Annotated in this window: 100 protein-coding genes, 2 tRNA genes and 1 other RNA gene (1 of these 103 running past the window's edge); 40 read left to right on the forward strand and 63 right to left on the reverse strand. The window is 72.8% G+C overall.

Translation table 11 applies throughout. The annotated features are described in order from the left end of the window. Positions 1-155: 155 nt before the first annotated feature. From ABD709_RS11310 to ffs, 8 genes are all read right to left on the reverse strand, one after another. On the reverse strand, positions 156-1,193 hold the full coding sequence (locus ABD709_RS11310; protein WP_344775391.1) for an aspartate-semialdehyde dehydrogenase: 1,038 nt from the start codon (positions 1,191-1,193) through the stop codon (positions 156-158). A 72-nt stretch (positions 1,194-1,265) separates the two neighbouring features. Beyond that, a complete protein-coding gene (locus ABD709_RS11315; protein ID WP_344775393.1) occupies positions 1,266-2,549 on the reverse strand; it encodes an aspartate kinase in 1,284 nt (427 codons plus the stop codon). Between the two features lie 100 nt (positions 2,550-2,649). Then, entirely contained in the window at positions 2,650-3,270 is a 621-nt protein-coding gene (locus ABD709_RS11320; RefSeq protein ID WP_344775395.1) for a DUF5063 domain-containing protein, read from the reverse strand. Beyond that, the gene (recR, locus tag ABD709_RS11325; RefSeq protein ID WP_344775396.1) at positions 3,267-3,872 is read right to left on the reverse strand and encodes a recombination mediator RecR; all 606 of its coding nucleotides are present in this window, start codon (positions 3,870-3,872) and stop codon (positions 3,267-3,269) included. The genes ABD709_RS11320 and recR overlap by 4 nt, the downstream gene beginning before the upstream one ends. Before the next feature lie 15 nt (positions 3,873-3,887). Beyond that, entirely contained in the window at positions 3,888-4,298 is a 411-nt protein-coding gene (locus ABD709_RS11330) for a YbaB/EbfC family nucleoid-associated protein (RefSeq protein WP_344775398.1), read from the reverse strand. 31 nt (positions 4,299-4,329) lie between these two features. Beyond that, positions 4,330-6,297 carry a DNA polymerase III subunit gamma and tau gene (locus tag ABD709_RS11335; protein ID WP_344775400.1) on the reverse strand — a complete coding sequence of 656 codons (1,968 nt, stop codon included), beginning with the start codon at positions 6,295-6,297 and terminating at the stop codon, positions 4,330-4,332. Positions 6,298-6,340: 43 nt separating this feature from the next. Beyond that, positions 6,341-7,498 (reverse strand): cation:proton antiporter, encoded by a 1,158-nt coding sequence (locus ABD709_RS11340; protein ID WP_344775402.1) that lies wholly within the window; start codon positions 7,496-7,498, stop codon positions 6,341-6,343. A 47-nt stretch (positions 7,499-7,545) separates the two neighbouring features. Next, an RNA gene (gene ffs / locus ABD709_RS11345) (signal recognition particle sRNA small type) lies at positions 7,546-7,636 on the reverse strand. A gap of 71 nt (positions 7,637-7,707) precedes the next feature. Here ffs and ABD709_RS11350 point away from each other — a divergent pair. Continuing rightward, positions 7,708-7,795: transfer RNA gene (locus tag ABD709_RS11350), tRNA-Ser, on the forward strand. Positions 7,796-8,122: 327 nt separating this feature from the next. Here the strand turns inward: ABD709_RS11350 and ABD709_RS11355 are convergent. The 7 genes from ABD709_RS11355 to ABD709_RS11385 all read right to left on the reverse strand — a co-directional run bounded on the left by ABD709_RS11355 (position 8,123) and on the right by ABD709_RS11385 (position 15,170). Continuing rightward, the gene (locus ABD709_RS11355; protein WP_344775404.1) at positions 8,123-8,551 is read right to left on the reverse strand and encodes a hypothetical protein; all 429 of its coding nucleotides are present in this window, start codon (positions 8,549-8,551) and stop codon (positions 8,123-8,125) included. A gap of 237 nt (positions 8,552-8,788) precedes the next feature. Further along, positions 8,789-10,054 (reverse strand): S8 family serine peptidase, encoded by a 1,266-nt coding sequence (locus tag ABD709_RS11360; protein ID WP_344775406.1) that lies wholly within the window; start codon positions 10,052-10,054, stop codon positions 8,789-8,791. Further along, positions 10,045-11,484 carry a type VII secretion protein EccB gene (locus ABD709_RS11365; RefSeq protein ID WP_344775408.1) on the reverse strand — a complete coding sequence of 480 codons (1,440 nt, stop codon included), beginning with the start codon at positions 11,482-11,484 and terminating at the stop codon, positions 10,045-10,047. Before ABD709_RS11365 ends, ABD709_RS11360 begins: the two co-directional genes overlap by 10 nt. 12 nt (positions 11,485-11,496) lie before the next feature. After that, on the reverse strand, positions 11,497-12,867 hold the full coding sequence (eccD, locus tag ABD709_RS11370; RefSeq protein WP_344775410.1) for a type VII secretion integral membrane protein EccD: 1,371 nt from the start codon (positions 12,865-12,867) through the stop codon (positions 11,497-11,499). A 172-nt stretch (positions 12,868-13,039) separates the two neighbouring features. After that, positions 13,040-13,336, reverse strand: a complete 297-nt coding sequence (locus tag ABD709_RS11375; RefSeq protein ID WP_344775412.1) for a WXG100 family type VII secretion target — start codon at positions 13,334-13,336, stop codon at positions 13,040-13,042. 26 nt (positions 13,337-13,362) lie between these two features. Continuing rightward, positions 13,363-13,680: a WXG100 family type VII secretion target gene (locus tag ABD709_RS11380; protein ID WP_344775414.1), complete on the reverse strand. Its 318-nt coding sequence runs from the start codon at positions 13,678-13,680 to the stop codon at positions 13,363-13,365. A gap of 131 nt (positions 13,681-13,811) precedes the next feature. Beyond that, positions 13,812-15,170, reverse strand: a complete 1,359-nt coding sequence (locus ABD709_RS11385; RefSeq protein ID WP_344775416.1) for a hypothetical protein — start codon at positions 15,168-15,170, stop codon at positions 13,812-13,814. A gap of 139 nt (positions 15,171-15,309) precedes the next feature. Between ABD709_RS11385 and eccCa the strand changes: the two genes are divergently transcribed. The 6 genes from eccCa to ABD709_RS11415 all read left to right on the forward strand — a co-directional run bounded on the left by eccCa (position 15,310) and on the right by ABD709_RS11415 (position 24,625). Then, positions 15,310-19,398, forward strand: coding sequence for a type VII secretion protein EccCa (gene eccCa / locus ABD709_RS11390; RefSeq protein WP_344775418.1), 4,089 nt, complete (start codon positions 15,310-15,312; stop codon positions 19,396-19,398). A 63-nt stretch (positions 19,399-19,461) separates the two neighbouring features. Beyond that, positions 19,462-20,121 carry a hypothetical protein gene (locus ABD709_RS11395; protein WP_344775420.1) on the forward strand — a complete coding sequence of 220 codons (660 nt, stop codon included), beginning with the start codon at positions 19,462-19,464 and terminating at the stop codon, positions 20,119-20,121. A gap of 118 nt (positions 20,122-20,239) precedes the next feature. Then, entirely contained in the window at positions 20,240-21,688 is a 1,449-nt protein-coding gene (locus tag ABD709_RS11400; RefSeq protein WP_344775422.1) for an MFS transporter, read from the forward strand. Positions 21,689-21,727: 39 nt separating this feature from the next. Next, positions 21,728-23,242 carry an FAD-dependent oxidoreductase gene (locus ABD709_RS11405; protein WP_344775424.1) on the forward strand — a complete coding sequence of 505 codons (1,515 nt, stop codon included), beginning with the start codon at positions 21,728-21,730 and terminating at the stop codon, positions 23,240-23,242. A gap of 48 nt (positions 23,243-23,290) precedes the next feature. Beyond that, on the forward strand, positions 23,291-23,896 hold the full coding sequence (locus ABD709_RS11410; RefSeq protein WP_344775426.1) for a sulfite oxidase-like oxidoreductase: 606 nt from the start codon (positions 23,291-23,293) through the stop codon (positions 23,894-23,896). 15 nt (positions 23,897-23,911) lie between these two features. After that, positions 23,912-24,625, forward strand: coding sequence for an FAD-binding oxidoreductase (locus ABD709_RS11415; RefSeq protein WP_344775428.1), 714 nt, complete (start codon positions 23,912-23,914; stop codon positions 24,623-24,625). On the opposite strand, the gene ABD709_RS11420 is transcribed toward ABD709_RS11415, so the two are convergent. From ABD709_RS11420 to ABD709_RS11475, 12 genes are all read right to left on the reverse strand, one after another. Beyond that, positions 24,622-24,840, reverse strand: a complete 219-nt coding sequence (locus tag ABD709_RS11420) for a hypothetical protein (RefSeq protein ID WP_344775430.1) — start codon at positions 24,838-24,840, stop codon at positions 24,622-24,624. The two genes, ABD709_RS11415 and ABD709_RS11420, sit on opposite strands and share 4 nt — an antisense overlap. A gap of 63 nt (positions 24,841-24,903) precedes the next feature. Beyond that, positions 24,904-24,979 (reverse strand) — tRNA-Thr (locus ABD709_RS11425). Positions 24,980-25,037: 58 nt separating this feature from the next. Further along, on the reverse strand, positions 25,038-26,606 hold the full coding sequence (locus ABD709_RS11430) for an alpha/beta hydrolase (RefSeq protein ID WP_344775432.1): 1,569 nt from the start codon (positions 26,604-26,606) through the stop codon (positions 25,038-25,040). Positions 26,607-26,619: 13 nt separating this feature from the next. Then, positions 26,620-27,768 carry a DNA polymerase III subunit delta' gene (locus tag ABD709_RS11435; RefSeq protein WP_344775434.1) on the reverse strand — a complete coding sequence of 383 codons (1,149 nt, stop codon included), beginning with the start codon at positions 27,766-27,768 and terminating at the stop codon, positions 26,620-26,622. Next, positions 27,765-28,409 (reverse strand): dTMP kinase, encoded by a 645-nt coding sequence (gene tmk / locus ABD709_RS11440; RefSeq protein WP_425575108.1) that lies wholly within the window; start codon positions 28,407-28,409, stop codon positions 27,765-27,767. Before tmk ends, ABD709_RS11435 begins: the two co-directional genes overlap by 4 nt. A gap of 243 nt (positions 28,410-28,652) precedes the next feature. Then, positions 28,653-31,343, reverse strand: coding sequence for a type I DNA topoisomerase (topA, locus tag ABD709_RS11445; RefSeq protein ID WP_344775436.1), 2,691 nt, complete (start codon positions 31,341-31,343; stop codon positions 28,653-28,655). 156 nt (positions 31,344-31,499) lie between these two features. Next, entirely contained in the window at positions 31,500-32,585 is a 1,086-nt protein-coding gene (locus tag ABD709_RS11450; RefSeq protein ID WP_344775438.1) for a DUF2510 domain-containing protein, read from the reverse strand. Further along, positions 32,582-34,072 carry a DUF7059 domain-containing protein gene (locus tag ABD709_RS11455; RefSeq protein ID WP_344775440.1) on the reverse strand — a complete coding sequence of 497 codons (1,491 nt, stop codon included), beginning with the start codon at positions 34,070-34,072 and terminating at the stop codon, positions 32,582-32,584. Before ABD709_RS11455 ends, ABD709_RS11450 begins: the two co-directional genes overlap by 4 nt. Beyond that, the gene (locus ABD709_RS11460; protein ID WP_344775442.1) at positions 34,069-34,887 is read right to left on the reverse strand and encodes a 2-oxo acid dehydrogenase subunit E2; all 819 of its coding nucleotides are present in this window, start codon (positions 34,885-34,887) and stop codon (positions 34,069-34,071) included. Before ABD709_RS11460 ends, ABD709_RS11455 begins: the two co-directional genes overlap by 4 nt. Positions 34,888-34,962: 75 nt before the next feature. Next, entirely contained in the window at positions 34,963-35,769 is an 807-nt protein-coding gene (locus ABD709_RS11465; RefSeq protein WP_344775444.1) for a M14 family zinc carboxypeptidase, read from the reverse strand. Between the two features lie 10 nt (positions 35,770-35,779). Then, complete coding sequence (locus ABD709_RS11470; protein ID WP_344775446.1) at positions 35,780-38,062, reverse strand: sodium-translocating pyrophosphatase; 2,283 nt, start codon at positions 38,060-38,062, stop codon at positions 35,780-35,782. Positions 38,063-38,283: 221 nt separating this feature from the next. Continuing rightward, the gene (locus tag ABD709_RS11475; RefSeq protein WP_344775448.1) at positions 38,284-38,613 is read right to left on the reverse strand and encodes an STAS domain-containing protein; all 330 of its coding nucleotides are present in this window, start codon (positions 38,611-38,613) and stop codon (positions 38,284-38,286) included. 117 nt (positions 38,614-38,730) lie between these two features. Here ABD709_RS11475 and ABD709_RS11480 point away from each other — a divergent pair, with 117 nt between their 5' ends. Together ABD709_RS11480 and ABD709_RS11485 are read left to right on the forward strand one after the other, a co-directional pair. Next, positions 38,731-41,079 carry a DEAD/DEAH box helicase gene (locus ABD709_RS11480; protein WP_344775450.1) on the forward strand — a complete coding sequence of 783 codons (2,349 nt, stop codon included), beginning with the start codon at positions 38,731-38,733 and terminating at the stop codon, positions 41,077-41,079. Between the two features lie 20 nt (positions 41,080-41,099). Further along, positions 41,100-41,432 (forward strand): hypothetical protein, encoded by a 333-nt coding sequence (locus ABD709_RS11485; protein WP_344775452.1) that lies wholly within the window; start codon positions 41,100-41,102, stop codon positions 41,430-41,432. 6 nt (positions 41,433-41,438) lie between these two features. Here ABD709_RS11485 and ABD709_RS11490 read toward each other — a convergent pair whose 3' ends face one another. The 7 genes from ABD709_RS11490 to ssd form a co-directional block, all read right to left on the reverse strand. Then, positions 41,439-41,786 carry an Rv3654c family TadE-like protein gene (locus ABD709_RS11490; RefSeq protein WP_344775716.1) on the reverse strand — a complete coding sequence of 116 codons (348 nt, stop codon included), beginning with the start codon at positions 41,784-41,786 and terminating at the stop codon, positions 41,439-41,441. Then, the gene (locus ABD709_RS11495; RefSeq protein ID WP_344775454.1) at positions 41,786-42,154 is read right to left on the reverse strand and encodes a TadE family type IV pilus minor pilin; all 369 of its coding nucleotides are present in this window, start codon (positions 42,152-42,154) and stop codon (positions 41,786-41,788) included. Before ABD709_RS11495 ends, ABD709_RS11490 begins: the two co-directional genes overlap by 1 nt. Then, positions 42,151-42,333, reverse strand: a complete 183-nt coding sequence (locus ABD709_RS11500; RefSeq protein ID WP_344775456.1) for a DUF4244 domain-containing protein — start codon at positions 42,331-42,333, stop codon at positions 42,151-42,153. Before ABD709_RS11500 ends, ABD709_RS11495 begins: the two co-directional genes overlap by 4 nt. Positions 42,334-42,505: 172 nt before the next feature. After that, positions 42,506-43,234, reverse strand: a complete 729-nt coding sequence (locus ABD709_RS11505) for a type II secretion system F family protein (protein WP_344775458.1) — start codon at positions 43,232-43,234, stop codon at positions 42,506-42,508. Beyond that, positions 43,231-44,019 carry a type II secretion system F family protein gene (locus ABD709_RS11510; RefSeq protein WP_344775460.1) on the reverse strand — a complete coding sequence of 263 codons (789 nt, stop codon included), beginning with the start codon at positions 44,017-44,019 and terminating at the stop codon, positions 43,231-43,233. Before ABD709_RS11510 ends, ABD709_RS11505 begins: the two co-directional genes overlap by 4 nt. Continuing rightward, positions 44,016-45,191: a TadA family conjugal transfer-associated ATPase gene (locus ABD709_RS11515; protein WP_344775462.1), complete on the reverse strand. Its 1,176-nt coding sequence runs from the start codon at positions 45,189-45,191 to the stop codon at positions 44,016-44,018. Before ABD709_RS11515 ends, ABD709_RS11510 begins: the two co-directional genes overlap by 4 nt. Continuing rightward, positions 45,188-46,243 carry a septum site-determining protein Ssd gene (gene ssd / locus ABD709_RS11520; protein ID WP_344775464.1) on the reverse strand — a complete coding sequence of 352 codons (1,056 nt, stop codon included), beginning with the start codon at positions 46,241-46,243 and terminating at the stop codon, positions 45,188-45,190. The genes ABD709_RS11515 and ssd overlap by 4 nt, the downstream gene beginning before the upstream one ends. Positions 46,244-46,373: 130 nt before the next feature. On the opposite strand from ssd, the gene ABD709_RS11525 reads away from it, so the two are divergent. After that, on the forward strand, positions 46,374-47,171 hold the full coding sequence (locus ABD709_RS11525) for an HAD family hydrolase (protein ID WP_344775466.1): 798 nt from the start codon (positions 46,374-46,376) through the stop codon (positions 47,169-47,171). A gap of 1 nt (position 47,172) precedes the next feature. Here the strand turns inward: ABD709_RS11525 and ABD709_RS11530 are convergent, their stop codons facing one another. Together ABD709_RS11530 and ABD709_RS11535 are read right to left on the reverse strand one after the other, a co-directional pair. After that, complete coding sequence (locus ABD709_RS11530) at positions 47,173-48,417, reverse strand: MFS transporter (RefSeq protein WP_344775468.1); 1,245 nt, start codon at positions 48,415-48,417, stop codon at positions 47,173-47,175. 421 nt (positions 48,418-48,838) lie between these two features. Beyond that, a complete protein-coding gene (locus ABD709_RS11535; protein WP_344775470.1) occupies positions 48,839-49,561 on the reverse strand; it encodes a Fic family protein in 723 nt (240 codons plus the stop codon). A 102-nt stretch (positions 49,562-49,663) separates the two neighbouring features. Here ABD709_RS11535 and ABD709_RS11540 point away from each other — a divergent pair, with 102 nt between their 5' ends. From ABD709_RS11540 to ABD709_RS11560, 5 genes are read left to right on the forward strand one after another with little or no spacing between them, the layout of a single operon-like run. Continuing rightward, the gene (locus ABD709_RS11540; RefSeq protein ID WP_344775472.1) at positions 49,664-50,575 is read left to right on the forward strand and encodes a class I SAM-dependent methyltransferase; all 912 of its coding nucleotides are present in this window, start codon (positions 49,664-49,666) and stop codon (positions 50,573-50,575) included. Positions 50,576-50,587: 12 nt separating this feature from the next. Next, on the forward strand, positions 50,588-51,721 hold the full coding sequence (locus ABD709_RS11545) for a sensor histidine kinase (RefSeq protein WP_344775474.1): 1,134 nt from the start codon (positions 50,588-50,590) through the stop codon (positions 51,719-51,721). Next, entirely contained in the window at positions 51,718-52,440 is a 723-nt protein-coding gene (locus tag ABD709_RS11550; protein WP_344775476.1) for a LytR/AlgR family response regulator transcription factor, read from the forward strand. The genes ABD709_RS11545 and ABD709_RS11550 overlap by 4 nt, the downstream gene beginning before the upstream one ends. Before the next feature lie 10 nt (positions 52,441-52,450). Further along, positions 52,451-52,858, forward strand: coding sequence for a hypothetical protein (locus ABD709_RS11555; protein WP_344775478.1), 408 nt, complete (start codon positions 52,451-52,453; stop codon positions 52,856-52,858). Then, on the forward strand, positions 52,855-54,381 hold the full coding sequence (locus tag ABD709_RS11560; protein WP_344775479.1) for a sodium/solute symporter: 1,527 nt from the start codon (positions 52,855-52,857) through the stop codon (positions 54,379-54,381). The genes ABD709_RS11555 and ABD709_RS11560 overlap by 4 nt, the downstream gene beginning before the upstream one ends. A 141-nt stretch (positions 54,382-54,522) precedes the next feature. Here the strand turns inward: ABD709_RS11560 and ABD709_RS11565 are convergent, their stop codons facing one another. From ABD709_RS11565 to ABD709_RS11590, 6 genes are all read right to left on the reverse strand, one after another. Continuing rightward, positions 54,523-55,641: a uroporphyrinogen-III synthase gene (locus tag ABD709_RS11565; protein WP_344775481.1), complete on the reverse strand. Its 1,119-nt coding sequence runs from the start codon at positions 55,639-55,641 to the stop codon at positions 54,523-54,525. A 5-nt stretch (positions 55,642-55,646) separates the two neighbouring features. After that, the gene (gene nirD / locus ABD709_RS11570) at positions 55,647-56,000 is read right to left on the reverse strand and encodes a nitrite reductase small subunit NirD (RefSeq protein ID WP_344775483.1); all 354 of its coding nucleotides are present in this window, start codon (positions 55,998-56,000) and stop codon (positions 55,647-55,649) included. After that, positions 55,997-58,537 carry a nitrite reductase large subunit NirB gene (nirB, locus tag ABD709_RS11575; RefSeq protein ID WP_344775484.1) on the reverse strand — a complete coding sequence of 847 codons (2,541 nt, stop codon included), beginning with the start codon at positions 58,535-58,537 and terminating at the stop codon, positions 55,997-55,999. Before nirB ends, nirD begins: the two co-directional genes overlap by 4 nt. Beyond that, on the reverse strand, positions 58,534-59,979 hold the full coding sequence (locus ABD709_RS11580) for an FAD-dependent oxidoreductase (RefSeq protein ID WP_344775486.1): 1,446 nt from the start codon (positions 59,977-59,979) through the stop codon (positions 58,534-58,536). Before ABD709_RS11580 ends, nirB begins: the two co-directional genes overlap by 4 nt. A 77-nt stretch (positions 59,980-60,056) precedes the next feature. Next, the gene (locus tag ABD709_RS11585; protein WP_344775488.1) at positions 60,057-62,123 is read right to left on the reverse strand and encodes a molybdopterin oxidoreductase family protein; all 2,067 of its coding nucleotides are present in this window, start codon (positions 62,121-62,123) and stop codon (positions 60,057-60,059) included. Beyond that, positions 62,123-63,676, reverse strand: a complete 1,554-nt coding sequence (locus ABD709_RS11590; protein ID WP_344775490.1) for an MFS transporter — start codon at positions 63,674-63,676, stop codon at positions 62,123-62,125. Before ABD709_RS11590 ends, ABD709_RS11585 begins: the two co-directional genes overlap by 1 nt. A gap of 217 nt (positions 63,677-63,893) precedes the next feature. Here ABD709_RS11590 and ABD709_RS11595 point away from each other — a divergent pair, with 217 nt between their 5' ends. The 9 genes from ABD709_RS11595 (at position 63,894) to ABD709_RS11635 (ending at position 73,530) form a co-directional block, all read left to right on the forward strand. Next, a complete protein-coding gene (locus ABD709_RS11595) occupies positions 63,894-64,514 on the forward strand; it encodes an acetate uptake transporter (RefSeq protein ID WP_344775492.1) in 621 nt (206 codons plus the stop codon). 95 nt (positions 64,515-64,609) lie between these two features. Continuing rightward, positions 64,610-66,583 carry an acetate--CoA ligase gene (gene acs / locus ABD709_RS11600; protein WP_344775494.1) on the forward strand — a complete coding sequence of 658 codons (1,974 nt, stop codon included), beginning with the start codon at positions 64,610-64,612 and terminating at the stop codon, positions 66,581-66,583. A gap of 179 nt (positions 66,584-66,762) precedes the next feature. After that, a complete protein-coding gene (locus ABD709_RS11605) occupies positions 66,763-68,235 on the forward strand; it encodes a cation:proton antiporter domain-containing protein (RefSeq protein WP_344775496.1) in 1,473 nt (490 codons plus the stop codon). Positions 68,236-68,288: 53 nt separating this feature from the next. Next, on the forward strand, positions 68,289-68,690 hold the full coding sequence (locus tag ABD709_RS11610) for a phage holin family protein (RefSeq protein ID WP_344775498.1): 402 nt from the start codon (positions 68,289-68,291) through the stop codon (positions 68,688-68,690). Positions 68,691-68,724: 34 nt separating this feature from the next. Further along, entirely contained in the window at positions 68,725-69,585 is an 861-nt protein-coding gene (locus ABD709_RS11615; protein ID WP_344775499.1) for a fructosamine kinase family protein, read from the forward strand. Between the two features lie 44 nt (positions 69,586-69,629). Continuing rightward, positions 69,630-70,334: a response regulator transcription factor gene (locus tag ABD709_RS11620; RefSeq protein WP_344775501.1), complete on the forward strand. Its 705-nt coding sequence runs from the start codon at positions 69,630-69,632 to the stop codon at positions 70,332-70,334. Then, positions 70,331-71,734 carry a sensor histidine kinase gene (locus ABD709_RS11625; RefSeq protein WP_344775503.1) on the forward strand — a complete coding sequence of 468 codons (1,404 nt, stop codon included), beginning with the start codon at positions 70,331-70,333 and terminating at the stop codon, positions 71,732-71,734. The genes ABD709_RS11620 and ABD709_RS11625 overlap by 4 nt, the downstream gene beginning before the upstream one ends. Continuing rightward, positions 71,727-72,290: a hypothetical protein gene (locus ABD709_RS11630; RefSeq protein ID WP_344775504.1), complete on the forward strand. Its 564-nt coding sequence runs from the start codon at positions 71,727-71,729 to the stop codon at positions 72,288-72,290. Before ABD709_RS11625 ends, ABD709_RS11630 begins: the two co-directional genes overlap by 8 nt. 40 nt (positions 72,291-72,330) lie before the next feature. After that, positions 72,331-73,530, forward strand: a complete 1,200-nt coding sequence (locus ABD709_RS11635; protein WP_344775506.1) for an NAD(P)/FAD-dependent oxidoreductase — start codon at positions 72,331-72,333, stop codon at positions 73,528-73,530. Here ABD709_RS11635 and ABD709_RS11640 read toward each other — a convergent pair. From ABD709_RS11640 to ABD709_RS11650, 3 genes are read right to left on the reverse strand one after another with little or no spacing between them, the layout of a single operon-like run. Next, entirely contained in the window at positions 73,514-74,821 is a 1,308-nt protein-coding gene (locus tag ABD709_RS11640; protein WP_344775508.1) for an anthranilate synthase component I family protein, read from the reverse strand. The two genes, ABD709_RS11635 and ABD709_RS11640, sit on opposite strands and share 17 nt — an antisense overlap. After that, a complete protein-coding gene (locus ABD709_RS11645; protein ID WP_344775510.1) occupies positions 74,815-75,369 on the reverse strand; it encodes an anthranilate synthase component II in 555 nt (184 codons plus the stop codon). The genes ABD709_RS11640 and ABD709_RS11645 overlap by 7 nt, the downstream gene beginning before the upstream one ends. Next, a complete protein-coding gene (locus ABD709_RS11650) occupies positions 75,353-77,287 on the reverse strand; it encodes an anthranilate synthase family protein (protein ID WP_344775512.1) in 1,935 nt (644 codons plus the stop codon). Before ABD709_RS11650 ends, ABD709_RS11645 begins: the two co-directional genes overlap by 17 nt. A 114-nt stretch (positions 77,288-77,401) precedes the next feature. On the opposite strand from ABD709_RS11650, the gene ABD709_RS11655 reads away from it, so the two are divergent. Next, on the forward strand, positions 77,402-78,505 hold the full coding sequence (locus ABD709_RS11655; protein ID WP_344775514.1) for a carboxylate-amine ligase: 1,104 nt from the start codon (positions 77,402-77,404) through the stop codon (positions 78,503-78,505). Between the two features lie 6 nt (positions 78,506-78,511). Here the strand turns inward: ABD709_RS11655 and ABD709_RS11660 are convergent, their stop codons facing one another. Next, positions 78,512-81,046 carry a CHAT domain-containing protein gene (locus tag ABD709_RS11660; RefSeq protein ID WP_344775516.1) on the reverse strand — a complete coding sequence of 845 codons (2,535 nt, stop codon included), beginning with the start codon at positions 81,044-81,046 and terminating at the stop codon, positions 78,512-78,514. 122 nt (positions 81,047-81,168) lie between these two features. Between ABD709_RS11660 and ABD709_RS11665 the strand changes: the two genes are divergently transcribed. Beyond that, positions 81,169-82,605 carry a S8 family peptidase gene (locus tag ABD709_RS11665; RefSeq protein WP_344775518.1) on the forward strand — a complete coding sequence of 479 codons (1,437 nt, stop codon included), beginning with the start codon at positions 81,169-81,171 and terminating at the stop codon, positions 82,603-82,605. A gap of 106 nt (positions 82,606-82,711) precedes the next feature. On the opposite strand, the gene ABD709_RS11670 is transcribed toward ABD709_RS11665, so the two are convergent. Further along, positions 82,712-83,185, reverse strand: coding sequence for a hypothetical protein (locus ABD709_RS11670; protein WP_344775520.1), 474 nt, complete (start codon positions 83,183-83,185; stop codon positions 82,712-82,714). Beyond that, positions 83,182-83,775, reverse strand: a complete 594-nt coding sequence (locus tag ABD709_RS11675) for an RNA polymerase sigma factor (RefSeq protein WP_344775522.1) — start codon at positions 83,773-83,775, stop codon at positions 83,182-83,184. Before ABD709_RS11675 ends, ABD709_RS11670 begins: the two co-directional genes overlap by 4 nt. A 187-nt stretch (positions 83,776-83,962) precedes the next feature. On the opposite strand from ABD709_RS11675, the gene ABD709_RS11680 reads away from it, so the two are divergent. Both ABD709_RS11680 and ABD709_RS11685 read left to right on the forward strand, forming a co-directional pair. Further along, a complete protein-coding gene (locus ABD709_RS11680) occupies positions 83,963-84,340 on the forward strand; it encodes a hypothetical protein (protein ID WP_344775523.1) in 378 nt (125 codons plus the stop codon). Next, positions 84,337-84,606: a response regulator transcription factor gene (locus ABD709_RS11685; RefSeq protein ID WP_344775525.1), complete on the forward strand. Its 270-nt coding sequence runs from the start codon at positions 84,337-84,339 to the stop codon at positions 84,604-84,606. Before ABD709_RS11680 ends, ABD709_RS11685 begins: the two co-directional genes overlap by 4 nt. A 176-nt stretch (positions 84,607-84,782) precedes the next feature. Here the strand turns inward: ABD709_RS11685 and ABD709_RS11690 are convergent, their stop codons facing one another. Both ABD709_RS11690 and ABD709_RS11695 read right to left on the reverse strand, forming a co-directional pair. Next, on the reverse strand, positions 84,783-86,981 hold the full coding sequence (locus ABD709_RS11690; protein WP_344775527.1) for a HelD family protein: 2,199 nt from the start codon (positions 86,979-86,981) through the stop codon (positions 84,783-84,785). 68 nt (positions 86,982-87,049) lie between these two features. Next, a complete protein-coding gene (locus tag ABD709_RS11695) occupies positions 87,050-87,637 on the reverse strand; it encodes a TetR/AcrR family transcriptional regulator (RefSeq protein WP_344775529.1) in 588 nt (195 codons plus the stop codon). A gap of 90 nt (positions 87,638-87,727) precedes the next feature. On the opposite strand from ABD709_RS11695, the gene ABD709_RS11700 reads away from it, so the two are divergent. Continuing rightward, entirely contained in the window at positions 87,728-89,260 is a 1,533-nt protein-coding gene (locus ABD709_RS11700; protein WP_344775531.1) for an MFS transporter, read from the forward strand. 6 nt (positions 89,261-89,266) lie between these two features. Here ABD709_RS11700 and ABD709_RS11705 read toward each other — a convergent pair whose 3' ends face one another. Continuing rightward, complete coding sequence (locus tag ABD709_RS11705) at positions 89,267-89,851, reverse strand: winged helix-turn-helix domain-containing protein (RefSeq protein ID WP_344775533.1); 585 nt, start codon at positions 89,849-89,851, stop codon at positions 89,267-89,269. Positions 89,852-89,919: 68 nt separating this feature from the next. Here ABD709_RS11705 and ABD709_RS11710 point away from each other — a divergent pair, with 68 nt between their 5' ends. After that, positions 89,920-91,173 (forward strand): MFS transporter, encoded by a 1,254-nt coding sequence (locus ABD709_RS11710; RefSeq protein WP_344775535.1) that lies wholly within the window; start codon positions 89,920-89,922, stop codon positions 91,171-91,173. 5 nt (positions 91,174-91,178) lie between these two features. Here ABD709_RS11710 and ABD709_RS11715 read toward each other — a convergent pair whose 3' ends face one another. Continuing rightward, positions 91,179-91,946, reverse strand: coding sequence for an enoyl-CoA hydratase-related protein (locus ABD709_RS11715; protein WP_344775537.1), 768 nt, complete (start codon positions 91,944-91,946; stop codon positions 91,179-91,181). Positions 91,947-92,045: 99 nt separating this feature from the next. On the opposite strand from ABD709_RS11715, the gene ABD709_RS11720 reads away from it, so the two are divergent. The 9 genes from ABD709_RS11720 (at position 92,046) to ABD709_RS11760 (ending at position 101,959) form a co-directional block, all read left to right on the forward strand. Next, the gene (locus tag ABD709_RS11720; protein ID WP_344775539.1) at positions 92,046-93,542 is read left to right on the forward strand and encodes a molybdopterin-dependent oxidoreductase; all 1,497 of its coding nucleotides are present in this window, start codon (positions 92,046-92,048) and stop codon (positions 93,540-93,542) included. A gap of 128 nt (positions 93,543-93,670) precedes the next feature. Further along, positions 93,671-94,339 carry a fasciclin domain-containing protein gene (locus ABD709_RS11725; protein WP_344775541.1) on the forward strand — a complete coding sequence of 223 codons (669 nt, stop codon included), beginning with the start codon at positions 93,671-93,673 and terminating at the stop codon, positions 94,337-94,339. A gap of 39 nt (positions 94,340-94,378) precedes the next feature. After that, complete coding sequence (sigK, locus tag ABD709_RS11730; protein WP_344775543.1) at positions 94,379-94,993, forward strand: ECF RNA polymerase sigma factor SigK; 615 nt, start codon at positions 94,379-94,381, stop codon at positions 94,991-94,993. Beyond that, the gene (locus tag ABD709_RS11735) at positions 94,990-95,727 is read left to right on the forward strand and encodes an anti-sigma factor (RefSeq protein WP_344775545.1); all 738 of its coding nucleotides are present in this window, start codon (positions 94,990-94,992) and stop codon (positions 95,725-95,727) included. Before sigK ends, ABD709_RS11735 begins: the two co-directional genes overlap by 4 nt. A 4-nt stretch (positions 95,728-95,731) precedes the next feature. Next, positions 95,732-97,771 carry an FAD-dependent oxidoreductase gene (locus ABD709_RS11740; protein ID WP_344775547.1) on the forward strand — a complete coding sequence of 680 codons (2,040 nt, stop codon included), beginning with the start codon at positions 95,732-95,734 and terminating at the stop codon, positions 97,769-97,771. Beyond that, positions 97,768-99,051, forward strand: a complete 1,284-nt coding sequence (locus tag ABD709_RS11745) for a class I SAM-dependent methyltransferase (RefSeq protein ID WP_344775549.1) — start codon at positions 97,768-97,770, stop codon at positions 99,049-99,051. Before ABD709_RS11740 ends, ABD709_RS11745 begins: the two co-directional genes overlap by 4 nt. After that, on the forward strand, positions 99,048-100,346 hold the full coding sequence (locus tag ABD709_RS11750) for a class I SAM-dependent methyltransferase (protein WP_344775551.1): 1,299 nt from the start codon (positions 99,048-99,050) through the stop codon (positions 100,344-100,346). The genes ABD709_RS11745 and ABD709_RS11750 overlap by 4 nt, the downstream gene beginning before the upstream one ends. Next, complete coding sequence (locus tag ABD709_RS11755; protein WP_344775553.1) at positions 100,340-101,158, forward strand: DUF1295 domain-containing protein; 819 nt, start codon at positions 100,340-100,342, stop codon at positions 101,156-101,158. The genes ABD709_RS11750 and ABD709_RS11755 overlap by 7 nt, the downstream gene beginning before the upstream one ends. A gap of 9 nt (positions 101,159-101,167) precedes the next feature. Next, on the forward strand, positions 101,168-101,959 hold the full coding sequence (locus ABD709_RS11760; RefSeq protein ID WP_344775555.1) for a tyrosine-protein phosphatase: 792 nt from the start codon (positions 101,168-101,170) through the stop codon (positions 101,957-101,959). Here the strand turns inward: ABD709_RS11760 and ABD709_RS11765 are convergent. The 9 genes from ABD709_RS11765 to ABD709_RS11805 all read right to left on the reverse strand — a co-directional run bounded on the left by ABD709_RS11765 (position 101,925) and on the right by ABD709_RS11805 (position 113,670). Beyond that, positions 101,925-103,088, reverse strand: a complete 1,164-nt coding sequence (locus ABD709_RS11765) for a YihY/virulence factor BrkB family protein (protein WP_344775557.1) — start codon at positions 103,086-103,088, stop codon at positions 101,925-101,927. The genes ABD709_RS11760 and ABD709_RS11765 overlap by 35 nt on opposite strands. An 81-nt stretch (positions 103,089-103,169) precedes the next feature. Beyond that, a complete protein-coding gene (locus ABD709_RS11770) occupies positions 103,170-104,327 on the reverse strand; it encodes an acyl-CoA dehydrogenase family protein (protein WP_344775559.1) in 1,158 nt (385 codons plus the stop codon). A 110-nt stretch (positions 104,328-104,437) separates the two neighbouring features. Then, positions 104,438-105,601: an acyl-CoA dehydrogenase family protein gene (locus tag ABD709_RS11775; RefSeq protein ID WP_344775561.1), complete on the reverse strand. Its 1,164-nt coding sequence runs from the start codon at positions 105,599-105,601 to the stop codon at positions 104,438-104,440. Next, a complete protein-coding gene (locus tag ABD709_RS11780; RefSeq protein WP_344775563.1) occupies positions 105,598-107,625 on the reverse strand; it encodes an ATP-binding protein in 2,028 nt (675 codons plus the stop codon). Before ABD709_RS11780 ends, ABD709_RS11775 begins: the two co-directional genes overlap by 4 nt. Positions 107,626-107,639: 14 nt before the next feature. Further along, positions 107,640-109,217 (reverse strand): acyl-CoA carboxylase subunit beta, encoded by a 1,578-nt coding sequence (locus ABD709_RS11785; RefSeq protein ID WP_425575119.1) that lies wholly within the window; start codon positions 109,215-109,217, stop codon positions 107,640-107,642. Between the two features lie 5 nt (positions 109,218-109,222). Continuing rightward, entirely contained in the window at positions 109,223-110,377 is a 1,155-nt protein-coding gene (locus tag ABD709_RS11790; protein WP_344775565.1) for an acyl-CoA dehydrogenase family protein, read from the reverse strand. A gap of 91 nt (positions 110,378-110,468) precedes the next feature. Then, the gene (locus ABD709_RS11795; protein ID WP_344775567.1) at positions 110,469-112,241 is read right to left on the reverse strand and encodes an acyclic terpene utilization AtuA family protein; all 1,773 of its coding nucleotides are present in this window, start codon (positions 112,239-112,241) and stop codon (positions 110,469-110,471) included. After that, complete coding sequence (locus ABD709_RS11800; RefSeq protein WP_344775569.1) at positions 112,238-113,044, reverse strand: TIGR03084 family metal-binding protein; 807 nt, start codon at positions 113,042-113,044, stop codon at positions 112,238-112,240. The genes ABD709_RS11795 and ABD709_RS11800 overlap by 4 nt, the downstream gene beginning before the upstream one ends. After that, a complete protein-coding gene (locus tag ABD709_RS11805; protein WP_344775570.1) occupies positions 113,041-113,670 on the reverse strand; it encodes a TetR/AcrR family transcriptional regulator in 630 nt (209 codons plus the stop codon). The genes ABD709_RS11800 and ABD709_RS11805 overlap by 4 nt, the downstream gene beginning before the upstream one ends. Positions 113,671-113,744: 74 nt before the next feature. Between ABD709_RS11805 and ABD709_RS11810 the strand changes: the two genes are divergently transcribed. Continuing rightward, positions 113,745-114,506 carry an SDR family oxidoreductase gene (locus ABD709_RS11810; RefSeq protein WP_344775572.1) on the forward strand — a complete coding sequence of 254 codons (762 nt, stop codon included), beginning with the start codon at positions 113,745-113,747 and terminating at the stop codon, positions 114,504-114,506. On the opposite strand, the gene ABD709_RS11815 is transcribed toward ABD709_RS11810, so the two are convergent. After that, positions 114,503-114,850 carry a GntR family transcriptional regulator gene (locus ABD709_RS11815; protein ID WP_344775574.1) on the reverse strand — a complete coding sequence of 116 codons (348 nt, stop codon included), beginning with the start codon at positions 114,848-114,850 and terminating at the stop codon, positions 114,503-114,505. The genes ABD709_RS11810 and ABD709_RS11815 overlap by 4 nt on opposite strands. Then, positions 114,850-115,343, reverse strand: the 3' end of a protein-coding gene (locus ABD709_RS11820) for a VanZ family protein (RefSeq protein WP_344775576.1). Its footprint extends 562 nt past the window's final position; only the last 494 of its 1,056 coding nucleotides appear in the window; the start codon falls outside the window, past its right edge — the gene reads right to left on this strand; it ends in the stop codon at positions 114,850-114,852. The genes ABD709_RS11815 and ABD709_RS11820 overlap by 1 nt, the downstream gene beginning before the upstream one ends.

The following is a 115,343-nucleotide window of genomic DNA, read 5'->3' on the forward strand; positions in this document are numbered from 1 at the left end:
GTCAGTGGAGCGTTAGCGTGAGTCATTGAGGACCTTCGGTGAAGAGGTTGGTGTGGTAACCCCTCCGTACCGGAGGTCCTCGCTATTCGTCTACGCCTCGCCGTTCACAACCTGCCGGGGAACTACAGCTAGCCGGCTGCGGGCGGGCGGCGCGGCTACCGCGAGGCGACGACCAGCTCGGCGATCTGGACGGTGTTGAGCGCCGCGCCCTTGCGCAGGTTGTCGTTGGACACGAACAGGGCCAGGCCGCGCTCGTCGTCGACACCCGGGTCCTGGCGGATCCGGCCGACGTACGACGGGTCCTTGCCCGCCGCGTGCAGCGGGTTCGGGATGTCGGCCAGCTCGACGCCTGGGGCAGAGCTCAGCAGCTCCTTCGCGCGAGCCACGGGCAGGGGCTCGGCGAACTCGGCGTTGATCGCCAGCGAGTGGCCGGTGAAGACCGGCACCCGGACGCAGATGCCGGACACCCTCAGGTCGGGGATCCCGAGGATCTTGCGCGACTCGTTGCGCAGCTTCTGCTCCTCGTCGGTCTCCTCCAGCCCGTCGTCGACCAGGTTGCCGGCGAACGGCAGCACGTTGTAGGCGATCGTGCGCTGGTAGACGCCCGGCTCCGGGAACGCGACGGCCTCGCCGTCGTAGGCGAGCTCACGGGCCTTGTCGCCGGCCGCGGCGATCCCGTCGGCGAGCTCCTCGACGCCGGCGACGCCCGAGCCGGAGACGGCCTGGTAGGTCGACGCGATCAGCCGCACCAGGCCGGCCTCGTCGTGCAGCGGCTTGAGGACCGGCATCGCGGCCATCGTCGTGCAGTTGGGGTTGGCGATGATGCCGTGGCCGGCCTGGATCACCGCCCGAGCGGCGTCGGGGTTGACCTCCGAGACCACGAGCGGGATCGCGGGGTCCTTGCGGAACGCGCTGGAGTTGTCGACCACGATCACGCCGGCGTCGGCGAACTTCGGGGCGAGTGCCCGCGACGTGGTCGCCCCGGCGGAGAACAGCGCGATGTCCAGACCCGTGGGATCGGCGGTGGCGGCGTCCTCGACGACGACCTCACGGTCGCCGAAAGCGAGCGTGCGGCCCGCCGACCGTGCGGAGGCGAAGAAGCGAACCTCGTCGGCGGGGAACGCCCGCTCGAGGAGGATCTGGCGCATGGCGACGCCGACCTGGCCGGTCGCGCCGACGATCCCGATCTTCATGACTTGATCCTTCCGAACGCCCGCGGGTCGCGCGAGCGAGTTTTCAAGGCCGTGGCGCGGGCGGGTCGTGCCTCAACGCCCGGTGCCGCCGTAGACGACCGCCTCGACCTCGTCGGCGTCGAGCGCGAACGCGGTGTGCGCGGCGGCGACGCCCGCGTCCACGTCGGTCTCGGCGACGACGACCGAGATGCGGATCTCGGACGTCGAGATCATCCCGATGTTGACGCCCGCGCCCGCGAGCGCGCTGAAGAACTTCGCAGAGACGCCCGGGTGCGAGCGCATGCCGGCGCCGATCAGCGAGATCTTGCCGATCTTGTCGTCGAACAGCAGCGAGTCGAAGCCGATCTCCCCCCGCAGGTCCTCCAGGGCCTTCATGGCGGTGGTGGCGTCGGTCCGCGGGAGGGTGAAGGAGATGTCGGTGAGGTTGGTGGCGGCGGCGGAGACGTTCTGGACGATCATGTCCAGGTTGATCTGCGCCTCGGCGAGCGCCTCGAAGATCCGGGCGGCCTCGCCGACCTTGTCGGGAACGCCGACCACGGTGATCTTGGCCTCGCTGCGGTCGTGGGCGACGCCGGCGATGATGGGCTCTTCCACGGTGCTGTCCTCGCTCCTGGGATCGTTGATGCTGCCGGACACGATCGTCCCCATGAGCTGGGAGAACGACGACCGGACGTGGATCGGGATGTCGTAGCGGCGGGCGTACTCGACCGAGCGCAGGTGCAGGACCTTCGCACCGCAGGCGGCGAGCTCGAGCATCTCCTCGAAGGTCACCGTGTCCAGCTTGCGGGCGGTCGGCACGATCCGCGGGTCGGCGGTGAAGACGCCGTCGACGTCGGTGTAGATCTCGCAGACGTCGGCGTGCAGCGCGGCCGCGAGCGCGACCGCCGTGGTGTCGGTGCCGCCGCGGCCGAGGGTGGTGATCTCCTTGGTGTCCTGGCTGACTCCCTGGAACCCGGCCACGATCACGATGTGGCCCTCGGCGATCGCGTCCCGGATCCGGCCGGGGGTGACGTCGATGATCTTGGCCTTGCCGTGCACCGAGTCGGTGATCACGCCGGCCTGGGAACCGGTGAACGAGCGCGCCGTGTAGCCGAGGTCGGAGATCGCCATCGCGACCAGGGCCATCGAGATCCGCTCGCCGGCGGTCAGCAGCATGTCCAGCTCGCGGGCCGGCGGCAGCGGGCTCACCTCGGCGGCGAGGTCCAGCAGGTTGTCGGTGCTGTCACCCATCGCGGACACGGCGACGACGACGTCGTTGCCGTCCTTCTTGGCCTCAGCGATGCGCCGGGCCACCCTCTTGATGGCGTCGGCGTCGGCGAGGGACGAGCCGCCGTACTTCTGAACGACGATGCCCACGGCGGACCACTCCTGGGTAGGGGGGAAGACGACCCGCCGATTCTACCGAGCGGCGCCCGCCACCCCGGACGCGTTCTGCCGACCGGACGCAGGCCGGCCGCTAGGACACGTCGGCGCCGTTGAGCGCAGCCTCCGCGGCCTCGATCTGCTCGACCTCCGAGGGCAGCTCGACGTCGAGCCGGTCGTGGGCGATCACCGAGATCATCGCCTTCTGCGCCGCACCCGCCAGCGTCCCCCACGAGGAGACGTAGGAGAACTGCCACCACCACAGCGCCTCCTCCACGTCGCCGGCGCGGTAGTGCCGCATGCCGATCTCGAGGTCGGAGGCGATGCCGGTGAGGTCGTCGGAGAGCTGGCTCTCCACGATGTCCGGGTCGTAGGGGTCGAACACGTAGCAGTAGGTGTCGAGGTCGCCGAGCAGCTCGGCGAGGCGCATCCGGAGGTCGTCGAGGTCGGCGTCCGGACCGACGTCGGGCTGGTACTCGTCGCGCGGCGCGAAGTCGCGCTGGGCGCCGAGCCGGGCGCCGGCGAGCGAGACGTGGCTGAGCTGCAGCAGCAGCAACGAGACGGCCTGGCCCCCGGTGGCCTCGCGCGCGATGACCGGCAGCGCATCGAGGAAGCCGCCGAACGACGCGGCGATCTCGTCGGCGAACCGCACGGTCTCCGACTCCACGGCGAGCAGGGCCTCCAGCGCCGCCTGCCCGGGAAGCTGATCGGTCATGTCGCTGCCTGCCTTCCGACGAAAGCGCGTCCGAGGGTGACCTCGTCGGCGTACTCCAGGTCCCCGCCTACGGGAAGTCCACTAGCCAGCCGCGTGATCCGCAACCCCAGCGGCGAGAGCATCCGGGTGAGGTAGGTCGCCGTCGCCTCGCCCTCGAGGTTCGGATCGGTCGCGAGGATCACCTCGGAGACCTCCGCGCCGTCGCCCTGGCCCAGCCGGGCGAGCAGCTCGCGGATGTGCAGCTGCTCGGGGCCGATCCCGTCGATCGGCGAGATCGCACCGCCGAGCACGTGGTAGCGGCCGCGGAACTCACGGGTGCGCTCGATCGCGACGACGTCCTTGTACTCCTCCACGACGCACAGCACGGTGGCGTCGCGGCGGGGGTCGCGGCAGATCCGGCACTGGTCGTCCTCGGCGACGTTGAAGCAGGTCGAGCAGAACTTCACCTTCGCCTTGACCTCGAGAAGCACGTCGGCGAGGCGGCGTACGTCGACGGGGTCGGCCTGCAGCAGGTGGAAGGCGATCCGCTGCGCACCCTTGGGACCGACGCCCGGCAGCCGGCCGAGCTCGTCGATCAGGTCCTGGACGACCCCTTCGTACATGTCCTGGGTCCGGGCCTACACGAACCCGAGCGGGCCCGAGGGCCCGCCGGGAGCATCGGGGAAACCGGGCATCCCGCCGGCGAGGGGGCCGATCTTCTCCTGGGCGAGGGCGTCGGCCCTGGCGCGCGCGTCGCGGTAGGCGGCGACGACCAGGTCGCCGAGCTCGGCGAGCGACTCCTCGTCGGCGCCGTCCACGGTGCCCGGCGTGATCGTGACGCCGGTGAGCTCGCCGACCCCGGTGAGGCTCACGGACACCGCCCCGCCGGCGACCGACCCGCTGACGATCGTGTCCGCGAGCTCCTGCTGCGCGGCCTGCAGCTGGTCCTGCATCTGCTGGGCCTGCTGCAGCAGGCCGCCGAGGTCGAGGCCACCGAGACCCCCGCCGAGGGCCTCGAGCGGGTTCTGTCCGGACGGGTCTTCAGTCATGGGTCCATCCTCCTCTGCCGGCACGCGTCGATCACGACCGGGGGATCTCGTCGATGACCTGCGCGCCGAGCTCGCGGGCGAGCAGCTCGGCGCCGGACTCGTGGTCGGCCTCGGCGTCGTCGAGGTCGACCGCGGCGTCGGGGTCGTGGGCAGGCTCCGGCGACGCGGTCGCCTGCTCGGGTGCGAACGCCTCGGGCGGTGGTCGACGGGAGACAGGAGGCTCCGGCTGCGCGGCCGCCTCGGGCGGGGGCTCGGGTCCGGACGCCCACGACGGCGGCCCGTCCGGTTCGGCGGCCCGCGCCGGAGCCGGCGTGGACGTGCCGGCCGCGCCGTGGTCGACGATGGCCTCGATCTTGGGCTCGATGCCGAACCCGTCGACGAGGGCCTGCAGGAGCACGGGCTCGTGGCCGCCGTTGACGAACTGGTCGCGGAGCCCCGCGGAGGCGAACCCGAGGGTGAGCAGACCCTCGGCGTAGTCGAGCACCTGCGCGTTGTGCCTGACCAGCGACCAGGTCGCCTTGCGCAGCGACATCGTCGCGGCCACGACGTCGGGCCACACCCGCCGGACGTCGGCCGCGGACATGCCCGCGGAGGACTTGGTCGTCGGCGCCGCGGCCGGCGGCGGCTCGGGATCGGCCGTCGGTGCCGGCGTGGGCGTGGGGGTGGGCGGGACGGGGGCCTCCGGCCCCTCGGCGACCGGCACCTCGGCGACCGGCGCCTCGGGGACCTCCTCGACCCGCTCGGGAGCGGCGCGCTCGGCCCGGGACGGCTCGGGGCGGTCCTGGACGGGGGCGGGCTCCGGGACCGCCGGCGCGGCGGTCGGCGTACCGGTGATCGACATCCTGCGCTCGAGCCGGTCCAGCCGGGCGCCGAGGCCCTCGGTGCTGTGGTCGGCCGCGGGCAGCAGGATCCGGGCGCAGATCAGCTCGAGCAGCAGCCGCGGCGCCGTCGCGCCGCGCATGTCGGTGAGACCGGTGGCGACCAGGTCGGCCGCGCGGGTGAGCTCGGACCGGCCGAACCGGCCGGCCTGGGCGACCAGCCGCTCTCCCTGGTCCTCGGCCACGTCGAGCAGGCCGGACGCCGGCGCGTCGGGGACCGCGGACACGATGACCAGGTCACGCAGCCGCCGCAGCAGGTCCTCGGTGAACCGGCGCGGGTCCTGGCCCGTCTCGATCACCCGGTCGACCACCCCGAACACCGACGCCCCGTCCCCGGCGGCGAACGCGTCGACGACGTCGTCGAGCAGGGTGTCGGGCGTGTAGCCGAGCAGGCCGCTCGCCAGCTGGTAGGTCACGCCGTCCGGGCCGGCGCCCCCGAGGAGCTGGTCGAGGACCGAGAGCGTGTCGCGCGCGGACCCGGCACCGGCCCGCACCACCAGGGGCAGCGCGGTCGGCTCGATGGTGACGCCCTCGCGCTCGCACAGCTCGGAGAGGTAGGACGACAGGAGCCGCGGCGGGATCAGCCGGAACGGGTAGTGGTGGGTCCGCGACCGGATGGTGGGGATCACCTTGTCCGGCTCGGTCGTGGCGAAGATGAAGCGCAGGTGCGGCGGGGGCTCCTCGACCAGCTTGAGCAGGGCGTTGAAGCCCTGCGTCGTGACCATGTGGGCCTCGTCGATGATGTAGACCTTGTAGCGGCTCTTGACCGGCGCGAAGAACGCCTTCTCGCGCAGCTCGCGAGCGTCGTCCACCCCGCCGTGGGAGGCGGCGTCGATCTCGATCACGTCGATCGAGCCGGGCCCACCCCGGGCGAGGTCGCGGCAGCTGTCGCACTCCCCGCAGGGGTCGGCGACCGGCGCCTGCTCGCAGTTGAGCGACCTGGCGAGGATCCGGGCGCTGGTCGTCTTGCCGCAGCCGCGCGGGCCGGAGAACAGGTAGGCGTGGTTGACCCGGTTGCCCGCCAGGGCGGCGCGCAGCGGCTCGGTGACGTGCTCCTGCCCGATGACCTCGGCGAAGGTCTCTGGGCGGTAGCGGCGGTAGAGCGCGAGCGGGGATTCCATCGACGCTCACCCTAGTCGGAGGTGGCGACAACCGACGGGGCGCTCAGGCCGCGAGGCGCCGCTCGGGAAGGGCCACCAGCCCGGCGCGGGCCGCGAGCCCCCCGCCGAGCACGGCGAGCCCGATCGTCACGATCGCCCCGAGCATCAGCGCCGAGGCCTCCCCCGCCCGCAGCACGCCGGTCTGGGAGCCGATCGTCGCGGCCGCGACCGGCACGCCGAGCTGGGCGGCGGAGAGCAGGTCGAGCGAGACCGGCTGGCCCAGCGCGAGCGGGACCAGGTGCGTTGCCGCGGCACCGAGACCGAGGGCGACGCCCAGCAGGATCATCTGCGGGTGCTGGCCGAGCTCGCGGAGGTCGAGCTCGGCGCCGAGCCACACGAAGAACACCGGCGCCAGGAAGCCCTCGGTCAGGGCGAACAGCTGCTTGGCCAGCCGCCGCGGCTCCCCGACCGCCTCGACGGCCAGCCCGAACGCGAAGCCCGCCAGCATGATCGAGACGTGCGTCGTGGTCGCGAGCGCGACCAGCGCGAAGAGCACGGCCAGCTGGATCCGCAGCTCGACGGCGAACAGCCGGTCCTCCGACACGTCGTGCACCCGCTGCCGCCAGCCCCGCACGTCGCCCCACCGGAACACCACGAAGATCACCGCCGCAGCCGTGATGACGAGCACGGTGCCGCCGGCCGCGCGCACCGCGTGGCTCGGGTCGATCGCGAGCGGCAGCGCGACGATGCAGGCGGTGTCGGCGATCGCCACCTGCGGCAGCAGGCCGATCACCCGCTCGCCGCCGAGCCCGAGCGAATCGACGACCGGCAAGACCAGGGCCGCGCTCGACGACGTCAGGAGCACCGCGTAGAGCGGGCCGTGGCCGGTCCCGGCGACGTACCCGATGCCCGTGCCGAGCGCGACGGCCACCACCGCGACCACGACCGCACGCACCAGACCGGACCTCAGTGCCGGCCGGATCGCCGGATCGCGGACCGGGACGTGGGTGCCGACCACGAACATCACGAGCGCGAATCCGATCTCCGCGAGGAACGCGAAGGTCGGGTCCGAGGAGTCGAGGTAGCCGACCCCGGTCCGGCCGAGCAGCACGCCGGCGACGAGCTCGCCGAGCACGACCGGGAGGTGCCAGCTCCGCGGGAACGCGAGCAGCGGGCCCAGCAGGGCGACCGCGCCCACCACCGCCAGCTGGGTGAACGTCACGCGAGCATTGTGGCGGACCGGCGCCCCCGGGAGACCTCAGAAGACGCAAAGGCCCCCCGCACACCCGACAGAGCTCACTTACCCTTGCTGCCTTCCGGCCCTGGGGGAGTTGGGCGAGATGCCGCCGCACGGGGGGTTGGCCCAACTCTAGACGACGGTGGTCGACTCGATTTCATCGGCAGGTGGCCGCACCGGTAACCTCCTCCGCTGGAGGTATCGCCTAGTGGCCTATGGCGCTCGCTTGGAAAGCGGGTTGGGTTAACGCCCTCGGGGGTTCGAATCCCCCTACCTCCGCCATTGACCTCGGCCCGGCCGGGCGCGCCGGGTCCGGGCGAGCGGTGCGCCGCCGATGTAACTCGGTGTTACGTACGCTCCCTCGGCGTACGGACCCCTACCTCGGTGCTGTGACCGGTTCACAGCATCGAGGTAGTGGTCGTAACCCTGAGTTACCGCTGCACCCCGGCCGACCGACAGATCGCCTCAGGAGCTGCGGCGCCGGGTGAGCACGCGCCGCACGCTCGTCTGCGGCACCAGAGGCAAGGCTTGCTTCTTTGTCGGGCCTTCCAAGACCTGCTGCCGGTCAAGGGCTCGGCATTCGGAAGCTGCAGGTTCCGAACGGTCAGGCTAGACCGCGTTCTTGATCTCGTAGTCGGTGTAGGGAGCGACCTTGTCCATGCTGGAGCACTGCAGCGTGGTCGTCTGACCCGGGTTCACGGTGTTCCCCACGCAGTCAAAGGTGGCCACGAGGTCGTTCTTCTTGTTCGTCAGCCGGATCTCCAACCACGGCTCGTCATCCTCCTTCGAGACGTTCTTGACCTTGAGGTCCACGATCTTCCAAGTTCCGTACTCGGTTCCGAACGTGGGCTTGTTCAAGATGTCCCAGTTCCCCACATCGCCCGGAGCGCTCTTGGAGGAGTCCTTCTGTTTGCCCGTCGACTCTTCATCGCTGCCCCCGCTCCCCGAGGAGCACGCCAGCACGACGATTAGAGGCAACCCGAACAGGACAGCCTTCGCAGCTTTCCCGTTCTTGAGCGAATTGCGTACAGATTCCACGAGATCAACCCTTCTGTGTTCCCCATGTCCGGCGCGAGCCGCGCCTCACTACCTGCACGCGTACCCGGACGGCGAGTTCCCAGACGGTGAGCCCTGCTCGGCCTCTAGCGTCGAGGCCATAGGCGGCGGACTTCGCAGGAGCCCTCTTCCCAGTAGGCGCCTTCTACTCGTCGGTGAGCAGGACGGCACCCCGGGTGGTACCGGGTCCGGTACCCGGCGCAGGGGCCGTTCAAGAGGTCAGGAGCCACGTCGGCGGTTGAGCACCGGCCGGAGCAGCACGGCGACGACGAGCGCGCCGCCGGCGACGAGTCCCCACCAGAGCGCGTCCCGCCGGGTGCCGGCGAGGTCGTCGGTGCGGGGCTCGGGCGCCGGCGCGGGCGTCGCCCGCTCGACGACGTCGCCGGGCTCGGCCCTGCCGACGTCGATGCGCTGCACGGCGTCGAGCGGTTGCACGATCCCCGCTCCGCTCACCGGGCTCAGCGCGCCCGGTGCGTCGCTGCCGGCCGCGGTGCGCACCAGCCGATCCCGCAGCTCCCTGGCGGTGTCCTGTTCGTGACCGGGCGCCGACCAGACGAGCGCCGCGACCGCGGCGACCTCGGCGGCGGCCACCTGGGACGACGCGACGTCGATCCGGCAGGAGATCCCGTTGCCGCCCCACGAGACGCCGCCGACGGTCGGCGCGGAGACGTCGACGTCGGAGTTCGGCACGACGTAGTCGGAGACGTCGGTGTCCCCCGGCAGCGGAGGTACGCCGACCGCGAGCACCGAGCCGTAGCCGGCCGGCCAGGTCGCGCCCCGCGCGTCCTCGCCCGGCGGCAGGTCGGTCCCCTCGGCCCCGGCGAAGGCGCTCAGCGGGGAGGAGGTGTCGCTCGTCTCCGGCCGGTCCCCGATCCCGGCGACGACGAGCACGCCGTCCGAGGCGAGCCGCTTGACCGCAGCCGTCAGCCGGTCGTCCTTCCCGACGGCCTGAGGCACCAGCGCGACGACCCGGTCGCCCAGCTGGCCGCGCTGGGCGTGGACCCACTCGAGCCCGGCGGCCACCCGGTCGGCGTCCGGCTCGGCAGCACCCTCGATCCCCAAGCCGTAGTCGGTGTCGTAGACCTCGGCCGCGACCACCCGGGCGCCCGGCGCGAAGCCGATCGGCACGCCTCCCTCGTCGGGACCGCGGACCACACCGGCCGCGATCGCGCCGTAGGGGCTGCTGCCGTCGGCGGAGCGGAGGCCCAGGTCGACCGCCTCGACACCGGGCGCGGCGACCCGCGGGCCGACCACCACGACCGTCACGCCCTGGCCGGGCGCCCGGGCGGTGCCCTCGAACAGGTCGGCCGTCGCGCCGATCCGCAGCGCGTCGTAGACGGAGTTGGAGCCGGTCACCGGCGCGGTCCGCGGGCTGGTCGGGCCGGTCTCGGTGCACTGCGCGGGGGTGGCGTCCGCGTGCGCGGCGCCCGGCGCCGTGACGCACGCCGCGAGCAGGGCGGCCGCAGGCAGCACGCTCAGCCGCATGCCGGGTCCGGGTCGTTCGTGGGCGGGCAGAGGGCCGCGTCGCGGGACAGCTCGGGGCCGGGCTGGAACAGCTCCATCCACCCGTCCGGCACGACCACCCGGTCGACGCCGTCGTAACCCAGGTTGTGCACGGCCTCGTCGCCGCGCAGGGCGTACTTCATCCCGCGGTCGTCGACCAGCGTCGGCAGCCCGGCCTCGTCGGACCAGTCGCCGTCCTCGACGACCGCGCCGTGCCCGGACATCACGTCGACGTCGACCTTGGCGGGGCCGGTGCCCTCCGCGGACGCCGCCGGCCCGGGATCCACGGCAAGCGCCACCGTGGGCGGGGCGCCCGGTGCCGTGTGCAGGACGGTGCAGATCTGGTCGCCGTCCGAGACCGGGTTCTCGAGACCGGCCACCGGCCAGTGCGACCGCGCCCACGGCGGGGTCGGGGCGTAGGGGATGCTCTCGGTGTCGACGTCCCCGCGCACCTGGTGCGGCCGGTAGCCGCCCAGCCGCGAGCTGGTCAGCACGTCGAACGCGAAGTCGTCGAGCTCGGCGGCACCGTCGGCGGTGACGACGAACCTGCGGTCGTCGTCGGTCTGGTACCAGTCGCCGATCCGCGTCCCCTTCGGCAGGGCGGCTGCGAGCGCGCCGGACACCTGCGACCCTGCGCCGGTCACGCCCAGACCATCGGCGTCGAGCGAGCCGCCGGTGTCGAAGAGCGCGACCCAGGCGGACGGGACGCGGACCACGGTGCCGTGCACGCCGATGGCTGTGGTCAGCGCGTCGGCGTCGTCGGGCAGCGGGTAGGCCCGGGCCGTCGCCGGGACGTCGGGGCCCGAGTCGGGCGCGGGGGCGACGAGGTACTGCCGGCCCTTGCTCTGGACGACGAACGCCGCGTGCTCGTCCTCGCTGGCGTCGGCCGCGCCGCTGACCTCGAGCTGGACACCGTCGCCGGCGGCGGTGCACGCCGTCCACCCGTCGTTGATGAGGTCGCCGGCGGGCGGAACGGTCGCCGGCGCCTCGAGGATCCCGATCGGCGGCCCCTTCCGGGTGGTGGCGATGTCGGAGCCCGGCACCGACTGCGCGGCGGCGTTCTCGATGCCGAGGATCAGCTGCGCGGAGGTCACGTTGACGACCGACCGGAGGGTCGGCTCGTCGGACCCGGGGATCGCGTCGTCCTCCAGCACGACGTAGAGCGCGCCGGAGTCCTTGTCGACCACCAGCCCGGCCTGGTCCTGCCAGCCCTCGTCGGCGCGGTCGGAGAACACCCCGGCGATCGCGGCGCCGGCCAGCAGCAGCACGGCGAGCGCGACACCGGCCACGACGGTCCGGCCGGGCCGCGCCGGCTCGACCTCCCGGCCGCCCGGAGCGCCGGAGACGAAGGCGGTGACCAGTCGCCGGCGGCTGAAGCCGTAGGCCTCGACGAGGTCCTTCTTGGTGGCCATCCCGGACCAGCCCTAGAGACCGGCGGTCACGTCGGTGACGGTGCCGAAGAGCCCGGTCGCGAGCACCAGCAGCGGCACCAGCGCGATCAGTGCGATCGTCTCGAGCACGTCGCCGGACCTGCCGCGCCGGATCGAGGGTGCCGACGGCGTGAGGGTCGCGGCCATCAGGCCGGCGCCACCGACGGCCAGCACGACGGCGAGCGTCGGCCGCCAGTCGGGGTGCAGCACGAGCACGGCGGCGGCGGTCGCCACGAGCCCGGCGACGCCCGAGCCCAGCCCCACCAGGACCTCGGAGCCGGTGCGGTACTGCCGGGTCCGCAGCATCACGACCAGGCAGCAGTCGGCGGCGAGCAGGGTGCCGAGCACGCCCAGGCCCACGGCCACCGGGGCGATCAGGACGATCAGCAGCCCGACGGTCCCGCTGATCGCGAGCAGGATCTCGTGGGCCAGCCGGGCGTCCGCCCCCACCCGCGCGGGGTCGATGTCGTCGGGGTCGGCGGTGATGTCGGCCGTGCTGTAGAGCTGGTCCACGTTGGTGCCGGTCGCGCCGAGCGCGAGCCACGGGAACACGCTCCCCACCAGCACGACGACGGCGAGCACGGAGGCGAGCACGATGCCGGGGTCGAGGTCGTCGGCCGCGCGCATCAGCATGCCGGCGGCGAAGCCGATCGCCCCGACGGCGACCGGCGGGAACACCAGGATCCGGCCCTCCCCGAGCCCGGTCACGCACACCAGGCCGGCGAGCAGCGCCCCGGCACCGGCCGCCGCGAGCGGGTCGGCGTACGGCGACCCGTCGCTCGGCGCGAGCATGATGCCGGCGACGACGGCGTAGAGCGCCCCGAGCCACGCGACGCCGACCGCGGCCTCCGGCTCGTCCTGGGCGCGGGACAGCACGATCGCCCCGGCACAGAGCGCCACGGCGATCACCACGGCCGCCGTGACGGCGAGGTCGGAGCCGCGCTGCACGAGGAGCGCGGCGGCACCGAGCACCAGCAGCAGGGCGGCGGCGACGAGGGCCGTGCGTCGCCCCGCGGCCGGCTGCCACGGCCGGAGGTCGTGCTCGACGACGTCGGTCATCGCCTCGACCACGTCGTCGTAGACCCGCGCGGGCGGGTCGTCCACGCCGGCCGAGAGGGTGAGCAGGCCGCCGTCCTCGACACCCTGGAGGGTGAGGCCGGTGTCCGTGCCGAGCCGCCGGCCGTCCGCGGTGACGACGCGGTAGCCGCCGTGCACGGTCGCGGGGTCGAGCAGCCCCACGCTGCGCGCGAGCTCGGGCAGCAGCTCGGCGACCGGCACCGCCCCCGGGAGGACGAGGTCGACCCGGCGCGTGCCCGAGGTGACGGTGACCCGCACCAGGCCCGAGGTGATGGCGCCCTGGCTCATCGGCAGCTCAACCCTTCCGCGAGCGACGGCCCCGAGGACCGACGCGACGCCCGATCGTCACGGACCCTCCGAGAGCCCGTCCGGTGGTGGCATCGTGGCACGACTCCGTCACGACATGACAGGAGGGACCGACCCGCTGGGGATCGGTCCCTCCGACGAACAACGACGCGGCTCAGATCTGGAACCGGGCCGCGCCGCGCTGGTCGGCGGAGCGGTACTCGTCGTTGGACTGGTAGACCGTGCGGTGGCTGTCGTCGAGCAGGTCGCGCATCTCCTGGATCGCCCAGTCCCACTTGGCCTTGGCCACGGTGTAGGCCTGCTGCTGGCTACCGGCCCAGCTGCTCTGCAGCGGCTTCAGCTCGGACTCGAGCCGGTTCATGCGGTTGTCGATGTCCTGGACCGTCTTGTACATGTCCTGCGCCGCCTGGTCGAGCGCGGCGTGCTGGACGCGGATTCCGTCGAGGCTCATGGTGTCTTCTCCCTTGTCCCTCGGCGTCAGCCGAGCCGGCCCTGCAGGTTGGTGTAGCTGGAGCGCTGGGTGTCGTCGGTCGCGGTGTTGTCGCGCTCGGTGACCTGCAGCGAGTCCTCGAACTCGTTCAGCGCGTCGACGATGACCTTGTGCTTCTCGGTCCAGGCCTGGTGCAGCGTGAAGAACGCCGTCGCACCGGCGCCGCCCCACTTGCCGTGCACGCCGGCGATCTGGTTGGTCAGCGTGTTGCTGTACGAGTTGAAGTCGGTGCGCGCGTCGGCCACCATCCCGGCGGCCCGGCTGAGTACGCCTTCGCCTTGCCCGAACTCGGGGCTGTTCGACATGTCGTCTCCTCATTGATGTTGCGTACGACGAGCGACGCCGTACGGCGGTCTGTGGATTGATCTGCTGGGCTCCCGAGCTGCCACGGAGCCGACACGCAACGGGTTACCCCACCTCTCGCGATCGGTAAACCTCAGCCCGTGATTTCCCACAGGTGGCGGAACAGCCCGACGGCCACGACGAGCGACGCGAGGGCCGCCGCACCGCACAGGACCTCCGCGACCTCCGCACGCCGGGACCACCAGGCCGAGCGCCAACCGCGGCCGACCGCGACGGCGGCGACGAGGACGAGGAAGCCGAGCCCGATCACGACGCCGGTGAGGACGCCGAGCGCCTGGTCGCCGAGCGGCCCCGGCAGCGCGACCGCGACGCACGCGACGCAGTAGACGCCGGCGAGCCGCAGCATCCGGCGTGCCGTCGCGTGGCGGTGGCTCCGGGCCGCGAGCAGCAGCGCGCCACCGCCGAACAGCACCAGCAGCCGGGCACCGACCCGGTCCAGCGGCAGGTCCGCGGTGAGGAGGAGCAGCGGGGCGGAGACCGCCACCACGACGAGGATCGCGACCGCGGCCGCGTCGACCAGCCGTGCGCCGCGGGCGGCGACCTCGACGACCCGGCCCGGCGGCACGACGATCCGGCCGCGCCGGCCGGTCGGTCGGTCCCGGGCGGACCACGCGGTCACCGCGAGCCGCTGCACGTCGATCAGGTACTGGTCGGGCAGGTCGATCACGACCGCGGGCACCAGCCGCGCGGCGAGCACCGCGGCGATCAGCAGCACGGCCCACGGCACCCGCGGTGGCTGCGAGAGGACGGCCGCGAGACCGGCGACGACGAACCAGGCGGTGCCGACGACGATCCAGACCCGCAGCGCCTCCTCGGAGCGGTCGGTGAGGGCGCGGCCGACGGCGGCGGTGAGCGCCGCACCGAGAGCGGCTGCACCGACGACGATCGGCAGCAGGTCCGGGTCGGCGTCCCACGCGACCGCGAGGACGGCGGCCGCGGCGTACGCCGGTGCGACCATCACCCGCTGCGCGGCGAGCGGCCCGAACGGCAGGCAGCCGACGAGCGCCGCGACCGCGAGCACGACGACGGCGACCGTGCGGTCGTCGTCGGGAAGCCGGGTCGCGGTCCAGCCGGCGAGCACCGCGACCGCCGCCGCGAGCCCGCACCAGAGCGCGGACAGCGCGCCCGGGCGCAGGCCCGCCTCCGCCACGAGCGGAGTACGCCGACCGCCGGCCTGCGGGCGGACGTCGGGGTCGACGGCGACCAGCACGGTGCCCGAGGGCAGGCCCGCCTGCTCGAGCGTGGCGTCCGGAGCAAGCGCCCGGCCCGACCCCGTGACGAGCGGCAGCACCCGGCCGAGGCCGGCCTCCGCGGCATACACCCGGGCGACCTCGGCGCAGGTCGCTGCCGTCGGCACGGTGAGGTCGACGACGCCGCGCGGGCCGTGCACGCTGACGGCGGTCACCTCACCCGGGGCCAGCGAGCCGGTCATCGAGCCTCCCGAGTGCTCTGTGGGTGGTCCTGAGGATTCTGGTTGACTGCCCGTGGGCAGGGTAGTCGTACCCACAGATCACACCGCTGACGCCGCAGGCACGACTTCCCACCGGTGATCGGGCATCGACAGGACGGGCATGAGCACGACGCAACTCGGGACACCGACGGCCAACCCTGCGGTGCCCGCGACCCTGCGCTCGGCGCGCGCGGACCGGCCCGAGCTCCCCTCGGGCCAGCTCAAGCTCCAGCCACCGCCGCAGATCCAGCCGAGCGAGGGCGCCGCCGGCGTCGCGATGAACGCGATCCCGATGCTCGGCAGCCTCGGCTCGATCGTGCTCGTCGCGGGCCTCGGCGGGACCGCCGGCGGCGGGCCGGTGCGGTTCATCGCGGCCGGCATGTTCCTGTTCGCGACGCTCGGCTTCATCGTCGTGCAGATCGACCGGACGCGGAAGCAGCGACAGCAGCAGGTGACCGGGTCGCGGACGGAGTACCTGCGCTACCTGAGCGGCGTGCGGCAGGTGGCGCGCGACGCCGCGGACCAGCAGCGGCAGGCGCTCACCTGGCTGCACCCCGAGCCGGCGGCGCTGCCGTCGTTCGCGGAGGAGCGGAGCCGGGTGTGGGAGCGGTCGCCCGTCGACCCCGGGTTCCTGCAGGTGCGCTACGGGACCTGCGCCCAGCCGCTCGCGCTCGAGCTGGTCCCGCCGGACAGCGCGCCGATCGACGACGTCGACCCGGCCGCGGCGTCCGCGCTGCACCGGCTGCTCGTCGTGCACCGCCTGCAGCCCGACCTGCCCGCGTCCGTGGACCTCCGCGCGTTCGCGTCGATCGAGGTGTGCGGCGAGCCGGAGCCGGCGCGGTCGCTCGCGCGGTCCCTGGTCTGCTCGGCGGCGGCGTTCCACTCCCCCGAGAGCCTGCAGGTCGCCGTGCTCACCTCCGACGACCACCTCGCCCACTGGGACTGGGTGAAGTGGCTGCCGCACGCGCACAGCCAGCACCTGACCGATGCGGTCGGCCCGGCGCGGATGGTCAGCACGTCGCTGTCCGACCTGGCCGCGATGCTCCCCCAGGACCTCGGCGAGCGGCCGCGGTTCGCCGCCGACGAGCGGCCGGCCCAGCCGCACGTCCTGCTCATCACCGACGGCGCGGCGCTGCCGCCTGGCAACCACCTGATCCCACCGGACGGCCTGCACGGCGTGACCGTGGTCGACCTGCCCGAGCGCTGGACCGAGCTCGACGACCCCGCGACGCTGCGGCTCGAGCTGCTCCCCGCCGACGGCGACCCGGACGAGACGACGGCGCCGCTCCGCGCGTTGCGGCTGCGGGAGACGCCGATCGTCGCGCGCGGCGACCGGTGCACGCTCGCGGTCGCCGAGGCGTTCGCCCGCCGGCTGACGCCGCTCTTCTCCGCCGGGACGACCGTCAACGTGGAGGACACCGGCGCCGACATCACTGGCCCGCTGGACTTCATGGACCTGCTGGGGCTCGGCGACGTGCATGCGTTCGACCCGGGCGCGGCCTGGCGTCCGCGACCGGCGCGCGACCGGCTGCGGGTGCCGATCGGCGTCGGCGAGGGCGGCGTGCCGATCCACCTCGACATCAAGGAGTCCGCCCAGCAGGGCATGGGTCCACACGGCCTGGTGATCGGGGCGACCGGCTCCGGCAAGTCGGAGTTCCTCCGGACCCTGGTGCTCGGGCTGGCGATGACGCACTCCCCCGAGCAGCTGAACATGGTGCTCGTCGACTTCAAGGGCGGCGCGACCTTCGCGGGCATGGCCGAGATGCCCCACGTCTCGGCGGTGATCACCAACCTGGCGCAGGAGCTGACCCTCGTCGACCGCATGCAGGACGCCCTGTCCGGCGAGATGGTGCGACGCCAGGAGCTGCTGCGCGAGGCCGGCAACTTCGCATCGGTGCGGGACTACGAGAAGGCGCGCACCTCGACGGCCGAGGGCGCGCACCTCGCACCGCTGCCGTCGCTGTTCATCGTCGTCGACGAGTTCTCCGAGATGCTCTCGGCCAAGCCGGAGTTCATCGACCTGTTCGTCGCGATCGGCCGGCTCGGCCGTTCGCTCGGGCTGCACCTGCTGCTCGCGTCGCAGCGGCTCGAGGAGGGGCGGCTGCGCGGGCTGGAGTCGCACCTGTCCTACCGGATCGGGCTGCGGACCTTCAGCGCCCAGGAGTCGCGCGCGGTGCTCGGCGTACCGGATGCCTACGAGCTGCCGGCGGTCCCCGGGCTCGGCTACCTCAAGCCGGACCCGACCACGCTGACGAGGTTCAAGGCCGGCTACGTGTCCGGGCCGCCGACGACCGGCGGGCCGCGGGTGCGCCGCGACGACGGCGGGAACCTGCGCGGGATCCTGCCGTTCACGATCTCGGAGGTGCAGGCCTTCCTCGAGCCGGACCCGGCGGCCGACCACGACCGGGCCGAGCCGCAGCCGGCGGAGACCAGCAGCACCACGCTGCTCGACGTCGCGGTCTCCCGGATGGAGGGCAGGGGCCCGGCGGCGCACCAGGTCTGGCTGCCGCCGCTCGACGTCCCGGACACCCTCGACCAGCTGATGGGCGACCTCACCCGGCAGCCCGACCTCGGGCTCGTCTCCCCGCGGTGGCGGGCGATGGGCGGCCTCACCGTCCCGCTCGGCACCGTCGACCGGCCGCGCGAGCAGCGTCGCGACGTGCTGACCGTCAGCCTCAGCGGCGCCGCCGGCCACGTCGCCGTCGTCGGCGGGCCGCGGAGCGGCAAGAGCACCCTGCTGCGCACGATCGTCACCAGCCTGTCGCTGACGACCACGCCGCTGGAGAGCCAGTTCTACGTCCTCGACTTCGGCGGCGGCACCTTCGCGCCGATGTCCGACCTCCCGCACGTCGCCGGCACCGGCACCCGCTCGGAGCCCGAGGTGGTGCGGCGGATCGTCGCCGAGCTCCAGGGGGCCGTGGACCGGCGGGAGGCCTACTTCCGCCAGCACGGCATCGACTCGATCGAGACCTACCGCCGGCGCCGGTTCCAGGCCGGCCGGCACGGCGACGTGGTCGACGACGGGTACGGCGACCTGTTCCTCGTCGTCGACGGCTGGAGCACGCTCCGCGCCGACTTCGACGACCTCGAGATGGAGCTGCAGCAGCTCGCCTCCCGCGGCCTCACCTTCGGGCTGCACGTGGTGGCCGGCGCGTCACGCTGGGCGGACTTCCGCGCGTCGATGCGCGACCTGTTCGGCACCCGGCTGGAGCTGCGGCTCGGCGACGTCCTCGACTCCGAGATCGACCGCAAGGTCGCTGCGCTCGTGCCTCCCGGCCGGCCGGGCCGCGGCCTGGTGCCGGGCAAGCTGCACTTCCTCGGCGCCCTTCCGCGCATCGACGGCGACCCGCGCGGCGACACCCTCGGCGACGGCGTCGACGCGATGGTGACCGCGGTGGCGAAGGCGTGGACGGGCCCCTCCGGACCGAAGCTGCGGCTGCTGCCCGACCGGATCGCGCTGTCCGACGTCCGCGCCCTGGCCGGCGTGGCCGCGGACGGCGTACCCGGCTCCGGCGGGCCGCTCCTGCTCGGCATCAACGAGAAGGAGCTGGCGCCGGTCCGGCTCGACGTCGACGCGGAGCCGCACCTGCTGCTGTTCGGCGACGGGCAGTCCGGGAAGAGCGCGACGCTGCGGGCCTACGTCCACGAGGTGATGCGCACCCGGACGCCCAAGCAGGCGCAGGTCGTGCTCGTGGACTACCGCCGGTCGCTGCTCGGCGAGGTGCCGGAGGAGTACCTGCTCAACTACCTGACCTCGGCGACCCAGGCGCAGCCGGCCCTCAAGGACCTCGCTGAGTACCTTGAGAGCAGGATCCCCGGCCCCGACGTGACGCCGGACCAGCTGCGCAGCCGCGCGTGGTGGACGGGTGCCGAGGTGTTCGTGGTCGTGGACGACTACGACCTGGTCGCGACCCAGCAGAGCTCCCCCGTCGCCCAGCTGCAGCCGCTGCTCGCGCAGGCCCGCGACGTCGGCCTGCACGTCGTGGTCGCCCGCCGGTCCGGCGGCGCGTCGCGGGCGCTCTACGAGCCGGTGATCCAGGGCCTCCGGGACCTGGCGATGCCCGGGCTGCTGCTGTCCGGCAGCCGCGACGAGGGGCCGCTGCTCGGCAACGTCCGACCCTCGATCGCCCAGGCCGGGCGCGGCCAGCTGGTCACCCGGGACCGCGGCGTCGAGGTGGTCCAGATGGCGTGGACCGACCCCGCGCTCTGAGACCCTTGCCGCGGCCCGTGCGGAGGCGCACCATGGAAGGCAGGGAGGTCCGGAAGGGCAGCCATGCGCGACACGCTCAGCACCAGCATCAAGGTCACCCGCAGCATCCTGGCGGCACGACTCGATCGCGCCGAGGCCAGCAGGCCGACGCGCGACCGGCCCCGTGACCGGTTCCCCGCGACCGACACCTTCCTCGCCGGCACCAGCCGGCACGTCGGTGCGGTCAACGCGGTGCTCGTGCCCGCCGTACGTCGACGCCTGCCGGACGGCCACGACGCCGCGGCCGAGCTGGTCCGGCTCAGCAGGCGGCTCGAGGACGCGATGTTCCAGGCGAAGTCCAAGCTGTACGGGTCGGCGTACGCCGTCGGGCGCCCGTGGGCGTCGATCTGGGCCGACGTCCACGAGCGGTTCGACGACCTGCTGACGCTCGAGGAGGCGCTGGTCGCCCGGATCGTGGACGCCACCGACGAGCTGCACTGCGGCGAGCTGACCGAGCGGCTCTACCGCGCCGAGCTCGACGCCCCGACGCGTCCGCACCCGCACCTCCCCCATCAAGGCGTCCGCGGTCGGGTCGCGCGACGCGTCGCGCACGGGGTCGACCGGTTCTGGGACGCGGCCGAGGGCCGGATGATCCCCGAGCCCGTGCGCATCCACGATCACCACCACGACAGCAGGCTCACGCAGTACCTGCTGGCGCAGACGCGGCTGCCGGAGGAGGAGTAGCCGATTCCTCCAGCAGCCGCGACCTGTGCCGGTCGCGGCCGGTGACCCGCGCGACTCGATTGGTTGTTCGCAGCAAGTAGTTTGTAGGCTGCGCCGCAACCGACCAGGAGGACGACCCGTGTCCGAACCCGCGCCGCCGACTGAGATCGCACGCAACCCGCTCGTCGCCGTCGTCGCCCTGTGCCTCGGCGGCCTCGCGGCCGCCACCACGCAGACCATGGTGATCCCGATCCAGAGCGAGCTCCCCGGGCTGCTGCACACCTCGGCGTCCAACGCCGCGTGGATCGTGACGATCACCCTGCTCGCCGCGGCGGTCTCGATGCCGGTCGCCGGCCGGCTCGCCGACATGGTCGGCAAGCAGCGGGTGCTCGTCGTGAACTCCGCGACCCTGCTCGCCGGGTCGGTCGTCTGCGCGCTGTCCTCGTCGCTGGTCCCCATGCTCGCGGGGCGCGCCCTGCAGGGTGTCGCGATGGGCTTCATCCCGGTCGCCATCTCGCTGATCCGCGAGATCGTCCCGCCGAGGATGGCCGCCACGTCGGTCGCGGCGATGAGCGCGACGCTCGGCGTCGGCGGCGCGATCGGCCTGCCGCTGGCCGCGTGGATCGCCAACGCCGGGCACTGGCACTGGCTGTTCTGGGTCGGGGCGGCGCTCGCCGCGCTGGTGACCGCCGCCTGCGTCGCCGTCGTCCCGCACGTCCACGACGCGGTCCCCGGCCGGCTCGACGTCGTCGGCGCGATCGGGCTCGCGGTGGGCCTGGTGTCCTTCCTGGTCGGCGTCTCCAAGTCCAGCGCCTGGGGCTGGGGCGACGGCCGGACGCTGGGTGCGATCGCCTTCGGCGTCCTGGTGCTGCTGGCCTGGGTCGCCTTCGAGCTGCGCCAGGACGAGCCGATCGTCGACCTGCGGACGAGCGCGCAGCGCCCGGTCCTGCTGACGAACATCGCGGCGGTGGCCATCGGCTTCGGGATGATGGCGCAGTCGATCGCGATCCCGCAGCTGCTCCAGGAGCCGGCGGCGACGGGCTACGGCCTGGACCAGTCGATCCTCGCCGCCGGGCTCTGGATGGCGCCCGGCGGGCTGATGATGATGCTGCTCTCGCCGGTCTCCGGCAGCCTGATCGGACGAGTAGGCGCGAAGCTGACGCTGATGCTGGGCGCGGTCGTGCTGGGCATCGGCTACCTGGTGGCGCTGCTGCTGATGGGCGCGGCCTGGCAGCTGATGGTCGCTGCCTGCATCGCGGCCGCCGGCGTGGGCATCGGGTACGCCGCCATGCCCACCCTGATCCTGGACTCCGTCCCGCCGCGGGAGGCGGCCGCCGCGGTGGGCCTCAACTCGCTGATGCGCTCGCTGGGCACGACGATCTCCGCCGCCGCGATGGCGACGATCCTGACCAGCAGGACCCAGCCGTTCGGGGCCTTGGAGGTGCCGACCCAGGGTGCCTTCCGGCTCTGCTTCGTCGTCGCGGCGGTCGCGGCGTTCGCCGGTGTCGCGATCGCGGCCGCGGTCCCGCGGCTCCGTGCCGCCGACGAGGCGGGCGCCGTCGCGCTGGAGGACGTCGCCGCCCGCTGACCGACCTCGGCCATAGGTAGAACACGTTACAGTTCTGCCATGGACGAGGCGTACGACGTCGTGGTGGTCGGCTCCGGCGGCGGGGCGATGACGGCTGCCGCCCTGACCGCGCGGGCCGGGCTGAGCACGGTGGTGCTCGAGCGGACCGACCACATCGGCGGTACGTCGGCCTACTCCGGTGGCGCCTGCTGGCTTCCCGGCAGCGAGGTCCAGCAGCGCGCCGGCCTGCCGGACTCCACCGACGGCGCCCGCGCCTACCTCGCCGCCGTGCTGGCGGACCCCGACACCGAGCGGGTGGAGGCGCTGCTCGCGCATGCGCCGGAGCTGGTGGCCGAGCTCGAGTCCGACCCGCTGATGGACTTCGAGTGGATCCCGTTCTCCGAGTACTACGACGCGCCCGGTCGGGTCCCGATGGGCCGCTCGATCCAGCCCGTCTCCATCGCGCGGGACGACCTCGACCCGCAGGTGGCCGCGTTGGTGCGCCCGCCCGTCGAGCGCGACCGGGTGGGTCGCGGGGGCCGGTCGACGCTGTCCGGCGGCCAGGCCCTCATCGGCCGGCTCGCCGCGATGCTCGTCCGCGACGGCGGGACGATCCGGACGGGCCACCACGCCACGGGCGTGCGTCGCGACGACGGCGGGCGGGCGGTCGGCGTACGGGTGGAGACGGAGGGGGGCGAGGCCCTGATCGGTGCCCGGCGCGGGATCGTGGTCGCTGCCGGCGGCTTCGAGGGCAACCCGCGGCTGCGCAAGGAGCACGGCACGCCCGGCAGCGCGGCGTGGACGATGGCGCCGCGCGGCACCAACACGGGCGAGATCATCGAGGCCTGCGCCGCGGCCGGTGCGGCGACCGACTACGCCGGCGAGGGATGGTTCTGCCCTGGTCTCGAGCACCCCGACGGCAGCGGGACGTTCACGCTCGGGTTCCGCGGCGGGCTGATGGTCGACCAGCACGGGCGACGCTACGGCAACGAGTCACTGCCCTACGACCGGTTCGGCCGGGTGATGGCGGCCGCGCCGGAGCGGGTGCCCTCGTGGTTCGTCTTCGACTCGCGGGAGGGCGGCCGGCTGCCGGCGATCGCGATGCCGGAGGGCGACGCCGAGGAGCACCTCGCCGCCGGGACGTGGGTCCGCGCCGACACGCTCGCCGAGCTCGCGGCGCTCGCCGGGCTGGACGCCGCTGCGCTCGAGGAGACCGTCGCCCGCTTCAACGGGTTCGCCGCCTCGGGGGTCGACGAGGACTTCGGCCGCGGCGAGGACGAGTACGACACCTTCTTCGCGGGAGCCGGCACACCGAACAAGGCGCTGGTGCCGCTGGACACCCCGCCCTACTACGCCGCGCGGTTCGTGCTCTCCGACCTCGGCACCAAGGGCGGCCTGGTCACCGACGCGCGCGGCCGGGTGCTCGACGGGTCCGGCGCTCCCATCCCGGGGCTGTACGCCGCCGGCAACTCCGCCGCCTCGGTGTTCGGCTCGGCGTACCCCGGCCCCGGCGCGCCGCTGGGCTCCGCCATGACCTTCGCCTCGCTCGCCGTGCGGGACATCCTCGGCAGCTGAGGATCGGGGGACGACACCGGCCCCGGCCGCAGGCACAATGGCGCCATCATGAGCGCGACCAGAGGCTTCCTCGGCAAGAGACGCGATCGCGACGACCGGCTGCCGCCGGGGCAGTACGACGTGGGCGGCGGGTGGCCGGTGCTGACGGCCGAGGCGACGCCGCAGATCGAGCCCGAGCAGTGGTCGCTGAAGGTCGACGGCCTGGTGGAACGGCCGACGACGTGGTCGTGGGACGAGATCCGCGGGCTGCCGAGGTCGACGTACACCGGCGACATCCACTGCGTGACCACGTGGACGAAGCTCGACGTGGCGTTCACCGGCGTCAGCGTCGACACCCTGCTCGAGGCGGCCGGGCCGCTCCCCGAGGCGGCGTTCGTGCTCGCGCACTCCAGCACGGGCTACACCACCAACCTGCCGCTCGCGGACGTGACCGGCGGCAAGGCGTGGGTCGTCTGGGAGTTCGGCGGGAAGCCGCTCGACCGCCAGCACGGCGGACCGGCCCGGCTCCTGGTGCCGCACCTCTACTTCTGGAAGTCCGCCAAGTGGGTCTCCCGCCTGGAGCTGATGGAGCGCGACCAGGCGGGGTTCTGGGAGCAGAACGGCTACCACGACCGGGGTGACCCGTGGCTCGAGCAGCGCTACCAGGGCGACTGAGGTCGTGAGCCCGCGATGAGCGCCATCGACGACGTCCGGCCCCGACCGACCACGTGGACGACGGGGACCGTCGTGGAGAAGGACAACCCGACGCCGAGCACGGTCCGGCTCCGCATGGACGTGGTGGACCGCCAGCGGCACTGGCCCGGCCAGCACTACCTGGTCCGGCTGCGCGCCCCCGACGGCTACACCGCCCAGCGGTCCTACTCGGTCGCCTCCGCCGACGACGACCCGCTCGTCGAGCTCCTGGTCGAGCGCCTGCCCGACGGCGAGGTGTCCGGCTTCCTGGCCGACGTGGCCGAGGTGGGCGACGAGCTGGAGCTGCGCGGACCGATCGGTCGCTGGTTCACCTGGGACACGGCGACCCCGGCGCTGGTGCTCGTCGGCGGGACCGGCGTCGTCCCCGCCGTCTCGATGGTCCGCGCCGCCCGGCGACTGAACCGCACCGACCTGCTCCGCGTCGTCGCCGTCGGCCGCACACCCGAGACGCTGCCCTACGCCGACGAGCTGGCGGCCGCCGGCTCCACCATGGCCTACACCCGCGTGGCGAGCGGCACCCGGCCCGCAGGCGCCCCGACCGCCGACGAGGTCGCTCCGCTGCTCGCCGGGATCGAGAGCTTCTACGTCTGCGGCTCGCCCCGCTTCGCGGCGTACGCCGAGACCCTGCTCGTCGACTGCGGCGCCCCCGCCGCGTCGATCCGGGTGGAGCGGTTCGGTCCGAGCGGCTAGGGACGCGGGCGCAGGACGACGTACGCGAGCGCGACGCCGAAGCCCGCCAGCAGCGGCCCGAGCACGGCCAGTCCCTCGGACTTCTCGCCCGTCCCGATCACGCCCCACGCGGCCAGGGTCAGCGCCACACCGGCCACCAGCAGCAGGACGGCGGGCGGCAGGCCGAACGCCAGGATCCGCCAGCGCGGGGTCTTGCCGTACCGCGACTCGTCCATGCCCGCGCACTCCTCAGCAATCCTCGATGCGGCGAAGCCCGGCCCTTGCGGGCCGGGCTTCGGTGGAGCCGCCTGTCGGAATCGAACCGACGACCTGCTCATTACGAGTGAGCCGCTCTACCGACTGAGCTAAGGCGGCGTGCAACCTGCGGAAGCATACCGGCGGGGTCAGGAAGGGGTGAAACCGGCGGGAGGCCTCAGCACTTCGTCCCGTCGGCGGGGACCTTGCCCTGCAGCAGGTAGGCGTGGACGGCGTCGTCGATGCAAGTGTTGCCGTGGTTGTAGCCGGTGTGGCCGTCGCCGTCACGGGTCAGCAGCACGCCGGAGTCGAGCTCCTTCGCCATCGCGACCGCCTCCTCGTAGGGGGTGGCCGGGTCCCGGGTGGTACCGATGACGACGATCGGGGCCGCGCCGGGGGCGTCGATCTTGATCGGCGGCTCCGAGCTCTTCACGGTGTCGCCGTCGCAGGCGGTCAGGAACCAGGCGAAGATGTGGCCGAACGTCGGCGAGGCCTTCTCGAAGGCGCCGTAGTGCTTCTCCACCTGCGCGGGGGTGTACGTCGTCGGGTCGTCGAGGCAGTTGATGACCGAGATCGCCTCGAGGCTGTTGTCGGAGTAGCTGCCGTTCTTGGTGCGCGAGCCGTAGGCGTCGGAGAGCGCGAGCAGGGTGCTGCCGTCACCGTCGAGCGCCTGCTGCAGCGCCTGGTCGAGGTAGGTCCAGTAGTCCTTGTTGTAGAGCGGGGTGATCACGCCGTAGACGGCGTTGCCGATCTGCAGCTCCCGGTCCTGGTTGGTCGGCAGCGGGTGCGCCTCGACCTGGTCGAGCAGGCCGGTGATGGTCTGCAGACCCGCGTCGACGGTGTCGCCGAGGAAGCAGCTGCCCTGGTCGACGCAGTTCTGCACGTAGGAGCGCAGCGCCACCTCGAAGCCCTGGGCCTGGTCCAGGGTGCTGTCGTAGAGGGGGAGCTTGGGGTCGATCGCGCCGTCGAGGACGAACTTGCCGACCTTGTCGGGGAACAGGTCGGCGTACGTCGCGCCGAGCTTGGTGCCGTAGGAGAAGCCGAAGTAGGTCATCTTCGACTCGCCGACGGCGGCGCGCAGGACGTCCATGTCGCGGGCCGCCTCGATCGTGCTGACGTGGCCGAGGAGGTCGCCGGTGTGGGCGGCGCAGCCCTTCCAGAACTGGTGCGTCTCCTCGACGTAGCTCCTGACCTCGGCCGGCGTGTCCGGGCCGGGGTCCTCGGCGACGTAGTCGTCGAGCTGGGAGTCGCTGAGGCAGTCGACCGGGCTGGAGGCGCCGGTGCCGCGCGGGTCGAAGCCGACGATGTCGTAGGCCTGCAGCAGCGGGTCGGCGAAGTAGAAGTCGGCCTGCGCCGGGACGTCGGTGCCCGGTGCGCCGGGGCCGCCGGGGTTGACGATCATCGAGCCGATCCGGTCGCCGGTCGCGTCGTGCCGCTCGACGGCGAGCTCGATCGTGTCGCCGTCGGGGTGGGCGTAGTCGACCGGCACCTCGAGCTTCCCGCAGTCGTCGGAACCGCACGACGTCCAGTCGATCTGCTGGCTGTAGAACCGGTCCAGTCCCGGCGGCACGTCGCCGGAGCCGCTCGACGACGACGTCGAGGGCGGGACCGGCGCGCTCGACGGGCTGCTCGTCGAGGAGGCGTCGGAGTCGTCGGAGTTGTGCACGATGACGACGACCGCGGCGGCGACGCCGACGACGAGGACCAGCCCCCAGATCACCACCACGGCGACGACAAGCTTCTTCAACGTTTCTCCTCGACTACGACGCCTGCAGGCTCACCATCATGGACTCCAGCGCAAGCGCCGGCTGGACATTGAACTCGAGCATCTGCTCGCGCGCCGCGAAGATCGCACCGATGCGGCGGAGGTTGAGCTCGGGGGTCGAGGCGCGGGCGAGGCCCTCGATGTCGGACCGGACGTCCTCGTTCACCAGCGCCCCGCCCGCGCCCGTCGAGAGCGCGATGGCGTCGCGGTAGACCGACACGAGGTCCATCAGCGCGCGGTCGACGACGTCGAGCTGGCGCCGCTTGGCGCGGGTCTTCTGGTCCTTCTCGAGGTCACGGAGCGCAGGTGCGTACTCCCGCGGGCGGCGGCCGCGCTCGACCACGCCGTACGCCGCGTCGAGGTCGGCCTTCTCCTTGGCGTCGAGGTCGGCGGTGATCGCGTCGGCCTCGGCCTTGGTGGCCTCGCCCAGCCGGTTCGCCGCGTCGAGGCAGGCGCCGAGCGAGGTGAGCGACGTGGGGATGCGTACGACGTCCGCCCGCCGGCCGCGGACCTCCGGGTCGCGGGCGAGTGCACGAGCACGGCCGATGTGCCCCTGGCTGGCGCGGGCGGCGAGGTCGGCGAGCCGGTCGTCGACCCCGTCGCGACGGAGGAACTCGGCGACCTCCTGCGCGGTCGGGGTCGTGAGGGTCACCAGCCGGCACCGCGACCGGATGGTCGGCAGCACGTCCTCGACGGTCGGGGCGCAGAGCATCCACAGCGTGCGGTGGTTGGGCTCCTCGATCGCCTTCAGCAGCGCGTTGCAGGCCTGCTCGGTGAGCCGGTCGGCGTCCTCGACGATCAGGACCTGCCAGCGGCGGCCCATGGGGGTGAGCGCTGCCCGGCGGACCAGGTCGCGCACCTCCTTGACGCCGATCGAGAGCTTCTCGGTGCGCACGACGGCGACGTCGGCGTGACTGCCGGCCAGGACGGTGTGGCAGGAGTGGCAGGTGCCGCAGCCGGCCTCGCCACCCGCGTCGCCCGCCTCGCACTGCAGCGCGGCGGCGAACGCGACGGCGGCGTTGGAGCGGCCCGACCCGGGCGGTCCGGTGAACAACCACGCATGGCTCATCCCCTGGCCGGCAGCCGCCTGGCGCAGCGTGGCGATCACCGGCTTCTGGCCGACGAGGGAGTCCCACACGGTCATCGGGCGGCCTGCTCGAGCAGCGGCGCGACGCGCCCGGCGATGAGCCCGGCGATCTCCTCGACCGGAGCGCGGGCGTCCAGGACGAGGTAGTGGTCCGGGTCCGCCGCGGCGAGGTCGAGGAACGCCTGCCGGACCCGCTGGTGGAAGTCCAGGGACTCGCCCTCGATCCGGTCGCGCTCCTCGAACCGGCCGAGGCCGTGCGCCGGCTCGAGGTCGAGGACGACGGTCAGGTGCGGCCGCAGGTCGCCGGTCGCCCAGCGCGCCACCGCCTCCAGCTCGGCGGGGTCGAGGTCGCGCCCGGCGCCCTGGTAGGCGAGCGTGGAGTCGACGTAGCGGTCGGTCACCACGACCTCGCCCCGCTCGAGCGCCGGCAGCACCAGGGTCTCGACGTGCTCGGCCTTGTCGGCGGCGTAGAGCAGCGCCTCGGTGCGGTGCGCGAGCCGGCCGGTCTCGGGGCTGAGCACGATCCGGCGCAGCTCCTTGCCGACGGCGGTGTCGCCCGGCTCGTGGGTCAACCGCACGGCGTACCCCTCCGCCGTCAGGCGGTCGGCCAGCAGCCGCGCCTGGGTCGACTTGCCCGAGCCCTCGCCACCCTCGAGGCACACGAAGACACCGCGCTGGGTGTAGACGCCGGACCGCACGCTCAGAACCTACGGTGCCCCGGCGACACGAGCGACCCGAGGTCCGACAGCCGGCCCCGACCCCCATCGAATCGAAGGCCCCTCGAGGTTGATTCGAAGGTTCGTGAGGGTTGAATCGAAGGTTCGTGGAGGTTGAGTCGAAGATCGCCGTACGCCGACCCGACACGGATCTTCGACTCAACCCCGACAGACCATCGAATCAACCCTCACGGACCATCGAATCGACCCGGAGAGACCTTCGATTCAACTCTTCTTTGCGGCCTTCTTGGCCGGCGACTTCTTCGCGGTCTTCTTGGCGGTGGTCTTCTTGGCCGTCTTCTTGGCGGTCTTCTTGGCCGCCTTCTTGGCGGGGCCCTTGGCGCGGCGCTCGGCGAGGAGCTCGGCGGCGCGCTCGAGGGTGATCGACTCGACGGAGTCGTCCTTGCGCAGGGTGGCGTTGTACTCGCCGTCGGTGACGTACTCGCCGAAGCGGCCGGCCTTGACGACCACGGGCTGACCGGAGACCGGGTCGTTGCCGAGCTCCTTGAGCGGCGCGGTGGCGGCGGCGCGACCGCGCTGCTTGGGCTGGCTGTAGATCCGCAGCGCCTCGTCGAGGGTGATCGTGAAGAGCTGCTCCTCGGTCGTGAGCGAGCGGGAGTCGGTGCCCTTCTTCAGGTACGGCCCGTAGCGGCCGTTCTGGGCGGTGATCTCCTCACCGCTCTCCGGGTCGGTGCCGACCACGCGCGGCAGGGACAGCAGCTTGACCGCCTGCTCGAGGGTGATCGTGTCCAGCGACATCGACTCGAACAGCGAGCCGGTGCGCGGCTTGGCGCTCTTCGGGGCGTCCTCGGGCAGCACCTCGGTGACGTAGGGCCCGAACCGGCCGTTCTTCGCCACCACCTGCAGCCCGGTCTCCGGGTGCACGCCGAGGTCGATCTCCTCGCCGGCCGGGTTGGCGAGCAGCTCCTTGGCCTTCTCGACGGTCAGCTCGTCGGGCGGCAGGTCGTCCGGCACGTTCGCCCGCTTGGCGAACGGCGCTCCGTCGTCGCCAGGACCTTCGAGGTAGGGACCGTACTTCCCGACCCGCAGCTGGATCCCGTCCTCGGGCGAGCCCACCGGGAAGGTCGCCAGCTCCTTGGCGTCGATGTCGCCGAGGCCCTCGACGAGCGGCTTGACGCCCTGCAGCTTGTCCGACCCGTAGTAGAACTCCTGCAGCTCGGTGACCTTGTCCTTGTCACCCCGTGCGATCTCGTCCAGCACGTCCTCGAGGCCGGCGGTGAACTCGTAGTCGATCAGCCGGGTGAAGTGCTCGGTCAGCAGCCGCACCACGGAGAACGCGATCCACGCCGGCACCAGGGCGGTGCCCTTCTTGTAGACGTAGCCGCGGTTGAGGATCGTGCTGATGATCGAGGCGTACGTCGACGGCCGCCCGATCTCGCGGTCCTCGAGCTCCTTGATCAGCGTGGCCTCGGTGTAGCGCGACGGCGGCTTGGTCTCGTGCCCGTTGGCCTCCAGCGACGCGGCGCTGACCCGGTCGCCCTCGGCGAGCGCCGGCAGGCGCGTCTCCTGGTCGTCCTTCGCGGCACCGTGGTCGGTGCCCTCGACGTAGGCCTTGAGGAAGCCGTGGAAGGTGATCACCCGGCCGGACGCGGAGAAGACGACGTCCTCCCCCGACGCGGCGGTGCCGCCCACGCGGACGGACACGCTCTGCCCGACGGCGTCCTTCATCTGCGAGGCGACGGTGCGCATCCAGATCAGCTCGTAGAGCCGGAACTGGTCGCCGGTCAGCCCGGTCTGGGCGGGCGTGCGGAAGCTGTCACCCGCCGGCCGGATCGCCTCGTGCGCCTCCTGGGCGTTCTTGACCTTGCTCGCGTAGACGCGCGGCGAGTCCGGCACGTACTCGGCACCGTACAGCTCGCGGACCTGGTCGCGCGCCGCGCCGACCGCCCCGCTCGAGAGCGTCGTCGAGTCGGTCCGCATGTAGGTGATGAAGCCGTTCTCGTAGAGCCGCTGGGCGACCGACATCGTCACCGACGCGCTCATGCCGAGCTTGCGGCTCGCCTCCTGCTGGAGCGTGGTGGTGCGGAACGGCGCGTACGGCGAGCGCCGGTAGGGCTTCGACTCGACGGTGCGCACGTCGTACGTCGTGTCCGCGAGCCCCGCGACGAGGGACTCGGCCCGCGACCGGTCGAGGTGCACGACATCGGCACCCGGCTTGAGGAGCCCGTCCGGACCGAAGTTCCCTCCGGACGCGACGCGCGTGCCGTCGACGGAGTACAGCTTCGCCGGGAACATCCGCTGGTCGTGGGCCGCTCCTGCGTCGAACGTCCCCTCGATGTCCCAGTAGGACGCCGAGCGGAACGTCATCCGCTCCTTCTCGCGGTCGACGACCAGCCGGGTCGCCACCGACTGCACACGACCGGCGGACAGCCCGGACATCACCTTGCGCCACAGCACCGGGCTGACCTCGTAGCCGTAGAGCCGGTCGAGCAGGCGCCGGGTCTCCTGCGCCTCGACCAGGTCCATGTCCAGCTCGCGCGGGTGGGCGGCGGCGTCCTGGATCGCCGCTCGGGTGATCTCGTGGAAGACCATCCGGCGGACCGGGATGTTCTTCGGCTTGAGCTCGTCGAGGAGGTGCCAGGCGATCGCCTCGCCCTCGCGGTCCTCATCCGTCGCGAGGTAGAGCTCGTCGGCGTCCTTGAGCAGCGACTTGAGCTTCGAGATGTGCGACTTCTTGTCCCGCGGGACCACGTAGTAGGGCGTGAAGTCGTTGTCGACGTCGATCGCCAGCCGGCCCCAGGGCTTGTCCTTGATCTTCGCCGGCGTGTCGGCGGCGTTGTTCGGCAGGTCGCGGATGTGACCGATCGAGGACTCGACGACGTAGCCGTCGCCGAGGTACCCGCCGATCGTGCGGGCCTTGGCCGGTGACTCGACGATCACCAACTTGTGGGGCACTGCGACCTACTTCTCTGGGCTCGTGGCAGCCGGATCTGCCGGGTGGACCGGGACGGACGACGTGTCCCGAACCTGGCAGGAACGGGGTCACGGCCGATCACGGTAGCGCGTGCTGTCCAGTCCCCCACCGCTCAGGAGCATGCGGTGGGACCTCGATCACCCGACGGAGATCTGGTCGAACTCGTCGGACTGCTGCTGCGCGGCGTTGTCGTCCCCGAGCGGTACGCCGCTGATGTAGACGCCGTAATTGTCGCTGTCACCGGTGTCGACGACGACCACCTGGAGCAGGTCGCCCTCGACGTTCACGTCCGGATTGTCGACCCGGACCTCGGTCAGGACCGAGTAGGCGTCGTGGCCGTCGACGGTGACCGCGCCGACCTGCTGGTCGGTGGCGCCGGTGAAGCCCTCGTAGAGACCGGAGTGGGTCATGCAGTAGACGAGCGCCTCGGCCGCCTGCTGGGTGCTGTCGAACCCGTTGGCCTTGGCCAGCGCCCCGACGCCGTAGCTGGAGATCCAGCCGCCTTGCTGGTCGATGACGAGGTAGGACGCCTCGAAGGCGGTCGCGAACTTGTAGGGCTTCGAGATGCGGTGGTCGACCGTGTAGCCCTGGTCGGTCAGCGACGGGATGGTCAGGCCGCCGCCGGTCAGGGTCGGCGACGCCGGGTCGAGCTCACCCGGGTCGGGGTCGCCGCCCTTGCACTGCTGCTTGCTCGGCACCGCCGTGGGGCTGCTGCCCTCGGAGCCGGCGCTGCTGCTGGAGTCGTCGCCCGCGGTGCTCGTGTCGTCGTCCCCGGTGGCGCCCCGGACGACGAAGAACGCCCCGACGCCGAGGGCGACGACGAGCACGATCGCCAGCAGCACGATGGCGACCGTGCGGCCGGCGCCCGAGCCGCCGGAGCCGCCGGCCGGCGGGGTGCCGTAGCCGGGCTGGCCGTAGCCCTGCTGGGCATAGGGCTGCTGGGCATAGGGCTGCTGCTGGCCGTAGCCCTGCTGCGGGAAGCCCGGCGGCGCGGGAGTGATCTCTCCGTAGCCCGGCCGGTGGGTCGTCGGCGGCGCCGGAGGCGTCGCAGGCGGCTGCTGCTGGTACGGCGACGTCGGCGGTGGCGGCTGCGGCGGGAGCGGGGTCCCCGGCGCCGGCGTCGCCGGGTTGGTCGTCGTCGCCTCGCTCCAGGACGTCCCGTCCCAGTAGCGGAAGGTGTTGGGTTGACCGGCGGGGTCGGGGTACCAGCCTGCGCTCGTCACGCGCGCAATTGTGCACGCGGGGCCGGTGCGGCGACCAGGAAGCCCTCACGCACCAGCTCTGTCACCTCGGCCATCCGGTCCGCGGTGGTCGCCGCCGGGTCGAGCTCGAGCAGCTGCGCGACCGCCGCCAGGATCTGTCCGACCGCCAGCTCGCCGTCGCAGGCGCCCACGAGCGCCGCGGCGACGGTGTCGACCTGCCGCGCCCGGCGCAGGCCGCGCTGCTGGCGCAGCACGATGGTGGCGGGGTCCTCGGCGCCGACGGCGCCGACCGTCTCCTGGCGCACGTCCTCGCGGACGACCAGCCGGGTCCCCGGCTCGACGGCCGTCGCGGCGGCATCGGCCCAGCCCGCGATCGCCGGCGCGATCGGCTGCTCGACGTCGTAGGGCCACTCCAGCAGCTCGCGTACGCCGTCCGCGGTGCCGGTGCGGCGCAGGTTGATCCACCCGAAGCCGACGCCCGCCACGCGCTGCTCCTCCAACCAGGAGAGCCAGGTGTCGTAGCGCTGGAAGTAGTCGGGCGCCCCGTGGTGGCCGGAGTCCTTGAGCCACAGCTCGACGTACGCCGCCGGGTCGAGGACCTCGCGCTGGACCACGAACGCGTCGCACTCGTCGGGCAGCCAGTCGGCCAGCCGCTCGTCCCAGGACCGGTCCGCGGCGATCACCCAGTTGGCGAGCACCTGGCACCACCCGCCGTCGGTCAGGTGGTCCGGTGCGGTCCGGACGATGTGCTCGACGACCCGGTCGCCGGGCAGCCCGGAGTCGCGGTAGACCAGCCGCTCGCCGGTCGCCGGCGAGATCACGAACGGCGGGTTGGTCGCGATCAGGTCGAAGCGCTCGCCGGCGACGGGCGCGAAGAACGAGCCGTCGCGTACGTCGACCCGGTCCGCGACGCCGTTGAGGGCGGCGTTGAAGCGGGCGACGGCGAGCGCCCGCTGGTTGACGTCGGTGGCGACGACCCGGTCGCTGTGCTCGGCGAGGTGCAGCGCCTGGACGCCGCACCCGGTGCCGAGGTCGAGGCTGGTGCCCACCTCCTGCCGCAGCGTGAGCTGCGCGAGCGAGGTCGAGGCAGCGCTGATGCCGAGGACGTGGTCGGTGGCGACCCGCTGCGGCCCGCCGTCGAGTCCTGGCGTGAGGTCGCTGACCACCCACAGGTCGAGGCCGTGGTCCGTCCCGTAGGGCCGGCAGTCGAGACGCGCGGCGACCTCGCCGACCGAGCGGACCAGCATGCCGGCCGTCGTCAGCCGGTCCACCAGGCCGGGCAGCGCGGCGTCCGCCTCGTCGGCGGTCACGGTGCGCTGCAGCAGGAACAGCCGCACCAGCGTCGCCAGCGGACCGGGCTCGGCCTCGGCCCGGCGCCCCGCCGGAGTGGTCTCGTTGCGCATCAGCGCCGCGTGCGCGACCTCGCCGAGCAGGTCGCCGACGGCGTCGAAGGTGAAGTCGGCCTCGAGCAGGGCGTCGCGCAGCGGCGCAGCGAGGTCAGGGGTCACCGCGCCACGTTAGCGGCCGCCCGGACCGCGGCAGGCTCGAGGCGGCCGGGGTCACCGACGTAGTCGGCGACGCATGCAGCGAAGCGCGCGGCGTGCCAACCGTCGACGTAACGATGGTCGAAGGTCGCGGTCAGTCGCAGCACGGGCCGCACGACGACCTCTCCGTCGACGGCGACGGGCGTCGGGGCGATGCCACCCACGAGGACCAGCAGCGGGACGCGGTAGTACGCGGCGAGCGGCGAGTAGGCGTTGCGCACGCCCCACATGCCCACCGACGAGATCATCGCGTCGCCGAACGGCCGCCGGGCGACGCCCAGGGCAGGCAGGTCGATGCCGAGGTCCGACGCCATCCAGGAGCCGGCCCGCAGCACCAGCCGGCGCAAGGGCAGCGGCAATGCGGCCAGGGTCCTGGTCGCGCGGTCGAGCGGCCCGTCGCCCTGGCGGACCCGGCGGGCCTCCTCGGCGAGCTCCTCGGACACCTCGACCGCCGACTTCCCGGCGACGTCGCTCAGCTTGAGGCCGGACAGAGCGCCCTCGGTGGCCACGATGAAGAACACGTCCGACGTCGGTTCCCCGGACCTGATCCGGCTCGGGTTGTGCAGCTCGGGGACCTCGGACAGACCGTGCGCGACCGCGCGCCCCACGAGGGCGGTGACGGTCACCGGCGTCCCGACCTCCTTGGCCTGCTGCTGATAGGCCAGCAGGGCAGAGGCGTCGACCTCGAGGTCGCCGTAGAACTGGGGATCGGACGGGGCCGACCATGCCGCGGACGCCAGGCGGCGCCAGCGCCGCACCGACCCTGTTCCTGCTGTCATCCAGCCAGCATCGGCCGCGATCACGCCGCCCGGTAGGGACCTCGGTCACGACCCTGCGGACCCGAGACCCGCAGGTCAGCGGATCCCGGCGGCGCGCACGATGCCCCGGCCGGCCACCCGCGTCGCGTAGCGCAGCGAGACGCTGCCCCGGTACTCGATCGTCGTGGCGACGTGCGCCCGCCCGTAGTGCTTGTTGTACCAACCGGTCATCGTCGGTGAGACCTGTCCTGCGGGGGTCCCGACGCCGAGGAACCGGATCGGCAGGTGCAGGTTGTGCGACAGCTTCCGCTGCCAGCGCCGGTGGCCCGATGTCTTGCCGATCGCCGCGAGCGGCTGGTGGATCGACGCGACGTAGTCGGGCTGCACCCGCCGGAGGAACCGCAGGAACGCCTTGGTCTCCGGCTCGCTGGCCGGGCTCGGGCCGCCCCACGTCTCGCTGCCCTGCCCCGCCGACGTCCAGCCGCTCGTCGGCCAGTTGCGGTTGAGGTCGACGTGGTGGGCGTTGCGGCGGGTGTTCATCGCGTCGCCGTCGGGGTTCATCGTCGGCACCACCCACAGCCCGGTGCCGGGTCGCGGGTGCACGGTACGTCGTACCCATCGCGCGGTCGCGATGCCGGCGTGCTCGTCGCCGTGCATCTGGCCGAGCAGCACCAGCACCCGGCGCGGGTCGGCGGACCCGCGGTACCACGCGTGGATCTTCCGGTCGCGGACGGAGTGCCCGATGACCTTGTGCCGGCGGACCTCGTCGGTGCGGACGACGGCCGCCGGGGCGGACCGGACCCGGTCCGCCCCGGCGGCGGTTGCGTGGCTCGTGGCAGGCAGGGCGACGCCGGTCAGGACCAGCGCCGCCGCTGCCGCCAGACGCGCTCGCGCGAGGCGCATCGACCCGCCGTCAGGCCGCGGCGTCGACCGCGGCGGCCTCCGGCTCGTCGTGCATCGCCGAGGTCCGCTGCTTGGAGATGAACACCGCGGCGAAGATGCCACCCGCGGCGAGCAGGGCGATGACGATCCGGACCGCGTCGTTCTCGCTGGCGCCGTAGGAGAGGTTCACGATGGCGCCCACGATGAGCAGCGAGACCAGGTTCATCACCTTGAGCAACGGGTTGATCGCCGGGCCGGCCGTGTCCTTGAAGGGATCACCCACGGTGTCGCCCGTGACCGTGGCCGCGTGCGCCTCCGAGCCCTTGCCGCCGTAGTGACCGTCCTCGACCAGCTTCTTGGCGTTGTCCCAGGCTCCGCCCGCGTTGGCGAGGAAGACGGCCATCAGGGTGCCGCTCGCGATCGCGCCGACGAGGAAGCCCGCGAGCGGGCCGACGCCGAGCCCGAAGCCGACCGCGATCGGGCTCAGGATGGCGAGGATGCCCGGCGTGGCGAGCTCGCGGAGCGAGTCGCGGGTCACGATGTCGACGACCCGGCCGTACTCCGGTCGGCCGGTGCCCTCCATGATCCCGGGGATCTCCCGGAACTGCCGCCGCACCTCGAACACCACCGCGCCGGCAGCACGGCCGACGGCGTTGATCGCGAGGCCGGAGAAGAGGAACACCACGCCCGCGCCGAGGAGCGCGCCGACGATCAGCTTGGCGTTGTAGACCTGGAAGCTGTCCAGCAGGTCCGCCGACGCGTTGGCGCCGATCTCGTCGAACGCGCTCTGCGTGTAGGAGGCGAACAGGGCGCTCGCCGCGAGCACGGCGGTCGCGATCGCGATGCCCTTGGTGATCGCCTTGGTCGTGTTGCCCACCGCGTCGAGCTCGGTGAGGATCTGCGCGCCGGCGACCCCGACGTCACCGGACATCTCGGCGATGCCCTGGGCGTTGTCGGAGACCGGACCGAAGGTGTCCATCGCGACGATCACGCCGACGGTCGTCAGCAGGCCGCAGCCGGCGAGCGCGACCGCGAACAGCGCCAGGCCGGTGGTCCCGCCAGCCAGGAGGGCCGCGCCGAAGACGGCGGCACCGATCACGATGGCGGTGTAGACGGCCGACTCGAGGCCGACGGACAGGCCGGAAAGGATCACCGTGGCGTGACCGGTCAGCGAGGTCTTGGCGACGTCGTTCACCGGCCGGTGGTCGGTGCCGGTGAAGTAGCCGGTGAGGGCCAGGATCGCTGCGGCGAGCACGATGCCGATCACGACGGCGCCGGCGGCGAACAGCGGCGGCGCGAGGTCGGCCTCGACGCCGGAGCCGAGGTCGCTCCAATCGCCGGGGAGGTAGACGAACGCGGCGATCGCGCTCGCCACCGCACCGATGGCGGCGGAGAGGTAGAACGCCCGGTTGATCGTGGTGAGCCCGTTCTCGCCCTCCTTGGGGCGGCACAGGTAGGTACCGATGACGGCGGTGATCGCGCCGATGGCCGGCACGATGAGCGGGAAGACCAGGCCCTTGTCGCCGAACGCCTGCGAGCCGAGGATCAGGGCCGCGACGAGCGTGACGGCGTAGGACTCGAAGAGGTCGGCCGCCATGCCGGCGCAGTCGCCGACGTTGTCGCCCACGTTGTCGGCGATGGTCGCCGCGTTGCGCGGGTCGTCCTCGGGGATGTTCTGCTCCACCTTGCCGACCAGGTCGGCGCCCACGTCGGCCGCCTTGGTGAAGATGCCGCCGCCGACCCGCATGAACATCGCGAGCAGGGCGGCGCCGAAGCCGAAGCCCTCCAGCACCTTGGGCGCCTCGTCCTGGAACGCGATCACGACGACGCTCGCGCCGAGAAGTCCCAGGCCGACGGTCGCCATGCCGACGAACGCGCCGGTGCGGAAGCCGATGTTCATCGCCGGGTTGCGGCCCTCGGTCTCGGCTGCGGCGGCGACCCGGAGGTTCGCGCGCACGGCAAGAGACATGCCGAGGTAGCCGATGGACGCGGAGAAGCCCGCGCCGACGAGGAAGAACACGGATCGGAAGATCCGCACGCTCCAGTCGTCGGCGGGCAGCGCCATCAGCGCGAAGAAGGCGATGGCAGCGAAGATCGCGAGCGTCCGGAACTGGCGGGTCAGGTAGGCGTTGGCGCCCTCCTGGACCGCCTGGGCGATCCTCCGCATGTTGTCGGTGCCCTCGCCGGCCGCCAGCACCTGCTGGCGGAACATCGCGGCCATGGCCAGCGCTCCGAGCGCGATCACGGCGACGATGACGACGAGTACGAGGTTGCTGCCGGAAACCTCTACGACGGCGGGAAGAATCCCGGGCATTCGTCCTCCAAGGGGGGTAAGCAGAGGGAGATGGGACCTGTCCTAGGGGCAGGCTGCGGCGGAGTCTACGCACGGTGTGGCCCAGAACACACCGAGGTTGTGACGTGAGTCACGCGCGCCGGTCGGGGTCGATCCGGCAGCGGGGCGCGCGATCGCCGGGGCGCGCGTCCTCGACACGGCGCCCTGCAGCGGTGGCGTACGGCGACGTACGCCCGACGGAGTCAGGCCAGGGCGTCTGCGGAGCCGTGGATGACGAAGACCTTCGCCAGTCCGGTGATCTTGAAGATCTTGAGCAGGCGGTCCTGGTTGCAGATCAGCTCGAGCGAGCCGTCGTGGGCGCGGACCTTCTTCAGGCCGCCGACCAGCACGCCGAGGCCGGTCGAGTCGAGGAACTCGACGCCCTCCATGTCGATGACGAGGTTGTAGGCGCCGCCGGCGACCAGGTCGGTGATCGTGTCGCGCAGCTTCGGAGCGGTGTAGACATCGATCTCACCGGCGACAGCAACGACGGTGCGCCCACCGGCCTCGCGCGTCGTAAGTGTCAGATCCACCGCTCTCCCACCCCGTGTTGTCGCCTCAGCCCTTGCCAGGCTCGCGTGCTATCAAACCACGCGAACCTTCTCCACGCACGACGCACAGGTGTCGGGAGTGGTTGGCACAATCGGCGGGTGAGCCCTGGCACCTCCCTCCCACCCGCGGACCGGGCGCCGTCTCACCGACCCGAGGAGCTCGTCGCACGGCTCACCGCGGCGCCCGGGAGAGCAGACCGGCTCACCCACCTCGAGCTGCTCCCGGAGCGGGCCGCGACCCTCGCCGACTGGCCGGAGTGGGCCGACCCGGCGCTCGTGCGGGCGTACGCCGACCGCGGCGTCACCCGGCTGTGGCAGCACCAGGCGGCCGCAGCCGACGCGGCGCACGCCGGCCAGCACGTCGTGCTCGCGACCGGCACCGCCTCCGGGAAGTCGCTGGCCTACCTGCTGCCGGCGCTGAGCGCCGCCCGCGCCGGGCGCGGGGCGCGCGGGCAGCGTGGCGCCAGCACGCTCTACCTCGCGCCCACCAAGGCGCTGGCCCAGGACCAGCGCGCCGCGATCGCCGAGCTCGGCCTGGACCTGCGGGTGGCGACCCACGACGGCGACAGCCCGCCCGAGCAGCGCGAGTGGACCCGCGACCACGCGGAGTACGTCCTGACCAACCCCGACATGCTGCACCGGTCGCTGCTCCCCGGCCACGCGCGCTGGGCACGGTTCTTCTCGACCCTGCGCTTCGTCGTCGTCGACGAGTGCCACCACTACCGCGGTGTCTTCGGCGCCCACGTGGCCCAGGTGCTCCGGCGGCTCCGGCGGGTGGCCGCGGCGCACGGGTCAGACCCGACCTTCGTGCTGGCATCGGCGACAGTGGCCGAACCCGGGGTGGCGGCCCAGCGGCTGACCGGGCACGAGGTGCTCGAGATCACCGGCGACACCTCGCCGCGGGGCGAGGTGGCGGTGGCGCTGTGGGAGCCGCCGCTGACCTCCTTCCGGGGCGAGCACGACGCTCCCGTGCGCCGGCCGGCGTCCGCCGAGACCGCCGACCTGCTGACCGACCTGGTTCTCGAGGACGTGCGCACGCTGGCGTTCGTGCGCTCGCGGCGCGGCGTCGAGCAGGTGGCGCGGCGGACCGCGGAGCTGCTGGAGGAGGTGGACCCGGCGCTGGCGGCGCGGGTCGCCTCCTACCGGGGCGGCTACCTCCCGGAGGAGCGCCGGGCGCTGGAGCAGGACCTGCGCAGCGGGCGGCTGCTCGGCATGGCCGCGACGAACGCGCTCGAGCTCGGCATCGACGTGAGCGGTCTGGACGCCGTCGTGATCGCCGGCTTCCCCGGCACCCGTGCGGCGTTCTGGCAGCAGGTCGGCCGAGCGGGCCGGACCGGTGGGGGCGCGCTCGGCGTACTCGTCGCACGGGACGACCCGCTCGACACCTACCTCGTGCACCACCCCGAGGCGCTCCTCGGTCGGCCGGTCGAGGGGACGGTCTTCGACCCGGGGAACCCCTACGTCCTCGGGCCGCACCTGTGCGCCGCGGCGCAGGAGATCCCGCTGACGACTGCCGACCTGCCGCTGTTCGGGCCCACCGCGCGAGAGCTGCTCGACGACCTGGTCGGGGCCGGGCTGCTGCGCCGCCGGCCCCAGGGCTGGTTCTGGACCGATCGCCGGCGCGCGGCCGACCTCGCCGACATCCGCTCCGCCGGCGGCGCGCAGGTCCAGCTGATCGAAGGAGCGACCGGCCGGGTGGTCGGCACCGTCGACGGCGGACGTGCGCACTCCAGCGCCCACGCGGGCGCGGTGTACGTCCATCGCGGCGAGACCTGGCTGGTCGAGGAGCTCGATCTCGACCAGCGGGTCGCGGTGATGCGCCCGGCGGAGGCCGACTGGACCACCAGCGCCCGCGAGACGACCGACATCACCATCGCCGTCGAGCAGGAGCACGTGATGTGGGGCCGGTGCCGGCTCTCGGTCGGCACGGTCGACGTCTCCAGCCAGGTCGTCTCCTACCTGCGCAGGCGGGCGTCGACCGGCGAGGTGATCGACGAGACGCTGCTCGACCTCCCCGTGCGCACCCTGCGCACGACCGCGGTCTGGTGGACCGTGCCCGACGACGTCCTCGCCGAGACCGGGCTCGCCCAGGACGACCTGCCGGGTGCCGCCCATGCCGCCGAGCACTGCTCGATCGGCCTGCTGCCGTTGTTCGCGACCTGCGACCGGTGGGACATCGGCGGCGTCTCGACCGCCCGGCACCCCGACACCGGCGTGCTGACCGTCTTCGTGCACGACGGCCACCCCGGGGGCGCCGGCTTCGCCGAGCGGGGCTATCGCACCGCCGCCCGGTGGCTCACCGCGACCCGGGACGCGATCGCGGCGTGCGAGTGCCTGACCGGGTGCCCTTCCTGCATCCAGTCGCCCAAGTGCGGCAACGGCAACGAGCCGCTCGACAAGGACGGCGCGGTCCGGCTGCTCGATGCGCTGCTGGCCCGGCAGGTCTGAGCGCCGATACGCTCCCCGCCATGGTGCTCTTCGGGCTGGTCCTCGTCATCCTCGGCGTGCTGCTCGCGCTGGCCGGCCTGTTCGGCACCGGTTATGACTACGACAGCCACAACAACTTCCAGTCCAGCCAGTTCCTGGGCATCGACGCCGACCCTGCGGTGCTCATCATCATCGGCATCGTCGCGGGCGCGCTGGTCGTGATCGGGCTCTGGATCATGAAGATCGGCGCCCAGCTCGGCTGGAAGCACCGCAAGGAGCAGAAGCGGCTCAACGAGCTCTCCGAGAAGCTCGACCGGGCGGAGGCCGAGCGACGCGCCAAGGGTGACGTCGAGGACGAGGACGCCAGCAGCTGACCCGGGTCAACCGCTGGCGGGTCCCGCGCGGGCCTGCCCGGTGAGGTCGCCGGTCTGACCGAGCCACCGCGGGCCGGTGACGACCACCTCGATCACCGCATCGGTGCCCTCGATCGAGCAGGACGTCAGGCGCGCGCCGTTGGCCGCGGCGACCGCCGCCCCCTCGCCGCACGGGTCACCGCCGTCGGCGATCGCCGAGGCGGCGGCGAGCGCCGCGAGGTCGGCCGCGGCCTGCGCCTCCCGGTGGGCGGCGACCATGGCCGCCACGACGGAGAGCGCCGCGCCCAGGAGCAGCAGCAGCCCGATGCAGCTGATCGTGAACACCGTCGCCCCGCCGCGCTCGTCCCGCGCCATCACGGGCCGGCCCCGTCCTCCTCGACGGCGGCGACGGCCTCCGCCGAGACCGAGGCACCCGGGAGGAACGCGAACAGCCCGCCTGGACCGGGCACCTGGCCGGACGCCCGCGCCACGACCCGGTCGCCCTCGGTCGTCACCGTGACCGTCACACCCTCCGGGGCGACCCGCTCCCCGGTGGCCACGGCCGCACCGGTGTCGTCCCCGCGCGCGACCGCCCGTGCGGCCTCCCGCGCGGCGTCCACCGTGCGCACCTGGGCCGCGCCGACGGAGAGCAGCCACACCAGCGCGGTGGTGACGGCGAGCAGCGTCGGCAGGGCGAGCGCCAGCTCGGCCGTCACCGCGCCCCGCTCGGACCGCCGCCTCATCCGATGCCCAGCAGGCTCATCACGTGGTCGAACAGGGTCCGCAGCAGGTGGTCCCCGAAGCCGCCGGTGAGCAGCTTGAACAGCAGGCCCGCCAGGCCGGCGCCGGCAGCCGTGCCGACGGCGTACTCCGCCGTGGTGATGCCGCGCTCGTCACTGCGGACGGGAGTGATGTGGTTCATCGGATCTCCTTCGATCGGTCGCGCCGGCCGCCCCGTGCGGCCGGCGCAGCAGAGCCTCCGCGAGCGCGGCGACGGAGTGGCCTGGTGCCCGGACGGCCTGTGGAGCGGCGCACCCCGTCACCCGCCCTGTGCACGGTTCCCGGCCCGTTCCGGGACGCAGGGGGCACAGGCGCTACCAGTCGATCGCCCCTGCCAGCCCGGCCACGAGCGGGACGATCCCGAGCAGCAGGAAGGCGGGCAGCAGACAGACGCCCAGCGGTACGGCGGCGCGCACGCCCACCGCGCGGGCTCGGTCCTCGACGGCGGCGCGCGCCTCCCGCGCGAGGTCCTCCCCCAGCCGGTCGACGGCGGCGACGACCGGGGCGCCGGTGCGGTGGGTACGCGCCATCGTGCGCCCGAGCGGGCCCAGCGCAGGGTCCTCGGCGAGGCCGGCCCAGACCTCAACCGGGTCGCTGCCGAGCTCGAGCCGGACCGCGACCGAGCGCAGCCGGTCCGCGGCGGCGCCGGGCAGCGCGCGACAGGTCAGGTCGACGGCCGCCGCCGGTGCGGAGCCCGCCCGGAGCGCGGCCCCGAGCAGGCAGACGACGTGCGGAAGGTCGCGGCGGACCTCCTCGCGCCGGCGTCGCACCGCCGGAGGCTCCAGCCGTCCCGCGACGACCCAGACCACGACAGCGGCGACCGCCCCCGCCAGCGGCGCCGCCGGACCACCGAGGAACGCCCAGCAGCCGACGCCGGCGAGCACAGCCCACAGGAGACGCCACCGGCGCAGCAGCCCGAGGTCCTCGGTCGGCGGGGCGGCCGGATCGGCGACCGGCGGTGCCGCGCGCGACCGCGACGGCACCGCCAGCACGGCGGCGCACGCCGCGGCAACCGCGGCGACCGCGGTCAGCGCGGCGGTCACCGGCCCCGCTCCACGTCCCGGGCCAAGGCCTCGATCCAGGTCAGCCCGGCGAGCAGGAACCCGAGCCCGCCGGCGAGACAGCCGAGTCCCACGGGCGTGGCGAGCAGGAAGGTCCAGGGGTCCGCGCCCGCGCTCCCGCCCATCAGCAGCGCGAGCACGGGCAGCACGGCGACCAGCCGCGCGGTCGCCCGGGCCGACGCCAGCTCGCCACGGACCACGCGCCGGGTCTGCTCTGTCGCACGGAGCTCCTCACCGACGCGGACCACCGTGTCGCCGAGGCCGTGCCCGGTCCGGTGCGCCACCTGCCAGGCGGCGGCCACGACCCGCAGGTCGCCGGCACCGGGCGTTCCGGTGAGGTCGCGGAGGGCCGCGGGTACGTCGCCGCCCGTCGCGGCGGTCCGCGTCACGGCTGCGAGCAGCGGCCAGTCCCCGGCGGCGCGCTCGAGCGCCGCCGCGGGTGCCTGGCCGGACACGAGCTCGGCGTGCAGCGTGGCGCACAGCTCGACGACCCGTCCGCGGACCACGGCCTCGTCCCTGTCGGCGCGGTGCCGCGCGACCAGCCGCGTCGCCACCGCTGCGGCCACGAGCCCGATCACCGCCAGCACCGCCAGCCGCGGTGACCCGGCGGCGAGCACTGCGACGAGGAGCGTCCCGCCACCCAAGAGGTACGGCGTCCCGCGCGCCCGCCGCGCACCACCGCCGAGCGACGCGCGTCCCGGCAGCGCGAGGGCGCACGCGGCGGCCGCCAGCACGACGGCGAGGACCGTCGCCACGGCGCCGGTCACCCCCGGTCCCTGGCGTCGACCAGGTCGAGCAGCCGCCGCCCGCCCGGTCCACCGCTGAGGCTGCCGTCGCGGGCGACCCGGACCGCGGTCGCCGTACGCACGAGGCCGGAGGGATCCCGCTCCAGGACGGCGATCTCGCCCAGTCGCCGACGTCCGTCGCGGTCGCGCACCATGTGCAGCACCGCGTCGACCGCGGAGGCGAGCTGGCTGTGCGCCGCGTCGCGGCCGAGCCCGGCGGAGAGCGCGAGCGCCTCGACCCGCGCAGGCAGGTCGGCCGCCGAGTTGGCGTGGACCGTGCCGCAGCCGCCCTCGTGGCCGGTGTTCATCGCGGCCATCAGCTCGACGACCGCGCCGTCGCGCACCTCCCCGACGACCAGCCGGTCGGGGCGCATCCGCAGCGCCTGCCTGACCAGGTCCCGCAGCCCGACCGCGCCGGCGCCCTCCAGGTTCGCCGGGCGCGCCTCGAGCCCGACCACGTGCGGGTGGTCCGGCCGCAGCTCGGTGGCGTCCTCGACCACCACGATCCGCTCGGCGGGGTCGACGGCACCCAGCAGCGCGGCCAGGAGCGTGGTCTTGCCGCTGCCCGTACCGCCGGTCACCAGGAACGCCAGCCGGCCGCCGACCACCTGGCGCGCCAGGTCGAGGGTCTCGTCGGTCAGCGTCCCGTCGTCGCGCAGCTGGTCGAGGGTGAACCCGCCCTGCCGCGGCACCCGGAGCGAGATCGCGGTCCCCGGGCGCGCCAGCGGTGCCAGGACCGCGTGGCAGCGGGTCCCGTCGGGCAGCCTGACGTCGGCCCACGGCGCGGCGTCGTCGAGGCGGCGTCCGCCGGACGCGACGAGCCGCTGTGCGAGCCGGCGTACCTGCTCCTCGCTGTCGAAGCGGACCGACGTCGGGCGCAGCCCGTCGCCCTCGTCGACCAGGACGACACCCGCCCCGTTGACCAGGACGTCGGTGACGCCGGGCCGCCGGAGCAGCGGCTCGAGCGGACCGGCGCCGACGACGTCGCGGCGCAGCGCCTCGTAGACGGCGAGCACGGTCGCGTCCCCGACCGGCCGGCCGGCCGCCCGCAGCGACTCCGCGACGCGGTGCGGCGTCAGCTCCCCCGGGGTCCGGACCAGACGGTCCCGGACCTCGTCCACCAGCGCGCCGACCTCCTCGGCCTCCGTCCTCACGACGCGCTCCGCGAGGACCTCGCGAGGACGGCCTCGGCCGCGCGGGCGAGCGGGCCGCGGGCGGCCCGCAACGGTCCGAGGCCGAGGTCGATCGCCTCGTGCACGCCGCGCTGGTCCCGCATCTGCGCGACGACAGGAGCGCGGACGGCGCGCGCGACGTCGGAGGCGGCCAGCTCCTCGCCGCGTACGACGACGTCGACCTCGGGGTGGTCCGCGAACCGGGCCCGGATCCGCGCCGACGCCGCGACGCCCACGACGCTGGCCATGGTGACGACCACGAGCCGGTCGCAGCGGGCGGCGACCTCGTCGATCAGCCGGTCCGGGGTCCGCGGCAGGTCCACCAGCACGGTGCGGTGGCCGCGGCGGGCGGCCGAGAGCGCCTCGCGGACCGCGAAGGCCTGCAGCGTCTGCGGCCGGCCGCCGACGTACCACGACAGCACGCCGAGCTGGTCCCGCCTCGGCAAGGCCTCCCGGAGGGAGCGCGCCGAGAGCCGGCCGGTCGTCTGGCAGAGCGCGTCCCAGCGGAAGCCCTCGGTGCGCTCCATCCCGAGCATCCGGTCCAGGCCGGGTCCCTGCGGGTCGCAGTCGATGACGACCGCGTCGCCGGACCGCGCCGCCCACTGGCCGAGCGCGCACGCGAGGGTCGTGGCGCCGGCGCCGCCGGACCCGCCGACCACGCCGATCACCTCGCCCCTCGTCGTCTGGTGCTCGGTGAGGTCGGCGAGCAGCTCGACCAGCCAACCGGCCGACCCGGGCAGCTCGACGACCTGCTCGACGCCGAGCGCGAGCGCGGTCCGGAACAGCTCGTCCGGCGCGCGGTGCTGGGTGACGAGGTAGGCGTGCGACCTCGTCCCCGGCGCGACCCGCACCAGGTCGGGCGCGAGGTCCGGGCCCACGAGGGCGACCGGCGCCCGGGCCCAGCCCGACAGGGCGTCGATCGGGTCGCGCACGACGACGGGCGTGACGTCGGCGGCCGCGGTCAGCGGAAGCAGGGTGGCGATCAGGTCCTCGTCGGCGGTGACGACGAGCGGCGGTGCGTCGATGGCAGTCATGCCGGGGTGATCGCCGTACGCCGCCCGTGGCATGCGTCGTCGTGCGCCAGTTGTGGGCGATCGGACGGAATCCCCGTCCTGTGGAGGGTTCCTGGCCCGTTGTGTGGCGCCTGCGGCCTACGATTCTGGCATGTCCCCCCGCCGGAGCGCGGCGTTCTTCGACCTCGACAAGACGATCATCGCCAAGTCGAGCGTCCTCGCGTTCAGCAAGCCGTTCCAGGCCGGCGGGCTGATCTCGCGGCAGGCGCTGCTCAAGTCGGCCTACGCGCAGTTCGTGTTCATGGTCGGCGGCGCGGACCACGACCAGGTCGAGAAGATGCGCCAGTTCATGTCGCAGCTCGTCGCCGGGTGGGACGTCGCCACCGTGCGGGAGATCGTCGCCGAGACGCTGCACAACATCCTGGAGCCGCTCGTCTACGACGAGGCGGTGCAGCTGATCGAGGAGCACCACCTCGCCGGCAACGACGTGGTGATCGTGTCCACGAGCGGCAGCGAGGTGGTCGAGCCGATCGGCGCGATGCTCGGCGCCGACCGGGTGATCGCGACCCGGCTGGAGATCGTGGACGGCCGCTACACCGGCGAGATCGACTACTACGCCTACGGCGAGGAGAAGGCGAGCGCCGTCCGCGACTACGCCGCCGAGAAGGGCCTCGACCTCGCCGACTGCTACGGCTACAGCGACTCGATCACGGACCTGCCGATGCTCGAGGCCGTCGGTCACCCCCACGTCGTCAACCCGGACAAGGAGCTGCGCAAGGTCGCGGCCCAGCGCGACTGGCCCGTCCTGGTGTTCGTGAAGCCGGTCGCCCTGCAGAGCAGGCTGCCGCTGCCTCCGGCCAAGCCCACCCTCGCCGCCCTGGCGGTCGGCGGCGTCGTCGCCGTCGGCGCCGCGGTGTGGGTCGGCGTACGTCGGCGTAGCACCGCCTGACTCAGTCGGCGAGAGCCGCCTCGCCGCCGGAGGTCCGCGCGAGCGTGACGTTGCGGATCACGGGCCGGGTGGCACCGGCCACCCCGACGACCACGCACACCACGACGCAGCCGAGCTCGACGTCGCGCGCGCCGAACGCGAGCGCGAGAGGGCCGGCGGCGAGCTGCCCGATCGGCATTGCGACGAACGAGAAGAACCCGTCGATCGACATCACCCGCGACAGCATCTCCTCGGGCACCTTCTGCTGCACGGTCATGCTCCATGCGAGGTTCAGGACCGCAAGGCCGATCCCGGAGACCAGGAACCCCGCCGCGAGGACGGGTGTCTCGACCCAGGTGCCGAGCACGAGCATCGGCGCGCCGGTGCACGTGAAGCCGAGGACGCACGCGCGCAGCGGCCGTCCGATGTGCACGCGACCGAGGAACATCGCGGCGACGAAGATGCCGAGTGCCTCGGCGGCCCGCGCGAGGCCCCAGCCGCTGCTGCCGATCGTGCCCTCCGCGATCGAGGGCCCGAGCACGCCGATCGCGCCGCTGACGAGCGCGTTGAAGACCAGCGAGCACGAAGCCACCGGGATCACCCAGCCGAGGTGCCGCGCGAAGGACCAGCCGGCGGCGAAGTCCCCGATGACGCTCGGCTTCCGATCGGGCCTCAGGCCGAGCGGGAGCGAGACCGCGGTGAGGAAGCCCGCGGCGACGGCGTACGTCGCCGCGTCGGCGGCGAGTGCCCAGCCCGGGCCCACGGTCGCGACGAGGACACCGGACAGGGCCGGCCCGATGATCCGGAGCGCGCTCTCGGACTGGCCCATCAGCAGGTAGGCCGCCTTGCGGTCCGGCTCCGGCACGAGCACGGGCACCATCCCGTGGAACGCGGGGTAGCTCACCGCGAACACCGTCCCCGCCACGAACTGCAGGACCGCGAGCTCCCAGATCTGCGCGGTGCCGGTGAGGACCAGCACCGCCGTCGTCGCCTGCACGAGCGCCTGCACCAGGTTGCAGCCGCGCAGCACGAGGGCCCGCGGCAGCCGGTCGGAGACCGCCCCGCCGAGCAGCATGAACCCGACCATCGGCACGGTCCACGCCGCGAGCACCCAGCCCAGCGCCGATGCCGAGTCACTGATCCCCAGGACCGCGAACGCGAGCGCGACGCCCGACATCGACGACCCCGCGCTGTTGACCACCTCGCCGAGGAAGAACCACCGGAACGGCCTGCCGCTCAGCGGAGCGAGGTTCCAGCGCGCCGGCATGCGCCGACCGTACGTGGCAGCGGCGACGCTTCGCGCGGACATATCGCCGGTTCTGCCGACGGCAGATGCGTTCGGCCGCAGGAGGGCCCCCGTGTCGCTGCGCTGCCTACGGATCTCTGCGGCGCTCGTTCCTCGCGCCGCGCAGGTTCGGAAAAATGCAGGTGGCACCCGAGTCACGAAAGTCTCTCGGATGCCACCGCTGACACGTGAGCTGCTGGCTACCAGGCGTGCATCTCTAGTGCTGCCCCGGGAGTGTCCCGGTGGACAAGCGCCCTGTTAGGAAGGGTGGATCGCCGCGTGGGTACCCGGCTCACGTGTTGTCTCTGGAGTTCTTGCCTCCTTTGTACGCCCCTGCAGGGGCACCTTCAAGGCTTGTATTTGAAGGTGAAGCGGAGGACGGTGGGCCAGTTGGGACGGCCCGTCACCTGTCGAGCAGCGGGCTCGCCTCGGCGGCAGCGGCGTAGGCCTCGGCGGCGTACAGGAGCCAGGAGTGGACGCCCGGCTGGCCGCCCTTCTCGAAGCCCCGCAGGTTCGACTCGTACTCCGCCCGGAGCTTCAGGTGGGCCGCCTCCGGCACCACCAGCGACTTCTCGTCGACGCCCTTCGCTGCGATGACCAGGCGCTCGGCGGCGCGAGCGACGATGCCGTTGTGCGAGCCGAACGGCGCGGCGGTGAGGAGCTCCGCGTGGACCAGCGAGGCGATCGCGAGCGCGGGTGCGTCGGTGCTCGCGGTCACCAGCTCGCCGACGGCGCGGAGCTTCGCGGCGGCCTCGCCGTCCCGGGGGCGGCCGAGCCGCTCCTGGGGGAGCACGCCGGCCGCGGCCACGGCGTGCAGGCGCGCCAGGGCCTGCAGGGGCGCACGCCGCAGGACGGGCATCAGCCCGAGCAGCTCGGTCGACACCCGCACCGCGTCCTGCGCGATCTCGTCGCCGGCGCCGGCACGCACCTCGTCCAACGAGGACACCGATCCCTCGAGGACCGCGCTGGCGTGGGCGCCCCGGAGCAGCGACTCCGCCGTCACCTCGGGCGACGTACGCCGCAGCCCACGGTCCCGCAGCACGGCGTCGATCCCGTCCCGGGCCGCCGCGAACGCCGAGGGGACGCCCTCCAGGGACAACAGCCAGGCCAACGGGTCCGCGCTCACCCGCACCACCCTACGAGCGGCCCTTGCTCCCTCCCGACGCACCTACGGAAACGGGGGCGCGGCTCCGCGCGATCGGTCCGGCGAGCAACTAACCTGACCGCGATGACCACCCAGGAACCTTCCGCTGCGTCCGGCCCGGAGCCGGCGCTGAGCTTCGGCAGCGTGGTCGACGCCTACGAGCGGGGCCGTCCGGGCTACCCGATCGAGGCCGTCCGCTGGCTGACCGGCGACCAGCCGCTCAGCGTGCTCGAGCTGGGCGCCGGCACCGGCAAGCTCACGCGCGCGCTGGTCGAGCTCGGCCACGACGTGCACGCCACCGAGCCCGACCCCGCGATGCTCGACCGGCTCGCCCGCAGCGTCGACGTCACCCGGCTGTCCCAGACCGGCGCCGAGGAGATTCCGGCGGCCGACGCGTCGTTCGACATCGTGATCGCCGGCCAGTCCTACCACTGGTTCGACAAGGAGAGGGCCCTCCCCGAGATCGCCCGCGTGCTCAAGCGGGGCGGCTCGCTGTCCCTGGTGTGGAACGTCCGCGACGAGCGGATCCCGTGGGTCAAGCGGTTCGGCCGGCTGATCGGCACCCAGGAGTCGGGCGCCGGCCCGGACGACGCGCTCGAGTCGTCTCCCTACTTCGGCCCCGTCGAGGAGTCCGTCTTCAAGCAGTGGCAGGTCGTCGACCGCGAGTCGATCCAGGACATGGTGCTCTCGCGCTCGAACGTCGCGACGCTGCCGCCGGACGAGCGCGAGGCCAAGCTGCGCGAGGTGCTCGCGTTCTACGACGACTTCGGTCGGGGCATGGACGGCATGCAGGTGCCGTACGTCGTCCGGTGCTACCGCGCCGTCGTCGGCATCCGGCCGAAGACCGAGGAGCCCCCGATGGATGCGGCCGTGCCCGTCACGGACGACACCCCGGCGCCCTACGAGGGCGAGCCGACCCAGCCGGTCCGGCTCGGTGAGCTCACCGACCCGCCCTCCGACGACGACTCCGGCGTGCTCCTCATCGACTTCCGCTGAGAGCATGGGCCCATGCGCGGCTGGCGGCGGCGGCACCTGGGGAGCGAGGCCGACCGCGCCGCGTTCCGGGCGCTGCACCAGGCGTCGCTGGCGTCGCCGGCGCTCCGCGGGGGGCTGACCGAGAGCAGCGCGGCCCGGGCCATCGGGCACCTCCGCGCGCTGCTCGGCACGCCGGCGCTCGCGCTCACCGACACCGCCTCGGTGCTCGCCTGGGACGGCGACGGTGCGCACCACCGCGACCAGGCCACGGTCGTGGCGCTGCTCGCGATCGAGCGCGGCAGCACCCGCACGATCGACCGCGGCCAGCTCGGCTGCCCGACCGGCGGCTGCCCGGTGCGCACCGGGGTGGTGAGCCCGCTGGTCGTCGACGACCGCGTGGTCGGCACCGTCCAGGCGTTCGCCCCGACCCTGACGGCAGGGCTGGTGCGGGCGACCGACGAGGTCGCCAAGTGGGTGTCGGCCCAGCTGGAGCTCGCGGAGCTCGACGCCAGCCGCAACCGGCTGATGGAGGCCGAGGTCCGGGCACTGCGGGCACAGATCAGCCCGCACTTCGTCTACAACTCCCTCGGCGCCATCGCGAGCTTCGTGCGCACGGACCCGGACCGGGCGCGTGAGCTGCTGCTGGAGTTCGCCGACTTCACCCGTTACTCCTTCCGCCGGCACGGCGAGTTCACGACGCTGGCCGAGGAGCTCCGCTCGATCGAGCGGTACCTGCTGCTCGAGCAGGCACGGTTCGGTGACCGGCTCCAGGTCACCTTGAACATCGCTCCGGAGGTGCTGCCGGTCGTCGTACCGTTCCTCTGCATCCAGCCGCTCGTCGAGAACGCCGTACGGCACGGCCTCGAGGGCGCCGGCCCCGACCGGGACGTCGGCCACCTGCGGATCGTCGCGCACGACCGTGGCCACGAGTGCGTCGTCGAGGTCGAGGACGACGGCGCGGGTGAGGACCCGGAGAAGGTGCGCCGAGCGCTGGCGGGGGACGCCGAGCTGGACTCGGTCGGCCTCGGCAACGTGGACGCGCGCCTCCGCACGACGTTCGGTGACGACTACGGTCTCGTCGTGGAGACCGCACCGGGAGCCGGGACCAAGGTGATCGTCCGCGTCCCGAAGTTCGCTCCCGGCGTCACCGCGGGAGCGGGCTCGTGACCGGGCTGCGGGTGCTCGTGGTCGACGACGAGCGACCGGCGCTCGACGAGCTGACCTTCCTGCTGCGGGCCGACAGCAGGATCGACGAGGTGGTCGGCTGCGACTCCGCGACCGAGGGGCTGCGGATCCTGCGCGAGCACGACGTCGACTGCGTGTTCCTCGACATCCAGATGCCGGGCCTGAGCGGTCTCGAGCTGGCCGAGGTGCTCGGCCGGTTCAAGGAGCCGCCGCCGGTCGTGTTCGTCACCGCGCACGAGCAGCACGCGGTCGAGGCGTTCGACCTGCACGCGGTGGACTACGTGCTCAAGCCGGTCCGCGCGGAGCGGCTCGCCGAGGCGGTGCGCCGCGTGGTCAGCGACAGCGACCGGCCGGTGCCGGAGGACACCCAGATCCCGGTCGAGCGCGGCGGCGTCACCCGGTTCGTCGACCGCGGCGACATCCGGTACGTCGAGGCGCAGGGCGACTACGCCCGGCTGCACCTCGCCGACGACGAGTCCTACCTGCTCCGGGTGCCGCTCTCCACGTTGGAGGAGGAGTGGGCCGGCGCCGGGTTCCACCGGATCCACCGCTCGCTGCTGGTCGCGCTCCCGCACGTCACCGAGGTCCGCACCGAGGCCGGTCGATGCTCGGTCGTCGTCGGCGACACCGAGCTGCCGGTGAGCCGGCGGCACACGCGCGAGCTCCGCGACGTGCTCGTCCGTCGTGCGCGAGGCGGCTAGGGATGCCGTCGTGAGCGAGGAGCCGCCACCGCGGGTCCGGGTCACCGGCCCCTCGCGGCAGCTCGCCGGGAGGCCGCGCAGCCGGCTGGGCGACGTGCACGAGCAGACCCCGCTCGGCGGCGTCTACCTGAGCTCGCTGCTCCGCGCGCAGCTCGGCCTCGCCGTACGCGTGCTCGCGGTCGTCGCCGTCACGATCGTCGCGCTCCCGCTGCTGTTCCACCTGGTGCCCGGGCTGAGCGACGTCGAGCTGGCCGGGCTTCCGCTTGCGTGGGTGCTGCTGGGCGGCGCGGTCTACCCGTTCCTGCTGCTCCTCGGCTGGCGCTATGTCCGGCAGGCCGAGCGCAACGAGCGCGACTTCGCCGACCTCGTGCACGGTGCCGCGGACGAGGACGGGCCCGAGGACGAGGCCGGCGCATGAGCGCCGATGCCCTGCCCGGCATCGTCGCCGTCGTGCTGGTCACTGCGGTGACGCTGGCGATCGGCACGCTGGGGCTGCGGGTCTCGCGCACGACCAGCGACTTCTTCGTCGCGTCCCGCAGCGTGCACCCGCGGCTGAACGCGTCGGCGATCGGCGGGGAGTACCTCTCCGCCGCCTCCTTCCTCGGCGTCGCCGGGCTGCTGCTCGTGGGCGGCGCGGACATGCTGTGGTACCCGGTCGGCTGGACCGCCGGCTACCTCGTCCTGCTGGTCCTCGTCGCCGCGCCGCTGCGCCGCTCCGGCGCCTACACGCTGCCCGACTTCGCGCAGGCGCGGCTGGACTCGACGACGGTCCGCACCGCGTGCTCGCTGCTGGTGGTCGGCGTCGGCTGGCTCTACCTGATCCCTCAGTTCGAGGGCGCCGGCATCACCCTCGAGGCGTCGATCGGCGCGCCGCCGTGGGCCGGCCCGGTGATCGTCGGCTCGGTCGTGCTGCTCAGCGTCGCGGCCGGCGGGATGCGCTCGATCACGTTCGTGCAGGCCTTCCAGTACTGGCTCAAGCTCACGGCGATCCTCGTCCCCGCGATGGTGCTGCTCGGGGTCTGGTGGGGCGACGGACGGCCCGGCGCCGCGTCGTCGTACGACGGCTGGTCGGTGCCGGTCAGCGGCGGCGGCGCGATCGGCCTCTACACGACGTACTCGCTGATCCTCGCGACGTTCCTCGGGACGATGGGACTGCCGCACGTGGTGGTCCGCTTCTACACCAACCCGGACGGCCGGGCCGCGCGCCGGACGACGCTGGCCGTGCTCGGGCTGCTCGGGCTGTTCTACGTGTGGCCGCCGGTGTACGCGGGTCTCGGGCGGGTGTACGGCGACGACCTCGCCGCGCACGGGCGCTCCGACGTGCTGGTCCTGGACCTCCCGCGGCTGGTGCTGCCCGGCGCAGCGGGCGACGTGCTGACCGGGCTGGTGACCGCCGGCGCGTTCGCGGCGTTCCTGTCGACGGCGTCCGGGCTCGCGATCGCGGTGTCCGGGGTGCTCACGCAGGACGTGGTCGCGCCGCTCCTGGGCCGGCGACTGCCCGACACCGTCGCCTCGGGAGTCACGCCGTTCCGGCTGTCGGCGGTCGCCGCGGTCGTCGCGCCGGTCGGCGTCTCGCTGCTGGTGCCGGACGAGGGCATCGCGGAGTCGGTGACGCTGGCGTTCGCGGTCGCGGCATCGACGTTCTGCCCGCTGCTCGTGCTCGGGATCTGGTGGCACGGGCTGACCGACGTCGGCGCCGTCGCCGGGCTCGCCGTCGGCGGGCTGGGCTCGTTCGGTGCCGCCGTGATCACCGTCGTCGGCAGCACCCCGTCCGGCTGGGCCGGTGCCCTGCTCGCCGAGCCCGCCGCCTGGAGCATCCCGCTCGCGTTCGTCGTGATGGTCGGCGTCTCGCTGCTCACCACCGGTCGCCGTCCCGCCCACGCCCGGCGGTTCCTCGTGCGGCTGCACACCCCCGAGGCGCTCGAAGTCCCGCGAGGTTGAGGTCGAACCCTCACTTCGAGCAGGTCGAACCCTCAGTTCGGGCAGGTCGAGCCTTCAGTTCGGCTCAGCACAAACTGACGGTTCGACCTGCTCGAAGTGAGAGTTCGACGTGCTCAAAGTGAAGGTTCGACGTGCTCGAAGTCAGGGTTCGACGGTCACGGCCAGCCGGTAGCCGCGCTTGACGACCGTCTGGATGCAGCGGGTGCCGAGGGCGGCGCGGAGGCGGGCGACGGCCATCTCGACGGCGTGCTCGGAGCCGGCGGTCCCGGAGGGGAGGGCGGCGAGCAGGTCGCGGCGGGAGACGACGTTGCCGGGGTTGACCAGCAGCGCCTGGAGGACGGCGTACGGCGCGGGCGAGAGCCGCACCTCGACGCCGTCGAGGAGCACGTCGTCGCCGTGCAGGAGCAGCGTGTGGCCGGCGACCTCGAGGGTGGTGCCGGCGGCGCGCGAGGGCAGCTCGACCTCGAGCTGCTTGACCATCGCGGCGAGGCGGGAGCGCTCCGGCCAGATCGACGGCACGCCCCAGCGCTCGAAGGCGGCGGCGGTGACGGGACCGACGCACGAGGCGACGACGTCGGCCTGAAAGGCGGTGATCACGTCGTCGCGCCGGCCGGTGGAGACCGCGGCCTCCATCAGGGCGGCGACCGCGGGCGCGGCGGTGAAGGTGACGGCCTGCACCCGCCGGGCGGCGACCTCCTCGACCAGCCGGAACATCGGCTCGACGTCGTCGGCCGCGACCACCCGGTAGACGGTGACGGTCGTGACCTCGGCGCCCAGCCGGCGCAGGGCGTGGGCGGCCATGGACAGCGACTGGCCGTGCTCCTGGACGACGATCCGCCGGCCGGTGAGGTTCCGCCCGCGCAGGTGGGAGAGGACGTCCTCGAACTCCTCGGACTCCGGCGCCCACAGCTCGCGGAGGCCGTGGCTGCGCAGGGCGCCGACACTCTTCGGGCCGCGCGCGAGGATCTCGGCGCGACCCAGCGTCTCGAGCAGCGGGTCGAGCAGTCCCCAGCGCTCGGCGGCGGCGAACCAGGACTTCATGCCGATACCGGTGGTGGCGAGGAAGATGTCGACCGGCTGCCCGATGAGGGCCTCGGTCGCGGCGCGCAGGTCGTCCTCGTCGATCCGGTTCGGGTCGACCGAGAGTGCCGGCGCGTGCACGACCTCGGCCCCGCGCCGCTCCAGCAGCGCGATCTGCTCCTCCGCGCGGCGTGCGGCCGTCACCCCGACCCGGAACCCGGCGAGCGGCTGGTCACCCAACGTGGTCATCCGAGGCGGTCCGGCTCCCTCTTGGCCCCGATGGTGACGACGCCGCCGGCCACGCGGACGTCGTACGTCGCCACGGCCGTCGCCGCGTCGTCGAGGCACCGGCCGGTCCGCAGGTCGAAGGCCTGCTTGTGCATCGGGCTCGCCACGAAGGGCACCTCCTCGTCGTCGAGGGTCCTGGTCCCCACGATGCCGCGGGACAGCACCGACGCGTTCGAGAACGGATCGTAGTTGGAGAGCGCGTAGACGGCGTCGTCGTGGGTCCGGAACACCGCCACCGCCTCCCCGTCGACGAGGGCGGCGACCCCGCCCTCGCGGTCGATCTGGTCGAGCCGGCAGACGTCCGCGCTCACCGGCCGGCCCCGACCGGGATCGTCGAGCCGAGGCTCACCGGACCGTCGGTGGTCGCGGCCTGGATCTGGCCGCGCTCCTCGCGGAAGGTGATGCTGGGGTCGGGCGTGCCGGGCGCGTTCACGAAGGACACGAACCGTGCGAGCTTCTCGGGGTCCTCGACCGTGGCGCGCCACTCGTCGAAGTAGGACTCCACGTGCGTCGCCATCGCCGCCTCGAGCTCGGAGCCGAGGCCGAGCGCGTCGTCGACGACGACCTCGCGGATGCGGTCGAGGCCGCCGTCGATCGAGTCCATCCAGTACGACGTCCGCTGCAGCCGGTCGGCGGTACGGATGTAGTACATGAGGAACCGGTCGAGGTAGCGGATCAGCTCGTCCTTGCTCAGGTCGCCCGCGAGCAGCTGCGCGTGCGCGGGGATCGCGCCGCCGTTGCCGCAGACGTAGAGGTTCCAGCCCTTCTCGGTGGCGATGACGCCGAAGTCCTTGGACCGCGCCTCCGCGCACTCGCGGGCGCAGCCGGAGACGCCGCCCTTGAGCTTGTGCGGCGAGCGCAGCCCGCGGTAGCGCAGCTCCAGCTCGATCGCGAGCCCGACGGAGTCCTGCACGCCGTAGCGGCACCAGGTCGAGCCGACGCACGACTTCACCGTCCGCAGCGCCTTGCCGTAGGCGTGGCCGGACTCGAAGCCGGCGTCGACGAGCCGCTTCCAGATCGCCGGCAGGTCCTCCATCCGCGCACCGAACATGTCGATCCGCTGGCCGCCGGTGATCTTCGTGTAGAGGCCGAAGTCGCGGGCGACCTCGCCGATCACGATCAGCCGGTCGGGCGTGATCTCGCCGCCGGGGATCCGCGGGACGACGGAGTAGGTGCCGTTCTTCTGGATGTTGGCGAGATAGGCGTCGTTGGTGTCCTGCAGCGTGCGGTTGGTGCTCTCGAGCACGTGGTGGTTGAGCAGGCTGGCCAGGATCGAGGCCACCGTGGGCTTGCAGATGTCGCAGCCGCGCCCGGTGCCGTGCGCCTCGATGATGTCGTCGAACCTGGTGTAGCCGTGGATGAAGACCACGTCGAACAGCTCGGCCCGCGTCATCGCGAAGTGCTCGCAGAGCGACCTGTCGACGACCACGCCCTGCCGGGCGAAGTAGTCCTCGACGATCCTCTTGACCACCGTCTTGCACGACCCGCACGTCGAGCCCGCCCGCGTCGTCGTGCCGTCGGCCGCCGCGGCCTCGATCTCGGCCTTCGTGACGTCGTTGCAGGAGCAGACCTGCATCTCGTCGGGCATGTCCATGGCGAGGCCGCCGCGCGAGGCCGGGAGGATCAGCTCCTCGGGGTTCTCCGGGAGCTCCATCCCGGAGCTCACCATCGGCCGGAGGATCCCGTAGGCCTCGGCGTCGCCGACGAGGACCCCACCCAGGAGCCGCTTGCCGTCCTCGCTGATGACCAGCTTCTTGTAGACCCCGGAGACGGCGTCCTGGTAGGTCAGCTCCAGCGCGCCCTCGGTCTCGCCGTGCGCGTCGCCGAAGGAGGCGACGTCGACGCCGAGCAGCTTGAGCTTCGTCGACATGTCGGCGCCGGTGAAGGAGCCGTCGCCGCCGAGCAGCCGGTCGACGACGACCTCGGCCATGTCGTAGCCGGGGGCGACCAGGCCGTACATCCGGCCCTGCACCGCGGCGCACTCGCCGATCGCGGAGATGTGCGCGTCGGAGGAGCGCAGCGCGCCGTCGACGAGCACGCCGCCCCGCTCGGCCACGTCGAGGCCGGCCGTGCGGGCCAGCGCGTCCCGCGGCCGGATGCCCGCGGAGAAGACCACGATGTCGACGTCGAGCGGGTTGCGGTCCTTGAGGGCGAGCTTCTCGACGCGACCCCGGGCGTCACCGAGGATCGACTGGGTCATGGCCCCGGTGTGCACGGTGAGCCCGAGCTTGTCGATGTGCCGGTTGAGCGTGCGCCCGCCCAGGTCGTCGATCTGCACGGCCATCAGCCGCGGCGCGAGCTCGACGACGTGGGTCTCGACGCCCAGCTGGTGCAGGGCGTTCGCCGCCTCGAGGCCGAGCAGGCCGCCGCCGATGACCGCTCCGACCCTGGCCTTGCGCCCCCTCGTCCCCTTCGTCACCGCCTCCCGGATCGCCTCGAGGTCCTCGATGGTGCGGTAGACGAAGACGTTCGCGAGGTCCCGGCCCGGCACCGGCGGCACGAACGGCGCGGCGCCGGTGGCGAGCACCAGCTCGTCGTAGTGCAGGTCCTCGCCCGTCGAGAGCGTCACGATCCGGTGCCGCGGCGAGATCGCGACGACCTCGGTCCCCAGGCGGAGCGTGACCCGCGGGTCGGCGTACTGACCGGAGGGCAGGAGGCTCAGCGCCTGCGCGCCGACCTCGAAGAAGGAGGTCAGCGCGACCCGGTCGTACGCCGGCCGCGGCTCCTCGCCGATCACGGTGATGTCGTAGGTCTCGGTGAGGCCGCGCGAGACGGCGGACTCCACGAACCGGTGGCCGACCATGCCGTGGCCGACCACGACGAGCTGCTTGCGGACGTGCGCGGTCATTGCGGGACTCCTGTCGTGGCGGGGGTTGCGAGGAGGAGCTGGCGAACGGCCGCGGCACAGCCTCCGCAGCCGGTCGTCGCGCGCGTGGTGTCGCGAGCCTGCTCGAGGGAGGAGCAGGCCCGGATCGCCCCGGCGGTGACACCGGCGCAGGTGCAGACCTCGGCGTCGTCCGGGAGCTGCACGGGCCGGGCCGAGCGCTCCGCGAGCAGCAGCTCGCCCGGCTCGGTCGGCCCGAGCACGGTCTGCCGGTCGTAGTGCTGGGTGATCAGGCCAACCCGGCTGAGGTCGCCGACGAGGGCGCCGGCGACGATCCGTCCGTCGCGTACGACGAGCTTGCGGTGCGACCCGCGCACGGGGTTGGACATCTCGACCACGTCACCGCCGACGCGCGCCTCGTGCTCGGGGTCACCGAGGACCGCGACGTCGAGATCGGTGGCGCGGAGCCGCGCGACGATCCGGCTGCCGTCGTACTTCACCGGCCGGCCGGTCAGCACCCCCGCGAGCACGGCCGCCTGCTCCCAGGCGGGCGGCACGAAGCCGGTGGTGCGGCCCTCGTGCTCGACGCAGTCGCCGATGCCGAAGACGTCGGGGTCGGAGACGCTCGCGAGCCGGTCGTCCACGACCACCCCGCGCCGTACCTCCAGGCCCGCCCGGCGCGCGAGCGCGGTCGACGGCCGGCCGCCCGCGGCCAGCACGACCAGGTCGGTGTCGAGCGTGACGCCGTTGTCCAGCCGGAGGCCCGTTCCCGCGGGCGCGTCCTCGAGGCGGACCGCGCGGACGCCGGTGTAGACCGAGACGCCGAGGCGCTCGAGGTCGCGGGCGAGGATCCTGCCGGCGGTGCTCCCGAGCTGCTGGTGCAGCAGGTGCTCGCCACCCTCGACGATCTCGGTCTCGATGCCCCGCACGCCGAGCGCCCGGGCCACCTGGAGCCCCAGCAGCCCGCCGCCGACGACGACGGCCCTTCGTGCGCCGGCCGACGAGGCCGCGTCGCGGAGCCGCTCGCAGTCGGCGAGCGAGCGGAACGCGTGCACCGCCTCGTGCAGCGAGCCGTCCATCCGGACCAGGCCGCGGATCGGCGGCAGCGTGGGGATGCTGCCGGTGGCGAGCACCAGGGCGTCGTACTCGACGATGGTGCCGTCCACGAGCATGACGTCCTTGAGTTCGCGCTCGATCTCGAGGACCCGGGCGCCGAGCCGCAGGTCGATCCCGTGGTCGGCGTACCACTCCGCGGAGCGGAGCGTGATCGCCTCCGGGCGGTGGGTTCCCTCGAGCACGGCGGAGAGCAGGATCCGGTTGTACGGCGGCGCCGGCTCGTCGCCGAGCACGGTGATCCGGAGGTCGGTGCCGGCCGCCACCAGCTCCTCGACGAGCCGGGTGGCCGCCATGCCGGAGCCGACGACGACCAGTCGTCGGCGCGCGGTGTCGGTGGCCCCGGAGCTCATGTCCACAACGAAACGGCGCGGAGGTTTCGCGTCGCGATCCCCGGCCTGCACCCCGGTGTCAACAGTTCCTCACACCCTCACGACGTGACCGAGGCAGCGCAGACCTTGAACTCCGGCATCCGGCTCGAGGGGTCGAGGGCGTCGTTGGTGAGCCGGTTCGCGCCGACCCAGTGGAACGGCACGAACACCGTGTCCGGGCGGATCGTGTCGACGACCCGCGCGGGTGCCTTCATCTCGCCGCGGCGGGTGCGGACGAGCACGGGCTCGCCGTCGCGGGCGCCGACCCGCGCGGCGAGCATGGGGTGCATCTCGACGAACGGGCCGGTGTCGGGGAGGTCCCTGATCCGCCGGGTCTGGGCGCCGGACTGGTACTGCGCGAGGACCCGGCCGGTGGTGAGGTGCACGGGGTAGGCCCGGTCCGGCTGTTCCGCGGCACCCGCGAACTCCTGGGCGAGGAAGCGGGCGCGGCCGTCCGGCGTCGCGAAGGCGTCGGCGAACAGCCGCGGCGTCCCGGGGTGCGAGGGGGCCGGGCAGGGCCAGAACACGCCCTGCTCCGCGCGGATCCGGTCGTAGCTGATGCCTGCGTAGTCGGCCTTCCCGCCGGCCGAGGCCCGGCCGAGCTCGGCGAAGATCTCCTCCGGCTCGGTCGAGAACGGGATCGGCGAACCGAGCCGCTCGGCCAGGCCGGCGATCACGTCGAGGTCGCTGCGCACGCCGGCGGGCGGCGCCGCGGCCTGCTGGCGCAGGATCACCCGCCCCTCCAGGTTGGTCATGGTGCCGGTCTCCTCGGCCCACTGGGTGACCGGCAGCACGACGTCGGCGAGGGCCGCGGTCTCGGACATCACGATGTCGCAGACGACGAGCAGGTCGAGTGCCTCCAGCCACTCGGTGACGCGGACGGCGTTCGGCGCGGACACGACGATGTTGGAGCCGAGGACGAGGAGCGCCTTCGCTCCGTCGTCGGTGCCGAGGCTCTCGAGCAGCTCGTACGCCGAACGCCCCCTGCCCGGCAGGGATGCGGGGTCGACGCCCCAGACGGCCGCCACGTGGTCGCGGGCCGCGGGGTCGTCGATCATCCGGTAGCCCGGCAGCTGGTCGGCCTTCTGCCCGTGCTCACGGCCGCCCTGGCCGTTGCCCTGGCCGGTGAGGCAGCCGTAGCCGGCGAACCGCTTGCCCGGCATGCCGAGGGCCAGCGCCACGTTGATCCACGACAGCACGGTCGCGGTGCCCTGGGCGTGCTGCTCGGCACCGCGGGCCGTCAGCACGACCGCCCGCTCCGCGCCGGCGAGCAGGCCGGCCAGCTCTCGCAGGTCGTCGGCGGCGACGCCGGTCGTGCGCTCCACGCGCTCCGGCCACCAGGACGCCACCGATCGGCGTACGTCCGCCCAGCCGGTCGTCCGGGCGGCGACGTACTCCTCGTCGACGGCCCCCTGCGCGTCGAGCAGGTGCAGGATGCCGAGGGCGAGGGCGAGGTCGGTGCCGGGCACCGGCTGCAGGAACAGGTCGGCCCGCTCGGCCGTGAGCGTGCGCCGCGGGTCGATGACCACGAGCCTGCCGCCGCGCTCGCGGAGCCGGTCCAGGTGCCGCGCGGCCGGCGGTATCGTCTCGGCCAGATTGGAGCCCACCAGCACGACGACGTCGGCGTGCTCGACGTCCGCGAGGGGGAACGGGAGACCGCGGTCGACGCCGAACGCCTGGTTGCCTGCCGACGCCGCCGAGCTCATGCACCAGCGGCCGTTGTAGTCGATCTGCGAGGTCCCGAGCGCCACGCGCGCGAACTTGCCGAGCTGGTAGGCCTTCTCGTTGGTCAGCCCCCCGCCGCCGAAGACCGCGATCGCGTCCTTGCCGTGCGCGGCCTGGAGGTCGCGGACCCGACCGGCGACGAGGTCGAGCGCCTCGTCCCAGCCGGCGGCGCGCAGCTCACCGGTCACGCGGTCCTTGACGAGCGGCGTGGTCAGCCGTTCCCGGCTGCCGCGCAGGCCCACGGCGGTCCAGCCCTTCCGGCACAGCGCGCCCTCGTTCACCGGGAAGTCCGGCCACGGCTGCACCTCTAGCGCAGCACGCCCCTGCTTCTGCAGGGACATGCCGCACTGGAGGCTGCAGTAGGGGCAGTGCGTGCGCACCGCTTCCGTCTCGGGAGTCATCAGACCCCGACGTAGCCCGTGTCGGCCGAACGCTTCCTCAGGTAGACGGCCCACGCGACGGTGCCGCACACCACGTAGAAGGCGGTGAAGGCCCAGAACGCCGCCTTGGTCGACGCCAGCGGATCGGTGACCCAGGGGCTGTTGAACGAGATCGGGATCAGGAAGCCCCCGATGGCGCCCACCGCACCGATGATGCCGACCGCGGCCGAGGAGAGCTTGTTGCCCTCGATCAGGGCGAGCTCACGCTCCGGCGTGCCCTCGGCGGTGTCCCGCGTGGCGTCCTTCCGGAAGATGGCCGGGATCATCTTGTACGTCGACCCGTTGCCGATGCCGGTGCAGAAGAAGATGAACATGAAGATCCCGAGGAACACCGGGAACCACGACGAGTTCGCGTCCACCGCGTTCTGCACGGCGGCCGGGTAGGTGAAGGAGCCGGGGTCGGCGGCGATGGCCTGCAGCGCGTCGGCGCTCGGCGGCGGCGGGAACGACGTCAGCTGACCCAGGGTCCAGACGATGCCCAGGGTCCCCAGCACCATCCCGGCGAACGCCGCGACCGTCACCTTGGCGCCGCCGACCCGGTCCGCGAGGTAGCCGCCGAGCGGCCGGGCCAGCGAGCCGACCAGGGCGCCGAGGAAGGCGTAGAAGGCGAAGTTGATGCCGATGCCGGGCACCTGCGGGACCGGCTGCCGCCAGAAGTTGAGCTTGATCAGCAGCGGCATCGCGGCCGAGTAGCCGATGAACGACCCGAAGGTGCCGATGTAGAGGAACGACATCACCCACGTGTGCCGGTGCCGGACCACGGCGAGCTGGGAGCGGGTGTCGGTCTTGGCGCCCTCGAGGTTGTCCATGAAGAGGAACGCGGCGAGCACGGCGCACACGGCGAGGCCGGCGTAGACGAAGGCGGCTCGCTCGAGGTGGATCCCACCCGCGCTCGCCTTGACCAGGCCGAAGATGCCCGCGCCGCCGACGATGACCGGCAACAGGAACTGGATGATCGAGACGCCGAGGTTGCCGCCCGCGGCGTTGAGGCCGAGCGCCGAGCCCTTGAGCCGCGCGGGGTAGAAGAAGTTGATGTTCGCCATCGACGAGGCGAAGTTGCCGCCGCCGAGCCCGGCGGTCGCGGCGATCAGGCAGAACGCCCAGTACGGCGTCGCCGGGTTGGTGACCGCGTAGGCGAACAGCAGCGTCGGCACCAGCAGCATGGACGCACTGATCATCGTCCAGTTGCGACCGCCGAACTTGCCGACCGCGAGGGTGTAGGGGATCCGGATCAGCGAGCCGACCAGGTTGGGGATCGCGACGAGGAAGAACAGCTGCTCGGGGGTGAACGCGAAACCCTGGGCGGCGAGGAAGGCCGAGGACACCGACCAGATCAGCCAGACCGAGAAGCCGAGGTGCTCGGCGAAGACCGACCACAGCAGGTTGCGGCGGGCGATCGGCGCTCCGGTCTCCTCCCAGAACTCGGTGTCCTCGGGTCTCCAGTCGGCGATCCAGCGACCCCGCCGGGTCGTCGCTGCGGCCGTGGTCGTGGGGGTGATGCTGGTCTGGGTCATGGCAGGAGCGTGCGAGAACGACGTTTCGCCCGGCCGCCACCGAGGGTCTCCGAGTCGTCAATTGCTCCTCACGTCCTCACGGGAGGCCGCCGTTCGTCGCGCGGAACCGGCCGTTCGTCGCAGCCGGCCGCGCACCTCGTCGCAGCCCGGGCGCCGTACGGCGAAGGCTCGGTGCCGGCACCTGTGAGCGCGGTCACAGGGCTGCCAGCGTTGGGTCATGACCACTCGACAGACTGACGAGACCGCCCCCGCCACGCGGGCCACGTTCGGCACGGCGATCGCAGACCCGGCGCCGCTCGGCCTGGCCGCCTTCGCCCTCACCACCTTCGTCCTCAGCGCCGTGAACGCCGGCTGGGTCCCGGACACCGTGGAGCCGGTCGTGTTCGGCCTCGCTCTCGGCTACGGCGGCCTCGCGCAGCTGCTCGCCGGCATGTGGGAGTTCACGAAGGGCAACACCTTCGGCGCCACCGCGTTCAGCTCCTACGGCGCCTTCTGGCTGTCCTTCTGGTGGCTCACCGCCCACCTCTCCGGATACGGCATCCCTGCGGGCGACGTCGGCAAGGGCGTCGGCATCTACCTGCTCGCCTGGGGCATCTTCACGGCGTACATGACCGTCGCCGCGACCCGGGTGAGCATGGCGGTGCTGGCGGTGTTCGCCCTGCTGACGATCACGTTCGTCGTGCTGGCGCTCGCCGACTTCAACACCTCCGACGGGCTCACCAAGCTGGGCGGCTGGCTCGGCTTCCTGACCGCCGTCGCGGCCTGGTACACGTCCTTCGCCGGCGTCACGTCCTTCACGTTCAAGCGGCCGCTGCTGCCCGTCGGCGCACGGGAGTGATCGCGCAACCCTCCCGCAACCCCTTGTGGGCACACTGGGCCGCCTGCCTAGTGTGAGTTGAGCCACCCCGCCGCCGACCCAGGAGAGAACCATCCGTGAGTGACACCGCCGAAACCCTGGAGAACCTCCTCAAGGAGGACCGCCGGTTCGAGCCGCCCGCCGACCTGGCGAGCAACGCCAACCTGACAGCCGAGGCGTACGACGCCGCGGAGAAGGACCGGGAGGCGTTCTGGGCCGAGCAGGCCGAGCGCCTGACCTGGGACACCAAGTGGGACCGCGTCCTCGACTGGGACAACGCGCCGTTCGCCAAGTGGTTCACCGGCGGCAAGCTCAACGCGGCGTACAACTGCGTCGACCGTCATGTCGAGGCCGGCAAGGGCGACAAGGTGGCGATCCACTGGGTCGGCGAGCCGGAGGGCGACACCCGCGACCTCACGTACGCCGACCTGCAGCGCGAGGTCTCCAAGGCCGCCAACGCCCTGACCGAGCTCGGGGTGGAGACCGGCGACCGGGTCGCGATCTACATGCCGATGATCCCCGAGGCGATCGTCGCGATGCTGGCCTGCGCGCGGATCGGCGCTCCGCACACGGTGGTGTTCGGGGGGTTCTCCGCCGACGCGCTGGCCTCGCGGCTCGACGACTGCCAGGCCAAGGTCGTGATCACCTCCGACGGCGGCTACCGGCGCGGCAGCGCGTCCGCGCTGAAGCCGGCGGTCGACGAGGCGCGCACGAAGACCGACGTGGTCCGGAAGGTCCTGGTCGTGCGCCGGACCGGTCAGGACGTCGCGTGGGACGACGACGTCGACGTCTGGTGGCACGACGTCGTCGACTCCGCGTCGGAGGAGCACACGCCCGAGGCGTTCGACGCCGAGCACCCGCTCTACGTCATGTACACCTCCGGCACGACGGGCAAGCCGAAGGGCATCCTGCACACCACCGGCGGCTACCTGGTGGGCTGCTCCTACACGCACTGGGGGGTCTTCGACCTCAAGCCCGACACCGACGTCTACTGGTGCTCCGCCGACATCGGCTGGGTGACGGGGCACTCCTACATCGTCTACGGGCCGCTGGCCAACGGCGTGACGCAGGTGCTCTACGAGGGCACGCCGGACACCCCCGAGCGCGGCCGGTGGTGGCAGATCATCGAGAAGTACGGCGTGACGATCTTCTACACCGCGCCCACGGCCATCCGGTCGTTCATGAAGCAGGGCCACGAGATCCCGGACCGCTCCGACATGTCGTCGCTGCGGATCCTCGGCTCGGTGGGCGAGCCCATCAACCCCGAGGCCTACGTCTGGTACCGCCACGTCATCGGCGGCGACCGCACTCCGGTCGTCGACACCTGGTGGCAGACCGAGACCGGCTCGATCATGATCAGCCCGCTGCCGGGCGTGACGCACGGCAAGCCCGGCTCGGCGATGAAGGCGATCCCCGGTATCACCACCGACGTCGTCGACGACGAGGGCAACTCGGTCCCCAACGGCTCGGGCGGCTACCTCGTCGTCACGTCGCCGTGGCCGTCCATGCTCCGCACGATCTGGGGCGACGACGACCGCTACGTCGACACGTACTGGAGCCGGTTCAAGAAGCAGGGCTACTACTTCGCGGGCGACGGGGCCAAGAAGGACAGCGACGGGGACGTCTGGGTGCTGGGCCGGGTCGACGACGTGATGAACGTCTCCGGCCACCGGCTCTCGACCACCGAGATCGAGTCCGCCCTGGTCTCGCACCCGAAGGTCGCCGAGGCCGCGGTCGTCGGCGCCAAGGACGAGGACACCGGCCAGGCCGTCTGCGCGTTCGTCATCCTGCGCGAGGAGGCCGGCGACGGTGGCCCCGAGATCGTCCAGGAGCTGCGCCAGCACGTCCGCAAGGAGATCGGCCCGATCGCCACTCCGCGGCAGATCATGATCGTCCCCGAGCTGCCCAAGACCCGCTCCGGCAAGATCATGCGGCGCCTGCTCCGTGACGTCGCCGAGCACCGCGAGGTCGGCGACGTCACCACTCTCGCCGACTCCTCGGTCATGGAGCTGATCTCCGAGGGCATCGACAAGGGCGCCGGCGAGGACTGACCTCCCGGTCGGCCCGAAACCCCCGTCCACCACGCCGAGTCGGCTCAAGCTTGAGCCGACTCGGCGTGGTGCGTGGACGGGGATGGGCCGACGCGGCGGCTCGGCGATAGGGTTCGTCCCGGAGCGCCGGGAAGTCTGGTCGGCAACGTCCTTGCCGTCGGTCGAGCCCCAGGAGCCTCATGAGTGACGCGATCGACTTCGGCTGGCTGGTCCTGGTGGTCAGCAGCGTCGGCCTCGCCGCGGTGCTGGCGACCCGGATCGCCGTACGGCTGCGCGTCCCGGCGCCGCTGCTGGTGCTGGCTGCCGCGGCGATCGCCCTGGCGGTCGTGCCGGAGATCCACACGCCGTCCGAGACGTCGGTGGAGCGGCTGGTGTCCGTCGCCCTGGTGCTCATCCTCTTCGACGGCGGCATGGGCATCGGCTGGCGCAGCTTCCGGACGTCCGCGGTCCCGATCGGCGTCGTCGGCGTCCTCGGCACCTTCCTGACCACCGCGGGAGTCGCGGCGGTCGTGCACTACGGGGTGGGCGTCGACTGGTTCCCAGCGCTGCTGGTGGCGACGGCCGTGGCACCCACGGACCCGGCCGTGGTGTTCTCGGTGCTGGGACAGCGCGAGATCTCCGGGCGCAGCGGGACGATCCTCGAGGGGGAGTCCGGCGCCAACGACCCCGTCGGGATCGCGCTGATGGCCAGCCTGATCGCGGCGGGGGCGATCTCGCTCGACGTCGCCGGCCGTGTCGCCGGCGAGTTCGGCCTGCAGCTCGTGGTCGGCACGGCGGTCGGCGTGCTCGGGGGCCGGCTGCTGCTGTGGTCGATGCGGCACGTGCCGCTCCCCGGCGAGGGGATGTACCCGCTGCGGACGCTGGCCGGCGCGTTCGCGCTGTACGGCGTGGCCGCGGTGGCGCACGGTTCGGGCTTCCTCGCCGTCTTCGTCGCCGGCATCGTCATCGGCGACGCACGCGCGCCGTACAAGCGCGAGGTCGAGCACTTCCACTCCGGGCTCTCCAGCCTCGCCGAGATCGTGGCGTTCGTGATGCTGGGGCTGACCGTCAGGATCGGCGACCTGGTCGAGCCCGATGTCTGGGTGCCCGGGGTCCTGGTCGGCGCCGTGCTCGCCTTCGTGGTGCGGCCGCTCGTGGTGGGCCCGCTGCTGGCGCGGTCGGGCCTGAACGGGCGGGAGAAGCGGTTCGTGGTCTTCGCCGGCCTCAAGGGGGCCGTGCCGATCCTGCTCGGCAACTTCCTGCTGGTCTCGGGCGTCGCCGACGCCCAGCGGCTCTACGGGATCGTCGTGGTGGTCGTGCTGTTCTCGGTCCTGGTGCAGGCGAGCCTGGTGCCGCTCGTCGCGCGCTGGCTGCAGATCCCCATGCGCGAGGTCGAGCCCGAGCCGTGGACCCTCGGCGTCCGGCTCCGCGACGAGCCCAACGGCGTGCTGCGCCTGACGGTCCGGCCCGGCGCGCTCGCCGACGGCCGGACGATCGCCGAGCTCGACGCGATGCCGGAGGGATCGTGGGTGAGCTTCGTCGTGCGCGGCGGCCGGCTGGTCCCGGTCGGCGGCGACACCGCGCTGCAGTCCGGCGACGAGGCCCTGATCCTGGGGCACCCGGACGACGCCCCGGTGCTGCGTCAGGTCTTCGAGGACCCGGCCGGGGACTAGCCGGAGGGTGGCAAGGGATCCACCGCTGCAACCATCTTCGCTAGGGTCGGAGCATGGCCGTTGAACCGCTCCAGGAGGAGCCCACGATCGGGCGCCTGATCAGGGACGCGCAGACCGACCTCTCCACGCTGGTGCGGAAGGAGATCGAGCTCGCCAAGGCAGAGCTCAAGGTCAGCGTCACCGCGGGCGGGATCGGGACCGTGTTCCTGCTCGCCGCGGCGTTCCTCCTGCTGCTGGCGGTGATCCTCGGCTCGGTGGCGATCGCCTACTTCATCAACTGGAACGGCCAGGGCCTCGACCTGCACTGGGCGTTCCTGATCGTGACCGGCTTCTACGTGCTGCTCGCGGTGATCTTGGTGCTGCTCGGTATCAAGAAGCTGAAGCGCGTGAAGGCGCCGGAGAAGGCGATCGCCCAGGGCAAGGAGATTCCTCGGGCGCTCAAGGGACAGGGCTGACGAGCAGGACCGACGACCGAGGAGGTGATGACCGGTGGCACGACAGCCGGTGATCGCCTCGCGTGCGGAACAGCTGCTCGACGCCGCGGTCATCGCCACCGCGCCGGTCGCCGGCGGTGACATCTGCAGCGCGGTCAAGCTCCGCCTCAGCAACGGCCGCACCGCCTTCCTCAAGTCGCTGACGCAGGCGCCCCCCGGCTTCTTCGCCGCCGAGGCGGCCGGCCTGCGCTGGCTGGCCGAGGTCGAGGGCGGCGCCGCGACACCCGACGTGCTCGGCGTCGACTCCGACTGCCTGATCCTCGGCTGGGTCGAGTCCGGCCGCCCCGGCGCGGACGCCGCGAACGACTTCGGTCGCGCGCTCGCCCGGACCCATGCCGCCGGCGCGTCGACGTACGGCGCCCCCGACGACGGGTTCATCGGCCGGCTCCCGCTCCGCAACCGCCCGCTCGACACGTGGGCCGAGTTCTACGCCGAGCGGCGGATCGCGCCGTACCTCAAGGTCGCCCGCGACCGCGGCCTCGTCGCCGACGCCGACGCCGAGACGATCGAGAAGGCCGTCGCCCGGGTCGCCGACCTCGTCCCCGACGAGCCCCCCGCCCGCCTGCACGGCGACCTGTGGAACGGCAACGTGCTGTGGGGTCAGGACGGCCGGGTGTACGTCGTCGACCCCGCCGCGTACGGCGGTCACCGCGAGGTCGACCTCGCCATGCTCGCACTCTTCGGGCTGCCGCAGCTGAGCCAGGTGCTCGCCGCCTACCAGGAGATCGCCCCCCTCGCCGACGGCTGGGAGGAGCGGGTCGCCCTCCACCAGCTGTTCCCGCTGCTCGTGCACGCCTGTCTCTTCGGCGGCCAGTACGGCGCCCGGGCCGCCCGGCTCGCAGCGCGCTACCTCTGACGGCTTCTCAGGCGGCGCTCAGCCCCATCGGCCATGATTGGGCCATGTCCCAGCGAGCAGCGGTCAAGCCCCGCGTCCTCGTGGTCGACGACGACCGCGCGGTCCGGGAGTCGCTGCGGCGCTCGCTGGAGTTCAATGGCTACGACGTGCAGCTGGCCGCCGACGGCGCGGAGGCGCTGGCCGGGATCGGCTCGGGCGCGCCGGACGTCGTGGTGATGGACGTGATGATGCCGCGCCTCGACGGCCTGGAGACGACCCGCGCGCTGCGCGCGGCGGGCAACGACGTACCGGTCATCGTGCTGACCGCCCGGGACGCCGTCGGCGACCGGGTGGAGGGCCTGGATGCGGGTGCCGACGACTACCTCACCAAGCCGTTCGCCCTGCAGGAGCTGCTCGCGCGGCTGCGCGCGCTGCTGCGGCGTGCGGCTCCGATGGAGGACGGCGACGAGGAGGAGATCCTCGAGTTCTCCGACCTGACCATGAACGTCACCACCCGTGAGGTCACCCGGAAGGGCCGCCGGATCGACCTCACGCGTACCGAGTTCAACCTGCTCGAGATGTTCCTGCGCCGGCCGCGCCGGGTGCTCGACCGGTCCTTCATCCTCGAGGAGGTGTGGGGATACGACTTCCCCACGACGGCCAACTCGCTCGAGGTCTACGTCGGCTACCTGCGTCGCAAGACCGAGGCGGAGGACGAGCCGCGCCTGATCCACACCGTGCGGGGCGTCGGTTACGTCCTGAAGGAATGAGCCCGTTCACAGCCGCGCCCGGCGACAGCCGTTGGCACTACCGCCGCTCGCTCGCGAGCCGGGTGATCCTGCTGACCACGATCGCGGTGGGCATCGCGGTCGCCGCCGTCGCGATCGGCGCCTACGTCACCGCACGGGTGCAGATGCAGCGCACCCTGGACGACTCGCTGCTGCAGCGGGCGCAGGCCGCCGCGACCGACCCCGGCGCGGCGGTGCGCGCGAGCCAGTCCGACATCCAGTCCTGGGCGCTCGGCGCCGCCGACGTCCGGATCGCCCTGCTCTTCGACACCGGGACCGGGAAGCTGTTGGACGACGGCCCCGCCATCAACGTGGGCGGACCGGAGCTGGCCGTCGCCAAGGGGGAGAGCGGGCACAGCGTGCGCACGATGCTGATCGGCGGGGAGCGCTACCGCGTGGTCGCCGTTCCGACCAACCAGGGCGGGCTCGCCGTCGTCATCGCCCAGCCGCTCGCCGACCAGGACCGGATCCTGTCCCGGCTCGGCTGGGTGACGATCGGCTTCGGCACTGCCGGCGTGCTGGTGGCCGCGTTCGCCGGGTGGGCGGTGGCGAGCACCGGTCTGCGGCCGGTACGGCGGCTCACGTCCTCCGTCGAGGAGATCGCCCGCACCGAGGACCTGACCCCGCTGCCCGTCGAGGGCGACGACGAGCTGGCGCGACTGTCGACCGCGTTCAACCAGATGCTGACCGCGCTGGACGCCTCACGCACCCGGCAGCGCCAGCTGGTCGCCGACGCCGGCCACGAGCTGCGCACCCCGCTCACCGCGCTGCGCACCAACATCGACCTGCTGACGATGGAGGTCGACCAGCCCGGGGCGCAGCTGCCTCCCGGCGCGCGGCAGGAGCTGCTCGAGGACGTCCGCGCCCAGATCGAGGAGCTCACCACGCTGATCGGCGACCTCACCGAGCTCGCGCGCGAGGATCCGACGGCCCCGGCTGTCGAGGCCGTGGACCTTGCTGAGATCGTCGACCACGCCGTGCAGCGCGTACGCCGCCGCGCACCCGGCCTCACCTTCGAGGTGTTCACCCGCCCCTGGGTGGTCACCGGGGAGGCGGCGGCGCTGGAGCGCGCGGTGACGAACCTGCTCGACAACGCAGCCAAGTGGAGCCCCGAAGGAGGCCAGGTGACGGTCCGACTGAGCGACGGCGTGCTCACCATCGACGACCAGGGCCCCGGCATCGCCGAGGCGGACCGGGCGCGGGTCTTCGACCGGTTCTGGCGGTCCGCCGATGCTCGCACCATGCCCGGGTCGGGCCTCGGCCTGTCGATCGTGCGGCAGGTCGCCGACCGCCACTCCGGCACGGTCCACGCGACCGTGAACGCCTCCGGCGGCGCGCGGCTGGTGCTGCGGCTGCCGGGGCTGGAGCGTGCCGGTGCGTAGAGCTCGATACGCGCTCGCGGCTACCGGCGCGGCGGTCGGCGTACTCCTGCTCGGAGGCTGCGGCGACGACACCTCGGCCAAGCCGACGATGCCGAGCGAGACCCCGGCGTTGTGGAACCCCTGCGACGCGATCGACTCCGACCTGGTGCAGGACGCGTTCGGCACCGTGGCCAAGGAGGAGGACGGCACGCCGACCCAGCCCGAGTGCCGGTTCTCGCCCGACGAGAAGACCGGCGCACCGGTCGTCCAGGCCAACTACCAGCAGTTCAGCGGCGGCCTCGAGGCCGCCTGGGACACCATGGGCCAGCCGAAGGACGCCGACGTGCGCAGGCCGTCGATCCCCCAGGCCGACGACGCGCGCCTGGTGATCTCCGTGGTGAAGAAACAGCTCTACGTCACCGGCTTCGTGCAGAACGGCCCGTTGATCCAGACCCTCAACGTGGTCGATCCGGCGCCGTACGACGAGGACCGCGACATCGCCGGCACGGAGCGGATCCTGACGGCGTTCTCCCGGCACGCCGAGAACTCCCTCTTCGCCCAGGAGAGCGACAACTGACCTCCTTGCCGCCGTCCGGAGACAGGAGCAAAGTGGCGAGGTGGAGAACATCGAGCGCGTCGTCGTCGTCGGAGGCGGCCTCGCCGCCGCGAACGCCGTCCAGACCCTCCGCGAGGAGGGCTTCACGGGCAGCCTCACCGTGGTCGGCAAGGAGCCGCACCTCCCCTATGAGCGACCGCCGCTGTCGAAGAGCTACCTGGTGGGCAAGAAGTCCGCCGGCGACCTGCCGCCGCTCGACCAGGCCTGGTACGACGACCACGACGTCACCCTGCTGACCGGCACCGAGGCAACCGCTGTCGACACGGGCGCGCGCACGGTGACGCTGTCGACGGGGGCGACGCTGGAGTACGACGCGCTGCTGCTCGTGACCGGCGCCGAACCCCGGGTGCCCGACCTGCCCGGCGCCGACGCGGCGGCCTACCTGCGCACCGTCGAGGACTCCGACCGGCTCAAGGAGGCGTTCTCCGCCGGTGGCCGCGCGGTCCTGGTCGGCGGCGGCTGGATCGGGCTGGAGCTCGCGGCGGCCGCCCGCCAGGCCGGGATCGAGGTGACCGTCCTGGAGATGGCACCGATGCCGCTCGGCAACGTGCTGGGCGAGGAGGTCGCGCGCTACCTGGTCGACCTGCACACTCGCAACGGTGTCGACGTCCGGACCGGCGTCACCGTCGAGGGGATCGAGACCGCCGACGGGCGCGCGACCGGCGTACGCACCGCCGACGGCGTGCTGCCCGCCGACCTGGTCGTGGTCGCCGTCGGTGCCGCCCCCGCGACCGCTCTCGCCGAGGCCGCCGGCCTCGAGATCGCGCCGCGGGAGAAGGGCGGCGGGATCGCCGTCGACAACCACCTGCGCACCTCCGACCCGCACGTCTACGCCGCCGGCGACGTGGCCAACGCCGTGCACACACGGCTCGGGCCGCTCCGGGTCGAGCACTGGGACAACGCGATCCAGCAGGGCAAGGCGGTTGCGCGGTCGATGCTCGGCCAGGAGGTCAGCTATGACTGGGAGCCGTACTTCTACACCGACCAGTTCGACTTCGGGATGGAGTACGTCGGCCGCGGCTCACCCGGCGACGACGTCGAGATCCGCGGCTCGCTCGAGTCCGGCGAGTTCGTCGTCTACTGGCTCGACGGCGACACCGTGACCGCGGGGATGAACGTCAACATCTGGGACGTGAACGACAAGCTGCGAGAGCTCGTCGGAACGCAGGTGAACCGCGCGGAGCTCACCGACCTCGGGTGAGCGCGGCGAGCAGCCGCTCCGCCTTCCACCGCGTCTCGGCGTACTCCTCCGCGACGTCGGACTTCACCGTGATGCCGCCGCCCGTCCCGAGGGTCCAGGTGCCGTCGCCGGTGGTCAGCAGGCTGCGGATGACGACGCCCAGGTCCGCCCGGCCGTCGCCGGAGACCCACCCGAACGCGCCCGCGTAGGCGCCGCGCGGCGTCGTCTCGACCTCCTCGATGATCTGCATCGTGCGCAGCTTCGGCGCGCCCGTCATCGACCCCGCCGGGAACAGCGCCCGCAGCGCGCCCACCGTGGAGACGTCGTGCCGCAGCCGGCCGCGCACGGTCGACACCAGCTGGTGCACCGAGGCGTAGGACTCCACGTCCATCAGCGACGGAACCTCGACGCTGCCCACCTCGCAGACCATGGCCAGGTCGTTGCGCAGCAGGTCGACGATCATCAGGTTCTCGGCGCGGAACTTGGGGTCGGTGGCCAGGCGCGCACGCGCGGCGTCGTCCTCCTCCTGCGTCGCCCCGCGCGCCGTCGTCCCCTTGATCGGCTTGGTCTCCAGGGTGCGGTCCTCGGTGACCAGCGCGTACCGCTCCGGCGAGGAGCTCAGCAGCCACGCCTCTGCACCCGCGACGTCGTGCTGCAGGAACCCCGCGTAGGGCGCCGGGTTGAGCTCCCGCAGCCTGAGGTACGCCGCCGCCGGCGTCGCCGCGCTGGGCACCCCGATCCGGTGGGTGAGGTTGACCTCGTAGGAGTTCCCCGCGTGCAGGTGCTCCTGGACCGCCTCGAACGCCTGGTGGTAGCCGGCCGGCGGGTTCTCCGTCGAATCTTTTGTCATGTCGCGCCGAGACTTACCCCGTGCAGCGCTCGCGCCGACATCACGGAAGATTCGATGCGACAGGAGGGAAGATTCGACGTCGGGGTGGTCGTAGCCGCGGATATGGGAGGGGCGCATCCAGACGGCGTCGGGGAGGTGGGGGTCGGGGGTGGCGGGGAGGTCGGGGCGGGAGGCGTAGCCGAAGTAGCCGAACCACTGGTCGGTGGGACGGCCGGCGGCGAGCTCGGCCTCGAGTACGGCGAACGGGTCGTCGCCGACCACGGTGGCCCGGCCGCCCGCGTGCCGGGTGACCTCGCGGCGGGCGGCGTCGTAGCTGATCGACACGTCGTCGGGGTCGAGCCAGGCGATGATCGAGCGGCGGCGGGTCCAGTCTCGGGCGCCGCCACCGTCGAGCCAGATGCAGCGCCGGTGCTCGGCGGCGGCCGTCGTGAACGCAGCGACCGGGTCGCCGGAGGTCACCATCGGCCGGACCCGGCCAGGAAGTTCTCCACCATGCGCGCGCCGTGCTCGCTCAGGATCGACTCGGGGTGGAACTGCACGCCCTCCAGCGGGAGCTCGAGGTGCCGGACGCCCATGACGACCCCGTCGCTCCTCGCGCTCACCTCGAGCACCTCCGGCACCTCGAGGGCGGCCAGGGAGTGGTAGCGGACCGCGCCGAGGTCCTGCGGGAGGCCGGCGAAGACGCCCCGCCCGTCGTGCTCGATCCTCGCCACCTCGCCGTGGGCGGGCCGGTCGCGACCGACCGCGCCGCCGAAGTGCGTGACCATCCCCTGCAGCCCGAGGCAGACCCCGAGCACGGGGAGGCCGAGGTCGAGCAACGTCCAGTCGTACTCGTCGGGATGCCCCGGGCCCGGCGACAGCACGACGTGGGTGAACCCGGACAGGTCGGCCGGATCGCTCCACTGCACGACCGTCGGCAGCGCGCCGGTCACGCCGGCGACGAGGTGGACCAGGTTCCACGTGTAGGAGTCGTGGTGGTCGACCACCACGACCTCAGTCGCGCGGCCCATCGAGCAGGACGGAGCAGACGAGGTCGTGGACGATGTCGAAGCCGCGCTCGGTCAGGATCGACTCGGCGTGGAACTGGACTCCGCGGTAGTGCGGTCCGGCCAGCGCGTTGACGTCACCGGTGTCGGGATCCGCCTCGACGCTCACGCCGGGTGGCAGCGCCGCGCCTCGGTCTCGACCGACGAAGGTGTTGTAGAACCCCACCCGCTCGGGCCGCCCGTTGACCGTCACCAGCGACTGGGTGCCCTGGAAGACGATGTCCTTGTAGGCGAGCGGGATGCCGAGCTGCCCGCACAGCGTCTGGTGCCCGAGGCACACGGCGAGGAACGGCTGCTCGGAGGCGAGCAGCTCGTCGACAGCGGCGCGGACCGTCGCGACCTTCGGGTCGTCGTCGTCGCGCGGGTCGCCCGGGCCGGGCCCGACGATCACCAGGTCGTGGCCGTCGAGCGCGCCGGCGGCGTACTCCTCGTGCCGCACCACCGTGCTCGTCATGCCCATCCGCGCGAGCAGGTGGCGCAGCATGTTCACGAAGTCGTCGGCGTTGTCGAGGATGACCACGCTCTTCCTGGCCAGCCGCGGGTCGGCCGGGGTGCCCAGGGGCCCCGCCTGGTCGTCGAGCCAGAACCCGGAGAGCCGGCGGTTGCGGGCGTTGAGCGCGATCAGCACGTCCTCGTCGACGGCCAGCTCCTGGAGGTCCACGTCGGGAGCGGGCGCCGCGGGGACCAACCCGAACGCGGACAGGATGCCGCCGGCCTTGGCGTGCGTCTCGGCGACCTCGTACGCCGGGTCCGAGTCGCGCACGAGCGTGGCGCCGGCCGTCACCTTGAGCCGTCCCTCGACGTCGACGTCGGCGGCGCGGATCACGATCGGGCTGTCGACGACCGGCTCGCCCGCCTCGTCGCGGCCGAAGATCGCGAGCGCGGCGCCGTAGTAGCCGCGGCCCTCGGCCTCGTACTGCTTGATCAGGTGGCACGCGTTCTCGACCGGCGACCCGGTGACCGTGGCGGCGTACATCGTGTCCCGCAGCACCTCGCGCACGTCGCGGTTCGTGCGGCCGGCGAGGAGGTACTCGGTGTGGATCAGGTGCGTCATCGGCTTGAGGAACGGCCCCAGCACCTGGCCGCCCTCGTGGCAGATGTCGCACATCATCTTGAGCTCCTCGTCGACGACCATGAAGAGCTCGTAGATCTCCTTCTCGTCCTCGAGGAACTCCAGGAGGCGCTGGCGCACCGGTCGCTCGTCACCCGCGGGCGGCCGGACGCGGAAGGTGCCCGAGATGGGGTTCATCCGTACGTCGCCGCCGTGCACGGACACGTGCCGCTCGGGGCTGGCGCCGACGAGGTAGCGGTCGCCGGTGAAGAACAGGAACGTCCAGTAGGCGCCGCGCTCGCGCTCGAGCAGCCGGCGGAAGACGGTGAGCGCCTTGTCGGCGCCCCAGTCGGCGACGACGGCGCGGTAGTGCCGCCCGACCACGAGGTTGGCGCCCTCGCCCTGGCCGATCTCGTCGCGGATGATCGCCTCGACGACCTTGGCGTAGTCCTCGTCGTCGGTCTCGAAGCCGCCGCGGTCGGTGAACTCGACGCCGGTGTCGTCGATCGCCGCGACGACGTCGGCCACGGAGAACTCGTGCTCCTCGTCGACGTCGACGACGACCAGCGGCGTGCCGTCGTCGTGCGCCTCGAAGCCGCGCTCGGCGACCTGGCGGAACGGTACGGCGACCAGCCGGTCGCACTGCCGGCCCGGCGGGGGCGGCCCCTCCTCGAGCGGGATGTCGAGGATCGACTCCGCCACCCAGCGACGGCCGCCGAGCAGGCCGACGGTGTCGCGGTCGCCGACGCGCGTGGAGCGGCGGATGATCGCCCACGCCTCGTGCCCCTGGATCGCGGCGATGGCGTCCCGGGCTGAGGTGGTGGTCGGCATGGGCGGCAGCCTAGGCGCGGGCGGCCGGGTCGCCCTAGCGGGATCCGCAGCGCGGAACGGGCTCGGGGGGCGGCGCGAGGCTGAACCGTCCTGTCGACGGGTACCGCGGCAGCCGTGGACGCCAGAACCGTCGGCGTCGAGGAGGAGCTGCTCCTCGTCGACCCGGCCACCCGTGAGGTCGCGCCCCGGTCCGGCCAGGTGCTGGCCGCCGCCGAGGCACAGCCGCACGCCGACCTGCTCGACCACGAGCTCTTCCGTCACCAGGTCGAGACGCAGACCGAGCCGACCGCCGACCTGGCCGAGCTGCGCCGGCAGCTGGTCGCGCAGCGGCGCGCGGCGGGCGAGGCGGCCGAGCAGGTGGGCCTCGCGGTCGTCGCCTCGGGTACGTCGCCGCTGGCCGGTGGCGAGCCGCAGGTGACCCAGGACGACCGGTACCTCGACATGCTCGACCTGTACGGCGAGGTGCTGCGGCCGGCCGGCGTGTGCGGGATGCACGTCCACGTGAACGTCTCGTCCGAGGAGCAGGGCGTGCGCCTGATCGACGCGATGGCGCCCTGGCTGCCGGTCCTCCTGGCCGTCACCGCCAACTCGCCGTACTTCGAGGGCCGCGACACCGGCTACGCCACCTGGCGCTCGCGGATCTGGGCGCAGTGGCCGAGCGCCGGTCCGACGGAGCCCTTCGGGTCGCCGGCGGGCTACCACGCGGCGGGAGACTGGCTGATCCGCTCGGGTGCGGCGCGGGACGTCGCGATGCTCTACTACGACGCGCGACTCTCCCGGGGGAACCCGACGATGGAGATCCGCGTCGCCGACGTGTGCACCGACCCTGACGACGTCCTGCTCGTCGCCGCGCTGGTGCGGGGGCTGGCCCAGCAGGAGCTCACGGCCGGCCTGGCCGGCGCGGACGCACCCCTGTGGCGGGTCGAGATGCTGCGCGCGGCCCACTGGCGCGCGGCGCGCTACGGCCTGTCCGCCGCCTTGCTCGACCCGAGGACCGCGGAGCCGGCGCCGGCGCGGGAGGTGCTCGACGGGTTGGTCGACGCCGTCCGCGAGCAGCTGGAGGCGACCGGCGACATCGACCTCGTCACCGACGCGGTCCCCCGGGTCCTCTCCGGTGCCGGCGCGAGCAGGCAGCGGGCCGCCTTCGAGCGGAGCGGCGAGCTCACGGCGGTCGTGGACGACCTGGTGGAGCGGACGAACGCCTGCTGGCGGGAGTAGGTCTGCTCAGACGCCGAGGGCGACGAACGATGCCGCGGTGCCGGCCGTGACCGGATCGGCGGCCTGCTGCCGTACTTCGAGCAGCGCGGCCGCCGGGTCCAGGCCGCGCGCGAGGCCGTCGTGGAGGGCGACCATCAGCTCCGCGGTCGCGGCGTCGTTGACCTCCGCCACGCTGCAGACCAGGCCGGCGGAGCCGAGCGAGAACAGGGCAGCGGCGAGGCCGAGGAGCTCCTCCGCGCCGACCGGCGCGAGGACGCCGGACTCGCAGGCCGAGAGGACCACGCGGTACGGCGCCCGCCGCACCCGCTCCAGGTCGTGCACGGTCAAGGGGCCGTCGGCCAGGTCGAGCGCCGAGAAGAGCGGGCTGTCCGCGCGGAAGCGGCCGTGCGCCGCGAGGTGGACCAGGTCGGCGCCGTCGATGCGATCGAGGACGGTCTCGAGGGTGGCGGCGTTGCCGTCCAGGAGGTCCGCACCGTCGAGCCGCTCCGCCAGCACGGGCACCTCGGCCCCGCCCGACTCGAGCGCCGGGCCGGCGACGAGCACCCTGCGGCGGGTTCGCGGTCGGCGTACTGACTGGGCACGGAGGTACTGGCCCGCGGACGGAACCACGCTGAAGGGGCGGTCGTGCAGCCCAGGGAGGAGCGCCCACGGCAGCCCGTGCAGGCGCGCAGTCGGGGCGAGGGTGACCGGACCGTCGGGGATCAGCCGAGCGGCATCGCCCAGGATCGTGTCCTGGAGTCGGCGACCGAGGTCCGCGGTGGATGCCGGGCGGCCCCGGGATGCACGGCGGAGCAGCATCGCCGTCGGGCCGAGCAGATCGGCGGCCTCGGTGGTGGTGCCGGCCACGCGGCGCCGTACCCGTCCGGCGTGGACGACCAGCACGTGCAGCGCGCCATCCACATCGACGAGCTCGACCAGACACCCGTCGCCCACGCCGGCGACGACCTCCTCGGCAGTCGCCGGCCGCTGCGCCGCATCGGCGGTCGCGGAGAGGGTGTGGTGCTCGGACCGTACGGCGCGCTCGAGCCGCAGCCGCTCACGCTCCAGCTGCTCGGTCGGCTCACCGGCCTGCCGCGCCTCGGCGAGCTTTCGCCCGTTGTCCCGCAGTGCCGCCAGCGACTCGGGGATCGTCGCCGCGTCGGACGTCGCCGGCGGCTGCGCCAGCGCCGTCGCCCGGGTCCGCTCGCTCCACCGCAGCAGCGTCCGCGGGTCGTGCGCCGCATGCCGCAGCGCGATGGTGGTCAGCTCCCGGCCGTGGGTCGTCGCCAGCGCCCGGAGCTCGCTGCTGCCCAGGAGGCGGCGGTGCTCGTCGATCGCGTCCAGCCCCGCCGCACACGCCCGCAGGACCCCGCCACGGTCCTCGGCATCCTCGCGCTCGAGCGCCCGCGCCAGCAAGGCACCAGCACGGACCAGGCCGTTCGGCCGGTCGCGGTACGACGCCGCCTCGAGCCAGAGCCGCCGCCGCTCGTCACCCTTCGCCAGCCGGCCGGCCAGTGTCAGCGCGAGCGGCGCCTCGTCGGCGCGCTCCTCGTGGAGCTGAGAAGCGACTGACGTCGCTTGCCGGGCCAGGCCGCGGACATTGCCGATCGCAAGCCGCGCGCGGACGGCAACGAGCCGGGCGCGACGCTCGAACCATCCGCGCCTCTGACGTCGGAACTGCGCACGAGCATGGACAGCGCGGTCCAGCGCGACGACATGATGCCCTGCGGCGGACATTGCCCACGCCAGGAACAGCTCGATCTCTGCGATCTCCAAGGGCGTGGCGGCAAGGTCGGTCGCAACAGGTTCGACCACGTCGATCGCGTCGCGAGCCAGGCCGGCCGCCAGCAACGTGCCTCCGTACAGCACCAACGTCTCCGATCGCGGAGTAAGGCCGCAACGCTCGTAGCTGTCGAGCACGTCGGCATACCGTCGAAGGCCACCAGCGAGGTCTCCGCGTGCCACCGCGATCTCCGCGAGGTTCTCCAGCGCGTACAAGCGCTCGACGTCGGCGTGGTCCTCGAGCAGCATCTGTTCGGCGATCGCGATCTCGTGCTCGGCGGCGGCGATCGCACCGCGACGCAGCTCGACGTGGCCGAGCCACGTCCGAGTCCTGGCCTCCCAGCCGCGGTTCCCGCCACGTCTGAACTCGCTCAGCGCTCGACGCATCTCCGGAGCCGCCTCGTCGAGGCGACCAAGGAGCGCCAGCACTCCAGCCCTTCTCATCCTGATCGTTGCGGCGAGCTCTCCTCGGGCGCCCGATAGCGCGCGCTCCAGCTCGTGAAGGCCCTGACGGGTTCGCCCCGCATGTGCGAGCGTGCCCCCCAACGTCGCTCGCAGGTCCCGCTCGCGCTCGGCGTTCTCCGCGGCACAAGCGTCGGCCAAGCCCAGCCGCAGCTGGGCGAGCGCCTCGTCGACCTTGCCGGCGCCGCGCAGCACGATGCCCATGGACTGTCGCGCGTACGACCGCTCGACAAGGTCGGCGCTCGTCTCGAGGACGAGCGATGCACGACGACGTGCCTCGACTGGGTCCTCCAGAGCCTGGTCGAGCAGGTCCTGCATCGGCGACCTCGACAGGTGAGGGTTGAGGGGAAGCACTCTTTACGCCGCTTCCCGAGCGCCACTACGTTAGCGGCGCCGGCGGGGCTCGGACCGCTTCGTCCTCCCATCTCCCAGGAGTGGCCATGTCGGAGTCTGACCGCAACCCCGTTCCGATCTCCCGATTTCGCGTCGTCCTGAACCGGCTGCGCTTTCCCTGGGACTGGATCCGCCGCGACCCCGGTCCGACACCGGGTCGCGGCGACGGCGCGAAGGACGACCCTCGGGAGAGGCTGCGGGTCCAGGTCGGTGTCGTCCGGGACGCGATGGGCGGCGACGTGGCCACCGCAGGATCCGACGGCGCCGCTCGCGCCGAGGACGACGCGGACACCGCCTACCTGTTCCGCCCGGGTCACGCGCTGGTGCGCGACGACGAGACCTTCGAGCGGTTGGACCGCTTCTTCGGCGACCGTCAGGACACTTACGCCGGGAGGCTCGACCGCGTTCCGGACCGAGCGGGAGACACAGGCATCCTGGTGCGGCTCCCCTCCAGGCGCGACGAGCGGGACGACGTCCTCGCAACCCTGGACGAGGTAGATGATGCTTTCCGCCCGTCCGCGCAGGACGATCCTGACGGCTACCGCGTGTACACCGAGCATCCGGTGATGACGCCTGACCATCTCTTGTACGTGACGGCGACCGGCCACCTCTGCCCAGCCACCGAGCCCCAAACGGTTCGCACCGACCGTCCCTGGCCGGACGTGAACCCGGACGAGACCGCGGGGGAGGGCATCCGCGTATCCGTCGTCGACACCGGCCTCTGGCTGGGGGCGCTCGACAATCCGGCGGTGCCGTGGATGGACGGCGTCGTACCGGCCTCGCCGCTGGACGAGGAGGTCATCCTCCCTCCGGCGATCCACCCCTACGGCGGGCACGGCACCTTCGTCGCGGGGGTCATCCAGTGCATGGCGCCCGCCAGCCGGGTTGAGGTCGAGGGCGCGCTCACACACGGCGGGGCCGTCTACGAGTCCGACATCTGCCTGCAGCTGCACCAGGCGCTCACCGAGCGCGAGCACCCTCAGATCATCAGCATCTCGGCGGGTACGCACACCCGGAAGAACATGGCCCTGCTCGGCTTCGACATGCTCGCCGCGGCGCACGGTCTCGACGACGGCGAGGACACCATCGTCGTTGCAGCCGCGGGCAACGACGGCAGCACCGACCCGTTCTGGCCCGCCGCCTTCCCGTGGGTCGTCGGCGTCGGCTCGGTCGACTCCGACGGCAAGATGTCCGACTACTCCAACCACGGTGAGTGGGTGGACGTCTACGCCCGTGGCCGCGACCTGGTCAACGCGTTCCCCACCGGCACCTACACCTGTTACGAGCCGCCGAACAAGGGTCAGGTCCGCCAGTTCAAGAACCTCGCGCAGTGGAGCGGTACGTCGTTCTCGACGCCGGTCGTCACCGGCCTGATCGCCGCCCGGATGAGCGCCGCCGGCGAGAACGCCCAGCAGGCCAGGGCCGCCGTGCTCAAGGGCGCCACCACCACCGGCGGCCTCCCGATCGTCGGCCCGCTCACCTGACTGCTCGCCGAGTCGGCAGAAACTCGGGCCGTACGACGCCGAGTCGGCAGAAACTCGGGCCCTACGACGCCGAGTCGGCTCAAGCTTGAGCCGACTCGGCGAGATGTCAGAGGGTGACCCAGGGGGTGGTGAGGGTCCAGCCGGCGCGCTCGACGATGAAGCGGGTGGGCCCGGGGCCGATGTCGGGGAGGCGGAAGAAGCCGGCGGCGTCGGTCTCGACCTGCCGCTCGTCGCCACCGGGGCGCAGGAGGGTCACGGTCGTCGGCTGGGTCGGGTCGGAGGCGGCACCCTCGCCGACCACCTCGCCGAGCACGGAGTCGCCCTCGACCTCGATCTCGAGGGTCAGGCCGCTGCGGCCGAAGGAGATCGACCGGGGCACGTCCGCGCTCGACCGGACCGCGGCCCCGGCGTCCAGCGCCGAGTCGTGCAAGAGCTCGGCGAGCTCCTGGTCCACGCTCCGCCAGGTGTACGCCGAACGCGCGGCCTCCCGACGCCGCTCGCTCACCGCGCTCCGCTCGGCCACCGCCTCGCCGAGCGCGGCAAGGAGCTCGTCGTCGGTCATCTCGTCCCAGGTGCTCATCGGGTGTCTCCGCCCACAAGTTCCGGACCGATGCCCTTGAGGGCACGGGTCCTGCGTAGTTGGTCGAGCGCGCGGGCGCGGGTCGGTCCGATGCTCCCGATCGGGATCCCGAGGCGCTCGCTGATCGCCTCGTAGCCCACGGGCGGGTCGGCCAGCAGCAGCAGGAGCAGCTCGCGCCGTGCGGCCGGCAGCTCGTCGAGCGCCTCCCGCAGCAGCTGGCGCCGCTCGGCGGCCAGCAGCTCCTCGTCGGCGACGTCGAGCTCGACCGCGTCGAGCCCGAGCCCGGTGTCGTCCTGCGGGTCGACCAGACGTACCCGGCCGCGCGCCGCGAGCACCCGCAGGCACTCGTTGCGCGCCGTCGTGCGGATCCAGCCGGGCAGGGCCGCTGGCTCACGCAGCTCGTCGAGGTGCTCGACCAGCCGCAGCCAGACGGTCTGGCTGACGTCGTCGCCGTCCGCCTCGGACAACCGGTGCCGCCGTGCGATCGCGTCGACGAGCGGCAGGAACCGCTCCACGATCGCGTCCCACGCGGACGAGTCGCCCTCGCGCGCGGCGCGGACGAGATCGGCCAGCGGATGAGTCGCGTCCACGTCCGACCTCCTCTCACGCCTCCGGGACCGTGCCGGATTGCATGGTCCCGCACATACAGAGCGTCGGGCCAGTGCCATAGATACATCGAGTTTCCACGTATCTGGGGGATCAGGTTCCGGGTCCTCCTTCCAGTGAACCCCGTCGGGTGGTGACCCCCACCACCGGCTCCCCGGAAGGAACATCGACATGACCTGGAACGACACCCACGAGCGGACCCGCATCTTCCACGAGGTGGAGGCGGCCGCGGCTGCCGACATGACCGGCGCCCTGCCCTGGCGCGCCGAGTGGTCGGCGTACTTCAACGGCCCCGAGGGCCTGCTCATCGCGCTCCGCTCCCGCTGGGAGCGGATGCTCGAGGCCCAGCTCGACGCACGGACGGGCGAGGACGAGTTCACCGACACCTACGCCAAGCTGCGCCGCTCGCAGGTCGGCATCCTGGCGATCCTCCGCGCCGCGGAGAGGCAGGCGACGCGGGTCCTGGAGCTGACCGGCCCCCGACCGATGGTGACGAAGCCCCGGGTGGTGCGCTTCCGCCGCGGCCCGATCCTCCCCACCAGCCGGTGACCGCCGTCGTCTGGGCACCCGCGCAGCCGGCGCGCGGGTGCCCGATCGAGCCGCTGTCGCGGCGGGAGCTCGAGGTCCTCGAGCTGATCGCCGAGGGCCAGTCCAACGCCGGGATCGCGCGCCGGCTCTATCTCTCCGCGCGCACCGTGGAGGCGGTCTGCTCCCGGATCTTCATCAAGCTCGACCTGCCGCCGTCCGAGGACGTCAACCGCCGCGTGCTCGCGGCGCTCGTCCTGCTGCGCGGCGAGCACGACCCCCACACCTGAGACGTTCCGGCGGCCGCGCCGTGCGTGGGGGTACGGCGCGGCGGGCGCGGCCGGTGGGAGCACTCCCCTCTCCACCGGCCGCGCTCAACCCACGGTTCGACGTGCTCGAAGTGAGGGTTCGACGTGCTCGAAGTGACGGTTCGACGTGCTCGAAGTGAGGGTTCGACGCGAGGGGGTCAGGAGATCGTCGTCAGCAGCTGCGTCGCACGGGTCAGGACGACGTAGAGGGTGGCCCGACCGGTCGCCGACTCGTCCTCGATCTCCTGGGGGCGCACGACCACGATGCCGTCGAACTCGAGGCCCTTGGTGTCCAGGCCGGTGAGCACGACGACGCGGTCCTCGCCCGAGGGGGTCGACTGCGCGTCGGCGGCGGCACGAGCGGCGCCCGCGGCGTCGCCGGCCAGCTCCGGCCACGACGCGAGCCACGAGTTCACCTCGCTGCGGCGGGCCACCGGCACCACGATCCCGACGGTGCCGCTCACCGTCCGCGCCATCTCCACCACGGCCTCCCGGGTCGCGGCCTCGAGGTCGGTGACGCCGGTGATGTCGACGGGCTCGGTGCCCGTTCGGCGTACGGCGTCCGGCAGGTCGGCGTCGAGGCCGACCCGCTCGGCGTACGCCGCCGCGTGGGCGTAGATCTCCGCGGAGTTGCGGTAGTTGGTCGACAGGTGGAACTCGTGCACCTGCTTGCCCTCGAGCGCCGCGGCACGCGCGGCGGCGGACTCGGCAGGGACCGGCCAGGACGACTGGGCCGGGTCACCGACGATCGTCCAGGAGGCCGTGCGTCCGCGACGGCCGACCATCCGCCACTGCATCGGCGTCAGGTCCTGCGCCTCGTCGATGAGGACGTGCGCGAATCCGTCGTCCTCGATGCTGTGGGTCGGCGGCGTCCAGCCCCGGCCGGTGGCGTACTCCCGGTCCGAGGCGGTCATCAGCTCCTGGATGTCGACGGCGCCCTCGATCAGGCCGAGCGGGTCGTCCCGCTCGTCGTCGGAGCGCTGCGGCACGTCGCCGAGCGCGTAGCGCAGCTCGTCGACCAGGGGGACGTCCTCGATCGACAGCCCGGCGCCCTCGGACCAGGCCTTGGTCAGCACCCGCTGCTCCTCGGGCGCCAGCACGCCCTCGGCGACGCGGGCGAGGAAGTCCGGGTCGTGCAGCCAGCCGAGCACGGTGGGTGCGTCGAGCGGCGGGCACCAGCCGAGCGCGAAGTCGAGGAAGTCCTGGCGCGAGAGCATGTCGTCGTCGAAGGCCTCCCGGCCCCGCTCACGACCGCGCTCGCCGCGGACCTGGCGCCACATCGCGTCGAGCAGCGCGGCGGACACGCGCGGGAGCTGCTTGTTGCGGCGGCCCTGGGACATCAGCGACCGGCGGACCTGCCCGAGCCGGGAGCGGTCCAGGACGATCCGCTCGTCGCGCCAGAACACGCGGAACTCGGTCGGGCTGCCGGGCGCCTGCTGGCGCGCGGCGCGGCGCATGACCTCGGCCATCCGCTCCGAGCCCTTGATGTCGGCGACCGCCGGCTCGTCGTGCCGGGTGGCGCGCAGCCCGTCGACGACCTCGCCCAGCGACCGCAGCGCGACCGCGGTCTCACCGAGGGAGGGCAGCACCCGCTCGATGTAGCGCATGAACACACCCGAGGGGCCGACGACGAGCACGCCGCCGGACTCGTAGCGGCGCCGGTCGTTGTAGAGCAGGTACGCCGCGCGGTGCAGCGCCACGACCGTCTTGCCGGTGCCGGGGCCGCCGCTGATCGCGACGACGCCCTTGCCGGGCGCCCGGATCGCCTTGTCCTGCTCGGCCTGGATGGTCGCGACGATCGAGTGCATTGACCGGTCCCGCGCGCGGGAGAGCTGCGCCATCAGCGCACCCTCGCCCACGATCGGCAGCTCGCGGCCCTGCGCCTCGGCCTGCGCCAGGGCGTCGGCGTCCAGCAGCTCGTCCTCGACACCGACCACCTTCGGGCCCGTGCTGCGGAGCACCCGCCGGCGGATCACGTGCTGCGGCTCGGCGGCCGTCGCCTGGTAGAACACGGCGGCGGCCGGGGCGCGCCAGTCGATGAGCAGGGAGTCGCGGTTGTCGTCACGCAGGCCGATCCGGCCGACGTACCGCGGCTCGGGGTCCACACCGGAGTCCAGGTCGAGCCGGCCGAACACCAGCCCCTCGTGCGCGGCGTCGAGCTGGGCGATGCGCTTGGCCGCCTGGAACACCATCGCGTCCCGCTCGACCAGGCCGCCCTCGTGGCCCAGCCTGCCGCGGGAGTGGCCCTCGCGCGCCAGCTCCTGGGCAGCCTTGCCGGCCTGCTCGAGCTGGGCATAGACGCGATCCACGAACGACTGCTCGGCGGAGACCTCCCGCTCGACCAACTGATCCGTCACCGACGCTTCCCCTTGGACGTCCGATTGCCGCCCGATTTCGGAGGCGGCAAGTCGTCTACCTTACCGGGTCAGGGAGTCAGGGAGTCGTCGATCCGGTCCAACAGCCTGGCGAGGTCGGCGTCGCGCTCGCGCTTGGTCGTGCCGCTCAGCGGTCCGCGGCCGTAGAGCATGGCGAAGCCGTGCACGCTGGCCCAGCAGGTCAGCTCGGCTCCCGGTCGCTTGTCGTGCGGCATGTAGCCGGTGGCCTCGCACTCGTCGAGCGCGGCGACCAGCTCTTGGTAGGCCCCGGCCAGGTCCCCCAGGTCGTGCACGTTGTCGAAGGCGACCGCGAACAGACCGGGCTCCGCGAGTGCGTACTCGACGTACGCCTGCCCGGTCGCGCGCAACCGCTTGCGCGCCCGCTCCCGCGGGTCCTTCACGCGAAGTCGTCGCGCCCGTGCCCGCATCGCCTCGGCGAGCTCCCGGTGACCGACCCGGGCGACCTCGGCCAACAGCTCCTCGCGGTCGGCGAAGTGCCGGTACGCCGCGTTGTGCGACACGCCGCTGCGCCGCGCGACCTCCCGCAGCACGACCCCGTCGGGCCCCTTCTCCCGACCCAGCGCGACGGCGGCGTCGACGAGCACCTCGCGGAGGTTGCCGTGGTGGTAGGAGCTCACGGGCGCATCTAACCACGGTGCATGTTGACAGCGTCAACACTGCGTGCCATCGTTGCCATGTTGACACTGTCCACATGTTCGGAGTCGTCCATGAACCGCAAAGCCGGGATCCTCGCCGCGGTGTACGTCGCGGTGCTCGCGATCAACATCGACGTCACGATCGTGAACGTCGCGCTGCCGAGCATCGCCCGGGAGCTGGGCGCCGGAACCCGCGGCCTGCAGTGGGTCGTGGACGGTTACAACCTCGCCTTCACCGCGCTGGTGCTGGCGTTCGGCAGCCTGTCCGACCGCTACGGACGCCGGCCCGCCCTGATCGTCGGCCTGCTCGGCTTCGCGGCGACCAGCGTGCTCGGCGCACTGGTCGACTCGACCGGCGCGCTCATCACGGCGCGCTTCGGCATGGGCGCGTTCGCCGCGATGATCTTCCCCGCGACCCTCTCGATCATCTCGAACGCGTTCCCCGACCGGAAGCAGCGCGCGGCCGCGCTCGGTGGCTGGGGCGCGGTCGTCGGCGTCGGCGTCGCCTCCGGCCCGGTGACCGGCGGCCTGCTGCTCGAGCACTTCTACTGGGGCAGCATCTTCCTCGCCCTCGCGCCGATGGCGCTGGTCGCCGCCGGGCTCGCGTTCTGGCTGGTGCCGGAGTCCCGCGACCGCTCGGTGCCCGCGCTCGACGTCCGGGGTCTGCTCGTCTCCGTCGCGATGCTCGGAACGCTCGTCTACACGGTGATCGAGGCGCCGGACCGCGGCTGGTCCAGTGCCGTGACGCTCGCCGGGTTCGCGACCTCGGCCGTGCTCGTGGCCGCGTTCGTCCTCGTGGAGCGCGCGGCCGAGCACCCCATGCTCGACGTCCGCCTCTTCACCGACCGCCGGTTCAGCGCGGCGAGCGGCGCCGTGACCGCCAACTTCTTCGCTCTCGCGGGGTTCATCTTCCTGATCACGCAGTACTTCCAGGTGGTCCGCGGGTTCGGCCCGCTCTCGACGGGCTCGCGGATCCTGCCGGTCGCGCTCTCGATCGCGGTCGCATCGGTGCTGGGCGGGATCCTGGCGCCCCGGATCGGCACCAAGGTCGTGGTGGTGACCGGCCTCGCGTTCTTCGGCACGGCGATGGCGTGGATCGCCCTGAGCGCGGAGGTGGACACGCCGTACTGGACCGTGATCGTCCCGCAGATGGTGCTGATGGGCCTCGGCATGGGCATGGTCTCCACCCCCGCGACGGAGTCGATCATGCTCGTGCTGCCGCCCGCCCGTGCCGGCGTGGGGTCGGCGGTGAACGACGCGACCCGGGAGCTCGGCTCGACGCTCGGTGTCGCCGTCGTCGGCTCGGTGTTCTCCTCGGTCTTCGGGTCCCGGCTCCTCGACAGCGCGTTCGCCGCGACCGGTCAGGCCGACCGCGCGAGCGACTCGGTGCCCGTGGCGGTCGCGATCGCCGGTCACGACCCGGCTCTGCTGCACGCGGTGCAGGACTCGTTCCTGTCCGGGCTGACCACCGGCTGCCTGGTCGTCGCCGGCCTCTGCTTCGCCGCCGCGCTCGCCGGCCTGTTCGCCCTCCCCGGCCGTCGCTTCCAGGCGCGCGCAGCGGACGGCACCGCGGGGGCTGCGCCGGAGCCTGTGTCCGTCGGCTGAGCGTCGTCAGGTGCGGCGCGGGTCCGGGTCCTCCGGGTGCGGCTGCAGGACGGAGAACCACAGATAGGTGCGGCGGTCGTCGGCACCGCCTCGGGTGCGCGCGGCCCAGCGGTCGACCACGGCGTCGAGCTCGGCGGCCAGCTCGCTGGCCTCCTCCTTGGTGAGCCGGACCGCGCTCTCCGTCACGGTGCGCAGGGTGTCGGGATCGCGGCGCGCGTCGTCGAAGACCGCGTCGACGACCGCGTGGCCCCACTCGGCCCGGTGCCGGCGGAACACGGCCGCCGCCGCCCGGCCGCCGGGAGACTTCTCGATCTCGCTCAGCTCGACGCGCACGCCGTCGTCCGACGCGCTGCGCCAGACGCGGTCGCGGCGGTCGCGTGCGGCCTCGGGGGCCTCGACGACCAGGCCGTACTTCGCCAGCTGGCGGAGGTGGAAGCTCATCTGGTTGGCCGGGAGGCCGAGGGCCGCCGCGAGGTCGGCCGCGCGCATCGGCCCGGTCGCGGTCAGCTCGGTGAGGATGCGGTTGCGCAGCGGGTGGGCGATCGCCCGCAGGATCTTGGGGTCGTGGACCTGGCGGTTCGTCGAGGGCACGACACAATGGTAGACCACTTCCGCACGATCTATTGCGCAATGAATAGTGCGCAACATACGGTGCGCATATGTCGTCGTACCGATCGCTCCGCCGCAACCACGACTTCGGCGTGCTCTGGGTCGCGCAGACGGTCAGCGAGGTCGGCAGCCGCGCGTCGCTGTTCGTCTTCCCGCTTGTCGCCTATGCACTGACCGGCTCGACCGGCCTGGCCGCGGCCGCCGAGGCGACCTACCTCCTCGGACTCGCGGGCGCGCTCCTCCCGGCCGGCCCGCTCGTGGACCGGGTCGACCCCCGCCGGGTCATGCGATCGGCCAGTGCTGCGGGCGCGCTGCTCTACGCCTCGCTGGTGGCGGCCCTCCTCGCGCACGCCCTGACGGCGCCGCACCTTCTGCTCGTCGCCCTCCTCACGGGAGCAGCGTCCGGTCTCTTCGGACCGGCGGAGGCGAAGGCCGTCCGCGCGGTCGTGCCGGCCGAGGACCTCCCGACCGCCCTGAGCCAGAACCAGGCCCGGCTCCACCTGGCCACGCTGCTCAGCGCGCCGGCAGGCGGTCTCATGTACGCCGCGGCGCGGTGGGTGCCGTTCGCCGCGGACGCGGTGAGCTTCGCCTTCTCGTGGGTGCTGCTCGGCCGGCTCCGCACCGACCTGACCGCGCCGGCCGGCCGGTCGCGTCGGTCTCCGAGGCAGGACCTCGCCGAGGGCCTGCGCTTCGTCTGGTCACGCCCGCTCTTCCGCACCCTCGCGGTGTGGGGTCCGCTGTCGAACCTCACGATCAACGCGTTGTTCTTCGCCGCGATCCTGCGGCTGATCAACGGTGGCTTCGACGCCGTGCACATCGGCCTGGTCGAGGCCACCGCCGGCGCGGCCGGCATCGTCGGCGCCGTGCTCGCGCCGTGGGTCCTCGACCGGGTGCCGACCGGCTGGTTGACGGTCGCGGTCGCCTGGGCGTTCCTTCCTCTGGTCGCGCCGATGGCGGTCTGGAACCACCCCGCGGTGGTCGCCGCGGCGCTCGGCACCGGGATGCTGCTCAACCCCGCCGGCAACACCGGGATGAGCTCCTACCGCCTGGCCCGCACGCCACCTGAGCTGGTGGGCCGCGTGCAGGCCTCGACCCAGTTCCTCGCGATGGCGGCCCTGCCCCTGTCGCCGGTCCTCGCCGGCACCTTGCTCTCGCTGCTCGGCGGCCCGGCCGCGATCGCCGTGCTCGGCGGGTGCAGCGGCCTGGTCGCCCTCATCCCGACGCTCTCCCGCCACGTCCGCACGGTGCCACGCCCGAGCGCCTGGGCAGCGGCCGAGCCCGCCGCGGTGCCCGCCGCTGCCTGACCGGCTCAGCCCTTCTTGCGGGTCAGGAAGGCGGTCATCGCCTCCCGCGCTTCGTCGGACCCGAAGAGGCGGGCACTCAGGACGATCATCTCCTCCGCACCCGCGTCGATCCGGGCGACCAGGTCGCGGTTGAGCACCCGCTTCGACTCGCGCAGCCCCTGGGCCGCGCCGGTGGCGAGGCTCGCGACCGTCGCGGCCACGGTCGCGTCCAGCTCGTCGGCGGGCACCGCCTTCGTGACCAGTCCGTACGAGGCCGCCTCGCTGCCGCTGAAGGCCTCGCCACCGAGCGTGGTCAGTGCCGCGGCGCGCGGGCTCATCCGGTGGTGCACGGTGAGGCTGATGATCGCTGCGGCCAGGCCCAGCTTGACCTCGGTCAGGGCGAACGAGGCGTCGTCGGCGACGATCGCGATGTCCGAGGCAGCCACGATCCCGATGCCGCCCGCCCGCACCGCTCCGACGACCACGCTGACGACCGGCTTCCCCATCGTCACGATGAGCCGCTGCAGGGCGACGATCGCCCGGGCCCCCTCCTCCATCGGGACGGTGGCGGCCTCGGACAGGTCGGCTCCCGAGCAGAAGACCCGCCCGGAGGACTGCAGCACCACCACCAGGACGTCGTCGTCGGCCTCGGCGCGCTCGATCCGCTCGAGCAGCTCGGTCACCAGCTGTCGCGAGAGCGCGTTCCGGTTGTGCGGGGAGTCCAAGGTGATGGTCGCGACCCGGTCGGCGACCTCGTAGTGGACCAGCTCGTGCGTCTCCGGTGTCTCGGACATGCTCGCCATCCTGCTGAACTCGGACCAAAAATACAATCAGTCCTGACTGTTTCTTTGTCGTGATGCCATCCGAACGGGCCTCGGCTCCGAACCATCCCCATGAGGACCCGACTGCTCTGGGCTGCCTACGGCCTGCTCGCGACCCTGGCCGGCATCGGCCTGGCCCACCTGCTGGCCTCGGTCACCGACCCGGCCAACTCGCCGGTGCTGGCCGTCGGCTCCGCGGTCATCGACCTGACGCCCACGCCCGCGAAGGAATGGGCGATCCGGCACTTCGGGTCCAACGACAAGCGCGTCCTGGTCGGCTCGGTGATGGCCGGCGTCCTGATCCTCGCCGGGGTCGCCGGGCTGATCGCCCGCCGCCGGACGCGGTACGGCGCCGCGCTGCTCGTCGTCCTGGTGGGCATCGCCGGGGTCGCGGTGATGACGCGCCCGGAGGCCTCCCTCACCGACCTGTTCCCCAGCCTGCTGGCAGCCGTCGTGGCCGTCCTCGCCCTGGTCCTGCTGGCGCGGGAGCAGAGTGGCGTCACCGAGGCCGGCGGTCGCCGGGGGGTCCTCCTCGCGATCGGCGCCGTCGCGGCGGTCGCCGCGGTGGGCGGGATCGCCGGCCAGGTCGTCTCCAAGCTCCGACTCCGTCCCGAGGACGTGAACCTGCCCAAGGCCGCCGACGCGGCCCGGGCGTTGCCCACCGGGCTGGACAAGCAGGTCCCCGGCATCACGCCGTTCCGGACCGACAACTCCGACTTCTACCGTGTCGACACCCGCCTCGACACCCCGATCCTCAGCGCCGGCGACTGGACGCTGACCATCGACGGCGACGTGGAGAAGGAGGTCGTCCTCACCTTCGACGACCTGCTCGCGATGCCGCTGATCGAGCGCGACATCACCCTGACCTGCGTCTCCAACAGCGTGGGCGGGCCCTACATCGGCGCCGCACGCTGGCTCGGCGTACGCCTCACCGACCTCCTCGACAAGGCCGGCGTCGGCGACCGCGCCGACCAGATCCTGTCCACCGACTTCGACGGGATGACGATCAGCACGCCCCTGGACCTCGCCACCGACGGCCGCGACGCGATGGTCTGCGTCGGCATGAACGGCGAGCCGCTACCCCGCGAGCACGGGTTCCCCGTGCGGATGGTGATCCCCGGCCTCTACGGCTTCATCAGCGCGACCAAGTGGGTCACCCGCCTGACGCTGACGACGTACGCCGACCGCGAGGCCTACTGGACCAAGCGCGACTGGGCGACCGACGCCCCCATCAAGCCCTCGGCCCGGATCGACACGCCCAAGGCCCTGGCCCAGCTCGACGCGGGCGACATCGTCGTCGGCGGCGTCGCCTGGGCGCAGGAGCGCGGCGGGATCGCCAAGGTGCAGGTGAGCATCGACGGCGGGGCGTGGCAGGACGCGAACCTCGGCCCCGACGGAGGCAACGACTACTGGCGCCAGTGGTTCTACCGCTGGAGCGCCGACGCCGGCTCCCACCGGGTCTCCGCGCGCGCCGTCACCGGCGACGGCGAGGTGCAGACCGCGGACCGCGCCGAGCCGTTCCCCAATGGCGCCAGCGGCCTGCACGAGCTGATCGTCACCGTCTCCTGACCCGTACCTCCGTCGACCCGTCGCGAAGTTGGCGACGGGTCGACGTTTTTCTCGGCCGCGGGCAATCCGATCCGGTTGCGGCGCCGAACAACCTTCAGAAGACCGATTCGACCGAAAGGCACCAGACCATGAAGCTCCACCACCTCCGCCGCGGCGCCACCGTCGCTGTCGCCGGCCTCGCGCTGTCGATGACGCTGGCCGCATGTGGCAGCGACGACGACAGCTCGAGCGGGTCGGACTCCTCGGCCAAGTCCGGCGGCTCCAGCGACTCCATGTCCTCCGACGCCGGCTCGCAGACCTTCGGCGACGGCTGCTCGCAGGTCCCGACCTCCGGCGCCGGCTCCTTCGACGGAATGGTCAAGGACCCCGTCGCCACCGCCGCGAGCAACAACCCGCTGCTCAAGACGCTCGTCGCCGCCGTCGGCTCCATCGACGGCCTCGCCGACACGCTCAACGGCTCCGAGGCGCTCACCGTGTTCGCGCCCTACGACGGCGCGTTCGCCGAGATCCCCAAGAAGGACCTCAACGCGCTGGTCAAGGGCGGCACGGAGCAGGGCCAGGACAGCACGCTCTACAAGATCCTCGCGCACCACGTGCTCGGCGAGAACGACGACGAGAGCGCCGTCAGCGGCGAGCACGACACCCTCGCCGGCGACACCCTGACGATCTCGGGCGACCCCGAGAGCGGGATGACCGTCTCGGACGGCACCGTCACCGCGAACGTGCTGTGCGGGAACATCCCGACCGCCAACGCGACCGTCTACGTCATCGACAAGGTGCTGACCGGGGTCAAGTGACCCTCGCCAGGCAGCCTTAGACCCGGAAGGATCACCATCATGGGTCCAGGCCGCAACGAGCGGGCCGGCGCCCCCCACGTGGGGGCGCCGGTCGGCGCGGGTGCCGAGCCGGACGCGCTGGCCGCTCTCCTGCAGCGCTCCGCCCGCGGGGACCGCGCCGCCTTCGCCGAGCTGTACGACGCCACGGCGCCCCGGGCCCACGGCCTGGCGGTCCGGGTCGTCCGCGACCCGGCCCAGGCCGAGGAGGTCACCCAGGAGGCCTACCTCGACGTCTGGCGGACCGCGAGCCGGTTCGATCCCGAGCTGGGCAGCGCGCTGACCTGGCTGCTCACGATCGTCCACCGCAAGGCGGTCGACCGGGTCCGCAGCGCCGAGGCCAGCGGTCGTCGGGAGGCGACCTACCACCACCGCAACCAGACGATCGACCACGACGCCACCGCGGAGGCCGCGCACGCCTCGCTCGAGGCGCGCCGGGTCCGGGCGGCGCTCACGCAGCTCACCGATGTCCAGCGCGAGGCGATCGAGCTGGCGTACTTCGGCGGCTACACCCACACGGAGGTGGCCGCCCTCCTCGACCTGCCGGTCGGGACAGCAAAGACCAGGATTCGCGACGGCCTCATCCGGCTCCGCGACACGATCGGAGTAGGGACATGACCGATCACATGAACGACGTGCACGCCCTCTCGGGCGCGTACGCCGTCGACGCGCTCGACGACGCCGAGCGCGCCCGGTTCGAGGAGCACCTGCGCCGATGCCCGGACTGCCGCGCCGAGGTGGCCGGACTCCGCGAGACCGCCGCGAGCCTCCCCGTGCAGCCGGCCGCTCCGCCGCCGCAGCTGCGGGACCGCATCCTCGAGGGGATCGAGACGATCCGCCCGCTGCCGCCGCTGACCCAGACGACCGCCGACGTCGTGCCGTTGACCCGCCGTCGGCTCCGCCCGGCCCCGACCTCGCTGCTCGTGGCCGCGGTCGCCGTGCTGATCGCGGCCGTCGGCGGCGCGTTCTTCCTGCACCCGTGGTCCTCGGACCGCGGCCAGGTCCAGGAGACCGCGGCCGACAAGGTCCTCGACGCCGACGACGCCACCCGCATCACCGAGAAGCTCGGGGACGCCCAGGCCACCGTCGTCATCTCCCGCTCGGAGGGCCGGGCGGTCATCGTCACCAAGGACATGCCGCTCGCGCCCGACGGCCGTACCTACGAGCTCTGGTTCCAGACCCCGCAGGGCACCATGCAGCCCGCCGGCCTGATGCCCGACGACCAGGACGCGACCGTGCTGCTCGACGGCGACGCCAGCGACGCCACCGGCGTCGGCATCACGGTCGAGCCCGACGGCGGCTCGCCGGAGCCGACCAGCGACCCGATCGCCTTCTTCGCGCTCGCGACCTGATCCGATGACCACGACCTCTCCCCGACGGCTGGCCGTCGTCGGGTCGGGCGTCGCCGGCCTGACCGCGGCGTACGTCGCCTCGCGCAGCGCGCACGTGACGCTGTTCGAGGCCGACACCCGGCTCGGCGGCCACGCCGACACGCACCTCGTGACCGACCCCGCGGGCCGTGAGCTCGCGATCGACACGGGCTTCATCGTGCACAACCGCCGCACCTACCCGGTCCTCCTGCGGCTCTTCGCCGAGCTGGGCGTCCCGACCCAGCCGTCGGAGATGTCGATGTCGATCAGCGACGAGGGCAGCGGCCTGGAGTGGGCCGGCGCACTCGGCCGCCGCGGCCTGTTCCCGACCGGCGCCAACCTCCGCGACCCGCGGTACCTGCGGATGCTGGCCGAGATCCCGCGGTTCCACCGGCGTGCGCGGCGGCTGCTCGCGGCCGACGGTTCGGGCGAGGACCTCACGACGCTGGCCACCTTCCTCGAGAAGGGCCGCTTCACGCCGTACTTCCGCCGCCACTTCGTCGAGCCGCTCGTCGCCGCGGTCTGGTCGTGCGACCCCGCGGTGGCGGCGGACTACCCCGCGGCCTACCTGTTCACGTTCCTCCAGCACCACGGGATGCTCGGCGTCCTCGGGTCCCCGACCTGGCGCACCGTCGCCGGCGGCTCCCGGACGTACGTCGAGCGCGTGGCCGCCGCCGTCCAGGGAGCCGGTGGCGAGGTCCGCACGAGCGCGCCGGTCGTCGAGTTGACGGAGGCCGGCTCCGGTGTGCTCGTGCGGACACCCCACGGCGTGGAGGAGTTCGACGCGGCCGTCGTCGCGTCTCACCCGCGCCAGGCGCTGGACCTGCTGACCTGCCCCACCGACGCCCAGCGCGAGCTGCTCGGCGCCCTGCCCTACTCCGCCAACAGCGCGCTCCTGCACACCGACACCCGCCTGCTGCCCTCCGCGCGCAACGCGTGGGCGTCCTGGAACTTCCGCCGGCCGACGGTGGACCAGGGGGCGGTCCTGGTGACCTACGACCTGACCCGGCTGCAGCGACTGCCCACCGCCACCCGCTACCTGGTCACGCTCGGCGGCGAGCACCTGGTCGACCCGGCGACAGTCATCGCGCGCCGCGACTACGAGCACCCGCTCTACACCCCGTCGTCCGTCGCTGCGCGCGCCCGGCTCCGGGAGGCCGACACCGGGCGGATCGCCTTCGCCGGCGCCTACCACGGCTGGGGCTTCCACGAGGATGGCGCCCGCTCGGGGCTCGCCGCGGTGGAGCGCCTCGGCCTGCGCTGGCCGGCCGCCGCGATCACCCCGGCCGCCCAGGCCGAAGCGGCCACGCCGGTCGCCCCGTCGACGTACGCCACGACCATCACGCACCGCCGGCACCAGCCGGTGCAGCGCTCGTTCCGGCACCGCTCGCACCTGTGGGTCGTCGACCTCGACGACCTGCCCGACCACGGCCGGCTCGGCTGGCTGCGGGGGCGGTTCGCCGCGCGCGACCACTTCACCGGCCGGGCACCGACGATCCGCGCCGGGCTCGAGGCCTTCCTCGCCCGCAACGGCGTCGACGCGGCCCTCGGCCGGGTGCTGATGGCCGCGCACCCTCGCGCGCTCGGTCAGTGCTTCAACCCGATCTCGGTGTTCTGGTGCTGGCCCGACCACGACCGCAGCGGCGCCCCGGCGGCGACCGTCGTCGAGGTGCACAACACCTACGGCGACCGGCACGCCTACCTCGTGCCGGCCGACGGGCGCGGCGTCGGCACCGTCGACAAGGCCATGTACGTCTCCCCGTTCCACGGCACCGACGGCAGCTACGAGGTCGTCGCGCCCCCGCCCGATCCGGCGACGGGACGGCTCGCTGTCGCGGTCCGGCTGCGCACCCCCGACGGCGCCCGCTTCGAGGCGTCGCTCGTGGGCCGCCCAGCACCGGCGCCCCGCGTGGCCCTCAGCAGTCTCCGCGGTGCCGCCCTGATCCGGGCGCACGGCGTCGCCCTCTGGCTCCGCGGCCTGCCCGTCCAACCCCGACCGGTCCACCACCAGGAAGGTGCCCGATGACCGCCACCACCCAGACCCCGGCCCTCCTCAGCTGGCCGGACCTCGCGACCGTGCCGCCCAGCGGCCCCGGGGCCCGGATCGCCCGCCGGCTGTTCCGCTCGGCCGTCCGCCGCCTCGACGTCACGGTCCACCTGGCCGCGACCGGCACCCGTCCCGCGGAGACGCTCGGCAGGGGCGGTCCGGCGATCCACGTGCACCGGCCCGACGAGCTGTTCGCCCGGCTCGCCAAGGACCAGCTGATCGGGTTCGGCGAGGCCTACATGACCGGCGCGTGGGACGAGGGCGACGACCCGGCCGCCCTCGGCGACTTCCTCACCGTGCTCGCCGCGGACGTCGACCGGTTGATCCCGAGGTCGTTGCAGCGGCTCCGGGGCGTCGTCGTGCACCGGCTGCCGCGCAGCCACCACGGCGCGCGGGCGACGACGCAGGAGAACGTCGCGCACCACTACGACCTCTCCAACGACCTGTTCGCGCTGTTCCTCGATCCCACGATGACCTACAGCTCGGCGCTCTTCAGCGATCCCGCGCACGCCACGGCGGCCGACCTCGTTCCCGCGCAGCACCGCAAGATCGACCGGCTCCTCGACCAGGCCGGCGTCGGCGCCGGGACCCGGCTGCTCGAGATCGGCACCGGGTGGGGGGAGCTCGCGGTCCGGGCCGCCGCCCGTGGCGCGACCGTCCGCTCGATCACGCTCTCCGTCGAGCAGCAGCACCTCGCGCAGCAGCGGATCGCCGACGCCGGCCTCTCGCACCTGGTCGAGGTCGAGCTCTGCGACTACCGCGCCCTGCTCGACGACCCGGCGTCCGCGGCGGCGTACGACGCCGTGGTCTCGGTCGAGATGATCGAGGCGGTCGGCCACCGCTACTGGCCGACGTACTTCCGCACCCTCGACCACGTGCTCGCCCCCGGCGGCCGGGTCGCGATCCAGGCGATCACGATGCCCCACGACCGGATGGTCGCGACCCGGGACACCCACACGTTCATCACCAAGTACATCTTCCCCGGCGGCGCGCTGCCGTCGGTCCGCGCGATCGAGGAGACCGCCGCCCGGAACACGGGGCTGCGGGTCGTCGACCGGTTCGCCATGGGTCACCACTACGCGCAGACGCTGCGACTCTGGGACGAGGCGTTCCGCGGCGCGGCCGACCGCGTCCGGGCGCTCGGCTTCGACGAGACGTTCCTGCGGATGTGGCACCTCTACCTGGAGTACAGCCGCGCCGGGTTCGCCTCGGGCTACATCGACGACCACCAGATCACGCTCACCCGGGAGGACCGATGACCACCGTGACCGAGCGTCCGCGGACCGTCTCCGGCGACCGCGTCGCCGACCGGCTCGCGCGCGCCGTCGAGCCGTTCGCGGGCGGCGAGCTCCCCGTGCGGCTGGCCGCGTGGGACGGGTCGGTCGCCGGCCCGGCCGACGCCCCGCTGGTCGAGCTGCGCTCGCCGGACGCGCTGCGCCGGCTGCTGTGGCACCCGGGTGAGCTCGGCGCCGCCCAGGCCTACGTCACCGGTGAGCTGGACGTCCCCGGCGACCTCGACGTGGCGCTGACCCACGCGTTCGCCGTCGCGAGGGAGCGCGGGCTGCGGTCCGGGCGACCGTCGCTTCGCGCGCTGGCGGGCGCGCTCCGGACCGCCGTCGGCCTGGACCTGCTCGGCCGGCCGCCCGCGCCGCCGGCGACCCAGGCCCGGGTCCGCGGCCGGCTGCACAGCAAGGCGCGCGACCGCAGCGCGATCAGCCACCACTACGACGTGTCGACGGACTTCTACTCGCTGATCCTCGACCCGTCGATGGCCTACTCCTGCGGCTACCACGTGACGCCCGGGCTGAGCCTCGAGGAGGCCCAGCACGCCAAGCTCTCGCTGGTGTGCCGCAAGCTCGGCCTCGAGCCCGGCATGCGGCTGCTCGACGTCGGCTGCGGCTGGGGGTCGCTGTCGCTGCACGCCGCCGAGCACTTCGGCGCGCGGGTCGTCGGCGTGACGATCTCCGCCGAGCAGCAGCGGTACGCCGAGCAGGCGGTGCGGCGCCGCGGCCTGGAGGACCTGGTGGAGATCCGGCTGTGCGACTACCGCGACGCCGTACCGCTCCCCGGTGCCGAGTACGACGCGGTCGCGTCGCTGGAGATGGGCGAGCACGTCGGCGAGCGCAACTACCCGACCTACGCGCGGGTCCTGCACGACGCGGTCCGCCCCGGCGGCCGGGTCCTGGTGCAGCAGATGTCCCGCACCGGGCCGTGGCCGGGCGGTGGCCCGTTCATCGAGTCGTTCATCGCTCCCGACATGTACATGCGGCCGGTCGGCGAGACCGCGGGCCTGCTCGAGGCCTCCGGCCTCGAGCTGCGCGACGTGCACGCCCTCCGGGAGCACTACGTGCAGACGGTCGCCGGTTGGATCGAGCGGTTCGAGCAGAACGTGGACCAGCTCACCGAGCTCGTCGGCGAGGAGATGGTCCGGGTCTGGCGGCTCTACCTCGTGGGCGGGTCGATGGCCTTCCGGGACGGCCGGATGGGGGTCGACCAGCTCCTGCTGGTCCGCCCGGGCGCACCGCACGACCTGCCTGCGGAGCGCACGTGGTGACAGCCGTCCTGGTGTCGCTCGCCGTCGTGGCGGCGGTGGCCGCCGCCGCGATGACCGTCACCGCGCTGGTCGCCCGCCACCAGGGCCGGGTGGTCGTCGTCGACGTGGCCTGGGGGGCCGCGCTGACGCTCTCGGCCCTCGCGGCCGCCGTTGTGGGGGCGGCGGCCGCGTCCGGCGACCGGGGCCGGGCCTGGCTGCTGGTCGCACTGGTCGCCGCGTGGGGGCTGCGCCTGTCGTGGCACATCCACCGTCGCAGTGGCGACGGCGAGGACCCGCGCTACGAGCGGCTGCTCGGCGGCCCGCTGGACGACGTCGGGATGGGCGTCGCCGTCCGCAAGGTGTTCCTCGTCCAGGGTGCGGCCATCTGCCTGGTCGCCCTCCCGGTGACCGTGGGCGCCGTCCTCGACGCGCCGTGGTGGCCGGCGGTCGTCGTCGGCGTCGCCGTCTGGGCGCTCGGCGTGGTGTTCGAGTCCGTCGGCGACGCGCAGCTCGCGGCCTACCGGAGGCAGCCGCGTGCCACGCGCCCGGCCGTCCTCGACACCGGGCTCTGGGGCTGGACCAGGCACCCGAACTACTTCGGCGACTCCTGCGTGTGGTGGGGCATCTGGCTCGCCGGCGGGGTCGCCAGCGGCTGGGTCGCGGCTCTCGCCACCGTCGTCGCGCCGGCCACGATGACCTTCTTCCTGGTGCGGGTCACCGGCGCCCGTCCGCTGGAGGAGACGATGATGCAGCGGCCCGCCTATCGCGAGTACGCCGCCCGCACCTCGATGTTCGTGCCCTTGCCACCACGTCGTTCACCGCGCGGTGCATAGTCTCCGTCCATGACCGACTTCCGCGCGGACGCCAGGTTCCAGGGCGCCGAGGGCGAGGACCTGCTCCGGCTCGCGTCGGCCGACAACTTCCGTGACGTCGCGGGCACCGGCTACGCGACCGTCGACGGCGCCCGGATGCGGCGCGGGGTCTTCTACCGGTCCAACGAGCTCCAGCTGTCCGACGAGGACCACTCGACACTGACCGGGCTCGGCCTGACCGCCGTGCTCGACCTGCGCACCCAGGGGGAGATCGACCGGCACCCGGACGCCGAGATCCCGGGCGCCGAGTGGCACCACTTCGACGTGATCGGCATCCCGATGGAGGAGGTCGCGAGCCTCCAGTCGCGGGAGGCGGCGATCGACGTGATGCACCGCGTCTACACGGGCTTCGTCGAGGTCGAGTCGTCGCGGACGGCGTACGGCGAGCTGTTCCGCCAGCTCGCCAGGGGCGGTCCGCAGCTGTTCCACTGCACGGCCGGCAAGGACCGCACCGGGTGGGCCGCGGCGCTGCTGCAGCACATCGCCGGCGTCGACGACGCGACGATCGAGAGCGACTACCTGCTGACCAACGCGTTCGCCGGCGCCAGCCGGGCCGCGGTCGAGAACGCCATCCGCGAGCACCTCGGCGAGGACGGCGTCCGCGTGCTCGAGCCCACCCTGGTCGTCGACACCGGGTACCTGCGGTCGGCGTACGCCGCCGTCGAGAAGCTCTACGGCGACCGGGAGACCTACCTGCGTGAGGGCCTCGGCCTGGACGACCGCACGATCAGCGGTCTCCGCGAGCTGCTCCGCGAGACCTGAGCCCGGGCGGCAGGTCCGCCTCGTCCAGCAGCATCGGCTGAGTCGGCTCGTCGGCGGCCTCCGGCCGTGGCGGCTTGCCCGGGATGTGCTGCTTGATGACCTTCTCGGTCCGCGGGTCGAGCATGATCTCGTGCGTGTCGCCGTCGCGGCCGTCGAACCGGACCGCGACCGTCTCGAAGCCCTTGTGCCGCTGCATCTGCGCGTACATCGCGTAGGCCTTGCGGTCGGCGTCGGTCAGGTCGACCTGGTCGGTGAACGGCGTCAGCAGCGCGCGCGGCCACAACCGCCTCGCCAGCACGACGTTGACCTCGATGCCCAGCACGCCCATGACGGCACCGATGTAGATGAGCCCCATCAGGCCGAGCACCACGGCGAAGGTCGTCGTCATCTTGTTCGTGGTCGCGCTGTCGAAGACCCGGGTGACGTAGATCGTGCCCAGCCACTGCAGGAGCTGCCAGAGCACCGCGATCGTGAAGCCGCCGGGCGCTGAGGTCGACACGTTGTGCTTGATCGTGCGCGCGGCGGCCATCCGCAGCAGCAGCGTCAGGGCGAAGCCGAGCACCAGCACCGTCACCAACCGCACGAGCCAGTGGAACCAGGCGTGCTGCGACAGCTCACCGACCAGCTGGGTCGAGGTGAGGATGGCCGAGCCGATCGAGATGACGAGGATCGCCGTCCCGAACACCGCGAGGATGAGCAGGCTGTTGAAGCGGGTCAGCACCGGGTGCGGGCGGACGTTGCGCGGGACCGCCCACGCCGCCGACTGGACGTTCTGCAGGGCGAGCGCGAGGCCGACCGCCCCGTAGAGCGCACCCAGGAAGCCGAAGATGATGCCGCCCGTCGAGCCGTGGATGCCCTCCGGCCGACCGAGCTGGTCGCCGACGATCGGGAATTGCGCCAGCACCGAGCTCAGCGCCTCGTGCTGGAGCTCGGGCCGGCCCTCGAGGATGAACCCCAGGATCGACGTCGCGAGCAGCATCAGCGGGAAGATCGCCAGGAAGGCGTAGAAGGTGAGGATCGCGGCGAGGTAGTTGCCCTGGTCGTCGAAGAACTTGTAGATCACCGCCAGGGGTATGCCGAGCGCCGGCACGCGTCGTTGCGTCCGGTCGATGTCGGCTACGACCCCCACACCTGCAAACCTACCGTCGCGGCCCCTACGACCTGCGCAGACGCCGCGACGGCGCGGCTGGTGTCGGTCAGCCCGGGCCGCTCAGCTCGGGGCCGGGAGGGACCGGCTGATGATCTCCTTCATGATCTCCGAGGTGCCGGCGTAGATCTGCGAGACGCGGAGGTCGGCCCAGGCGCGGGCGATCGGGTACTCGTTCATGTAGCCGTAGCCGCCGTGCAGCTGCAGGCAGATGTCGGCGACCTTCTGGGCGCGCTCGGAGCACCAGAGCTTGGCCATCGCCACCGTCGGGATGTCGAGCTTGCCCTCCAGGTGCAGCTCGATGCACTCGTCGACGAAGGACCGCGCGACGCGGGCTTCGGTGGCGACCTCGGCCATCTTGAACTTGGTGTTCTGGAAGCCCCAGATCGGCTTGTTGAAGGCGTGGCGGTCGTGGACGTAGCGCATCGTCTCGTCGAAGCAGAGCTCCATCGCCGCGACGTTGGAGACAGCCACGATCAGGCGCTCCTGGGGCAGCTGCTGCATCAGCTGGATGAAGCCCTGGCCCTCCTCGGTCCCGAGCAGGTTGGCCGCCGGGACGCGGACGTCCTCGTAGACCAGCTCGGAGGTGTCCTGGCCCTTCATGCCGATCTTGTCGAGCACCCGGCCGCGGGAGAAGCCGGGGGTGTCGGTGGGGACGATGATCAGCGAGATGCCGGCGGCCGCCTCCTCGGGGTTGGTCTTCGCCACCGTGATCACCATGTCGGCCTGGGCACCGTTGGTGATGAAGGTCTTGGAGCCGTTGATGACGTAGTCGTCACCGTCACGGATCGCCTTGGTCTTCACGTTCTGCAGGTCCGACCCGGTGCCCGGCTCGGTCATCGCGATCGCGCCGACGACCTCGCCGCTGGCCATCTTGGGCAGCCACTCCTGCTTCTGCTCCTCGGTGCCGTAGGCCAGGAGGTAGTGGGCCACGATGCCGTTGTGCAGCGACGCGCCCCAGGAGGTGTCCGTCACGCGCGCCTGCTCCTCGATGAGGATCGCCTCGTGCGCGAAGGTGCCGCCACCGCCGCCGTACTCCTCCGGGATCGAGGCGCACAGGAGGCCCATCTCGCCGGCCTTGTTCCAGAGGTCGCGGTCGACCTGCTTGTTGGCGATGTACTTCTCGACGTTGGGCTTGATCTCCTTCTCGCAGAAGGTGCGCGCGAGGTCGCGGAAGTCGTCGAGGTCCTGGTCCATCCAGGGGGACCGGCGTCCGGGCATCTGTTTCTCCTTAAACGGTGGGTGTTGGTCTGGCCGCCCGACGGGCTCGCACCGCGCGGGCATCGACTGCGGGGCCGGCGGCGTGTCGTTCGATCTGCGACACGCTCGGCCTAATAGGACTTGGGCAGCCCGAGCGAGTGCATGGCGACGAAGTTGAGGATCATCTCCCGGCTGACGGGGGCGATCCGGCCGAGGCGGGCGGCGACCAGCTGGTTGCCGAGCCCGTACTCGGAGGCGAGGCCGTTGCCGCCGTGGGTCTGGACGGCGACGTCCAGCGCGTTGCAGGCGATCTCGCCGCCGGCGTACTTGGCCATGTTGGCGTACTCGCCGGCCGTGAAGTCGTCGCCGGCGTCGTAGAGCGCCGCCGCCTTCTGCATCAGCAGCCGGGCCTGCTCGAGCTCGATCTTCACCTTGGCCAGCGGGTGCGCGATCGCCTGGTGGGTGCCGATGACGTCCTTCCAGACCTTGCGGGTCTTGGCGTACTCGACGGCCTTGTCCAGTGCGTAGCGCGCCTGCCCGCAGGTCATCGCCGCACCCATGATCCGCTCCGGGTTGAGACCCGCGAACAGCTGCCACAGGCCGCCGTCCTCGTCGCCCACCAGGGCATCGGCCGGGACCCGGACGTCGTCGATGAAGACCGAGAACTGCTTCTCCGGCGCCACGAAGTCCATCGGGATGTGCTGGAACTCCAGGCCCGGGGCGTCGGTCGGCACGAGGAACAGCGCCGGCTTCAGCTTGCCGGTCTTGGCGTCCTCGGTGCGGGACACGATCAGCACGACGTCGGCCTCGTCGAGGCCGGAGATGTAGACCTTGCGGCCGTTGAGCACCCACTCGTCGCCGTCGCGGCGGGCGGTGGTGGTGATCTGGTGGCTGTTGGAGCCGGCGTCGGGCTCGGTGATCGCGAACGCGGCGACCGTCTCGCCGCTCGCGATGCCCGGCAGCCACTTCTGCTTCTGCTCGTCGGTGCCGCACCGGGTGAGGATCGACCCGACGATCGCGGGGCTGACGACCATCATCAGCAACGGCGAGCCGGCAGCGCCGGCCTCCTCCAGTACGGCGGCGAGGTCGCCCATGCCGCCGCCACCGCCGCCGTACTCCTCGGGGATGTTGACGCCGATGAAGCCGTGCTTGCCGAAGTCGTTCCAGAGATCGGTGGTCTTCTCACCCTTGCGGACCTGCTCGGCCATGTAGGCGTAGCCGTACTTGCTCGCCAGCGCCTTGACGGACTCGCGGAGGGCGAGGCGCTCCTCCGACTCGGTGAACGGGACGGTCATGCGTCTTCTCCTGCTTCGTTGTCGGTGTCGGTGGTGCCCACGGTCGGGGTGACGACGGCGAGCACGGAGCCCGCCTCCACCTGGTCGCCGGCGGACGCGGCGATCTCGGTCACGGTGCCGGCGTAGGGCGCGGCGACGGTGTGCTGCATCTTCATGGCCTCCATCACCAGGATCGGCCGGCCCTCGGCGACCTCCTCGCCGACGGTGGCGTGCACCGCGATCACGCTGCCCGGCATCGGCGCCAGCAGCGAACCCTCGGCCACCTGGTCGGCCGGGTCCACGAACCGGGGTACGACGTGCAGCGTCGCACCGCCCTGCGGTCCGTCCACGAGGACGGCCCGGTCCACGACGCGGGTGCGGTAGCGGCGGGTCACGCCGGCGACGTCGACCACGACCTCCAGCGGCGACGCCGAGACCACGGCGACGGTGGCGTCCTCGGCGAGCGAGTAGCCTTCGCGGCCGCCGTACCAGCGCACGTCCGTCTCCTCGCCGTCGACGGCGAACCGGGTCGACTGCGGCTGCGCGACGACGTTGCGGAACCCTGCTGGGATCTGCCGCTGCACCGGGGCGCCGAGCCGCCGGTGCTCGGCGAGCGCGACGGCCCCGGCGAACGGCAGCAGCTCGTCCGCTGCGGCGCGCTCCCTGGTGCCGGGGTGGTCGTCGTAGAACGACGTCGCGAGGTCCGCCTCCAGGAACTGCGGGTGCCGCAGCGACGCGACCAGCTGGTCGCGGTTGGTCACGAGGCCGTGGATGCGCGCCTTCTCCAGGGTGCGCGCGAGCGCCCGCGCCGCCTGCTCGCGGGTGGGCGCGTAGGCGATCACCTTGGCGAGCATCGCGTCGTAGAACGTGCCGACCTCGTTGCCGGTCTCGAAACCGGAGTCGAGCCGGATGCAGGATCTGACGCCCTCGAACGCGGTGCCGAACTCCAGGTCGTGGTCGAGGTCGAGCTCCAGGAGCCGGCCGGTCTGGGGCGCGTAGTCGCTCGACGGGTCCTCGGCGTAGAGCCGTACCTCGATCGCGTGCCCGGTGGGTCTCGATACGCCGCCTCGTTCCTCGGCGGCTACTCGACCAACGGATGCGTCGACGCCACGCCCCTCGGCGACCGCGATCTGCAGCGCGACCAGGTCGACGCCGTGGATCAGCTCGGTGACCGGGTGCTCCACCTGGAGCCGGGTGTTCATCTCCAGGAAGTAGAACGACTCCTTGGCCGGGTCGTAGAGGAACTCCACCGTCCCGGCGCCGACGTAGCCGACCGATGCCGCGGCGGCGCGCGCAGCCTCGTGGATCGCCTCGCGGGTCGCGTCGGACAGGCCCGGAGCGGGCGCCTCCTCGACGACCTTCTGGTGCCGGCGCTGCAGCGAGCAGTCGCGGGTGCCGAACACGACCACGTCGGTCCCGTCGCCCACGACCTGCACCTCGACGTGGCGGCCCTTCTCGACGTACGGCTCGACGAAGACCGTCCCGTCGCCGAACGCGGACTCCGCCTCGGCCGAGGCCTTGGCGACCTCGTCGGCCAGGTCCTCGAGCCGGGTCACGATCCGCATGCCGCGGCCGCCGCCGCCGGCGCTCGCCTTGACCAGGAGCGGGAGGTCGGCCTCGGTGGCCGTGTCGGCCGTGAGGTTGCCGAGCACCGGCACGCCGGCGGCCTCCATCAGCTTCTTGGACTCGATCTTCGAGCCCATCCGCTCGATCGAGTCCGGCGACGGTCCGATCCAGGTCAGCCCGGCGTCGGCGACCGCCCGCGCGAACTCGGCGTTCTCGGAGAGGAAGCCGTAGCCCGGGTGGACCGCGTCCGCGCCGGCCCGCCTGGCGGCCTCGATGACGAGGTCGCCGCGGAGGTAGGTCTCGGCGGGCGTGCTCCCCGGCAGGCGTACGGCGACGTCGGCCTCCGCGACGAACGGCAGTGCCGCGTCCGCGTCGGAGTGCACCGCGACAGTCTCGATGCCCAGCCGGCGGCAGGTCGCGAAGACCCGGCGCGCGATCTCGCCGCGGTTGGCGACGAGGACTCGGTTGATCGTGGTCATCTCAGTCGCCCCGTTCACAAGCGGAAGACGCCGAAGTTCATGGCGCCCTCGATGGGTTGGTTGTCGATGACGGACAGGCAGATGCCCAGGACGGTGCGGGTGTCGCGGGGGTCGATGACCCCGTCGTCGTACACCATCCCGGAGAGGACGTAGGGCAGCGACTGCTCCTCGATCTGCGCCTCGACCATCTCCTTGATGCCCTTGAAGCCGTCGGCGTCGAAGACCTCGCCCTTCGACTCCGCGGACTGGCGGGCGACGATCTCGAGCACGCCGGCGAGCTGGGCCGGACCCATCACCGAGGACTTCGCCGACGGCCAGGTGAAGAGGAAGCGCGGGTCGTAGGCCCGGCCGTTCATGCCATAGTTGCCCGCTCCGTAGGACGCGCCCATGATCACCGTCAGGTGCGGCACCTTCGAGTTGGAGACGGCGTTGATCATCATCGCGCCGTGCTTGATGATTCCGCCCTGCTCATACTCCGCGCCGACCATGTAGCCGGTCGTGTTGTGCAGGAACAGCAGCGGGGTGTCCTTCTGGTTGGCCAGCTGGATGAACTGCGCCGCCTTCTGGGCCTCCTCGCTCATCAGCACACCGCGCGCATTGGCGAGGATGCCGATCTGGTGCCCGTGCAGCCGCGCCCAGCCGACGCACAGCGCCGAGCCGTAGAGCGGCTTGAACTCGTCGAAGGGGACCTCGTTGCCCGGCCCGGTGCCGTCGACGATCCGGAGGATCGCCTCGCGCGGGTCGAACGGCTCCTTGAGGTCGGTGGGGATCAGGTCGAGGAGGTCGTCGGGATCGAGGTCGGGCTCGTTGTAGTCAGGCACGGTGCGCTGGCCGCCGGCCTTGCGCCAGTTGAGCCGGGCGACCGTACGCCGTGCGAGCCGGATCGCGTCGCGCTCGTCGACCGCGAGGAAGTCGGAGAGGCCGGAGACCCGCGAGTGCATCTCGGCGCCGCCGAGGGTCTCGTCGTCGGACTCCTCGCCGGTGGCCATCTTCACCAGCGGCGGGCCGGCCAGGAAGACCTTCGCCTGCTCCTTGACCATGATCACGTAGTCGCTCATGCCCGGGACGTAGGCACCGCCCGCGGTCGAGTTGCCGAACACGACCGAGATGGTCGGGAGCTTCCGCGCCGAGGAGCGGGTGAGGTCACGGAAGCCGCGGCCGCCCGGGATGAAGATCTCCTTCTGGGTGGGCAGGTCGGCGCCGCCGGACTCGGTGAGGTTGATCGACGGCAGGTTGTTCTTCTCGGCGATCTCGGCGGCGCGGAAGGACTTCTTCAACGACCAGGGGTTGAGGGCGCCGCCCTTGACCGTCGGGTCGTTGGCCACGATCAGGCACTCCACGCCCTCGACGACGCCGATGCCGGTGACCAGGCTGGCTCCGACCTTGAAGTCGCTGCCCCAGCCGGCCAGCGGCATCAGCTCGAGGAACGCCGAGCCCTCGTCGACGAGCAGGTCGATCCGCTCGCGTGCCGTGAGCTTCCCGCGGTCGCGGTGCCGGGCGACGTACTTCTCCCCTCCACCCGCGACCGCCTTCGCCTGCTCGGCGTGCAGCGACTCGATCTTCTCGAGCATCGCCGTGCGGCGTTCCGTCACGTCACTCACTTCGCATACCCCAGGAGTCGGGCCGCCAGGTCGGTGAGCACCTCGGTGGCGCCACCGCCGATCGGCAGCAGGCGGACGTCGCGGTAGTGCCGCTCGACCTCGGACTCGCGCATGTAGCCCATGCCGCCGTGCAGCTGCACGGCCTGGTCGGCGACCCAGACGGCGGTGTCGACCGCGGTCTGCTTGGCCAGGCACGCCTCGGCGATGACCTGCTCGCCCGCCTCGTAGCGGCGGGCCACCTCGAGGGTGTAGGAGCGAGCGATCGCGACCTGGCGGTGCATCTCGGTGAGCTTCGCCCGGACGACCTGGTTCGCGACGAGCGGCTTGCCGAACGTCTCCCGCGTGCGGCAGTAGTCCGCGGCGAGGTTCAGGCAGCGCAGGGCGTGGCCGTAGCCCATCAGCGCGAGCCAGATCCGCTCGGTCACGAAGTTGTCGGCGATGTAGTAGAAGCCGCTGTTCTCCTCGCCGACCAGGTTGGTCGCGGGCACCCGCACGTCCTCGTAGGACAGCTCGCCGGTGTCGGACGCGAGCCAGCCCATCTTGTCGAGCTTGCGGGAGACGGTGAAGCCGGGCGTGCCCTTCGGCACCACGATCAGCGAGATGCCGTGCGCGCCGTCGTCGCCGGTGCGCACCGCGGTGGTCACGAAGTCGCCGCGCACGCTGGAGGTGATGAACGTCTTCGCGCCGTTGATCACCCAGTCGTCGCCGTCGCGCACCGCGCGGGTGGTGATCCCGGCGACGTCGGAGCCGGTGCCGGGCTCGGTGATCGCCAGCGAGCCGATCATGTCGCCGGAGAGGACTGGGCGCACGTAGGTGTCGATCAGCTCCTGCGACCCCCGCTGGACGATGTGCGGGATCGCGATGCCGTGGGTGAAGGCCGACGCCATGGCCCCGCCGGACCAGCCGGCCTCCATGAAGCCCTCCTGGAGAGCGCAGATGTCCAGCAGCGTGCCGCCGTCACCCCCGACCTCCTCGGGCACTCCGACGGCGAGCAGCCCCGCGTGCGCGAGCTTCTTCTGCAGCTCCCGCGGGAGCTCGCCGTCCCTCTCCCACTGGTCGAGGTGGGGCGTGACCTCGCGTCGGGTGAACTCGATGGCCGACCGCTTGAGGGCGAGCTGGTCGTCGCTCCAGCCGTGGTCGAAGGTCGTCATCGGGGTCCCCGCGAACTTGTTCGGAGGCGTATTCCGCAAGGACCGCGGTCGGTTCCGGCCCGATGGGGGGAGAAGAAGTTCGTGGGGTGATTCATACGAGGTCCTCCTGGACGTGCACGGTGCGGGCGCGGGCCCACTCGCCGAGCCCCTTCGCCTGCGGGTCGAAGCGGGTGGACTCGGCGACCCCCTTGCCGAGCAGGCCGCGGACGACCACGTTCACCGCGCCGAGGTTGGGCAGCAGGTAGACGTCGACGTCGAGGTCGAGCGCCTCGGGGATCAGCTCGCGGACCTTCTTGGGGTTGAGCAGCTTGGCGAGCCAGTTGGCGCGGGCCTCGTACTTCGGCGAGCCGTCGTGCTTGACCCACAGGCCGAGGTTGGCGTCGCCGCCCTTGTCGCCCGAGCGGGCGTGCACGAAGGATCCGAGCGGCACCCGTCGGGTGATCGAGTCCGGGGGCGCCGGGAACGGCGAGGGCCGGCGGCCGAGGTCGGGGTCGAGCTCCTCGGGCGCGACGTCCTCGACGAACTCGGTGGGGTCGGCGATGGTCTCGCGGGTGCCGTCGGCGTGCACCACCACGTGCTCGACGACGTCGCGGTCGACGTACTCCGGTGTGTAGATGCCGTACGGCGACGGCTTGCCCGGCGGCGCCGTCATCGTGAAGCCCGGGTAGGACGCCAGTGCGAGCTCGACGGCGGGGCCGGTGAACGCCTTGCCGACCGGGTCCATCTGCGGGTCCTTGACGATGCAGCGCAGCAGGACCGACGCGCCCTCCTCGGTCTCGGAGTCCCCCTGCGGAGCGGTGCCCATCCGCCAGCTCACCTCGGCGGCGGTGAGCTGCCCCTCGAGCTGGTCGCGCACCCACTCGGCCTTGGCCCGGGTGTCGAGCCCGGTGAGCACGAACTCCATCTGGTTGCGGAACCCGCCGAGGGTGTTGACCGCGACCTTGAGCCGCTTCGGCGGCGCGCAGCCGGTCACGTCGCTGATCCGGACCCGGTCCGGCCCGTCGTCGGTCAGCCGGATGCTGTCCAGCCGGGTGGTGACGTCGGGGTTGAGGTAGCGCGTGGTCTGGATCTCGTAGAGCAGCTGCGCCGTGACCGTGTCGATCGTGACCGCGCCGCCGGTCCCCTCGTGCTTGGTGATCACGCTGGAGCCGTCGGCGGCGATCTCGGCGATGGGGAAGCCGAGCGGGCGGTCCATCGGGGCGCCGGCCTCGATCAGGTCGCGGAAGCCGGAGAAGTTGCCGCCGGTGGCCTGGGTCCCGCACTCGATCACGTGACCGGCGACGACCGCGCCGGCCAGCTCGTCGTACTGCGTCGGCGTCCAGCCGTGGTGAGCGATCGCGGGGCCCACGACGACCGACGCGTCGGTCACCCGGCCGGTGACGACGACCTGGGCGCCCGCATCGAGCGCGCGGGCGATGCCGAACGCGCCGAGGTAGGCGTTGGCCGTGAGCGCGCCCTCGAAGAGGCCCTCCGGCCGCAGGTCGTCACCCTCGACGTGCGCGACAGCGACGTCGAGGCCGAGGCCGGTCGCGAGCTCGCGGACCTTCGTCGCGAGACCCGCCGGGTTGAGGCCGCCGGCGTTGGAGACGATCCGGACGCCCTTCTCGAGCGCGGTGCCGAGCGTGTCCTCGAGCTGGCGAAGGAAGGTGCGGGCGTACCCGAGGTCGGGGTCCCGGAAGGTGTCCTTGCCGAGGATCAGCATGGTCAGCTCGGCCAGGTAGTCGCCCGTGATGACGTCGACCGGGCCGCCCTCGAGCTGCTCGCGCAGCGCGGACAGGCGATCGCCGTAGAAGCCCGAGCAGTTGGCCACCCGGAGCACGCCGGCGCCTGAGGAGCCGAGGGACGAGGCGTCTCGAAGGGTCACCGCGGGTCCCTTCCCTCGCCGCTCGGCCCGGCGAAGCACTGGGCGATGTCGAGCCACCTGTCCGCGTCGGCCCCGGTCGCGACCAGGTCCGTGTCGTCGCGGTGGACCCGCTGGGTGACCAGCTGGCAGAAGTCGTAGGCGGATCCGGTCACGGTCTGGGCGGCGTCCTCGGGACCCCACGCCCAGGTCTCGCCGCTCGGCGCGACCAGCTGGACGCGGAACTCCTCGGCCGGCGCCTCGAGGCCGTTGTTGACGAAGGCGAAGTTGCGGGTGCGCACGCCGAGGTGGGCGACGTGCCGGATCCGGTCGGTGATCTCCGGGTCCAGGCCGAGCGCCTCGTGGACGTCGAGCGAGTGCGCCCAGGTCTCCATGAACCGCGCGGTCACCATCGAGGTGGGTGACATCGGCGGGCCGAACCACGGCATCTTCTGCCCGTCGGGCACGGCGCGCAGGGCGTCCCCGAGGCCGGCGCGTGCGGCGTCCCAGCGTGCCAGCAGGTCCCCCGGAGCGGTGCTGCCGCTGATCGCCAGCGCGCTCGCGTCGACGAACCCGGTCGGGTCCTCGATCGCTTGGAGCACCACTGCGTCCCAGGCCTCCTTGCCCTCGGGCGTGTGGGCGTTCGCCGCGAGTGCCGCGACCTCGTCGGTCCAGAGCAGGTGCGCCACCTGGGTCGCGACGGTCCAGCCCTCGGCCGGGGTCGGGGTGGCCCAGCCGGCCTCGTCGAGGCCGGCGACCGCGGACCGCAGCCGGTCGCCCTCGGTCGTCAGGTCGGCGAGGACCCCCTCGAACACGTCGTTGCTCACTCGTCGTCCTTCCGTCCGGCAGGGTGCAGCGCGGCATCGAGCGTGCGCGCCCACTGGTCGAGGATCCGGCGTCGCCGCTTGGCGTCGTCGTTGATCGTGTTGGCCAGGCCGAGGCCACGGACCAGGTCGAGGGTGCCCTGCACCAGCTCGCGCGCTCCCTGCTGCGACTCGTCGATGCCGAGCAGCTCGACGGTCAGCCGGTGGGTCTCGCGGCCGATGCGGTACTCCAGCGGCGCGACGACCTCCAGCAGCGCCGGGTCCGTGCGGGCGGCGACCCAGAGCTCGAGCGCGGCGCTGAACACCGGACCGGTGAACAGCTCGCCGAGCATCCGGACGACCGCCTCGGTCCGCTTCTGGCCCTTGGGCAGCGACGCGGTGGCGGACCGCATCTCCTCGGCCCGCCGCTCGGTGACGTGGATGACGGTGGCGACGACGAGGTCGGTCTTCGTCGGGAAGTGGTGCAGCTGCGCACCGCGGCTGACACCGGCGCGCTCGGACACCAGGGTGGTCGTGGTGCCGCCGTAGCCCTTCTCGACCAGCAGCTCGAACGCCGCCTCCATCAGCCGCTGCCGCATCGCGCGGGTGCGCTCCTCCTGCGGCACGCGGGCGGAGGTCGAGGCGGTCACCGGGTCAGCATGTCTGCCGAGAAACAAACAGTCAAGACTGACTTTATGTTGCCGCCTGCGGCAGACTCGCCCCCATGACCAAGACGATCCTCATCACCGGCGCCTCGAGCGGGCTCGGCGCGGAGATGGCCCGCCAGTTCGCAGCGCTCGGCCACGACCTCGCGCTCTGCGCGCGCCGCACCGAGCGGCTCGAGGAGCTGAGGTCGGAGCTGGAGAGCGACCACGAGGGCATCCGGGTCGCCGTGCGCGCGCTGGACGTGACCGACCACGACGCGGTCTTCGAGACCTTCCGCTCCTTCCGCGACGAGCTCGGCCGGATCGACCGGGTCGTCGTGAACGCCGGGCTCGGCAAGGGCGCGCGGCTGGGCACCGGCCGGTTCGACGCCAACCTCGCCACCGCGATGACGAACTTCGTCGGCGCCCTGGCCCAGACCGAGGCCGCGATGGAGATCTTCCGCGCCCAGGAGTCCGGCCACCTCGTGATGGTGTCGTCGATGTCGGCGCTGCGCGGGATGCCGGGCTCGATCACGACGTACGCCGCCACGAAGGCCGGTGTCGCCAGCCTCGCCGAGGGGGTCCGGGCCGACCTCTACGGCACCAAGCTGCAGAAGCGGGTCAAGGTCACCGTGCTCTACCCGGGCTACATCCGCTCGGAGATGAACGAGAAGGTCGACCAGGGGACGCCGCTGATGGCCTCCACAGAGAAGGGCGTGCGGGCGATGGTCTCCGCCATCGAGAAGGAGGTCGCCGACGCCTGCGTCCCGCCCCTGCCCTGGGCCGCCCTCGCCCCGGTCATGAGGCACGCCCCGCTGCCGGTGCTCAAGCGGTTGATCTAGGGCTCGAGCAGCCGCTGCACCAGCCGCAGCGCCTCAGCCGGGTCGAGGCCGAGCTCACGGACCCGGTCGGCGTACGCACGGGCCGCGGCGCGGGCCTCGCGGTCGACCCCGCGACCCGCGACGAAGCTGCCGGAGCGACCGCGGGTGTCGATGCGGCCGGTCTCCTCGAGCTCGCGGTAGGCGCGGGCGACCGTGTTGGCGGCGACACCGAGGTCCTGCGCGAGCTGACGGACCGTCGGCAGCCGGTCGCCCGGCCGCAGCTCGCCCCGGTCGATCAGGGCGACGAAGCCGGCGCGGATCTGCTCGTACGGCGGCTCCGCGGCGTTCGGGTCGACGGTGATCATCAGGCGCCATCCTCGTCGCCCGCGATCGCGAGGTCCATGCCGGCCACCACGTGCGAGAGCCCGCGGTGCTCGCGGGTCGGCAGGGCGACGGCCGCGGTCAGCAACGCGTAGCCCAGCAGCGCCCCGGTCGACCAGGAGGGCGCGAGGAAGCCGACGACCAGCATCGGCCCGACGCCGGCGGCCAGCTTCACGACCCGGGAGACCGGCGTCAGGCGACTTCGCCGGGCGACGGCCCGGACCGACACGACCCACTCGCCGAAGGTCCGCCCGAAGCCGAGCACCAGCACGGCCTCGGCCACGCCGGGCGCGCCCCACTGCAGCACCGTGCGGAGGTCCTCGTCGATGGCCCGGTAGCCGTGCTGCAGGCCGTAGTGGAAAGCGGCCTTCCAGAGGACGACCACGGCCGCACCGGTGAGCGCAACGAACAGCACGTCGCTGACCATGCCGACCAGGCGGCGGCCGTAGGTGATGTGCGTGGGCAGCACGATCCTGC

This window comes from Nocardioides panacisoli (assembly GCF_039537325.1).
Classification (GTDB): domain Bacteria; phylum Actinomycetota; class Actinomycetes; order Propionibacteriales; family Nocardioidaceae; genus Nocardioides; species Nocardioides panacisoli.

Coding starts and splice junctions, on each gene's coding strand:
- ABD709_RS11310 (WP_344775391.1), bottom strand. CDS start 1,193: ATGAAGATCGGGATCGTCGGCGCGACCGGCCAGGTCGGCGTCGCCATG.
- ABD709_RS11320 (WP_344775395.1), bottom strand. CDS start 3,270: ATGACCGATCAGCTTCCCGGGCAGGCGGCGCTGGAGGCCCTGCTCGCC.
- recR (WP_344775396.1), bottom strand. CDS start 3,872: ATGTACGAAGGGGTCGTCCAGGACCTGATCGACGAGCTCGGCCGGCTG.
- ABD709_RS11330 (WP_344775398.1), bottom strand. CDS start 4,298: ATGACTGAAGACCCGTCCGGACAGAACCCGCTCGAGGCCCTCGGCGGG.
- ABD709_RS11335 (WP_344775400.1), bottom strand. CDS start 6,297: ATGGAATCCCCGCTCGCGCTCTACCGCCGCTACCGCCCAGAGACCTTC.
- ABD709_RS11360 (WP_344775406.1), bottom strand. CDS start 10,054: ATGCGGCTGAGCGTGCTGCCTGCGGCCGCCCTGCTCGCGGCGTGCGTC.
- ABD709_RS11365 (WP_344775408.1), bottom strand. CDS start 11,484: ATGGCCACCAAGAAGGACCTCGTCGAGGCCTACGGCTTCAGCCGCCGG.
- eccD (WP_344775410.1), bottom strand. CDS start 12,867: ATGAGCCAGGGCGCCATCACCTCGGGCCTGGTGCGGGTCACCGTCACC.
- ABD709_RS11375 (WP_344775412.1), bottom strand. CDS start 13,336: ATGAGCCTCGACGGAATCCGCGTCCAGCACGCCGCGCTCGACCAGGCG.
- ABD709_RS11380 (WP_344775414.1), bottom strand. CDS start 13,680: ATGTCGAACAGCCCCGAGTTCGGGCAAGGCGAAGGCGTACTCAGCCGG.
- ABD709_RS11385 (WP_344775416.1), bottom strand. CDS start 15,170: ATGACCGGCTCGCTGGCCCCGGGTGAGGTGACCGCCGTCAGCGTGCAC.
- eccCa (WP_344775418.1), top strand. CDS start 15,310: ATGAGCACGACGCAACTCGGGACACCGACGGCCAACCCTGCGGTGCCC.
- ABD709_RS11395 (WP_344775420.1), top strand. CDS start 19,462: ATGCGCGACACGCTCAGCACCAGCATCAAGGTCACCCGCAGCATCCTG.
- ABD709_RS11405 (WP_344775424.1), top strand. CDS start 21,728: ATGGACGAGGCGTACGACGTCGTGGTGGTCGGCTCCGGCGGCGGGGCG.
- ABD709_RS11410 (WP_344775426.1), top strand. CDS start 23,291: ATGAGCGCGACCAGAGGCTTCCTCGGCAAGAGACGCGATCGCGACGAC.
- ABD709_RS11415 (WP_344775428.1), top strand. CDS start 23,912: ATGAGCGCCATCGACGACGTCCGGCCCCGACCGACCACGTGGACGACG.
- ABD709_RS11420 (WP_344775430.1), bottom strand. CDS start 24,840: ATGGACGAGTCGCGGTACGGCAAGACCCCGCGCTGGCGGATCCTGGCG.
- ABD709_RS11435 (WP_344775434.1), bottom strand. CDS start 27,768: ATGACCGTGTGGGACTCCCTCGTCGGCCAGAAGCCGGTGATCGCCACG.
- ABD709_RS11460 (WP_344775442.1), bottom strand. CDS start 34,887: ATGACAGCAGGAACAGGGTCGGTGCGGCGCTGGCGCCGCCTGGCGTCC.
- ABD709_RS11465 (WP_344775444.1), bottom strand. CDS start 35,769: ATGCGCCTCGCGCGAGCGCGTCTGGCGGCAGCGGCGGCGCTGGTCCTG.
- ABD709_RS11470 (WP_344775446.1), bottom strand. CDS start 38,062: ATGCCCGGGATTCTTCCCGCCGTCGTAGAGGTTTCCGGCAGCAACCTC.
- ABD709_RS11485 (WP_344775452.1), top strand. CDS start 41,100: ATGGTGCTCTTCGGGCTGGTCCTCGTCATCCTCGGCGTGCTGCTCGCG.
- ABD709_RS11490 (WP_344775716.1), bottom strand. CDS start 41,786: ATGGCGCGGGACGAGCGCGGCGGGGCGACGGTGTTCACGATCAGCTGC.
- ABD709_RS11495 (WP_344775454.1), bottom strand. CDS start 42,154: ATGAGGCGGCGGTCCGAGCGGGGCGCGGTGACGGCCGAGCTGGCGCTC.
- ABD709_RS11500 (WP_344775456.1), bottom strand. CDS start 42,333: ATGAACCACATCACTCCCGTCCGCAGTGACGAGCGCGGCATCACCACG.
- ssd (WP_344775464.1), bottom strand. CDS start 46,243: ATGACTGCCATCGACGCACCGCCGCTCGTCGTCACCGCCGACGAGGAC.
- ABD709_RS11525 (WP_344775466.1), top strand. CDS start 46,374: ATGTCCCCCCGCCGGAGCGCGGCGTTCTTCGACCTCGACAAGACGATC.
- ABD709_RS11530 (WP_344775468.1), bottom strand. CDS start 48,417: ATGCCGGCGCGCTGGAACCTCGCTCCGCTGAGCGGCAGGCCGTTCCGG.
- ABD709_RS11540 (WP_344775472.1), top strand. CDS start 49,664: ATGACCACCCAGGAACCTTCCGCTGCGTCCGGCCCGGAGCCGGCGCTG.
- ABD709_RS11545 (WP_344775474.1), top strand. CDS start 50,588: ATGCGCGGCTGGCGGCGGCGGCACCTGGGGAGCGAGGCCGACCGCGCC.
- ABD709_RS11560 (WP_344775479.1), top strand. CDS start 52,855: ATGAGCGCCGATGCCCTGCCCGGCATCGTCGCCGTCGTGCTGGTCACT.
- nirB (WP_344775484.1), bottom strand. CDS start 58,537: ATGACCGCGCACGTCCGCAAGCAGCTCGTCGTGGTCGGCCACGGCATG.
- ABD709_RS11580 (WP_344775486.1), bottom strand. CDS start 59,979: ATGAGCTCCGGGGCCACCGACACCGCGCGCCGACGACTGGTCGTCGTC.
- ABD709_RS11585 (WP_344775488.1), bottom strand. CDS start 62,123: ATGACTCCCGAGACGGAAGCGGTGCGCACGCACTGCCCCTACTGCAGC.
- ABD709_RS11590 (WP_344775490.1), bottom strand. CDS start 63,676: ATGACCCAGACCAGCATCACCCCCACGACCACGGCCGCAGCGACGACC.
- ABD709_RS11595 (WP_344775492.1), top strand. CDS start 63,894: ATGACCACTCGACAGACTGACGAGACCGCCCCCGCCACGCGGGCCACG.
- ABD709_RS11605 (WP_344775496.1), top strand. CDS start 66,763: ATGAGTGACGCGATCGACTTCGGCTGGCTGGTCCTGGTGGTCAGCAGC.
- ABD709_RS11610 (WP_344775498.1), top strand. CDS start 68,289: ATGGCCGTTGAACCGCTCCAGGAGGAGCCCACGATCGGGCGCCTGATC.
- ABD709_RS11620 (WP_344775501.1), top strand. CDS start 69,630: ATGTCCCAGCGAGCAGCGGTCAAGCCCCGCGTCCTCGTGGTCGACGAC.
- ABD709_RS11625 (WP_344775503.1), top strand. CDS start 70,331: ATGAGCCCGTTCACAGCCGCGCCCGGCGACAGCCGTTGGCACTACCGC.
- ABD709_RS11640 (WP_344775508.1), bottom strand. CDS start 74,821: ATGGTGACCTCCGGCGACCCGGTCGCTGCGTTCACGACGGCCGCCGCC.
- ABD709_RS11645 (WP_344775510.1), bottom strand. CDS start 75,369: ATGGGCCGCGCGACTGAGGTCGTGGTGGTCGACCACCACGACTCCTAC.
- ABD709_RS11650 (WP_344775512.1), bottom strand. CDS start 77,287: ATGCCGACCACCACCTCAGCCCGGGACGCCATCGCCGCGATCCAGGGG.
- ABD709_RS11660 (WP_344775516.1), bottom strand. CDS start 81,046: ATGCAGGACCTGCTCGACCAGGCTCTGGAGGACCCAGTCGAGGCACGT.
- ABD709_RS11665 (WP_344775518.1), top strand. CDS start 81,169: ATGTCGGAGTCTGACCGCAACCCCGTTCCGATCTCCCGATTTCGCGTC.
- ABD709_RS11670 (WP_344775520.1), bottom strand. CDS start 83,185: ATGAGCACCTGGGACGAGATGACCGACGACGAGCTCCTTGCCGCGCTC.
- ABD709_RS11680 (WP_344775523.1), top strand. CDS start 83,963: ATGACCTGGAACGACACCCACGAGCGGACCCGCATCTTCCACGAGGTG.
- ABD709_RS11700 (WP_344775531.1), top strand. CDS start 87,728: ATGAACCGCAAAGCCGGGATCCTCGCCGCGGTGTACGTCGCGGTGCTC.
- ABD709_RS11710 (WP_344775535.1), top strand. CDS start 89,920: ATGTCGTCGTACCGATCGCTCCGCCGCAACCACGACTTCGGCGTGCTC.
- ABD709_RS11715 (WP_344775537.1), bottom strand. CDS start 91,946: ATGTCCGAGACACCGGAGACGCACGAGCTGGTCCACTACGAGGTCGCC.
- ABD709_RS11720 (WP_344775539.1), top strand. CDS start 92,046: ATGAGGACCCGACTGCTCTGGGCTGCCTACGGCCTGCTCGCGACCCTG.
- ABD709_RS11725 (WP_344775541.1), top strand. CDS start 93,671: ATGAAGCTCCACCACCTCCGCCGCGGCGCCACCGTCGCTGTCGCCGGC.
- sigK (WP_344775543.1), top strand. CDS start 94,379: ATGGGTCCAGGCCGCAACGAGCGGGCCGGCGCCCCCCACGTGGGGGCG.
- ABD709_RS11735 (WP_344775545.1), top strand. CDS start 94,990: ATGACCGATCACATGAACGACGTGCACGCCCTCTCGGGCGCGTACGCC.
- ABD709_RS11740 (WP_344775547.1), top strand. CDS start 95,732: ATGACCACGACCTCTCCCCGACGGCTGGCCGTCGTCGGGTCGGGCGTC.
- ABD709_RS11745 (WP_344775549.1), top strand. CDS start 97,768: ATGACCGCCACCACCCAGACCCCGGCCCTCCTCAGCTGGCCGGACCTC.
- ABD709_RS11750 (WP_344775551.1), top strand. CDS start 99,048: ATGACCACCGTGACCGAGCGTCCGCGGACCGTCTCCGGCGACCGCGTC.
- ABD709_RS11760 (WP_344775555.1), top strand. CDS start 101,168: ATGACCGACTTCCGCGCGGACGCCAGGTTCCAGGGCGCCGAGGGCGAG.
- ABD709_RS11770 (WP_344775559.1), bottom strand. CDS start 104,327: ATGCCCGGACGCCGGTCCCCCTGGATGGACCAGGACCTCGACGACTTC.
- ABD709_RS11775 (WP_344775561.1), bottom strand. CDS start 105,601: ATGACCGTCCCGTTCACCGAGTCGGAGGAGCGCCTCGCCCTCCGCGAG.
- ABD709_RS11780 (WP_344775563.1), bottom strand. CDS start 107,625: ATGACCACGATCAACCGAGTCCTCGTCGCCAACCGCGGCGAGATCGCG.
- ABD709_RS11790 (WP_344775565.1), bottom strand. CDS start 110,377: ATGACGACCTTCGACCACGGCTGGAGCGACGACCAGCTCGCCCTCAAG.
- ABD709_RS11810 (WP_344775572.1), top strand. CDS start 113,745: ATGACCAAGACGATCCTCATCACCGGCGCCTCGAGCGGGCTCGGCGCG.
- ABD709_RS11815 (WP_344775574.1), bottom strand. CDS start 114,850: ATGATCACCGTCGACCCGAACGCCGCGGAGCCGCCGTACGAGCAGATC.